The sequence below is a fragment of the Colwellia sp. MB3u-8 genome, from assembly GCF_014076985.1.
Taxonomy (GTDB): Bacteria; Pseudomonadota; Gammaproteobacteria; order Enterobacterales; family Alteromonadaceae; genus Cognaticolwellia.
The window spans coordinates 115,343-226,170 of the sequence record NZ_JACGVA010000072.1; the positions used below are offsets into that span (position 1 = coordinate 115,343).

Here is a 110,828-nt window from a genome sequence, read left to right on the forward strand (position 1 = left end):
AGTTTTCTTACGATCCCTATTATTAATGCGCAAACACTCGACTCGGTAATTGCTCCACTGGCGAGTAAATCGCTCTTGCTTGATATTACGGTCATTAATCAATCAAAATTAGTGGTTGTTGGTGAGCGTGGTCACATTTTACTTTCAACAGATGGTGTGCAATGGCAGCAAGCACAAGTGCCTGTACAAGTCACATTAACCGCGGTTTATTTTACCGATGAAGACAATGGCTGGGCGGTCGGTCATGACGCGACTATATTATCGTCAAAAGATGCTGGCCTTTCTTGGCAAATACAACAGCATCTACCACAAGTAGAAAAACCCTTGTTGGATGTGTTTTTTTTAGATAAAGATAACGGTATTGCTATTGGCTCCTATGGTTTGTTTTATCGTACAAATGACGGTGGCGAGCATTGGGCTATAGAGCATCATAATGAATTGCTTTACCCAGAAGACCAAACGTATTTAGCCGAATTAAAAGTGCAAGATGAAGAAGCGTATTTAGATGTGCAAAGCAGTATACTGCCGCATTTTAATCGCGTTGTTGCCGATGGTCGTACGTTATATTTAGCGGGTGAAATGGGCCTAATTGCAAAAAGTAATGATTTTGGCGTGAGTTGGGAAAAACTTGATGAGATATATCCAGGCTCATTTTACGATATAAACCGCACACAGGAAGGCAACTTACTGGTTGTGGGTTTACGAGGTCATATCTTTCGTAGTTTACGTAACGGTACGCCATGGCAAGCCATTGATAGCGAGGTTACCGGCTTGTTAAGTGCTATTGTGCTTAGTGACGATCAACGGATTTTTATCTTGGGTAATAACGGCATATTATTAGAAAGTCGTGATGATGGTGCTACATTTACCAAACATCTTCAAAAAGATGGTAAAGCACTTATAGCGGGGGTTTGGTATGAAAATAAAATTATCGCCGTCTCTGATGTTGGCATCAAAACCATTAACCTAACTAAGTAACTGTCATGAAATTTAACTCTATTATTAATGTTGTCGAAGCAACACTTTTTCGTCGTCGATTAGCCGTACTGGTATTTTTTGCTCTGACCAGTATATTTTTGTTGTTTCAAGCAACACAAATTAAACTTGATGCGGCCTTTACCAAGCATATCCCCCTTAACCACACTTATATGAAAACCTATCTCGAGCATAGGGAGAATTTTGGTGGTGCAAATAACGTATTAATTTCAGTCTGTGATAGCAGTGGGGATATTTTTAATCCTGAGTTTTTTACCGCCTTAAAGGGCGTACATGACCAGCTATTTTTTATACCGGGTGTTGACAGAATTCAGGTAAAATCTTTATTTTCACCTAGTACACGATTTGTTGAAATTGTTGAAGATGGTTTTGCCGGTGGGCCAGTAATACCGGCCAGCTTTCAATCAGATGCCGCGGGTTTAGCTATTGTAAAAGGTAACATAGAAAAAGCCGGTATTGTTGGTAGTATTGTTGCTGATGATTACAGTTGCTCTATGGTGAAAGCCTCATTAATGGAAATTGATCCAAATACCGGTGAGAAGTTAGATAGCATTGTACTTGCTGGACAATTGGAAGATGAAATTCGGGGTAAGTTTGAAAAAGACAATATCTCAATTCATATTATTGGCTTTACTAAAATGGTGGGTGATGTTGCACAAGGAGCAAAAGGGGTTGTAACCTTTTTTGCTATTGCCATCGCTATCACAACCTTAATGGTATTTTGGTTTTGTCGCTCAATTGCTTTAACTATTTTACCTATTTCATGTTCATTGATTGCTGTTGTATGGCAACTAGGTATGTTATCAACACTTGGCTTTGGTTTAGATCCTATGTCGATATTGGTACCCTTTTTAGTCTTTGCTATTGGGGTTAGTCATGGTGTGCAAATGATTAACTCGGTCTCCAAAATGGTCAACAGTGGAAAAACCAGTAAAGAAGCGGCACAACTGAGTTTCCGGATATTGTTAGTGCCAGGTGGTATCGCACTGTTGTCAGATACTGTTGGCTTTATGACACTGTTATCTATTGATATTGGTATTATTCGCGAGCTTGCCATTACCGCCTCACTGGGTGTCGCGATGATTATTTTAACTAATTTGGTCTTGTTGCCGCTGTTAGTTTCTTACATGCATGTGCCAAAAAGTAAAGAAAATCATCAAGGTAAAGAGGGGTCTGCGACCGACGGTATATGGCACTTTATGTCGTTATTTGCGACACGTAAGGTCGCGTTGATTATACTAGCTTGTACGGCTGTGCTCTATATTGTGGGTTACCAAAAGGCCCAAGATATGAAGATAGGGGAGTTACATGCAGGAGCACCCTCACTTCATGAAGAGTCACGTTATAACCAAGATACCTTTTTAATTACCGATAAATATGCCATTAGTGTCGATTATATGTCAGTGATTGTCGAAACGACGCCAGACGCTTGTACTTACTATGATCACATGAACACTATTGATAGATTTCAGTGGCGCATGGAAAACATTCCAGGTGTGCAGTCAGCGGTAAGTTTAGCGTCCATCGCAAAAATTGTGAACGCGGGCTATAACGAAGGTAATCCGAAATGGCGTGTGCTATCTCGTAATACACAAACCTTGGTGCAATCAATTGCACGCGTGCCATCCTCTAGTGGTTTACTCAATAGCGATTGTAGCGCCATGCCGGTCATTTTGTTTTTAACAGATCATAAAGCCGAAACAATTAATCGTGTGGTTGATGCGGCAAAACTTGCTGCTAGTGAATTAGATAATGATAACTTATCGTTTAAACTTGCCTCTGGTCCTGTTGGAGTCATGGCAGCGACTAATGAAGCGGTAGAAGCTGCCCAGATCCCTATGATGCTTTATGTTTACGGTGCGGTGATTATTTTATGTTTGCTAAGCTTTAGAAGTTTAAGAGCAACAATCGCTGTCGTTGTGCCACTTTACGTGGTATCAACGCTTGCACAATGGCTGATGACAGCACTTGATATTGGCCTAACGGTATCAACGTTACCGGTTATCGCCTTAGGTGTAGGTATTGGCGTTGATTACGGTATTTATATTCTATCTACTATGAGTGCTAAGCTTCGTAATGGAGCTACGGTTCAAAGTGCTTATTTTGATGCGCTTAAAGAGCGAGGTAGTGCCGTACTTATCACTGGAGTGACTTTAGCCATAGGTGTTTCAACCTGGTTTTTCTCTGATTTAAAATTTCAAGTTGATATGGGAATACTATTAACCTTTATGTTTTTAGTTAATATGATTGCTGCCGTACTGGTATTACCAGCTATAGCGGCATTTTTATGGCCACAACGAAAATAAATGCTAATTAATTTAAAAAATAATTATGCATAAATAAACAAGAAAATGACCGAAAGGTCATTTTCTATTTATAACTAATGAATAAATAGAAAATGTTAGTATCATCGGCAGATAAATGTACAGTTTTTAAAGTAATGCATCTAAAATAGTTCTCGTATTTCCCTATGTTTATTAATAAGATCGCTGTTACAATCTGTAGTCTAAGACAGACTAAATATTGTAATTTTTTTAAGCGTTTTATCCAAAAAGGGAAAAGGCATGACGTTAGTAGACGGTTTACCTTCAGTGATACTTTCGAACGTAGCACAGTTAATACAAAAAAAAGTTCCATCAGCAACAGCTCCCCTTGTAAATCAATTTTCTGAGCTGCTTTATAAAAACATTTCAATGTTAGATTTAGATCAGAGAAATGACAGTGACATGTACGGTGCCACGCTAAGTCTGTGGAATACGCTGAACGATTCTCAAGATGATAAGCCAGTGATTAAAGTCTTTAATCCACAGGTGTCAAAAAATGGGTGGAAATCTAGCCATACCATTATCGAAATAATTGTCCGTGATATGCCATTTTTAGTGGATTCTGTGCGTATTGCCTTAAGTCGATTAAACCTAACACCACATTTAATGCTAAATTCGCCAATAAAAATTATTCGCGGTAAAAGTAAAAATATCACTAAGCTTTCTTCTTCTGTCGACCAGTCGTTCAAGTCTACGTCGGTTGAAACAGTATTTTTTATCGAAATAGATCGTCAAATTGACGCTAAAGTATTAGAAAATATAGCCAAAGAACTACACTCAGTGGTCAGTGATATTGCTGTAACAGTGAACGATTGGCAACCTATGCAAGCACGTCTGCGTAGTGTTATTGAGGAAGTTAAACAGGCGGTTTTACCTTGCTCTAAAGAAGAGCACAGTGATAGCGTGAGCCTTTTAGAATGGATGTTAGCGGACAACTTTACCTTATTAGGTTATCGCGCTTACCAAGTGAAGACATTAGAAGGCGACATAGCGCTAACGGCTGATATTAACACGAGTTTAGGCTTAATGAACCAGTATGGCGGCAGCAAAGAGCGCCTGATGTCTGACCTGAGCGAATCAGCCCGAGAAATAGCGTTAGGCAATAACTTACTTGTTTTAACAAAAACCAATGCTAAGTCGCGCGTACATCGTCCCGCTCATCTTGATTATATTGGTGTAAAACGTTTTGACAATAAAGGCAATGTTATTGGTGAAGAGCGCTTTGTTGGTTTATTTGGTTCGGCTTATTATACCAATAGCGCTTTAGATTTACCGTTAATTAAATCTAAAGTTTTGGCTACTTGTAACGATTCCGGTTTTGCTAAAGGCACCCATGCTTATAAAGCCTTAATCAACATACTTGAAACTTACCCAAGAGATGAGATTTTACAAAGTTCACCTGCTGAATTATTGAAAAATGTCATAGGTATATTCCAAATGCAAGAGCGTGATTATTCAGGCTTGTTTATGCGCCGTGATGCCTTCAACCGCTTTTACTCTTGTATGGTTTATGTACCACGCGAGCGTTACAACACGGCGTTACGTGTTAATACTCAAAAATTGCTACAAGAAGCATTAGGTAGTAATGAAGAAGTAGAATTCACCACTTACTTCTCAGAGTCAGCACAAGCTCGTACGCACTATATCGTTAGAGTTAACTCGACAAAAGCAGACATTAATGTGAAAGAAATTGAAAAGAATTTAAACCATGCTGCACGCAGTTGGGATGATAACTTAGCTGATTCATTAAACTCGCATAAAGGCGAAGCTAAAGGCAAAGCGTTAAGTAGAAAATATATTAGCTTCCCACAAGCCTATAAAGATGAAGTTTTACCGGGCACAGCGATTGTCGATATTGAAAAATTTGAAGCTTTATCTGCTGACAACAAACTTGAAATGTTGTTTTATCAACCACAAGAAGAAGACGCTAACAGCCGCTCTGTAAAATTAAAGTTATTCCATTCGGGTGAACCATTACATTTATCCGATGTTCTGCCTATGTTAGAAAACTTTGGTTTACGTGTTATCGGCGAAAGTCCGTATGCCGTAAAATCGGAAAACGGAGAAGTCTATTGGATTTTAGACTTCTCAATGTTACTGACTGGCAAAGGTAAGTTCAACTTAGAGATTGTTCAGAGCTTATTCCAAGACGCTTTTGCAAAAGTGTGGTCAGGGCAGTTAGAAGACGACGGATTTAACCGTTTAATCTTAGGCGCTGAATTAGGCGGTCGTGAAGTATCGATTATCCGTGCCTATGCTAAATATGAGCGTCAAATTGGTGGTACCTTTAGCCAAAATTATACTGAAAATACTTTTGCACGTTATCCGAGTATTGCCAAGTTATTAATTAGACTGTTTAATTTACGCTTTTCACCGGCTAAAAAATTAAATGAGAAATTGATAGAGAAGGTGCACACTAGCATCGAGTCTTCTCTAGACAGTGTTGCTAGCTTAGATGATGACCGTATTATTCGCCGCTTTGTTGAGATGATTAATGCCACTATTCGTACTAACTATTTTCAGCCACATCCTGTTACGGGTGAGAAGTCTTATATTTCATTTAAGATTTTACCCGCGCTAATTACCGACGTACCTTTGCCTTTACCTAAATTTGAAATATTTGTTTACTCTCCGCAAGTAGAAGGTGTGCACTTACGCGGCGGTAAAGTGGCTCGAGGTGGTTTACGTTGGTCTGACCGTCGCGAAGATTTCCGCACTGAAGTACTAGGTTTGGTGAAAGCCCAACAAGTTAAAAATACCGTTATTGTCCCTGTGGGTGCAAAAGGTGGTTTTGTTTGTAAGCAACTGCCGAACGGTAACAGAAATGAAATTTTTGAAGCGGGTAAAGAGTGCTATCGTACCTTTATTCGTGGTTTACTTGATATTACCGACAATATTATTAACGGTGAAATAGTCCCGCCATTAAATGTTGTGCGTCACGATGAAGATGACCCTTATTTAGTCGTTGCCGCTGATAAAGGTACAGCTACATTTTCGGATATTGCCAATAGTATTTCTGATGAATTTAATTTTTGGTTAGGCGACGCGTTTGCCTCAGGTGGCAGTGTTGGCTACGACCATAAAGGCATGGGAATAACCGCTAAAGGTGCATGGGAATCAGTAAAACGTCACTTTCGAGAAATGGATGTTGATTGTCAAACGACTGATTTTACCGTCGTTGGTATTGGCGATATGGCTGGTGATGTTTTTGGTAATGGCATGTTATTATCAAAGCACATCCGTCTACAAGTCGCATTTAACCACTTACATATCTTTATTGACCCAACGCCAGATGCAGCGACTACTTACGTTGAGCGTGAGCGTTTATTTAATCTTCCAGGTTGTTCATGGGAAGATTTTGATATGTCACTTGTTTCGGAAGGAGGGGGATTATTCAATCGCTCTGCTAAGTCAATAAAGTTGACACCGCAAATTAAGAAAATGATTGGTACGCAAAAGCAAACCATGGCACCTAATGACTTAATTCAAGCTTTATTAAAAATGAAGGTTGATTTGTTATGGAATGGCGGCATTGGTACTTACGTTAAAGGCTCAAAAGAATCTCACTTAGAAGTGGGTGACCGTGCTAACGACTCATTACGTATTAATGGCCGAGACCTAGAAGCGAAAGTGGTAGGTGAAGGTGGTAATTTAGGCTTAACGCACTTAGGTCGAATTGAATTTGCCGCTAAAGGCGGTCGTATTAATGCTGATTTTGTTGATAATGCTGGTGGCGTTGATTGCTCAGATAACGAAGTTAACATCAAAATATTACTCAATGGTTTAGTTCAAAATGGTGATTTAACGGTTAAGCAGCGTAATAAAATTCTTGCTGATATGACCGAAGAAGTGGGTGATATTGTGATAGATGATTGCTATCGTCAAACTCACTCTTTGTCAATCACAGAGTTACGTGGTGTTAAGCAGCTCAAAGAACAAGCACAATTTATTACTGAATTAGAGCGTTCGGGTAAATTAGTTAGAGCGTTAGAATTTATTCCAAGTGATGAAGAAATTGCCGAGCGTTTATCTTTAGGTAAAGGGTTAACACGCCCTGAGCTTTCTGTTTTACTTGCCTATAGTAAAATGGTACTAAAAGAAGAGCTGGTTTGTCCTGAAATTAGCGACAACGAATTTCACCAAAGCTTGCTCATTAAAGCCTTTCCAAAACAGCTGCAAGATAATTACAGTGCGCAAATGCAAGATCATCCCCTACGAGCTGAAATTATAGCGACTAAGTTAGCCAATAATATTGGTAACGATATGGGCTTTAATTTTGTTCACCGTATGAAAGAAGAAACTGGGGCAACAACGTCTGAAATTGCTAATTGCTATAGTATGGCGAGTGCGGTGTTTGAGTTATCAGACATTTGGACGCAGATCAGTGATTTAGATAATAAAATTTCTACCTCTATCCAAACAGAAATGCTATTTCAGTTACGCAGAACAGTACGCCGTGCTACACGTTGGTTCCTTCGCCATCGTACTAAGTCAATGAACATCGCTCAATCAATTGAATTTTATCATGCCACCTTTGCTAAACTTTCAAGTAATATTACTAGTTATATGATTGAAGATGAAGCAGCGCAAATTAAGCGCGTGGAAAATGATTTAATTCAAGCAGGAGCGCCTGAGCCTGTGGCATTAAGAATTTCATTACTGAGCACCTTGTTCTCGGTAATGGATATTGCAGAAATTGCAAAATCTGAAGCCGTGCCAACAGAATTAGCGACCGGTCTTTATTTTAAACTGGGTGCGAGATTAGACTTACATTGGTTCTTAGACCAAATTACCACGCAACCGGTATCGAACCACTGGCAAGCGCTGGCAAGGTCGTCATTTAGAGAAGAACTTGATTGGCAACAACGTTCATTAACTTCGGTGATATTAAGTGGTAATAAAAACTCGACCGATATTGATGCCATGTTGGATAAATGGTTTCTAGATAATGCTCAACCACTTGAGCGCTGGCAGCATATTTTGGCTAACTTTAGAGTTGGGCAAACTCATGAGTTTGCCAAGTTCTCAGTTGCTTTGCGAGAATTAATGTTGTTAAGTTTGAACTGCGACCCCGTGAAATAAGTGTTAAGATCCCCGCCATGAGCGGGGATTTTTTTGTCATCAAGTTTATGTTTAGCGATTGATGTTAGTTTCTCGCATGGCAATTTAGTATTATATATCATTAAAGAGGTATTATGTTTTACTCAGCTATTCGTAAAGTGTTTTTTAAATTCGATGCAGAAGCAATTCACGAATTAACGATTAAAGGCTTTAAAGCAACAGGGGCTTCACCGCTTAATTTACTTTATAAGCAAACCATAGCCAATAAACCGGTGGAGGTTATGGGCATTAAGTTTCCTAATCCAGTCGGTTTAGCTGCAGGATTAGATAAAAATGGTGAATGCATTAAAGCCTTTGAAGCTTTAGGTTTTGGCTTTGTTGAAGTGGGGACAGTAACGCCACGACCTCAACCCGGTAATGACAAGCCACGAATTTTCAGATTACCAGAAGCAAACGCTATTATTAACCGCATGGGTTTTAATAATAAAGGTGTTGATTATCTCGTTGACCAAGTAATCAAAGCTAAGTACCGCGGTGTTTTGGGTATTAATATTGGTAAAAATAAAGATACGCCAGATGAAAATGCTAAAGATGATTATATTCACTGTATGCGTAAAGTTTATGACTATGCTACTTACATTGCGGTTAATATATCATCACCCAATACCCCAGGTTTACGCTCGCTACAATATGGCGATGCACTTAATGAACTATTATCGGCATTAAAAACTGAACAAACTGCGTTAGCAGAGCAATATGGTAAGTACGTGCCTGTTGCGGTAAAAATAGCGCCAGATTTAAATGCCGAGGAAATAAAGTCTATTGCCGAGTGCTTAATTGCCAACAATATTGATGGCGTAATTGCCACAAATACCACCTTAGCACGTGATAAAGTGTCACATTTACCCTTTGGTAATGAACAGGGCGGATTAAGTGGCGCACCGGTAAAAGAAAAAAGTACTGAAGTCATTCAATTACTAGCAAAAGCACTTGATAACAAGCTGCCTATTATTGGTGTCGGCGGTATAGCGTCGGGTGCAGACGCTCAAGAAAAATTTTCGGCAGGGGCAAAGTTAGTCCAAGTGTATACTGGCTTTATTTATCAAGGGCCAGAATTAATAAAAGAAATCGTGCAAACCCTTAAGTAAAGTTGCTCAGCCTTACGCGATCAAGTTTATTGCAACAGCAAAAAATATAAAAAGGTTATCAACTGATTTCAGTTGATAACCTTTTTTGTGATTTAATGCCCACTTATATAGGGTGAGTTAAATTGCGGGGGCAGACTTGCTCGCTAATATAGCCTCTAAACGTTCCATTCGCTCTACGAGTAATTGCAGACTAGTATCAAACTGATTGATACTAGTCGCGGTAAACATTTGCTGCTTATCACGACTTTTTGCATTGGCATCTAAGGTATTGAGCTGTGTGGATAATTTTTTAAATTGCTCTTTTAAGCTGCTGGCAGTAACCATTTGTTCAGAAACAGCATTAATTGAAAACTCGGTGGTGGTAATTTTATCTTTTAAATCATTAAGTGCGTTATTTTGCTGGCTAACTGAACGGATGTATTTATCTTGCTGTTGAGCCATGTTGATACTTTTTGAATTTAAGGCTTTAATTTCTTCTTGATTTCTCCGCCAAGCTGAAGCCCAGAGTTTATCCATTTCAGATAATAATAACTCTGTTTTTTCACTAATCGCTTCTAACTTAACCTTTAAAGCAATGGTTGACTCACCCATTTCTTCACCGGTAGCTGAGAGTTGATTCTCTAGCTGTTGAATTCGCGCAGAGCTCGACGCTAACGTATTGTTTACACTCACTTGCTGTTGATAAAAATACCAGCCAGTACCCGCTAGAGCAAAATAAGGTATTAATATTAATAATGTTTGCGCTGCAGTTAATGCTTTGGATGTATTAGTTGCAGAGTTCACTTGCTCTGACTTGTGTGTTTTAGCTACAGGTTCACGAGCCATCTTAACTTGATCTTGATCGATACTAATCGTTGGGATTTCAGGTTCTACACGGTTTGACAAGATAGCTTCCTACTAACAATGGCTGTAATACCCATTGGATTAATGAATTAATTTATTTGGCCATATACTAAGTTTAGAGTATAAGTTGAGAGTAACTGTATAATATTTAGCAAATATTGTACAAAAAAACCGACTTTAATAGTCGGTTTTTAATTTTAGGCTTAAAAAATTTTTAGTTAGCTAAGACTAATAACTATCATTATGCACACTTTGCACAGCACGTCCTGAAGGATCGGCCATGTTAGCGAAACTTTCGTCCCAAGCTAACGCTTCTGGTGTACTACAAGCGACTGATTTTCCGCCAGGTACACAATCTGCTGCTGATGCTAGTGGAAAGTTTTCTTCGAAAATACCACGATAAAAATAAGCTTCTTTAGTATCGGGTGTATTCACGGGGAACTTAAATTCTGCGCTCGCTAGTTGCTGGTCGCTAACTTGTGCTTCAACATGTTGCTTTAGACCATCAATCCAAGAATAACCCACACCATCAGAAAATTGCTCTTTTTGACGCCATAAGATCTCTTTTGGCAAGTAACCTTCAAAAGATGAGCGTAAAATAGCTTTTTCCATCTTGCCATTACCGCACATTTTATCTTCTGGATTAATGCGCATGGCAACATCCATAAAGTTTTTATCTAAGAAGGGTACGCGTGCTTCAATGCCCCACGCTGACATAGACTTATTAGCACGTAGACAATCAAACATGTGTAATTTATCAAGCTTGCGCAACAATTCGTTATGAAACTCTTCCGCATTTGGCGCTTTGTGGAAATATAAATAACCACCAAATATTTCATCAGCACCTTCACCAGAAAGTACCATTTTAATGCCCATGGCTTTTATTTTTCTCGCCATTAAATACATAGGTGTAGAAGCACGAATCGTGGTTACATCATAAGTTTCTAAGTGATAGATCACTTCTTTAAGTGCGTCGATACCTTCTTGTTCGGTAAATATAATACTATGGTGTATTGTACCTATGCTCTCAGCAACGGTTTTAGCGGCAATTAAATCTGGCGAGCCAGCTAAGCCGCAGGCAAAAGAGTGCACTTTAGGCCACCATGCTTCAGACAAATCATTTTCTTCGATACGTCTAGCGGCAAATTTTTGCGTAATGGCAGAAATTAATGATGAGTCTAAACCGCCAGAAAGTAATACGCCGTAAGGTACGTCAGTCATCAAATGGCTTTTAACTGATTCTTCTAATGCTTCGCGTATTTTTTCTTTACTGGTGTTGTTATCTTTTATCGCTGAATATTTTTGCCAGTTGCGTTGGTAATATTTTTCAACTTTACCCACTCTGCTATCTAAAATATGGCCGGGAGGAAACTCTGCTACCGTTTTACAAATGGGCATTAACGCTTTCATTTCTGAGGCAACATAGAAGTTACCTTCAGCGTCATAACCGGTATAAAGTGGAATAATACCCATGTGATCACGGGCAATTAGATAGCTATTGTCTTGCTCGTTATATAGACAAAAGGCAAACATACCTTGGAGCTTATCGACAAAGTCAGTGCCAAATTTTTCAAACATTGGAATGATAATTTCACAATCCGAAGCGGTTTGAAAATCATAGTCAGGCGTATGTTGGTTAGCTAATGCTTTATGATTATAAATCTCACCATTGACAGCTAAAACTTTTGATTTATCACTGTTATATAATGGTTGAGCACCATGTTCAGTGTCAACAATTGACAGGCGTTCATGCACTAAAATTGCGTGGTCATTGTTGTAGATACCAGACCAATCTGGACCACGATGACGAAGTAAGCGAGAATATTCTAAAGCTTTTGGACGAAGTGCGTCTGCACCCGTTTTAATATCTAATATACAAAATATCGAACACATTGAAGTGCTACCCCTTTATATTTATTAATGACAAATTGTGTGGTGAATGCGCTCTAAAGTTTACTCAAGCGTATTATGCGATATTATCTCTAGATAAACATGATAGTGTTTACAGAAACTTATCGCTCAGCAATGTTGCTGTTGTGTGACACCTTACAGTATTTGATAAAAAATCAATAGTATTTTTACTCTAATGACACAATAAGGTGTAAAAGCAGATTTTGGTGTAACATTAATCGCTCGTGTTAGAAAAGTAGATACATTAATATATCAATGATAAGTATAGAAAAATTCGCCGTTTGATTTTAATTTCAATCATAAGTAAGAGCAAAAATGTTAAAAACTGTAAATAAAATAACCCTAAAGATCTTTGTTGTCGCCATCTCGCTTGGCCTAAGTTTATCTATTAGTAGTCAAGAAATTAACTACCTTGCTTTAACGGTTGAAGAATTACGTCTTGATAACGCATTTAAAGCAATGCCAGATGTTTCAGCAAGATTAAGCGCACGAGCTGAGAAATTTGCGAGTCAACTAAACCGAGCAACTAGCTATACTGTGCTAAAACAATTAACTATTCGACACGGTACAGGGCTATGGTTAGAGGCGAAAAAGTCATTTAACCAATTGAACGACTATGATGATCGGCCGTTATATTGGGCGCGCTTACAAATGAGCAAAGCGTTACGCTCTACCAAAGCATTTGCGACATTGTTTCCTAATCAACAACGTAATCTGCTATGGACACTAGAGTTATTATCTCGGGGTCAACTGGATGTGAAATTTGATAAAAAAGCAGATAAAAAAATTCTACTGACAGGTTTTGATCCCTTTTTTTTAGATAGACATATCGACCAAAGTAATCCATCAGGCGTTGTTGCACTGTCTTTGGATGATTTAGTGGTCAGTATTGATGGGCAAAGTGCGGAAATTGAAGTGTTAATTGTACCAGTACGTTTTGCAGATTTTGACCAAGGCATGATAGAAGAATTACTAGCGCCTTATATTCAAGGTAAATCGGTTGATATGGTCTTAACGGTAAGCATGGGCAGAGAAAACTTTGATTTAGAGCGTTACCCGGCGTTAAGACGCAGCGCTAACGCGCCTGATAACCTTAATATACTCACCGGTGCGACAAAAAATAAGCCTTTAATACCCAAGCTTAAAACAGCCGCTTTACAAGGGCCTGAATTTGTCGAATTTAGCTTACCTATATTGGCAATGTTAAAGGGTTCAGGTAAATATCAAGTTAACGACAATCGCACCATATCGACTTTATTAGGTGGTACATTTAAGGGCCAATCACTGGCAGATATTGTTAAGCAAACTTCGGTTAGCGGCTCAGGTGGTGGTTACCTTTCTAATGAAATATCTTATCGTAGTATCTTATTACGTGACCAATATTATTCAAATTTACCGGTTGGTCACATCCATACCCCGAAAATTAAAGCCTTTAATCAACAAGCATTGATGGATATTGTTAAGCAAACGAAAAACATTATTACTCAAGGTGTTGCTGGTTTATAATCGCTTAGTTAAAAAACGTTAATATTATAAAGGCGTTAATATGATCAACGTCTGATGCTTTCTTCCAACACAAAAAAAACGCTAACTCAGTTAGCGTTTTTTAATTTTTCCCTTAGCAACTATCAGCTTACGACTAAATTTATCATTGATAATATGACCAATAATTAATCTGTTAAATATTATTAGTCACATCTACCGACAGCTTTAACATTTGTCCTGGTTGTAAATATTTATTACGCTTAAGGCTATTCCAACGTTCAATATCTTGTATCTTCACGTTAAACTTGTCGGCGATACGGGCAAAAGAGTCACCTTTGCGCACACGATAATGAATGTTACGCATTATCGCTTGTTCGTTTGGTGTCATAGCATCTAAAGCCAGTGTTTTAACCGCTGTTTTTTGCCAAATAACGAGTTTTTGTCCAGGTTTAATGGTGTCTCTTGGCGCCATAGCATTCCATTTTGCGAGACTGCGAGTTGAAACACGATAGGCGCGGCTGATATCCCACATGGTATCACCAGATTTCACTATATGAATGCGCTTTTCACCGGCCAGTACTTTATCTTGTGTTTTTACTAAACGTTGATTTTGTGAGAGTAAATAACTGTCTAATGAGGCGGTAGCAACAGGAATTAATAAAAATTTCCCCGCTCTGATCTGATTGCCTTTAATGTTATTAACTTGTCTTATTAACGCTATTTCAGTATTAAATTTTTGTGCTATTTCACCTAGGTTGTCACCGTTTTTAATTTTATAGCGTTGCCAAGCTAGACGTTCTTTTGCGCTCAATTTGGCAAGGCCTTGCTTAAAGTTTTCTATTTTGTGGTTGGGCAACAATAAATAATGTGGGCCGTCAGGGTCGGTTGCCCAACGATTAAAACCTGGATTGAGTCGCTGCAATTCTGTTAAGGTCAAGTCAGCTAATTGCGCTGCTTTGGCTAAATCAAGCTGTGAACCAATATCGACTTGACTGATCACCGAGCTATTATCAATTACGTGCAGTTTAATTTTAAATTCTTCGCTACGTTTTACAATGTCAGCTAACGCTAATAATTTAGGTACATAAGCACGAGTTTCTTTTGGTAAATCTAAAGACCAAAAATCTGTAGGTAGGTTTTTCTTTTTATTTTTTCTAACGGCACGTCTTACTCGTCCCTCACCTGAGTTGTAAGCGGCGAGCGCTAGCATCCAATCACCATCAAAAAACTTGTTTAAGTATGTTAAATAATTAATAGCACCTTGAGTTGAGGCAACTATGTCACGTCGTCCGTCAAACCACCAATTTTGTTTCATGCCAAAGCGTTTACCTGTGCCGGGAATAAATTGCCACATACCTGATGCACGACCATGTGAGTAAGCAAAAGGGTCAAAAGCGCTTTCAACTATGGGTAATAAGGCAATTTCAATGGGTATATCGTTCGCTTCTAATGCTTCAACGATGTAATGCAAAAATGGCTCGGCGCGCTTAGCTACGCGGTTTAGGTATTCAGGGTGCTTAATAAACCAATTTCGTTGGCTAACAACACGAGGATCCTCGGGTATCGAAAATTCAAGTTTGCTGCGAATTCGTTGCCAAACATCATTTGACAAATAGCTTTCTTTTATGTCATTGCCCAGATCTATATCACCATCGGCAATGGGATGAATAACGTCAATAGCTTCATCAACCAGCAGCGCTTGATTGATCTCTGCCGATGAGGCCACATCGATAAGTACTTGAATATCAGTATTAGTTTCAAGGTTATTTGATTGATTTTGGTTTGAAATTGATTGGCAACCGGACAATAGCAGTACGGTTGCGATAGATAGAGTTATATTCTTCATGCAAGGTCTATTTAAATTTACTAGCCGCCAGTGTCACTTATTTAGGGTGGTTATTCAAGATTTGCGCAATAAAAACGCCTTAAAAATTGTCTTTCCATGCACGGATAATGGTAAAGGTTTGTAATTTATCATTAACCTTGTCACCACTGAACTCAGCCGCGCTTGTCATCAAGCTAGACTCGTTACAGCGTAGAAACGGATTGATTTTCTTTTCAAGCATGATTGATGTCGGGATAGTGGCAATGTCTTGTTCGCGCTTTTGTAGTACTTGATTATAATAATCTACCAACTCGGTATTATCGGGTTCAACACTTAGGGCAAAATTAAGGTTAGCTTGAGTATATTCATGAGCACAATAGACCTGAGTGTGCTCAGGTAAAGCGCTTAGCTTTTCTAATGAGCCAAGCATTTGGCTCGGCGTGCCTTCGAAAAGGCGACCACAGCCACCTGAAAACAAAGTATCACCACAAAATAAATTGTCTTGTGATAAATAAGCTATATGGCCACGGGTATGACCTGGAAGATCTATGATATCAAATTCAAGGTCTAAATCAGTTAGCTCCACCTTAGCGCTTTCGCTCAGTGCGACATCACAATGTGGAATGTTTTCACTTTCAGGGCCGTAAATGGTTAATGGCCATTGCTTGCTTTTACAATAATCAACGAGTTTTTTAATACCACCCACATGATCAGCGTGATGGTGAGTGATCAATATACTCGACAGTTGCAATTTTTGTTGTTCAATAAATTCGATACAAACATTAGCGTCACCTGGGTCAACTAAGGCCATGTTGTGACTTAAGTTCGACGAAATAGCCCAGATATAATTATCTGAAAAGGCCTTTATCATGGAAACTTTCATATTAGTGCTGCTTTGGGTTTGCTGCATGTGTGGCTCCTGAGTATACTGAAGATATGATTATACTTACTTTTTCGACAGTTTAATATAATGAAGCCAGCACTCGCGTTTAGGCACCCTGATTATCCAAAATCTTGGCAAAACTTACCTAATGGTGACTTGATAGTTACCAATATTAATCAAGCGCTAGCCCCTTGGTGGCCGAAGTTTTTTGGCTATCATATGCTAAAAATTGGCGCTTTAAGTGGTGAAATATCGAGTGTAGATAGCCCGATTAAGCATCAATTAACCTTAACAAACCCGCTGGGAAATGGTGATGTTATTGCTGATATTGATGATTTACCGTTACAAAAGCACAGTGTTGATGTCTGCGTATTAGCGCATGCTTTGGAGTTTTCTTTAGACCCTCATCATGTGGTGCGTGAAGCCAACCGGGTATTAATTCCTAATGGCTATTTAGTGATCACTGGATTTAATCCTTTTAGTTTAGTGGGTCTTAATCAATTTATTCCTTATAGGCGCAAGCAAACGCCTTGGAATGAAAGATTATTTTCACCTATGCGAGTGAAAGATTGGCTGCACTTAATGGGATTTGAGATCCAACTAGATAAACGGTTTTTGCATTCGTTATTGTCTGGGCAACCCAGTCAGGGGGTTTTTTGCCACTATTGGCATAATATAGCGGCACGTTATTTTCCAAGTCTAGGCTCTGTTTATGTCATTGTGGCGAAAAAGCGCGTATTACCTTTAACGCCGATCAAACCTAAATGGCAACTCAGGCCACACTTTGAACCCGTCAAGGTGCCAACGATGAATTCATCAAGAAAAACAAGTAAAAAATCCAATCAGTAATGGTAAAGCAGTACTAAATATAATAACTCAATATTTAAGGTCAGAATTAATTAATGCAACTTCATGAATTCGAAAGCTATTTAAACAACTTATTAAAGCCTGAACAAATTAAAGACTTTTGTCCAAATGGTCTACAAATTCAGGGGCGAGACAAGATCAGTAAGGTCATCACGGGTGTTACCGCTACACAAGCGTTAATCGAACAAGCGATTGCTGAAAAAGCCGATGCGTTAGTCGTACACCATGGCTTTTTTTGGAAGAATGAAAGTTATGTCATCCGCGGTATGAAACATAAACGCATTAAGGCTTTACTGGCAAATGACATCAGTTTATTTGCCTATCATTTACCCTTAGATATTCACCCAAGCTTAGGTAATAACGCACAATTAGCGACATTATTTTCAATCAATAATGTCGCGCCATTGGAAGAGGGTAACGCCTTGAGTGTTGCTGTACGTGGAGACTTTACGAGTGAACTTAGCCCACAAGCACTTGAGCAACGCATTAATGAAAAGCTCAACCGAACTTGCTTGCACATAGCTCCGCCATCAAATAAAGCGATTAAAACCGTTGCTTGGTGCAGCGGTGGTGGGCAAGGCTATATTGAGTTAGCGGCTGAACACGGCATAGATGCTTTTATCAGTGGTGAAGTCTCTGAGCAAACCACTCATGTTGCGCGCGAGATGGATATTCATTTTTATTGCGCTGGCCACCATGCCACCGAGCGTTATGGCGCTAAAGCATTAGCTGAACATTTTAATCAGCATTTGCCATTAGAGGCTAAGTTTATTGATATTGATAACCCAGCCTAAGCGGCAGATTATTAATACCAATATAGCGCAAACATATAGCACCAATATAGTACCAAGACCAATACTGCTGTTTATGCAGGATTGTACTTGGTGCTGAACTAGCCTTATGTAACTGTGTTACTACACAAGGCTTGCTGGTCATTAAATCGTGCAGTGTAAATTGCTGCTGTTTTGAGTTGGTTAGCGGTTAGCGTTTAAACCATTGCACAATACGCCCGAGTGTTTCGTACCAAACCGTAGTGGTTTGTTGTAATGTTTTAGCATTAGGTACGTAATAAGACCATGAAGTAAGCCCATTGCTTTTAACCCATGGGCTTGCCGGTGCAGGTATTGCATTGACGCCGTAGCCTTGGAAATAGGCCATGGCTCTGGGTAAATGATTGGCACTAGTGACGAGTACGACATTTTTATTTAACACGCGTGGTGCAATAAGTTGTGCTTCTTCTTCGGTATCTTGAGGGAAATTTTCAGTCAATATTTTATTTTTTGGCACACCTAATAATATCGCTGCTTGCTTAACTTTTTCTGCGTTTGAACTGACATCGCCATCGGCAAAACCTGAGGTGATTATTTGTGCTTCGGGGTGCATGCGGTAGATACGAACAGCCTCAACTAACCTTTCTAATGAACTAGACTTTAACTCACTGGTCGCAGGCAAACCCTGAACGCTGGTGTGAACACCACCCAAAATAATAATATAATCAACCGGCTTATTGCTGCGGGTAAATGCGGGATAATTATCTTCTAATGCCGCCATGATGTTATCGGATAAAGGTGGAAAGGTACTCAAAAATAATAAAGTGGTTGCGGTAAATAGCGCCCAAAAACTCAATTTTGGTTTTAAACGATAAAAAATAATAGCGATAATTAACAGTAAGATAATAATGCTCAGTGGCATAATCATTAAGCTAATTATTTTTTTTAGTAAAAATAGATCCATGTTACTCAGTCCAAAATAGGCTATAAAAATAGGGTAATAAGTTTTCAAGATGCTAAAGCATAACAATTATAAGACCTTGAAGCAGTGGCTAATTGTGACAAACTATTTCATTTGGACGTCTAAAAGTCTGTTGATATTTACTTTTAGATAGGGTCTAATGACTGCGCTGAAAATTAGAATTTTTACTCCACTTTTATAATGCCCTTATCTATCAAGTATGATGATGTTATTAATTAAGTAGTACAGAAATAGAAAAATTTTTCGCACCAGAAGAGGCGCAATTGCTAGGTAGGTAACATGAGGACCCATTCCTTTGACTGTTACTGAGGGGGACAATTGCCGAGAATATTGATATGGGGGCATATCATGTTCGGTCGCTAGGGCTGAATCCTTAGGGCTGTCACCGCTAGAAAAACAGCAGTTTTTTTAGCATAGGGTGGAGAGCTTCTGGCTGAATAGTACCGCCTGAATAACGGGTTTTTAACCTAATTCGCTCTACGCTCAGTCATGCTCTTCCTGTTAGTTATTTGCCTGTTATATTTGCTATGTTTAATGAAGTACCTTTAGTAATGCAGGCGTTTAGGAAGAATTTTTATGTTAATATCCCATCTTACCAGCCTTAATCGCACTAGTGTTGGCACATTGTTATCTAAATATACATCTCGCGATAGACTCGAATGTTCAAGCATTCAATCTCAAACTCATGGAGAATCTGCATGTCTGTAATCATAGATCATACCAATACTGAAAATATTACCGTTGCAAAGTTTGGCGGCACCAGTGTTGCTGATTTTCATGCGATGTTACGCTGCGCGGATATTATTAAAAATAATAGCACTAACCGTTTAGTGGTGGTATCAGCTAGTGCTGGTGTTACTAATCACTTAGTACGTTTAAGCCAAGCAGACGTTTCGATAAGCGAACAACAACAAATTATTACCCATATTGCTGATATTCAATTTGCCATAACCCAACATTTTGATAACCATCAAGCTATTGATCAAGAAATATCAGGCTTATTAAATGCGTTACGTACTTGTGCTGAGCAACAAGCAAAACAATACAGCACAAAAACCAGTGATGAAATCCTGAGTTTTGGTGAACAATTCAGTTCACGAATTTTTGCACAAGTGTTACAACTCGTCGATGTGAATGGTCATTATTTTGATGTTCGCCAAGTCATGAAAACTGATAGTTTATATGGTAAAGCGCAAGTTGATTTAACCGAATTAGCGGTTAATACTAAAGCACTACTTTATCCCTTACTTAATGAGCAAGTTATTGTTACACAAGGTTTTATCGGCTGTGACCCGCAGGGTAATACGACCACCTTAGGTCGCGGTGGCTCTGATTACAGCGCAGCGTTGTTAGCTGAAGCTGTTCAAGCCAGTAATTTAAGCATTTGGACTGACGTGGTCGGTATTTTTACCACCGACCCACGGATAACAGATCAAGCACGTTCGATTAATGAAATTAGTTTTGGTGAAGCGGCCGAAATGGCAACCTTTGGCGCGAAAATTCTACATCCTGCGACACTTATTCCAGCTATGCGGCAAGATATTCCTGTTTTTGTTGGTTCAAGTAAAGAACCTAATGCAGGTGGCACCAAAATACAACGCCAAGTTGACTCTAATCCTACCTATCGTTCCATTGCGCTGCGACGCGAACAAACCTTAGTGACAGTAAAAAGTCCACAAATGCTGCATGCCAGTGGCTTCCTAGCGAAAGTTTTTACCGTATTAGCCAAACATCAATTAAGTGTTGATTTAATTACCACCAGTGAAATTAGTGTCGCGCTAACCTTTGACAATCCTTATGGCTCAACACAAGCCTTGTTAACTCAAGCCGTGGTAGAAGAGTTAGAACAACTTTGTGAAGTCAGTGTTGAGCATGGTTTGAGTTTAATTGCGGTGATCGGTAATAAAATTCATGGCACTAAAGGGGTTGGCAGCAGTATTTTTGATAAGATAAATGATTTTAATATTCGCATGATTTGTCATGGCGCAAGCAATCATAATCTGTGTTTTCTTGTGCCAGAAGCAGATGCTAACCAAGTGGTTGAGCGTTTACATAGTACTTTGTTTATCGACTAAGCTTGATGTCAGTAGACAAAATTATGGTTTAAAGCATAAAACAGTCATGATTAAAAAGACATTATTTATCAAAATAAGCACTAAAAAATAGCGCTTTAAAAGGGACATTTCATTGTCCCTTTTTGCATTTAATTTGACTGGTCTTTATAAATAAGCTTATTCGTATGCTAAAGGGTCGGTCACCTTATTGTCAGCAAAGGCTTCTAGGCGCTCTTGACATGCGCCGCATTTACCGCAGGCTTGTTCTCGGCCATTATAACAAGTCCAAGTGTCATCGTAACGCAAACCCATCTTTAAACCATCAGTTAATATCTCGGATTTACTGTTCGCTAAGTAAGGACTGAAAATTTCAACCGCTTGATAATTCGCAATTTGACAAACCTCATTCATTTTCATGACAAATTCAGGTCGACAATCAGGATAAATAGCATGATCACCCGAATGAGCGCCATAATATACTTGCGCTGCTTCTACTGAGACCGCATAACCCACAGCTAACGACAGTAAAATCATATTACGATTAGGTACAACCGTTGACTTCATACTTTCGGCTTCGTAATGACCTTCAGGAATATCGATATCATCGGTCAAAGACGATCCCGCTAATAACTGATTAATTGATGAAATATCAATAACCTTATGAGCAACCCCCAGTTGCTGACAAACTTTACTGGCACAGGCAATTTCTTTCACGTGTTTTTGGCCATAATCAAAGGTTAAGGCATAGACTTCTTTGCCGTCTTTTAAAGCGCGGTGCAGTACAGTGAATGAATCCATGCCACCAGAAAAAATTACTACGACTTTACTACTCATATTTACAGATCTCTTGGGGTATAATAAACTTGCGCATTCTACTAGAAATTATCTAAGCATTAAAGAAATGACCACACGTTATAAAATAAATGAATTGTTTGAAACTCTACAAGGCGAAGGCTCATTTACTGGCCAACCGTCAATTTTCCTTCGTTTACAGGGTTGTCCTGTCGGTTGTTCTTGGTGTGATACTAAACATACCTGGGACATTCATCCTGAGTTAGAAATCACCAGTAAGCAACTGTTAAGTAAGGTAGAAGAGACTGAACAATGGTCAAATTTATCCTTAGATGATATTGCTGAAATCTTTAATAAGCAGGGCTTTAACGCTAAACATATTGTTATTACCGGTGGCGAACCTTGCATGGAAGATTTAACCGCCTTGTGTTTATATTTTGAAGCACAAGGTTATAGCTGTCAGGTAGAAACCTCAGGCACCTTTGAAATTAGAGTCTCTGAGCAATGCTGGGTTACTGTGTCACCCAAAGTGAATATGCGTGGCGGTTACAAAATTTTAGCCAGCGCGATGCAAAGAGCAAATGAAATTAAACATCCGGTGGCCACTGAGCAACATATTGATGACCTAAAAGCCTTATTAGCCACGCATCAAGTAGAAAAAAAGCAGATTTATTTACAACCTATTAGCCAAAAAAAACGTGCCACCGAGCTTGCTATTGCCGCTTGTATTAAAAATAACTGGCGCTTATCGGTGCAAGTACACAAATACATTGGTATTGAATAGTATTTTGTCATAGTGGTAATAGCAAATGCTGCACTGCGCTAGCTTGTCATGATCCAAACTTACTGCAATGCTGGAAGGGCAATGCTAGAAGTGCAATCATTAGAGGTGCAGCAATGCAAGATACAAGGTTAAGTGTAATTTTCATAGCCAACACAGCCTAGCTTAAGCCATTAACATTATTTTGTTAATGGTAAGGTAATAATAACCTCAACGCCGAGCTGATTTTGCTGGTTTACGGCTTTTATTGTGCCGTGATGAAATTGACAAATCAAGCGCGCAATATACAAACCTAAGCCTAAATGAGGCTGTTCATTATTGTGTTTTTTCCTTATCGATACCATAGAGTCAAACAGTTGTTCACTCATTTGTTCAGGCAATAGCTCACCGTTATTGCGGATGGTTAACGTCAGCTGTTGATTATTACGTGCGACGCTGGCGATAATTTTATTATCGTCAGAAAACTCTACGGCATTGGCAATCACTTTATCTAATAACTGCGCTATATGTTCTGGTGAACCTAAAAGCGGATGCTTGCCTGGTGTTATATCATTAAATGAAAAATCAATATCAGGGTAGATCAAGCGATAACCTTGCATACAACCGTTAAATACCTGAGCTAAGTCAAAGGCAATTTTGTCGGTGTTTTGTAACATTTGCTCTATTCGGGTCGCTTCATTCATATTGGTTAAAATTAAGCTTAAGCGCTCAATGCCATGTTGAGCGCGCACTAAATAGGGGTTTTCAAGCGCGGGTGCTTGCATTTTATCATTATTATCTCGTGTTGTTGCCCTGATACTTTGTTGCTGCATGGCTAAGGTTTCTAACGAGGTTCGCACCACGGCAATAGGCGTGCGCAATTCGTGTGATAAACGTGACGACATATTTTCTAAATAGTGATTATATTGACTTAGGCGATTAACCGCAGTCGAGAAACTACGCGACAAATCACCAATTTCGTCATTGGTATTTGAGGTATCAACATTGCCACTAATACGACCATGTTCGTCAATCGCCATTTCTGCTTGATTACTTAAGGTTCTGATGCGATTTGATATCCGCGAAGCAAACAAAAAGAAGGCCAACGCGCCTAATAACATAATGGCCAGAATAGAACTAAAAAGCTTTTCAAGTGCCTGATTTCTTAAGGTGCGAATGCCATTAGTGGTTTCTTCAACAATCACTGCACCTTTTACCTGTTTATTAATAAATATTGGGTAAGCGGCTGACAATACCACCGCTTGTTGATCTGTACTTAAACGCCACTGCGACATAGGCTGACCCGTTAAAGCACTTTCGATATGTTTGCCTGTCAGGTTTTCTGAGTCATAAAGTTGGTCGATAAAATTACTGGGCGGTTGCGTCAGTATTCTTTCATATAAGGGTTTCAGTAGATTGTTTTCAATGCTATGCCAAGCCGTTAATATAAAATTATCATCAGTATTATCAAGGCGTTCATTGTTAATGTTAACGCGCTTATTCCAGACACCGCTGGCTTTTTTTATATTACCTGTGGTGGCTAATACCCTATGATGTTGGTCAACCACCCAAATGCTAGAATTGGTATAACTCATGCCTTTAACAATGCGCTCAATTTCAGGTGAGGGTACTAAAATAGTGCCTAATGTCTCGGCAGAGCTCGGATCTGCTGAGCCCAGCGACGCTTGAATGCTACCTAAGGGGCTATCAACATCGTGCACCGCAAAAGCAATATTGTCGTTAAACTCAGTTAATGGCACGCGTACTTCAACGTTATAACCTTGTGCGGTATTTCGCCAATGTCCTTGAATTTGTCTAGCAGGCACAGGAATATCGGCTTCAATATCGGTAATACGATAAGCATCTATCCAGCCAGTGGTTTTATTGCTGATAATAAAGCGACTGAAAACACCTTGTGGATTAATAAAAGCAAGCTCTAAGTGGTCATTATTAATAATGCTGCGGGCATTGCTGTCACGATATATAACCTTGTCGTCAATCACCCCAAAGTATAAATACAAATACTGACCATAAGTGCCAACTGCCGCGGTAAAATTTATTGATAATTGCTCAGGCGTTAGTTGGCTATAAAGTTGGTTATTTTGCTGATAAAAATGCGCTTTGTTGGCAAAGTCGGGCCAGTCTTGATTTAAACCGTCGAGTTGAATGGGCGCGGATAAACCGTAACTATATAGGTCTTTGCCTTTTTCAACGCTAGGTAAAAAGCTGGCTTGATTATTAAACAAGTTTGCCCGCTCATGCATGGCGGTAGCAAGTGCTCTGGCTGTGCCTATAATGGTTTGTTCTTGACCATAGCGGAGGTATTTTTCCATTTCCCAAACATATTGATAACCAAACCATGGAATGGTAAATAGAAAGCTCGATAATAAGAGCAGTTTACTTCTTAAGCCAAAGCGCCATTTCATTGTCATTTTAGTTTAGTTACCTGAATTTTCTTTGGCGCTTTGGTTCCAGCGATAACCCATGCCATAAACCGTTTCAATACAATTAAAGTCGCTATCGATATGGCTGAATTTTTTACGCATGCGCTTGATATGCGAAGTAATGGTTGAGTCATCAACATAGATGTTTGAGTCCTGCATTAACTGGCTACGGTTTTTCACATGGCCGGGATGCTTAGCTAATGCGTATAACATCCAAAACTCGGTAATGGTTAAATCTACATTGTGCTCTTGCCATTGAATGCTCATGCGCTGACTATCTACGGTTAATGGCCCGATAGTGAGCATATAATCTGCTTGTTGTGGCTTGCCTAAGGCGTCTTGGCGACGAAATAGCGCGGCAATTCGGGCAGACAAGTGCGGTAAGCTAATATCTTTGGTGAGATAATCATCAGCGCCAATACGCAAGCCAGATACGGTATCAACATCACTATCACGCGCGGTTAAAAAAACAATCGGTAAGGTGGTCGACTTTGACCGTAACCATTGGCATAACTCAAAGCCAGCATCATATTCATGTTCAAGGCCAATATCCAAAATGGCTAAATTAGGTAAGCGTAGATTAAACGCTTGCATAGCGCTGGCCTTATTAGCGTAGGTTTGTACTTGGTAACCTTGTAGGCGCAATACATCAGCATAGTTTTCTCTAATGGCGGCATCATCTTCAACAATAGCAATCCGTTTCGACATGATTGTTGTTTATCCTTTATCTCGTTGTGCGTAAATATCTGCATAAAAACCTAGCTTAATAATATCGAATAAACGCCATCGATGCTGCTAATTGTTGACATTGCCATAATGTTGCCACATTTGCTCACTGAATTGCCATATTTGCGCCCTTTAGTCGTCGTTTTTCTACGCTTTAATAACACCATCAAAAACAAGCAAGCTAATTAAGTGTTTAGTTAGCAAGTATCCATCGACTATTTATCACCGACACTATTAATGAGAGACACCATGATGACAAGACAAGTAACCACAGCAAATAACCCAAGTGTAAGCAAAAATTCTCGAGCCAACACATTGATTAATGTTGCTTTAATATCGGCCTTAACGGTCAGCCCCGTCTTTGCGACTTCATATGAAAAAACAGCGCAAGACAAAATAGAGCAAGAGAGTTCAGCACAATTGAAGGAAGAAATTGGCTTCGGCACAGGCATGGTTATTGGTGCTATTTTAGGCGGACCTATTGGCGCCTTTATCACTGGGGTAGCCGGTAATATGATTGCAAAAAACATCAATGCCACGGATGAAATTGAAAGCTTGTCAATCGCTTACAGCGCAGAGAAACAGAATAATGAAGTATCGTTAGCTCGCTACCAACGACAAATTGAGCAAGCAGAGCAAAGCTATCAAATAGAGTTGTTAGCGCTAGAGCAAAACTATCAAGCGGCGAGTAACCTACAAGCACAAAACTTATTAATGAGTTTACAGTTCTCTACCGGTTCAAGTGAAATTAAGTCACATTATCAAGCGCAGATAGAAAGTTTAGCGCGCATTGTTCAACAGTCACCTAATTTAACCTTAGATCTTTCTGGCTACACCGATAAACAAGGCAGTGATGCGCTAAACCAAGCCCTTTCATTGGCACGTATTCATGCGGTTAAAAATGCACTGATTGACCAGGGCGTAAAGGCTGATCGCATTAGCTTATTTGCTTTTGGTGAACAGCAATCTGTGGTGGCATCGGCAAATAAAGAGGTGAGCTTTTATGATCGTCGTGTGGTTATCAAGTTAAAAAACACCGCGTTAGCCAATGATACCGCTAAGCAAGAAAACTCACAAACGGCCCAAAACTTTTAACACTGCGCATTTTAACACTGTGCACGTTAACCTGGTATAGAAGGCAATCTAAGCTAAAAAAATCGAGTCTAAAAATAACTAAACTGGGTGTAAAAACGACAGTTAAGCCATTTATCTGTTAACTGTTTCAATAAGAATCAGCCAAAAGCCAAGGTATTCTGCCTTGGCTTTTGGTTTTAAGCTTTAACTTAACCTTGACTCTGTAAAGTGAGCAGATAAGACGCTATTAGGCATACTTTACTTAGCACACTTTACTCGATATTTATTAAGTATTTATTAGGCGCTTATTAACCATAGACTACTTGCCTAAAGTAAACTTAGTATCAGCATCTCGAAGTAAATATAGCGCGGCACAAGCAGCTAACATAGGCCATGCGGCGAAGAATAATAAATTATTAAAAGCATCAATATACTGCGCGTAAGCTGATAATGTTGAACCCGCATGCATCAGAAAAATCAAACCGTAACTGAGGCGCTTTTTAATGCCAAATAAAAACGCGAAAACCAATATTAATTGTAGTGCACCTAAACCATAAGCCATGATGTCATTCAAGCCGCTGATCTTATAAAAATGTTCAAAAATTTTAATACTATGTGCTGGATTAACAAATTTGTCTAGCGTCCAAATAAACATCACAATAAACACACCTACCCGTAAAAACAGTAATGACCATGGCAAGTTGCTTTGTAAGTTTTTGTTGGCTAGTGAGTCAGCTGTCGACATATAAATTCCTCAAATTAAATAAAAGTGTTGATAACAAGGTTAAAGACCGAGTAATCAAGCTTAAATTTCAACCTTATGCTTTTTAAATTACCTAGAGGTATTTGAATAGCGACTAGAATATTAAGCGATAGCAGTATGCCTAAAACGCTTTGTCCTAGGCTCGACGATAGCATGGAGTTGTCTTGCCATCGCTTTATCACAATGGCAGTGCTACTGAGACTAATTGAGGCTGTCGAAAAAGCCTCAAGATAAACCTTAACAATAATATAAAGAAAATGGCGCCAACCGCTTGTGGTAACAATGGAGCCATATGCATAACTAGTATCCTTTTCAATCATCGGGTTTATAGTCAATTAATAAGCTTGCAAATAAAGCTACGCGTTATAAATATTGCATAAAGCAGGGTAAAAATAAGGTTAAAAATCCAATCAATTAAGTCTTGGTTAATGCATTCATTAATATCTTAGTTGATGTCTTGGTTTAACCCTTAATTTAAGCCTCAGTTGAAGTCTTAATTAAAGCATGAGTTTAAACTCATTTAATTTACCATCGCGATGTCTTTGGATGATTTAGGGTAAATAATATTTATTTAATGATCTCCTGCCACAAAGTCGTCATAATTATTATGCTGATGTTTGATTTTTATCAGTCAATCAACCATGGAAGAATATTGAAAAAAGTGAATTTCTCTTACCGTAATCGACTACTCTATACATTAATGGCTGTTTTAATGTTAGCAAATGCTTTGACAGTGCAATCAGCAGAGCCTAGTGATAATGTCGGTACCCATCTCAATATTATGGGTGTTGAAAGCGCATTAAAAAACAATATCTTACGTAATCTGAGCAGTAACGAAAATACCATTCCATTGTCACTGCTAGGGTTTCCACCATCAGACAATTATATTTTGACTAAAGCGCGCAGCGCGTTGCAGGCATTGGGCTATTATCAGCCTATTTTAACCTTGGCTGACGATGAACAAGGCAAAATACTCACCATTGATTTACAGGCTCCTGTGCGTTGGCACAACACCAATATTGTGCTCAACTGTGAGAATGAAATTGAGGGAATCTCCCAACTTATTGCTAAACATCCCTTTACCCAAGGAAAAATTATTAACCATGGCGATTACAGTCAGTTCAAAGCCTCGTTGCAACGCGAAGCACAAGAGTTAGGTTTATTAAACGCCAGTTTTTCATCTAGTGTGTTAAACGTTGATGTGGCTCAGTTTCAAGCCAAGGTGCATTGGGTGTTCAACTGTGGCGCTCGCTATAGCATTAACAAGGTGACGATTGAGGGCACAGTGCTATCCCATGATTTAATCAATCGTTATTCAACCATTCGCTCTGGTGATACTTATAGTCAACTCGACATTATTGCCAGTCAGCAGGCCTTAAATCGCTCTGGTTTTTTTAAATCAGTGCTGGTTGAACAGTCAGTTGACCATCTGACAAAAACGGTCGATGTTAGCCTTTCCATATTGGATACTGACAAATATGAACTTAAAACTTTGTTAGGCTATGGCACTGACAGTGGCGGAAAATTAGGGGTAAGCTGGAGAAATCGACGAGTAAACAGTAGCGCTCATCAATATATTGCCGCCATAGATTTTAATAAAGTTAAGCTCGATATTGCCGATATACACGCAACGTTTCAATACCAAATACCCTTAGATAAAGCCAACAGTCAATGGATAAACCTCGTCAGTTATCAGATTAAAAATGAGGAAATAGGTCGCAGTAAAATTTTCACCTTAGAGTCTGTTCTTGCCAATAAAATCAATGCAAATTGGTCTAGTCAATGGTCAATTGCCATGGCACAAGAGCTGTTAGAATCAAATGCTAATGTGAATCATAGCCTGCAATATATTGTCCCTTCATGGCAACTCAATTATTACAGTGTTACCGATCCCTTCTCCGCTATAGCAGGTTGGCGTTGGCAAAGTATATTTCGTTTTAGTGGTGAGCAAGTTAGCGATCCCGATATAAAATTTTTACAAACTGATCAAAAAGTAAAACGTATTTGGTCACTCAATAATAACTGGCGATTATTGTTACGTGCACGTTTGGGCACTACGTGGATGGATACCGATGATTTTAATCGCTCTATGCCGTCAAACTATCGATTTTTTGCCGGCGGTGATGTTTCAGTAAGAGGTTATAAACATCAAAGTTTGTCGCCTGTGGAGAACAAGGTTTCACTGGGTGGTAAGCATGTTGTATCGTCAAGCCTTGAGTTGGATTATTTATTTAATGACGACTTTCGTTGGGCGGTATTTACCGACCAAGGCAATGCCTTTAATGATTGGCGGGATTGGAAAATATATAAATCAATCGGCACTGGGCTAAGGTGGGTAACACCGATTGGCGCTATTCGACTCGATATTGCTAAAGCACTTGATGGTAATAAAGGCTGGCGTTTTCATATCACCATAGGGCCAGACTTATGAGTTATTTCAAAAAGAAAGCGCTGTTAAAGTGGCTTAGCCTAGCGGCTACTGGGCTGACGGTTATTGCGCTGTTAATGCTCTCCTGGCTTTACACGACAGAATCAGGGTTGCAGTGGTTAGCTGCGCGCATTGCCCAATTTCAACCACATGAGCTACGTTTAGGTAAAATCAGTGGCACATTAAATACTCGCATAAAGCTAGCAGAGCTTGATTGGCAACAAGAGGGCAGTAAAGTACAGGTGACTGGGTTATCGCTTGACTGCCAATGGCTGCACTTGATTGACCGTTTGCTGTCGTGCGATAGCATTGCTTTAACTAGCTTAACGGTAGCGAGTGTCAACGATGAAAAAACCGCCTCTTCGCTAGAGGCTTTACCCAAGCTAACTAAAGTGACATTGCCTATTGCGCTCAAGGTCAAGCAAGTGACTATCGCTAGCATTAGCTATCAGGCAATGGCCGCTAAAATAACCCCAGACAAAAACAGTGACCCAGCAACAAGCATACCTTCACAAAGAGCCCATTCAGCAAACACAGCTTCAGCAAATACACCTTCAGCTAAGACAGGGTATAATGTTAGCGGCTTAGTATTAAAAAAATTAGCCTTCGCGCGTAGCAAAGCAAGCGTTGGAGCGTTAAAGCTTACCTTTGCCGAACACAAGATAGCGGTATCTGGTGTTCTTGACATGCGAAAAAAGTGGCCGCATCAGCTAGCGGTTGAGGTGCTGGGGGCCAAACTTTCGGTCAGTGTGAAATCTAAAGGCAATATCACTGATTCATCACAATTAACTTTACAGTTGCAATCGCCTAATCAAATGTTAGTGACTAGCGATTGGTTTTATAACCAAGGCTTATTTTTAAAGCGAGGCATATTAATAGCTGATAAACAGCAAGTTGAGTTGGCCAGTCAAGCTATTGCACTCGAAAAAATAAAAGCAAACTTTGAGCTCAGTTGGCCAAAGTTGAGCGCTAATTTACAAACACAGACAAGCTGGCAAGACTTTAAAGACATACAGTTAACCATTAATACCGAGCTAGCTAATGTCGTAGATTGGCGTGCGAGTTCAGCTGTCTCTTTGTTATTAAAAAATGAGCTTAATGCCGCGCAAATCGCCACATCCTTGCGCCAAGCACTGCCCGATACGATTGACCAAAGCACCCCTGCGATAAAGCAATCATGGCCAGTGCTAGTGAGCCTTGATTTGGCCATTAAACAAGGTGTTGCTACGGTTAAAAGTAACAAGTTAACCTTGGGTAAGTTAACGGCCGCAATACAAGGTGAGTTTAATCTTGACAATCCAAGCACTGAAAACTTTTCGTTAAAAGGTCAGCTTAATGGTCGCTCGTTAGCATTAAACAATGTCTTTGAGTTGGCTGATGTCAATGCAAGTTGGCAGGTAGAACAAAAGCAATCTCAATGGCTTATCTCTAGCCAAGGCAAGATAGGTAAACTTGCGCTGGCAAACTTTGACGGTAAAAACATTCATTGGGCGTTAGATTTTAGCGAAGACTGGCGGGGCGATGTTAAGGCCGACGCACTTAATATTAATGAGTTTACCCTTGAGCAACCTTCATTGAAAATCTCTGGTTTACCCGCTGATCATAAAATGTTCATTAGCGCTATATTAGCTCAAAAAACCGCGGTTAAATTAAGCTTTGATGGTCAATTACTGCAAAAAGAAGCAAAAACGTTCAGCATCAGTAATGATTTATCAAAGGCACTATGGCAGATCAGCCACCTTGACTTTAAGGCCGAAAACCAACAACAAACACTGGTTTTAACCACAGAGCAATTACAATTAAGTGCCGAAAATCAACGAATAAAAAATCTATGCCTTAGCGGTAGCGGAACACTGTGTATCAATGTCGATAAGCAAGCAGAGCAGTGGTCAGCTAATTTAACTTTCGAACAATGGTCAATGTCACCGATTTTCCAGCAGGTTAAGCATTGGCAGTCCACATTACTCGCTCAGCCATCAAAATACCCGCAGGAAGTTCAAGGTAGGGTGACAGGTCAGTTAGCGTTATCAGGTAAAGGTCAGCAATTGGCAGAAATTTCGGCCAATTTAACGATACCAAGTTTTAAATGGCAGTCATCTGACGTGCAAATACAGGGACAAGGACTGACGGTACTTAGCCAGCAGCAGCAAAATGCTATCGCAATAACCACGCAATGGCAGACAATAAACACCCAGTTACAATTAGCCGAGTGGCCAGCTGAAATTTCGATGCCTACAGGTCAGATGTTGTTGTCGATTACGCCTGACTTTACCGTCGATTTTGACTTAGCACAAACTGATATTACCTTGAGCACTCCAGATGAAAGCAGCCCAACTGACGCACAGCTATCAAAGCATTTATTAACGGTAGCGCTTGTAAAGCTGCAGGGTAAATGGCAAAAAGATAAAATATCTACTGGTTTAAACATACAATTATCTGGCGAAGATGAAATAACGGCCCAGTTTAACAGTGACTGGCCGCTGGTTGATTCAGCTCGCCTTAATGGCGACTTGTCAGTTAATTTACAGCAATTTGAATGGCTTAAGCAGTGGCAAAAACGTATCGATAAAATCGAAGCTAGTCTAGTGCAAAACTTTACCTTGGCAGGCACTTGGCGTGAGCCAATATTTACCGGCGAGGGTTCGCTTGGCATTGAACATTTAGTTATTGATGAATATGGCTTAGATATTCGTAACAGCAAAGTAAAATTAAGTAGTCAACAAGACCGTATTACATTATTAGGCGAATTACAAAACCCGCAGGGAGCACTAACAATAGCAGGGCAAGCAAAACTATCAATGCCGATAAAAGCAAACCTCACGATTGAAGGACAACAAGTTACCTTGGTCAATAATAATGATAATAAATTAATTGTTTCACCCATGTTAAAGGCAAATTATCAAGATAAGCATTTAACTGTCGACGGTAACTTGATTGTTGACCAAGCTGATATCAAAATAGCGTCTTTACCAAAACCAGCCATTAGTGTTTCAGAAGACCAAGTTATTGTTGACGAAAAAATCCTAGCCGTAAAAGACTCAGCATTTGACTATAATATATCGCTAATGCTGTCAGCAGGAGACGACGTTAAAATCAGTGGTTTTGGTTTATCAAGCGAAATACAGGGTAATTTATCTTCATCACTTATTACCGGCCAACCTTTGACGCTTAATGGTCGCTTAGATTTAAAAGAGGGTAAATTTGAAGCCTACAAGCAAACATTAACTATTGAACAGGGGCAATTATTGTTTTTGGGTACGGCAGCGAACCCAAGCATTCAGTTTCGAGCGGTTCGTATAGTTGATGATATCAAGGTTGGGATTATTGCCGATGGCACAATACATACCCCTCGTTTAACTTTATTTTCAGAGCCAACAATGGCGGATGAAAATGTATTGTCATTATTGATCACCGGCCGAAATTTAGATTCTTTATCACAGCAAGAGGGCAATGCACTGACCAGTGCCGCCATCAGTTTAGGGGTAGAGAGTGCCAACAAATTAGTGCAAAAAATTGGTGAACAACTGGGCCTAAAAGATGTGGCTTTTACCAGTAAAAGTGGTAATAACGGTAATAGCACGCGTGTTGATATTGCCGCGAAAATTAATGACCGTTTAAATGTAGGGTACGGCACCAGTATTGACTCCGACAGTAGCGTTCAGGCAGGGTGGAATATTGAATACAAGCTATCGCCAAATATATCGTTTGAAGCGATTAGTGGCGATGAAATAAGTGCTAACATCAACTATAAAAAGCAGTTTTCATCCACTAAAGACAAAGACAAAGACAAAGACAAAGACGAAAATTAGTACCGGCAATTAAATTAAAAAGAAGGTGTTTATGTCAACAGATTCAACAGGCTCCACCCAGCTATCATCAACAGCAATAGTAACACCTGTAAGCATTCCTAAACGTCATCCATTCATCAGTTGGTCATTGGCGATATTAACAGCCATGCTTGGAGTGTATTTATCGCTAATACAATTTGCTGGTTTAGAATGGCTTTCTCGCAGTGGTTGTTTAATTGTGATACTGGGTGTCTGGTCTGGGTTGGGTGGTATAATACAAGAACGATTATTACTTAGCCGACTTAATTTTCATCATCGCATAGTACTGGCTCGCGCTAAAAGAAAATTACATAAATTTAAAGTATCAAGCGAAAATATAGCCAGCGAAATTCAAAGTATTGAAGATGACTTTGAAGAAAAAACCGAAAAAATATTACAAGCCGTTAGATTACAACTGGGTATTCTTGAGGTTTCATTACTTATCACGGGGACATTATTGTGGGGGTTTGGGGATTTATTTTTTATATTACGTAGTTAAGAGATAAAAAATTTGCCTGATAAATAACGATCATTTTTATTCATCAGGCAAAACTAGTTAAGGAGTATTAATTAAAACCATATCGCTATTTTGATGGCTAATCAGTGCTGAAATTGTTGAGCCATTGAGCCACTTGTCAAATAAGCTGTGCTTTCTACAGCCGAGTACGATTAAGTCTATTTTATTATCGTCAACATAAGTTAGCAAAGCATGCTCAGGTGTACCACGAACAAAGGTTAACAAGTTTTTTGCGCATTTCACTTGTTTAGCGAAACGATATATTTGTTCTTTGTGCAAGGCCTCAATTTTTTTTTCGTATTCAATCGCCAAAGGTGGAATGTGAATAACGTGTAATAAGAAGGCCTCTGTTTGCTCTGCGGGTGTGCACCACTGGCGCATAAAGTGATAAACTTTATGATCAGATTTGTTGTCGCTGTCATCTTCATGAAATGGGTCAATTGCCCCGATGGCTTTACCATCAGATAGCCATTTTTTTTGATTTAATATAAATACCGTATGCTGATTGTTACTAATATATTGATTGTCAGCCGAGGAAAGGCCAGATTTTGATCGAATAATAACGATAGGATCTAGTGTATTAGCCTCGTTATCTACTTGCTTTGACCAGTATTTTTCTTTACAGATATGCACCTTGCTCTTTGGGCAGTGCTGCTTAATTTTTAATTCAATTTGGTCAACTTTGTTTTGATGACTTACTTGTAAGTTACCTGAAATAGCGGCGAGTTCATTTGAAAAATAACGGCGATCAAAAAAACGCTGATGATGATGTAAATACCAAACTACATTCGCTGAAAATTTATTTTGCAGTAGGCTTATCTTAGAGAAAATGGCATGAGTAACTTCCAAATCAGACAAAACAATGTGTAATGTTGTCATGATAGGTTCCTTAAAATGGTTAATGATTAACCGCAGAAAACGCCAATTTATATGCGGGGTTTTGTCTATACACAAGTGACTTAAGATAGCATAATCTATCAATATAGAAAGATATTGATAATTGAACAGTAAGCTAAATTTATACAGTTTCACAAGCTATTAGCTACTTTAAAGTTAGCTAACAGGCAAATAAAACAGAGAAAATTAAAATGCTGAATAATGCATGGTGGGGTGAGTTTACTTTTGACCTTCAACAACAACGCTGCTGGCGACTGGGTGAGAGAGTCATCATTCTTAAACGCTTAGACAATGAATGGAACAGTTGGAATCTAGAAACAGATACTGATAATAACGAGGTAATGGTTGTTGGTAATGGCGATGAAAATTACGCGATTGGTGAAGCAAAATTCGGCCGATATTTACAACAAAGCACCTCGGAAAACGTACGGGTATTACCTTTACTGGCAGACCGAGCCGTAGTGGCGCGCCCAGATACACCCTTAACTTTACTTGCGGGTGAAAAATCACGGCTATACGTTAGTACGCCTATTTGGTTCTCGGCTCAATTATTACCTAAAGGTGAATGCTTACTTGATTTACCCTTTTGGCGACCGTCTGACTCTTGGTTTGGTCCATCAACAAGAGAAGGGCAAATATGTTACGCAAAATATACTGAGGCGCGTATTCAGCTTAATAATATAGACAAACGGCCACATCGCGCAATAACCCCAATTACTGTGATTAATAACCATAGCAAGGCGTTAACCATAGAGCGCATTAATGTGCCGGTGACCTTGTTGCATTTATACGCTGATGAAGAACATCAACTTTGGACCACGGGCATTTCGGTGCATCGAGATGGTGATAATGATAATGTTGAACTTCATCTTGATAAGCAGGCGCCAGTTGAAGCTTTATCGCCGGTGTTAATTAGTGGCCCAAGAATCGCAACCGAACAAAGTATACTCATACGCAGTATTAGTAGTTTGTTTGCTTAAAAAAGAGAGATTTTGTGAAAGACATCATAGCGTTTATCGAGCTACTAAAAGCCTCGCATTTATTTGCTTTTATTCAGGCTACTTTATTGTTTATTATTGGTTTTATCATCGCGCGTTTAGTCAGCAGTGCTATTGTTAAAGTATGTCAGCATAAAATGACGGCTCATGGGCAGTTGTTCCTTAAAAGAACTATTTTTTACGGTATTTTAATTTTAGTTACTATTTCAGCCTTAGATAATATCGGTATTGATCTCAGTATTTTACTCGGCGCGGCGGGCATTTTTACTGTTGCTTTAGGGTTTGCTTCTCAAACGTCAGCATCAAACTTAATTAGTGGCTTATTTTTGATGATTGAACGACCCTTTTCTATTACTGATGTTATCCGTGTCAATGACATTACCGGCGAAGTTATATCGATTGATTTACTCTCAGTTAAACTACGTACATTTGACAACTTGTTTGTCCGTATTCCTAATGAAAGTATGATAAAAAGCGCGGTTACCACATTGACCAAATATCCGATTAGGCGCGCTGATTTAATCATTGGTATTGCCTATAAAGAAGACATTGAAAAAGTACGTAATATATTGATGGATATTGCGGCGAAAAATTTAATTTGTTTAGAAGAGCCGGCGCCAGTTTTTATCTTAACTGGCTTTGGCAGCTCTTCTATTGATATTCAGTTTTCAGTGTGGGCGATACGAGAGAATTTTCTAACCTTGAGAAATAGCATGTATATAGAGATTAAAAACACCTTTGATCAGCAAGGGATTGAAATACCTTTTCCACACCTAAGTTTATATGCTGGCACGGCAACAAACCCTTTTCCACTTTCATCGACTAGCAATGACAGTGACAAAAGCGATAAGTAATTTAGCTGCTAGTTTAACTGAGCATATAAAGTTATCACAAGAAGCTAAGCTACTGGTTTAAAAAGCTATACTGGATCATGTAACCGACACTATTTTTAATTAGCTTGTATGCCAGCAGCTTTAGCCCCAAGTTTACTGATAGTGTACCTGACAGCAAAGCGTTACATTTTAATGATGGTTTTTCTGAGTGGCGCAAGTCGCGCTAATAATTTGTTTTGGACTGGGTAGCTAATATCTGCAGCATCCATAGCCTGGATAAAAAGCTCAACAAAATGATTAAATTCGTTTTTATTGATATACATGCCTTGATGAATATCTTCCATACTGTCGCCTTTGTATTGACAAGGACCGTCAGCTAAATGGCATAAAAACACCGTGAGTTGGTCTTTAAAACGGGTGACATTACTTTGAGCAAAGTGAGAAAACACCACATCATCTTGACCAATAATATTAATTAAATTATCAATGATGTTATCAAGTGCTGGCTTCTCACCCATTTTTTGATAAAGGCTGGGTTGGGTCTGTGCCTGGCTATGACTATCAATATTACTGCTAGGCGAAGAGCAAGCTAAACAACTCATTAATAGCAGTAATATTATTGATTTTGTCATATTCACTATTCCATTTTTCATTATAAATACCACATAGTTGATAAATACCAACCGGTTTGTTTGTCAATGGCGGCAATACTCCCTAAGTCAACATAGGCCAATGTCACGCTAAGATGTTTATTGGGAAACCAGGCAATAAAAATATCTTTCCAGTGGTCTTCACCCAAATTTAAGTTATCAGGTTTTTGCCTAAATTCTACACCAAGGGCTAAGTGTCGGTTAAGTAAAATAGCGCTTGAAACTTCTAATTGAATTGTTTTCTTTTCATGAGCACCACCAAAACCCAGCAAGCCTAGTTGATTGCTTTTAGTATGTCTGGCGGTAACGTTCCATAACCAGTTGTAACCGTTAATAAAGCCGAGGTGCAGTTTACTTGCAGCTATGTAAACATCAGTGCCAGTATCTTTTTTTGCACCTAATGAAAATGCGACATCACTGGTTTTTAATTTTTTTGATTGAATGCCTAAACTCACTTGCGGCATAGTCGAATAGACTAAATCGCCAAATAAATTAATTTTTGCTCCAATAATGTTTTGCTTTAAATTCAGTTTAAGCGGGGTTACTTCAAAGTTTTGTTTAGCATACGACAGTTCTATTTTGTCATATAAATTTGCCTGTAGAGCACAGCTATCTAAAGAAAAGTCTTTAACAGTAACTCGACTACATGCCGCACTGACCGAGATACTTTCTTCGGTCGCATAGCCGGCTAACTGCGCCCAAGGTACAATGCCGCCGCCGCCAGAGCCTTCAATTTGAGAAACCCCTGGCGTGGCTAATATTTTACCTTCTGCTGAGCAGTTGGCAGAGCAAAGAACCAGAAAACAGCCATAAAGTAAGGGTGATATTTTATTCATAGGTATTTAACCATATTAGTAAATCAGCTGACTTAATTGGACGTGAAATAAAGTAACCTTGTGCATGGTTACATTTCATCGCTTTGAGCATATCTAGAGACGCTTTATTTTCTACGCCTTCAGCAACCACACTAAAACCTAATTGGTGGCTCAACTCTATGGTAGATTGAACAATGTATTGGTCTTTTTCTGATGTGTCTAATTCAAGTATAAAGGCTTTATCTATTTTTAACTCATCAATAGGTAATTGCTTCAATTTACCTAAAGATGATTGACCAATACCATAGTCATCAACAGAAATTTGTATACCAGTCTGCTTTAACTGTGTTAAACGACTAATGACTAAACCTTCATTAGTCATAATATCTCGTTCAGTTATTTCTAAGGTAACAAGTTTAGGATCGACATGGTATTGTGAGATTTTTTTAAAAACAAAGTCAATAAAATCAGTATGGATAATGTCCTGCGCTGATATATTGATGGCAACCTTAAGATTAAGGTTTTTAGCTCGCCACTCTTGTTGCTGCTTAAATACCGTATCTATGACCCAATGGGTTAATTTAATAATCAGCCCTGATTGCTCAGCTAAATCAATAAATAACTCAGGAGAGACAAATTGTCCATTCGGTTTTATCCAACGAATTAATGACTCTACTTTTTCTATTTTTCCGTTCTCTAAATTGAGCTTGGGTTGATAAACCATGAACAACTCGCCGTCATCACGTATTAATGTTTCTCTGAGTTCTTCAAGTAAATTTAACCTTTCTAAATAGGCTTCATCTTCACCACTTTGGTAAGCTCTTAGCGTTGCATTTTCTGTTTTTGCAGCTTCCAAAGCAATAGTCGTTCTTCGCACTACTGCTTTTACATCGCTACTTTGCTCTGGGAAAAGACAAGTGCCAACACAATAATTTAAATTCAACCAGAGTTTATTAACTTTTAACGGTGCTCTTAAAGGCGGTAAAAAATGTTCAATAATATCCTCATAACTCTCGTTACTTTTTAGGTGAATAACCACCCAAAATTCAGTACCTGAAAATCGTCCAACCATTAATGTTTGTTCTGGATAAATGGCTTTAATCCTTTGGACAACAGACCTAAGGGTAAGATCACCTGTGCCTGAGCCTAAACTATCGTTGATGCGTTTAAAATTACGCACATTTATTGCCATCAGCAATAATGAACCGTCAGTGTTAGGATCATGTAAGGCGATCTTTTCTGCCAGCAGTTCAAGAAAAGTAGCGCGATTATAAACATCGGTTAACGCGTCATGTTTTGCCTGATAATTAATTTTAATTTCACGTTGTTCAATTTTTTTACCCATTTGAATAAAGCTGTTGTAAACCCGGAACACTTCTACACCGCCGTCTGACATCATACTGTTATGCTCATATTTACCGCGAGCAAAGTCATGGCTTAATTGCGTGAGTTGGTGCAGAGGTTTAGTGAGGCTTCGGGCAATAAAACTACAAACAATGGCCGTAATGCCAATGATCAAAAGCGAAATTAAAAGGGTAATAGCGACTAATTTATCAAGCTCTATATAGCTTGGGGATAAATCTACAGACAATTGGGCAATGTATTCATGATCTTGCGAATCAGTAAAGGTTATCCGCTTGTTCTCATAAAGCTTTCTTTCAAAGAGCAACCAAGAGTTATCAGTTGTTTTAAAATGTTCTTTATAGCTGGCATCGATATTTTGCGAAGTCGATATAATCAGTGCGTCGTTATAAATAAAGCTAACTTCAACTGTCATTAGTCTTTTTAATTCATTAACGAATGCCTGATCTATTTGGAAACCTATGACAGAGTAGGCAATGGTTCTGGGTGCTTCAACAGGCAATACTATGAGTTGGTATAAATTACCACCAAGCAGCATTAACTGAGTTTTATTCAAGTTTTGTTTTATGGCCATTAAGCTTTGGCTTAAGGTCGAGTCCAAGGTAAGTTGGTTATTACTTGAAGAAATAATCTCACCATTTAAATCACTTAGCACCATTAAACTCGCATTAATTCGAGAACCATGGTTTTGTAACACGCTAGCAATAGTGGCCTGATCACGTGAGGCAACCGCTTGCTTAAAACCGAAGTCTGCCGTCAGCACTTTTGATGCCGTAAGCAGCAATTCTTCTTTGGCTTTTAAATATTCTATTAATACGTTTTCAGCACTGGTAATACGTTGATTTATTTGCAGGTTATGTGACGAAATGGTTTTCCACAAAGACACAGCTAATAAGCAGGCCACAGTTAAAACAACCAGCGACACACCTAGCAAGGTGATTTGTTCACGTAGAGTAAGTTTACTGGCCATTTTTTTTGAATATACTTTGAAAGGTATTTCGTGGCTCAGGCGCGTCAACAACTAAATTAATAACTAATGAGCCATTATTATTTTTGTTTTTAGACAAATCATCATAACTCATATTTGTTAAGCGAGTAACCGAACTTGCATGCCAAACATTAACGCTATCGTATTCTACCGTATCTGCTAATCTTGCTATGCCTTGCTCATTAGTCATTAATACCTGTGTTGAGCTAGCAATATAAATATAACCAATCATAGAGTCGTGTATGTTGCAGCCTAATACAGCTACACCGGCAACATCAAACTGTAATGGTGCTTTAGGTTTTCCTGAGTAAAGTTTTAATTCAAAAGGTTTGACCGATGAAAACGAGTAAACATGATGCCTAATGTTGTCACTATTGGGAAAATTAACATAGTCACCTTGATGGATAACTAACACACCGGGTTTAAATAGTTTATCAACCTGATCCATAACCAAAGTATTTGGTGTTGATACGGCCGCAGCAGCAGGGTTGGTTACAGAGAACTCCAGTACTGTATTTTTAAGTGGCAAGCCTTGTTGATCTTGCACTAGAAAAGACTCGGCACTTGCTTGTGTACAAAGTACTAAAAGCGTAATAACAATGCTTGAGGTATTTAAAAGCCGATTTATCATAATTTCCTTTTAAAACTACTTAGGTAAAGTATTAATAAGAACGCTGATTGAGCAGACTTATCGCAAAATAAAATCAGTGACTTAACCTGCCTATATCTTGAAATAAGATTAAGGTTTTGGGCGGGTCATTGCAAATTAAATATCAAACTCAAAGCGCTTAAATAAAAGGTAACTGTGAGTAGGGCAGTGAACTGTATTAGAGATATTTTTTTTCAATGCATCCAGTAGTTAGCGGTTTAGAAAAAAAGTAACCTTGTGTGCGCTGAATATTCAGTTGTTGGCATAAACGTAAATTATTTTCATCTTCAATACCCTCTGCGATAATATTTAACCCTAAAGAATGCAGCATAGCGGTAAGGCCATCTATTAAGGCCCGTGTTTTTGGCTCATGGGAGGCAAGCATTAACGACTTGTCAATTTTAACGGTATTAATGGGGAAATTTTGTAAATGTGATACTGACGAAAAGCCCGTGCCAAAATCATCTAATGCAATATGGCAACCTAACTGGCTAATTGACTCGATAACCGCAATCGCTTGACTACTGTTTTCAAGTAAAGCCGTTTCGGTTAGTTCAAATTCTATCAATGCCGGTGGTACCTGATATTTTTCTATTATGCTTTTGATGAAACTGATCAGTGTTTTATCAGCCAATTGTACGCTTGATAAATTAATGGCGATGGATAATGCTTTGTCGCTTTGTAAATTCCATATTGATATTTGATATATGGCTTGGGCTATCACCCAGCGACCAATATCAATAATGACACGAGAAGACTCAGCGATAGGTATAAAACTATCTGGAAAGTGTAAGGTGTTTTGAAAGTTCCAGCGTATTAATGCTTCAAAGCCGGTGACTTGTGATGTTGCTGTGTCAACTATAGGTTGGTAATGTAATATAAATTCATCGCGCTCTAAAGCACCAACTAAATTAGCTTCAATTTGGTATTGTTGTAAAAATTGCTTTTGCATTTCTGTTTCAAAATAGCATATTTGATTTCGACCCAATTTTTTCGCGCGATACATGGCAATATCGGCATATTTAAGTAATTCATTAGCGCTGAGGCTATTGTCAGGGAATATGGCAATACCAATACTTGCGCCCATTTTTATTTCTATACCTGAAATATTAAAGGGCTCATCAAAACAATTTAATATCCGTTGGGTTACCCTAGTTGCATTGTCTATAGATTTTAAGTGGCTTAATATAATGGCAAATTCGTCCCCACCTACACGTGCAAATAATTCATTTTCACGCAGGCACTTGTAAACTCTATTGGATACTTGTTTTAACAATAGATCGCCAATATCATGACCATGGCTATCGTTAATGAATTTGAAATTATCAAGGTCGAATAATATTAAGGCTAATTTAGCGTCATCACGAGGTTGTTGTGTAATGTTTAAACGTAATGCCTCTTCAAATGCGTAACGATTAGCTAAGCCAGTTAATGAGTCATGTTCTGCTAGCTCTCTCGCTTCTTGGTAACTTTTATAAAGTTTTTTCTCTAATTCAAAGCGTGTTTGAGATTGTAGAATTGCACGTTGTAGCCTTGATGAAGTTACCTCTGATTTAAGTAAAAAATCTTGAGCACCATTTTTGATGCATTCTAATGCTAAATCTGACTCTTCAGAATTACTCAGCATAATAACGGCAACAGAGTGATCTACTAAAGAGCAGCGTAACTCTAGTAATAATTCAATACCGTCACGTTTAGGCATGCGGTAATCTAATAAAACCACATCAAATCTTTCAGCTTTGAAGGCTGCTAAACCTTCATCTACTGACTCAGTTTCAACAATATGACAGTCGCTATTAGCTTTATTTAATGTTCTTATAAGGTGTTCGCGATCGACAACGTCGTCGTCAACAATTAAAATATTCAAATTTTATCCTTTCGTGATCATCACGGCAAAAGTACGGCTGATTTGTTTAACTTCCTGGGAAAAGAACTATTTTCCAATAGCCTTTGAGCACCTTTACGATGTCTAAAAAACCGTCTCCTACTTGATCTTTAATAAAGTAACCCGCGATATTTTGTTGGTAGCTGGCGGTAATATCTTTATCTGATTTTGATGTGGTTAAAACAAAAATAATACTCTTGTCTAATTGTGGGTCTTGACGAATTTCTTCTAAAAACTCCAAGCCATTTAAACGCGGCATTTGTAAATCAAGCAATATAATATAAGGCGAGGGTACAGCACCGCTGCGAAGTAACTCTAGGCCGTGTAGGCCATCAGTTGCTCTAATAATGGTGTTACCTAGGCACAATTTGTCAAAGGCACGCGTTATAGACATAGCATCGACATCGTCATCTTCAATTAATAACAGCGTTACTTCTTTTTGTTGTTCAGTCATTTATTCAGTTATCCGTTTATCTTGTTTAATGCTAGCATTGAGTCGCTATATTTTTGTGGTAATGGGCCATAAAATGGCTATGGTGGTGCCTCTAATACCATCGGAGTCAATCGTTAAACTGCCACCGTAATATTCGATGGTTTTCTTTGATAATGACAAGCCCATACCACTACCTTCAACTTTATCTCTGGGTCGTAAAGTTTGAAACATCTCTAACGCCTTATCAAATAATTCTGGTGGAATACCCGGACCGTCATCTTGTACACTAATATGGTGCATTTTATTGATTGTTTTATATAATATTTTAATCTGACCCGTGGGTTTATCGTGATGTTTTACGGCATTTGACAAAAGATTTCGTAGTATAATTTCTATTGGCGTTTTAGGCAAAAGTAAGGTCTGCTTTTCTACCGACAAATTAAAGCCTGTTGGGTGATCTAAGAGACTAAAAATCTCGTTAGCTATTATGGCTAAATCAAATTCTTGCGGTTTATATTCATGTCGGCCAATACGAGAGTAGTCGAGTAAATCGTCCAGTAACCTATTCATTCTTTCACTGCGGCTATTAAGCAATTTTAAATGTTTTTTGGAGCCCTCAGGTAATAGGCTTTCACAATCCTCAGTGATCCAACTGGCTAATTTTTTTATGGCGTTCAAAGGTGACTTCAAATCATGGGAAGCTACATAAGCAAACTGTTCCAGATCTTGGTTTGAACTCATCAGACGTTGAGTGCCAAGTTTGAGTTCCCGAGTAATATCGTCAGCATAGATTAATGCTTGCTTGTTTGCTCTTGAAAGGACAATAAACAAGGCGAGTATCAAAAGATCAATAATAATACCACCCGCTAATATGAAATACGGTTGATTCGAACCTGAAGCCTCACGAAAGAATAAATTTGAACTAACAATAAACTTCCATTCTCGGCCATAGAAATTAACATCGATATGTTTAATAAAGAGTGGATTAGCGTCTATTTCAATACTGTCGACATTATTTATATCATTATACAATGACTTACCTTCGTCGCTAATATGTAATGAAACATGGCGTTGTTTAGCAGCTAAGGTGCCGGAAATAAGTTTAGACATAATAAAAGGCGCATAAGCCACGCCTTGTATCGACTTTTGGCGAGTATTTACTGAGTTGTGCGGCAGACCTTTTTTATAGAAAGGGGCATAAAAAAGAAACCCAGGCGTTTGTTTCGCGTCTTGTACTAGGGTAATGGGTCCGGTTAATTGTGCTAAACCTGTATCTCTGGCTTTTTTGACACCCAAGTATCTATTTTTTTCAAAGGCTACATTTAAACCCAAAGCCTGTTTATTTGTTAAGAGCGGCTCAATAAAGGTAATTGGCCAAAGTTCCTGATTGGGATATAAGGGGTGGATGCTAAAATTTGGTCGGCTTTTTTGCTGCTGTAGAAGAAAGCTATTATGTTGGTCAAACTTAACATTATAAATTAACCCTAGGCCATTGATGCCAGGGTAGGCTTGATCTATTCGTAGGCTATTGCTGTAGTTTTCCCATTGCTGTTCAGTAATATCACCTTCGCTAGCATCAACATGAGCGACAGCTCCCCATAAGGCGTGTTCATATAGTTGCATTCTTTCTTTAACAAGTTCTATAACGTGCAAAGACTCACGTTCAAAACGTTCAGCCACTCGTTTATTAACCTGTACTGAAGCAATGTACCATGCCCCAATAGTTAATAGGGTCGAAAGTATTAATATTAACCAATGTATACCGTGAAATCGACTTGCATCAATTAATTTTTGCCTTTTTATATCAGCATGCGTTACTGCTATCGCGCTCTTTTTCATTAATTGTGTCTCGATATGTTGTTTTAAATACCTAAGATAAATATAACGACCTATCCTTGGTGCTAAAATTAATACACATACCTCAACAATGTTTACTGATGTTAAATTTAAATATTTGCTAAAGATCATCACTTAAGGGGCTAGTTAACGTTGAAGGCATAACACTGAAAAAATGTCAGTGTAATAAGAGCAGTAACAAGGTTAACTGTCCATTAAGATAATATAGAAATAAGTGGATTACCAGAACATTACCACTATACCCAAGACGCTAAAGTAATTAACAACCTAACTTGTCGTTTTTTTAAACATTTTTTAAACAATTATTGAGTTAGGTAAATATTATGTAAATGCTCATACGGACAAAGTAAATTTAAAGTTCACCACTAGTGGATTTAAATGATAATTTTTAGTGTACTACAGAAAATAAAACCTAGTTTTATGTATTTTATTTACTTGTTAACCTTAACGCCTTAATAAGAACAAGAACCAGTGGTTAAAATTTTTGTTACCACTAACCACTAAGAGTTTAATTAATTTATTTGATTAGTTTGAGTAAATTAATGCACTTGCTAGCTTGATATGAATGGCTATAATTGCAGATATATATTATTTATTGAGTAATGAAATGACAAGCAAACGTACTAACAACACTAATTTAATCAGTGTTGTTATTTTCACTATGGCGCTTTTAATAACAGCGACTGTTTTTGCGTCTCCTGACGATGCTAAAGCTAAGGTAAAGCAGATATTTAGTCAGGTTGAAGCTTCGCTAATTAAATTAAAGCAAACTGAGACCTTAACCAAGGCTAATATTAGAGACGTGTTAAACCAGTATTTATTGCCCGAAGTCGATACCCGATACTTTACTTATAAAATCCTGAATAAAAATTTTACTAAGGTCCCTGAAGAACTCAGAGAGCCCTTTATAGCTGAGTTATCGTTACAGCTCATCAACACTTATAGTAATTTATTAAATAAATATGATAATGAAGTGATTAATATTGGCGAAAGTACCATCTCTAAAAGTGGTAAAATGGCGATGGTAGATATCACCATTGTTGGCAGTACTAAAACTAATAAAGCCGTGGTTAAATTATTACAGTCAAGTACACAAACCTGGCTTTTCTTTGATATTGAGGTTGAAGGCATAAGTTTATTGCAAACAAAACAAGCAGAAATAAATGCCAGTTTTAATAAATTGGGCATAGAAGGTACTTTGCTACAATTACAGAAAATTAATCATAAAGTCGTTGAGGGTTAATTAACCCTAAAAGTTAACGCTAAAAGTGAACAAGGATTATGAGCTATTAAACACCGCTAAGCATTAATGAAATTAATCTAATTAACCAGTTAATTTCATTAAGTTATTGTTCACTTGTGTTAGTTAAATACTCTAAGGTACAGTGTTATTAATTACAACAATGGGTTGTTGAGCGACAATATTAATCAAAGTAGTATTGCTGTGCTTACTATTAAAGATAATTAACTGTTAATTATCTTTAATGAGCCATCAAGGTGTATGTCTCGTTGTGGATATGCCACGACAATATTCTCTTGTTCAAATAATTCTTCCAAACGAAATCTTACGTTGCTTTTTGCAATTCTTAAACCACTTTCCACTCTTGAGTTGACCCAAAAAGTGACTTCAAACATTAAGGCATTATCACCAAAGTCGTCAAAGGTGACTAAGGGTTTAGGCTCTGTTAGCGCTTCAGCTTGTTCTGTGGTTGCTTGCATAATCAAGCCCGCAACTTTTTTGGCTGGCGAGCCATAAGCGACACCCACTTTAACCGAACATCTAACAAACTGGTCTACTAAGGTCCAGTTAACCACGGTGTTTTCAAGTAATTTGCTGTTAGGTATTAATAAATGCACACCGTCTACTCGTTTTATACGGGTTGAACGGGTGTTGATTTCTTCCACTAGGCCTTTAGAGTCTTCAATTTCTAAAAAATCGCCAATACGAATAGGGCGCTCCCACATTAAGATCCAGCCACTAATAAAATTATTAATAATATTTTGTGCACCAAAACCAAAGCCAATAGCAATGGCGCCAGACAAAAAAGCAAAAGCAGCAATCGGCACATTCATAAAGTCTAATATGCTGATAATAATAATGGTTATCGCGATAACATATAAAACTCGTTCCACTAAGTGAATAATATTAGGGTCAGTTTTTTTTGTTGTTAAACGACTACTGATTAACTTAATTAGCCACTTGGTTAACAATAGACCCATAAAAATTATTATGGGTATAAAAAGAATATCGCCTATCGTGATAGGTTGCTCTGATATCGTAATAACGATATGAGAAAGTATCACTTTCGCTTGTTCTATAGTCTGTTCAATAGTCATACTAAAACCTTAATAAATTGTATGTTATGAATTTACAAAGGCTTTTGATGGGTCTATAAGAAACCTTTCACCAATTGCCTCGCGACCAAATAACATTAAGTAACTCATATCTGAGCGATCAGTTAAGGTTATTTCAATCGGCCAAAGTTCGCTACCTAATTTTACCGGTGTTGATATAACATAGCGTTGCTCTGCGGTACCATTTGAAGATTTAACTCTTCTAATGTCATGGATAGGGGCTTCACAAGAAACCATATTCTCAACATTATAGACATCAGGATGCAGGTCAAATCGCACCATCACCTTACCATTTTTTTTAAATTTTTTAATGTTATCAACATGTAGAGAAGAGGTTTTAGCGCCTGTATCAACACGCACCTGTATATCTGTTATCGCTAAATCAGGTAGCGTAATAGTTTCCAAACTACCAATAATTATTTTTTGTTTTGTGGTCATATTAGGTTACCTTATTTTAAACGTTGTTCTCTGGTAGTAGGTTGTCTTGAGCACTCTCTATTTGCTCAAATATATGTTTGTCATCCTCTTCAAAGTAGGCAATATGAAACATAGCTTCACCTTCTTGTACTAAAGGAATATTTTGTTGACCAATTAATATGCCAGATCTACTCGCTTTAACGACATCAATAATTTCGCCATACGGACTGCCAATTTCTGCCAGCACATCACCTTTTTTTATTTGTTCACCTAAACGTACGCGATGATTAACTATGCCGCTGGCATTAGCACGTAACCATTGACTGCTGTTAGCAACAAAGGGAGCGATGATTTTTTTGCGCGTCGACGAAGCTTTACGCATGCCTAAATGCTTTAATACATTAGTAATGCCTCTCATGCCGGCGCGAATTGAAAACTCATCAAAACGTAGCGCTTCTCCAGCTTCATAAAGCAATACTTTAGTGTTATGTTTTACCGCCGCTTCTCTTAATGAACCATCAATAATGTTGGAATTTAATACCACAGGAACGCCAAATACTTGCGCAAGCTCTTTGGTTTCTGGACAAGAGAGATCGGCTCTAATTTGTGGTAAATTTGAGCGGTGAATTGCCCCTGTGTGTAGATCAATGCCGTAATCGCAATGTTTAACAATTTCATTAAGAAAAATATAGGCTACGCGCCCAGCCAGCGAACCTTTTGCTGAGCCAGGAAAACAGCGATTAAGATCTCTTCGGTCAGGCATGTAGCGACTTTGGTTCACTACGCCATAAACGTTCACCATAGGAACGGCTATTACGGTTCCTTTGGTGATTTTAAATTTATTTTCGCTGATTAATCGCCGAATAATTTCAATGCCATTTAACTCATCACCATGCACGGCAGCACTGACAAAAATAGTAGGCCCAGGTTTTTTTGAACGAATAATATGTACAGGTAAAGAAACGTCTGCATCTGTATATAACTTGGCTACAGGCAAGTCTATCTTGCGTTGTTCGCCCGGTAATATTACAAATTCACCTATTTTTAATGGACCCATCATTACCCTTATCCTTTACCACGAGTTTTATTGCTGTTTGGCTTGGCATTTTTTTCTAAAAATTCAAAAATCATACCGGCAATGTTTTTACCTGTTGCGGTTTCTATACCTTCTAAGCCTGGAGATGAGTTTACTTCCATCACCATAGGACCATTTTTGGAACGCAGTAAATCTACGCCACACATATTTAAGCCCATGGCTTTTGCCGCTTTAATTGCTGTGTCTCGTTCTTCTTTTGATAGCTTCACCACTTCAGCACTACCACCGCGATGTAAGTTAGAACGAAATTCACCTTCTGCACCTTGTCGTTTCATGGCAGCAACGACTTTGCCACCGATAACTAAACAACGAATGTCAGCACCACCGGCTTCTTTGACAAATTCTTGTACCAAGATGTTAGCTTTTAAACCCATAAAGGCTTCAATAATTGACTCCGCGGCTTTTGCGGTATCAGCTAATACAACACCAATACCTTGGGTGCCTTCTAATAATTTAATAACAACAGGTGCGCCACCAACATTTTTAATTAAATCTTTGGCATTGTCAGGTTTACTGGCAAAGCCGGTACGAGGTAAGCCAATACCTTTACGTGATAATAATTGTAATGAGCGCAATTTATCGCGAGAACGACTAATAGCAACAGATTCATTAATATTAAAGGTGCCCATCATTTCAAATTGACGCGCAACCGCTGTGCCGTAAAAGGTAACAGAAGCACCGATACGAGGAATAATAGCATCATACTTAGGTAGTTCTTTACCGTGATAACGCACAGCTGAATGGCTACTGGTTATATCCATATAGCAATGTAAAGTATCAATAACATCAACTTCATGTCCCATTGCTTCACCTGCTTCTTTTAAGCGTCTTGTAGAGTAAAGATTTTTATTTCTTGATAATATTGCTACTTTCATAAAGGCTACCTGTTCATTTCACTTTTATTATTTAAAGTGATGTAAATATTGAACTAGAGTGTATAGTCAGCTCCTAAAATAATAAAACGCAATATTTTGACCTCTTTAATCAAAATATTTGATTAAAGAGGGTTTTATGAAATTTGAACTATTAACAACATTTTTGGAAGTAAGCCGAACATTACATTTTAGAATAGCCTCAGAAAATCTTTTTATTACTCAGTCGGCGGTCAGTGCGCGTATAAAGTTATTAGAAGATGATCTGGGTGTTTTGCTGTTTGATCGTAGCCATAAACATTTAAAGTTGACGACTGAAGGTCTTCGACTCATAAAACATGCCAATGAAATTCTTTTTATGTGGCAAAAAACCAAGCACGATGTCGGTGTAGTCGAGCATGATGCACAGCAACTTGCCATCGGTTCGTTAAACTCTATCTGGGATATTGTCTTGCAAGGTTGGTTGCAAAAAATTCACCGTAATTTAGACAGTGTTAGTTTATTTACTAGTACCTATTCGCCAATGGAGTTAAGAAAAAATGTTATTGGCCGAGTGGTAGATCTTGCGTTTTTATTTGAACCACCATTTATCGAAGATTTAGTCACCGAGAAAGTAGCCACAGTGCCACTGCATTTAGTAACCACAGATCCTGAACACATTGAAGGCATGCATGTCGATAATTATATTATGGTGGATTATGGTGAGTCGGTAAATACCCAGCATATGCGTGAATTTCAGCATGCTCCACCTGCAAAACACTTCATGAGTCAGCCTCGAATCGCCTTAAATTATATTTTACAAGCGGGGGGAAGTGCACACTTGCCTCGGCAAATGACTTTTGAACATGTTGAAGCGAATAAGTTGTTTGTTGTTGAAAGTGCGCCGGTTTATCATCGTGAAATATTTGCTGTGTACCTAGCGAAAAGTCAAAAAACCGAGGTTATTAAGCAAGTGATAGATTTATTTCCCAACATACATTTTTAGAGTAATCGCATTTTTAGCAAAGCTAGCTCCATAGAAAAGTTAAAGCTTAATCTGCCGTTATTACATAGGTTGCTTTTTGTCATGACAGGGCTATTTAGTTGTTAGCACTGTTGTTTAGGTATGTTTAGCTATGTTTAGTTATTTATAGCGAATGAATATCATTAAACCACTGTGAAAAACCCAACAGATTACACTAACTGCTCAGCCAAGTAGTCCACCAGTAGCCTTATTCTGGGGGATAAATGACGATTTTGCGGGTAAACTGCCCATATACCTTCATCAAGAGCACGATAATTATCTAATAAAGAGACGAGTTCACCACTTTGTAGGTGTTGCTGCACATAATAATCGGGTAATTGCACTATGCCTAAGCCTTTGAGTGCGGCATCGGTTAAACTATGACCACTGTTATAGCGTAATCGACCTTTGACGCGGACACTTTTTTCTTTGTTTAATTCTCTAAAGTGCCAATAATCGGCTGTGCTCAATAAACAGTTGTGTTTATTGAGCTCTGATATAGAGTGGGGTATGCCATGACTGTCGAGATAACGTGGCGAGGCACAAACATAGTTGATTCGTGTACCTAATTTTTTTGCCATCATCGACGAATCACTTAATTTGCCAAGACGAATAGCTAAATCATAACCATCTTCGGCTAAGTCAATTTTTCGGTTACTTAAGTAAGCCGATACTTCAACATCGCTATAGCGCTTTACAAAATTATTCACTAGCGGCAATATTTGTTTTTCACCATAGGTTACTGGTGCGGTTAGTTTAATTTTACCTTGAGGTTTTGATTGCAGATTGGTGATTGCACGCTCTGCCGCGTCTAAGCCATCAAGTACGCTACGACAGTGTTGATAAAAAACCCGTCCTTCTTCTGTTAAAGAGACTTTGCGGGTAGTACGGTAAAATAACTTTATATTTAGGCGCTTTTCTAAAGCACTTATTTGACGGCTTACTTGCGCTGTTGATATGGCCATTTTTTTTGAGGCCAGTGTGAAGCTCTCATTTTCGGCGACATATACAAATTCGCTAATCCCTTCCCATTGCATAATTGTTACCTATATGTACAAATATTTTAATAAATTATTATATTATCATTTTTTAAGAAACAATTATAATAGTCGTCAGTAATACCCAATTACTGCTGTTATTGTTACCATTTGGTAAAAGTGAATTGTAATCTAGTGGTATTATCATGCCTAAAAGAATGTATTAAACTACAGGTAATAGTCAAAGTAGAAATATCTATCAATTGAAGGTGAGCATAAATATGTCAGACAAGTTTATTAAATCAAAAGCGGCTATCGCTTGGGGACCTAAGCAAGCATTATCCATCGAAGAAGTCGATGTGATGTTACCGCGCAAAGGCGAAGTGCTAGTAAAGGTTATCGCCTCAGGCGTATGTCATACCGATGCATTTACGCTTTCAGGAGAAGATCCAGAAGGAATTTTTCCGGTTATTTTAGGCCACGAAGGTGGTGGCGTTGTTGAACAAATTGGTGAAGGTGTTACTAGCGTACAAGTGGGCGATCATGTTATCCCTTTATACACACCAGAATGTGGTGAATGTAAATTTTGTTTATCGGGGAAAACCAACCTTTGTCAAAAAATTCGCGAAACTCAAGGTAAAGGGCTAATGCCTGATGGCACTACGCGTTTTTATAAAGACGGCCAACCCATTTTTCATTATATGGGCTGTTCTACCTTCTCTGAATACACGGTATTACCTGAGATTTCTTTAGCGAAAGTGAATAAAACTGCACCATTAGAAGAAGTTTGCCTATTAGGTTGCGGCGTTACTACGGGTATGGGCGCTGTGATGAATACGGCGAAAGTTGAAGAGGGCGCAACCGTTGCTATCTTTGGTCTTGGCGGTATTGGTTTATCGGCAGTTATTGGCTCAACTATGGCGAAAGCGAGCCGTATTATTGCGATTGATATTAACGAAAGTAAGTTTGAGTTAGCCAGAAAACTCGGTGCTACTGATTGTATTAATCCGAAAGATTACGATAAGCCGATTCAAGACGTGATTGTTGAATTAACGGATGGCGGCGTTGATTACTCGTTTGAATGTGTCGGTAACGTCGACTTAATGCGCTCTGCTTTAGAGTGTTGTCATAAAGGTTGGGGTGAGTCAGTCGTTATTGGTGTTGCCGGTGCAGGGCAAGAGATAAAAACCCGTCCGTTCCAACTTGTGACTGGGCGAGTATGGAGAGGATCGGCATTTGGCGGTGTTAAAGGCCGTACAGAGTTACCAGATTATGTAGAACGTTATTTAGCGGGTGAATTCAAATTAAGTGATTTTATTACTCATACTATGGCACTTGAAGATATTAATGATGCCTTTGAGTTGATGCACAAAGGCGAAAGTATTCGCAGTGTTATTCACTTTGATAAATAAGCTTGATTTTAATCGCTGTGACTTATCTTAAAAAGAAATTGCGATTTATCTTAATATAATTTTTACCCCCTTTTTGCAGTATAAGCTGTAAGCACAAAAGGGGGTAATATGGTGAGGTGTACCATGACAATTGAGCATTTAATAGAAAATATCAGTGTAAACAAAAGCTTTGGTGGCTGGCAGAAACAATATAGCCATCAATCTAAAATCTTGAATTGTACTATGCGCTTTGCTATTTACCTGCCGCCGCAAGTATCAAACGGCGAAAAAGTACCTGTGTTGTATTGGCTTTCAGGCTTAACATGCAGTGATGAAAACTTTATGCAAAAAGCCGGTGCACAGCGTATAGCGGCCGAATTAGGTATGGCTATTGTTGCGCCAGATACTAGCCCTCGCGGCGAGGGTGTTGCCGATGATGAAGGTTATGATTTGGGTCAAGGCGCAGGCTTTTATGTCAATGCCACCCAAGCACCTTGGAATCGTCATTACCAGATGTACGATTATGTGGTTAATGAATTACCCACCATTATTGAAGCCGCATTTCCCGTATCAGATCAACGGGCTATTAGTGGCCATTCCATGGGCGGACACGGCGCATTAACCATTGGCATGTTAAACCCTGAACGTTATAGTTCAATGTCAGCGTTTAGCCCTATTTGTAATCCAGTGCAATCGCCTTGGGGTAAAAAAGCTTTTACCGCTTACTTAGGCAAAGACCGAACCACATGGCGCAACCATGATGCTAGTGAATTAATGCGCAAAGCGACAGCGTTTATTCCGGCTAAAGTTGACCAAGGTGGCGCGGATGACTTTCTTAGCGAGCAGTTAGCACCTGAAGCATTAGAGGCGGCGGCAAAGCTTAGTGGTTATCCATTAGAGCTGAATATTCAAGACGGTTATGACCATAGCTATTATTTTATCTCATCATTTATTGAACAGCACCTGCGCTTCCATGCTCAGCATTTAGCTAAATAGTACTTAGCTTAATCGCTCTTTACTGCCTAGCACTTTAATAAATAACACCATTAAGGCTGTCTGTCGCACGATTTGACGGTCTTTTTTCTTACTTTATTTAACTTAACTTTAGCTAAAGATACTGACGTTTTTTTCTTAAACTTTAAAGACAGGCATTAATATCATGGCAGCCGCGGGTTAAAAATATGAATAATGAGTACTAGGGGTTTTTACCTAGCTTGCATAGGTAGAACAACTGATTAACCTTTGTTAAAAAAATGGGCAATCTAGTTAAGTAAATTACTTTCTTACCCATAAAGCGCTCTTGAACGTGGTGACTGCCGATTTATCGTCTAGCTTTCTCGTTTATAGAGGCAATAAATATAAAGGTTGTTAAGATGAAAACTACATTACTCTCTAGCGCTATTGCATTTGCACTTGCAGTACCCTTCTCAGTTTTACCTGTTGACGCTTATGCTTTAGCGATCACGGACAGTGTTCAAGCGAATAAAATATTAAATTTTGATCTTGCTGGCATACCAACACTTAATCAACTTCAAGATACAGCGTTTACTAACTTGATGGCATTGAGTACTTCACAAGCCAAAGCGATTAGTCAATTTAAAGCGTCGAATCCCAATACACAGGTTAGGGTTAACGAAATGACCGGAACAGTCAATGCCATGATAGGTATGACAATTAAGACTTCTGGTAATTCGGTAGAAAATATGGCGCGCAACTTTATTGCCGACCATCAAGCTATTTTTGAAGGTTTGACTAACGATCAATTACAATTTAATGCCAATCGTTCAAAACCCGCTTTAGGTGGCCAAGTGGTTCGTTTTGAACAAGTGGTTAATGGCATTAAAGTTGAAGGTAATGGTGTTGGTGTTGTTATCGATGCAGAGAATAATGTTCGTGGTGTTATGGGGCCTTATCAAAAAGCCTTTAATCTTACTAGCCAACCAGAGCTTACTCCTGAAGCGGCGGTATTAGCGGCAAGTCAAAATTTATTACCATTTCAAAAAGATATTCCAGCGGCGGCATTAGATGTTTTAACTCCAGCATTTGAAACTATTGCGACTAAACTAGGTGTATTTAAAACGCCTATGCCTGAGTTGCGCTTTGTACAAACAGGTGAAGGACATAGTTTAGTTTGGCAGTTTTATTACTACTCAACTAATCCCTTTGGTGTTTTCAAATATATGGTTGATGCGCAATCTGGCGAAGTACTTTATCGTGAAGATCAAGTTCGTACCGCAGAAGGTGGTGAACCTAGGGATCAATATGCCGATTATTTCCCAACTTTCCCACCGATCACACCTGAGTTACAAGACAATTGTGAAATTGTTGATGAAGACGGTGGTTTAACAGGAACACCTGAGGGTTTACTACGCATTAAATTAAGAAAGTTTGATGAGACAAACCGAGTGAGCGGTATCCAAGGTGTGTTGTCAGGTAAGCATGCCCTTATCGGAAGCGCCTTACCAACGAGCTCGCCATTTGCCCAAGCAGCTTTAGGCACATATTATTTTGATCGTGATGAAGCGCCAATATCTGGCCGCGTAGATGAAAAAGATCATACCACAGGTGAAAAAGTACATTTTGATGGCATCAGCCAGTTTATTTATATTACTAATTTATTAGAATATTTGGATTACTTACACAAAGAGGGTGATGCGGTTCATAAGCGTGGTTTTGGTAATAGTAGTGGTAGCTTTCCGGATCAATACCCCAATGAGTCAACACCATTAGTGGGCGTTGTTCATATTCCAAATGTTTTAGATGCTCCACAAGACCCTAGCGACCCTGAGTTCTTAGCCGACTTGTTAAATTTAGATAATGCCTTTGCTGTACCCCTTTCACAGGATGTTAATGGTGAAGAAGTTGTGGTTAACCCAACCTTTTATGGTCATGGTAATCTTTTTAATAACCTAGCATTAGATTTTAGTGTGCCTGTGCATGAAGGTACGCATGCGACTATCACTCCGATTGCCGGTTTTGAAGGTAGTCCAGAAGGGGGTGCTTTAAACGAAGGGCAAGCGGATTTATGGGCTTATACCATAGGTGAAACTCCTGATTTAGGTACTTATCCCGTTAATTCTTGTAAATTAAGAGATGTATTGCGTGAAGCTAATGTTGACCCAGACTCTTTTGAGTATATTCGAAGTGGTCAAAGTCAATTACGCTATTCACAATTAGGTACACGCGGTAACACCTTTGAAGTGCACAGAGACGGTGAGATATATGCTGGTGCAATGTGGGATTTACGTGAGTTGATGCTAGTGATGTATCCAGCTAATGACTTTTTACGCCCTGACCCTGTGACCGGTGAAGCAACACAAGTCGCTAGCTTAGGTAAAGAAACTTGGGAGCGTATCTTTTTAGGCTCAATGTATGTTTTAGGGGTAAGTGCACCCGATACTTTTGTTAAAGCCCGTGATGCGGCACTGATTGCTGACGCTATGTTATACCCAGTAAACTCAGGGGATGCAAAATCTTTAGGTGCGCATCATGCCATTATTGAGCGTATATTTGCTGCTCGTGAATTAGGTAAAAACGCACAAGCGCCACTTGGCGGCGTACAAATGATTTCTACCGCGGTAAGTGACTTTACTGCTGGTCAAGAAGCCCCAGTAACGCCACAAAATATTATGGCAAACATTGTTAATCAAGACAGCATTAATGTCAGCTGGGATAGTGTTGATGATGTTATTGGTTATCAAGTATTAAAACGTAAAGGTAACAACTCAGGGCGTTTATTTGCGGGTGTAGCTGGCCGTGAATATATCGACGGTGACTTAAGTTCAAATGGCTATACCCATGTAGAATTTGTTACAGAAACTAGCTACCTTGATAATGGTCAAGGCTTTGGTCGCGGCGCAGGTCAAGGCATTGAAGCATTTGATTTTCAATATGTTGTACGTGCTATTAAAACGAACGCCACTGGGCAAGTAGGTTTTTCTGACTTATCAGGTACTGCAAAAACTACACTTGCAGCGAAAAATGTTACTGACGATGTACCAGCAAGAATCAGTAATGTGACTTTCTCACTTAGCGAGTTTGCTTTTGACAACATCTTAACTAACAATGGCTCACAAGCGCTATTCGGTCCTATCAACTTTGATATTGTGTCGATTAGTAGCCCGAACGTAACAGTTAATAATGCTGATAATGATGGTACGGGTCAACGCGGTGATAGAGCACGTTTTATTTACAATGAAGCGCTAGCAATAGGTATGGATTCAAGCGATCGTAATTTGAGCTTTGCTAATCCATTAGCTGAGATGTTTACTTTCAAAGCTAAAGTGTTCGCTAAAATAGAAGGGCAATCACGTGCTGCTAATGGTAGCCAAGCTTCAAATGATACATCAGAAGCAGCTGAACGAGCAGTGGTTTTCCATGCGATTTCTGAGCTGAAAGGTTTAGTTGCTGTAGGTACAACTGATGTATTAGTCGCTGATGGTGTAGATTATGTTGATGTTAAGTTCACTGCACTACACAGTGCGACAAGTGCGATAGCAAACTTAAGCGCAGATACTGACGTGGGTGGTGCTTACCCAGACCTTGATTTCTCAATGCTTGATAGCGATGGCAATGTATTATCGACCTCTGGTAATTTAGGCGCCTCTGAGCAAGTGGGTAGTACGGTTGTTGGTGGTGGTACTTACATCTTACGTGTCAAAGGTTATGCTAATGGTCCAACACAATTTACTATTTTGCTCGACCAAATGGTCACTGATGCCTCTGATGAAAGTAACAAAACAAGTGAAGCAAGTTCATCTACAGCCAATGGCATTGAAGTTGTAGAGTTTATGGTGAATCCACTCAATGGTACTATCATTAAACTGTAAAGCTTAACGTTAGTTACAAGTAATAGCCCATTAATGATTTAATGGGCTATTTTTTTGTTGTAAGGGTCAACTAAAAATGGAGAGTATTTAAGCCCTGTAACGCATTTTTTTTAACTACCAAGTTTAAATAATATCTTTCAAACGGTCTTCGAATTCAATCATAAATCGATAATTTTTTTGACAGGTTAACTTTACGATAGCAGGAGTGTTTCATTGCCTAGTATCTTTCGGGGCAAAGCTAATGAACATCTGCATTAAATCTACTGATGACAATTAACAACGCAGTGTTTTTTAGCTTATATTTGCTCTTTTACAACCTATTATGCGCTATCTTCTGAATCCTCTTCTCATTCTCCTTCTTTATTAATTAAGCCATGGTTAATAGCAAAGCGAACAAGATCAGCCAGTGATTCTATATTGAGTTTAGCCTTTATATTACGACGATGAGCTTCAACTGTACGAAAGCTTATGTCGAGCTTTTTAGCGATATCTTTACTGGAAAATCCTTGTGCAACAAATGAGAGAATAACTTGCTCACGTGTGGTTAACTTATCGTTTTCCATTTTCAATGGACTTTCTTGTAACATTTTTGCAATCGAGCTACTAAAGTGGGTATTACCTTTGGTGACCGCTTTTATAGCAAAATAAACTTCCTCTGATGATGTGTCTTTTAATACATAACCTGAAGCGCCCGCTTGAATGGCGCTGTGAACAAACTCAGAACTATTATGCATAGTAAAAATTAACACTTTAGTATCGGGCAACTGCTCGGTAATAATCTCTGTTGCATCAATACCATTCATGAATGGCATACTGACATCCATCAAGATAACATTGGGTTTGAGCTCTTTAGCTTTATTTAGCGCATCTTTACCGTCATGGGCTACGCCTATGACTTCGATATCATCGTAATAAGCCAGACAAGCAGACAATCCCCCTTGAACCATAGGGTGATCATCGACTAATAAAACTGATATTTTTGCTTGTTGTTTATTATCATGTATCATTTTGTTTTACTGCTCGATTTAAGTGGTTAAAATAATTTGCAAAACTTTTCGTTGGAATTTTAACGGTTATTTCAGTGCCGGTTTTGGATGAGCTTATATGAAATTTACCCCGCTGATATTCAACACGTTCAGCCAAGTTTCTTAAGCCAATACCTGAGTGCTTTTTTTTCTTTATCGCGTTTACGTCAAAGCCTACACCATCATCTTTTATACTCAAGGTTAGCCAAGTTTGTTGTATTGAAATGTCAATTAATACGCATCTAGCGTCAGCATGTTTTTTAATATTGGTGAGTGACTCTTGCACCACCCGGTAAAGCGTAGTATTAATAAAATCAGGTAGCAGTTTTTTTAATGATGGTTTGCTGACTTTTATCTCAATATTGGTTTGTTTAGCGAAATCGCGACTCAGGTTTTCAATGGCGGCTGACAAACCTAGCTCGTCTAATATTTGGGGATGCATATGATGAGATATTCTTCGCACTTCGTGGATAGCAAAGCCTAAGTTATCTTCCGCCTGTTTCAGTGATGTTGGCTTTTCTTGTTTGTTTTTTCGAAGAAAAAAAGTAGTGGCTTCAAGCGAATATTTAATTGAAATTAAGGTTTGAATAATACCATCATGTAACTCTCTTGAAATATGCCGGTTTTCTTCTTCTTGCACATCAATGATCCGTTGACCTAATTCACTAATTTTTGCTTCAGCTCTTTTTTTATGACTTAGATTAACGGCAAGGCCAAATAAAAATATAAAAAATATCGAAGAAAGCGCCACAATCAAAATAATTTTTTTGGTATAATTAATATGTAAATCAATCTCTTGATGTAAGTTGTTCAGTTGTGAGTAAACGTCATCTAAATAGACCCCAGTGCCTAACATCCATTGCCATTTATCAATGTAAACAGAATAGCCCAATTTGGGCGCGTTCACTTTTCCTGACGGTTTAAGCCAGTCATAGCGATAAAATCCTCCGCCAGCATGAGCATTCGCCAATAAAACTTGAATAATTTTATCGCCATTTTCACCTTCTAAATCCCACCAACTTTCCCCAACTCTATCCGGCTGTTTAGGGTGAACAATGGCGATGGCTTTATCATCATAAATAAAAAAATAGCCATCATCTCCGTTGTATAGCATATTTTTAAAGATGTTTGCCACCGCAACTTTAACCAGGTCTTTTTTATCTTCTGATAACTCAGCCATATGTTCGACCGATGAAAGTGCAATGGCAATATAGTTTTTTAATTCTTGTTCTTTTTGGGTAATAAGGAAAGTTTCCAGTGTTTTAACATTGAGATCAGACAATTCACGATATTGACTAGAAACGAAATAATAGATAATAAAAGAGGTTAAAATAACCTGAATTATGGCAAGATAAAACATCCGTAATGGCATTCTCATTTCAACAGCCTTTATTAATATCAAGATAAAAAATTTAATCATCGCAAAATTAGCACTAACTTTCTATCACAGATAAATAGTTAGGTAGTAATACCTAGTAAAGAAGTCTAATACTTACTTACGGACTATTATGTAAAAATTGATTACTTACGCAACAATGGGTTGTTTAAAATAGACTAATAGGTGGAAAGGTGAACATGTTAAAAACCTCAATACTAAAAGTATTATTCATTGCGTCAGTTGCATTCTCTGGATTTGCAAATGCTGATGCTGACGATAACAAAAAATACCGATGGAAATTAGCAGAAACGTGGGGGCCTAATTTTCCTATATTTGGTGACGCTTCAAAAAATATGGCTCGTTTAGTTGACGAAATGTCAAATGGGCGATTAACCATTCGCATTGATTCTTCAAACAGACACAAGTCAGCCTTTGGTATTTTCGATTTTGTTAAAAATGGTCAATATCAAATGGGACATTCGGCATCATATTATTGGAAAGGGAAAGACTTTAATACCATGTTTTTCACTACGCTTCCTTTTGGTATGACGGCACCTGAGCAATATGCTTGGTTCTACCATGGCGGCGGCATGGAATTAATGAAGTCGGTATATGACAAACACGGCATCATGTCATTTCCGGGCGGTAATACCGGTAATCAAATGGGCGGTTGGTTCCGTAAAGAAATTAATAGTGTTGAAGATCTTCAAGGCTTAAAAATGCGCATTCCTGGCTTTGCTGGTGAGGTACTTGCTAAGCTAGGGGCTAAACCGACCAATATTCCTTCTGCCGAACTCTATACGGCGCTAGAAAGAAATACGATTGACGCATTAGAATGGGTTGGCCCATCGCTTGATCTTAGAATGGGTTTTCATAAAATAGCGCCTTATTATTATACTGGCTGGCATGAACCTGCGACAGAACTTCAGTTTATGGTTAATCCAGAAGCTTATAATTCATTACCTGAAGACTTGCAAAAAATTCTAACGGCAGCAATGAAATTGGCCGCTTACGATATGTACATTCAGTCGATGCATGAAAGTGGTAAAAATTTGGCGACTATTCAAGAAGATTACCCTCATGTGAAAATTAGATCGTTTCCAAAACCTGTTATGGCAGCAATTAAGCAAGCAAACGATGAACTTTTGCTAGAAGCAGCGAAGAAAGATCCTAAAACAAAAGAAATTTTAGATTCAATTTCTAGCTATCAGAAACAAGTACGTGCCTGGACTAACTTTTCAGACCGCGCTTACCTCGATAACTTTGATTCGAAATAATTCACTTCTAACCATCACACACATACCTAGCCGCCATTGTTAGGTATGTGTGGAGACAACATGAATACTTTAATTAACCTATTAAGAAAAATCATTGATACGGTAGGAAACCTATGTAGCCTGCTGATGGTATTGATGATTTTAAATGTTTTCTATGACGTGGTATTACGATACTTTTTCAATGACGTCAGTATTGGTATGCAAGAACTTGAATGGCATTTTTTTGCTGCAATGTTTATGTTCGGTATCGGATACACCCTTAAAGAAGACGCACATGTCAGGGTAGACATAATCTATGATCAATTATCCAGCAAGAAAAAAGCCATCATTAATCTTGTTGGATCTCTGCTATTAGCGCTGCCATTTGCTTGTGTATTAATCTATTTTGGTTGGCATTATAGTTATGAAGCTTATGCTATTGGTGAAGGTAGTGGCGACCCTGGTGGCCTGCCACATCGCTGGATAATACGCAGCGTTATTCCCATTTCTTCGCTATTTTTAGTGCTTTGCATTACCTATGTAGTGTTAACTCAAATGAGAGCATTAATGACTAAACCCAATTTTAAAGAGGCACAAAAATGACTGGAATAGTTTTATTTGCCGTAGCGTTAATGTTCCTGTTTTTTGGCTATTCAGTTGCTTTTACCTTTGCGGGTATCTCCCTTCTTGTTGGCGTTATCAGCCTAGGAACAGATCTGTTCGCCTTTATGCCATACCGCATCATGAGCATTATGGAAAATACCACGCTAATGGCTATTCCAATGTTTATTTTCATGGGTATTGTTTTACAAAAAACAGGCCTTGCTGAAAAATTATTAGAGTCTTCGGCAAAATTATTTGGTCAGGTAGCGGGTGGCTTGGCTATTTCAACCATTATCGTTGGAGCACTATTAGCGGCATCAACAGGTGTTGTTGGTGCAAGCGTTGTGGCGATGGGAGTGATATCTCTACCGGTAATGTTAAAAAATAATTATCATCAACCAACCGCTACTGGCGTTATTTGCGCCTCAGGTACCTTAGGACAAATTATTCCCCCCTCAATTATTTTGATTATATTGGGTGATGTGATGGGTGTGCCTGTGGGAGATTTGTTTAAAGCGGCGATATTGCCAGGCTTTTTGTTGATCTTGATGTATACGCTTTACATTCTTGTGCTAGGAAAAATAAAACCAGAATTTTGTCCACCTATGATAGTGACAGAAAGTAAGCGGGAATTATTAATTCAAGCCCTGAAAGATATTGTGCCGCCAATGCTATTAATTATCACAGTGTTGGGGTCAATATTTGGCGGCATTGCTACGCCAACAGAGTCATCGGCCATAGGGGCTGTTGGCGCGGTTATATTGGCGACATGCTATGGTAAGTTTTCTTTTAAAATGATCAATGACGTTTCAAAAGAGTCGGTAAAAGTGAGTTCTATGATCTTTGCTGTGCTGCTGGGCGCCACGGCTTTTTCAATGGTTTTTACCTACTCAGGCAGTGACTTTATCGTTGAAGACTTTTTTATGGATCTTCCTGGTGGTCAATGGACATTTATATTATCTGCAATGGTGGCGATATTAATACTGGGTTTTTTCATTGATTTTATTGAAATTGCTTTTTTAGTTGTGCCAATTTTAACCCCCATTGCCATGGCATTAGATATTGACTTAATTTGGTTTGCTATTCTTATTACGATGAATTTGCAAACATCATTTTTAACCCCGCCGTTTGGCTTTAGTCTGTTTTACTTAAAGGGGGTCGCTCCTAAATCAATAAAAACGCTAACCATATACAAAGGTGTGATTCCTTTTATCCTAATGCAATTAGTTATTTTATCGCTAGTTTTATTGTTACCTGGATACCTGATCATTACATAACAGTTAGCGAGTTCACTATAGAGAACTAAAGGACTTATCTGAGTGAGTGAATATTGGTTTTATTTATTACTGACAATAACAGGATTTATTGCGGGAATTATCAACACATTAGCAGGGGGAGGCTCTAACTTAACTCTCCCTGCATTAATGATAATGGGTATGCCTGCTGACATAGCTAACGCGACTAACCGAGTGGGTGTGCTGTTACAATCAGTGTCAGGCATTGCCGGTTTTAAGAAATATAACAAGTTAGCAAGCCACGATTTACCTGCCATTTTAAGTTTAACTATACTGGGTGGTGTATTTGGTGCATTGGCTGCGTTGGTGATGTCAGCGCAAACCCTTAAATATGTGCTACTTGGCTCAATGATCGCTATGTCGTTGGTGATGATTTTGTTCCCTAGTATAATATTACCCAATGTTGAAACAGCCCCTAAACTTGTCCGTTCAACACCTAGCTCATGGTTAATACTGTTTATTTCGGGCTTTTATGGCGGATTAATACAAGCAGGTGTGGGTTTTATCCTGCTGTTTGCCCTTGCTGGCTCTCTTCATTATGATTTAGTGCGAGCCAATGCTTTAAAATTAGTGTGTACGCTAGCATTTACCTTAAGCGCTTTAGGCATTTTTATTTATCAAGACTTAATTCTTTGGTTACCGGGCCTAGCATTGGCCTTGGGCAATATCATAGGCGCTTGGATGGCGGTTAAAATATCAATAAACATAGAACCTAAGTTATTGAAAATATTTATACTAATAATGACATTATTGGCGTGCGCTGCAGTGCTGTATCTAGATTAGCATGCAGTAACACTATGATATATAAAAGGTAACGCCATAAGTTTGAGCGTTTAATGAGTAATAGAATGCTAGATCAGTTATTACTTGTCCTCCATGTACTTTAAATAAAAAAATTAGACCTACGAATGCATGTCAGTATTATTATGAGTACACTTACTGTCGATAAAGTGTCGATAAAGTGTCGATAAAGTGTCAAAAAATGTGTCGAACAAGCATTAAACCTTTAGCGGCATTGCTATGAATGAGGAATAATTAGCGTATGAAATATCCGATTAAAGGCTCCTGCCAGTGTGGGCAAGTAACATACAAACTGTATGAACCACCTAGTAGGGTGTGGGCTTGTTATTGCACAGAATGCCAAAAGCTCTCTACTAGCCCATTTAGTGTTACTGCCATTATTGCGTCAAATGCTATTGAGTTCGAAGGGGATTTAAATGAATGGAGTAGAATCGCCGATAGTGGTAACAGAAATAACGCAAAGTTTTGCTCAACTTGCGGGAATAGAGTTTATCATTACAACCCAGATGACTTAAGCACGATCAAATTAAAATTAAAACCAATCAGTTTAGCAGACGCCACTATATTTAAACCATCGGCTCATGTTTGGGTAAGTGAAAAGCTCAGTTGGTGCCAGATCCCCCGTGGAGCTAAAACATTCGAAAAACAACCTTTTTAGATTTATCCAACCAGGCGCAACTTATGCTCTAACGTGGTTAACCATGAGGGTAATATTCCTAATGCTTGGGCTATACATCATAGTTTTTTGTTAAAACATTCATTATGTTACTATCATGAGTTAAGGCGTTTTAAGTAAAAACTGTTTTGAATATTTGTTCTATTGTTATCCATTAATAAGTGTTATTGCCTCATCATTAGATAATACCGTTGGGATTCTACTCTCGTTGCTACCTTAGCTCTGATGGTGTTCGTTAATAACGTTAATTCTCTTTTTAATCCATGTTGGTAGATAAAAACGCTAGCGCAAGGTGCTAAGTTCTGTACAGATGAAATAACCTTTCTATCGACAGCAAGCTAAGTTAGATAATGACTTACCTCCTCTTCCCCAATATTTTTAGCGTGGCATTTGTCATTAAACAAAAATGAAATTTTTTATCCAATGCCAAGAGTTTTTTTCAGTTTGAATGCTGTCATGCATAGTACAAATAATAGGGCGAATACTTTCTAACAATAGGGAGGCAGCTATATATTTTTATAGTTACAGTAACTGGTTAAATAAAAATAAAATATTTCTTCAAGTTGTATTACTAAGACGTTTTAGTAATACAGTATTAATTACACATATTATTAAATAAAATAATTTAACTGTATGAATATAAAGTGTTTTATTTCACGTCTGCTAAGAGGTGTGAGTAGTAAAACGTCTTAGTAACCTCCTAATTAGTATTATATTTTTTGTGTTAATTGTTTCTAATACCTTGTAAGTATGGGATATTAGTGTAAATAAAGTGTAAATAAAGTGTTGATTATGGTGCGGAGGTTACTAAGACGTATCCATAATAAGCTGTTATAACCCTTAAGTCACATCGGAGCAATCATGGACGATACGTCTAACAATGAGCTGATATCTCAACTAGAAGAAAATTTAAAATGTTCAGAATTAAATTGGCTACTAGGTGCGGGTATTAGTTATGATGCAAAGTTGCCATTAATGTACCCACTTACAAATCGAGTAAGTAATATACTAAAAAAAAATAACCTCATAGCATTCAATAACTGTTTGACACCACTTAAAGCAGAGTTGCCCGATGATTGTCATGTGGAACATATTCTCAGCCATCTCGGTGATTATATTGCCCTTGCTGAGAGGAGTAAGACAAAAAAGATCAACATCAACGGTAATGCCTTTGCTAAAGATGAATTAGAATTAATTCATCACGAAATACTTCAAATTATATCTGACACTATTAGATCCGGCTATGTTGAGGATCAGGATGGGAATGTTGCAGAAGAAGGAACTCCTGATAGTCCAATTGTCTCGATAGATGCACATAAAAAGTTTATTGAAGTACTGTTTAATCATCAGCAGGCTGGAATTCAAGATAGGCGAAAACCTGTAAATTTATTTACTATTAATTACGACACTTTAATTGAAGATGCCCTAGCTTTAAATCGAATCCCATATTGGGATGGGTTTTCTGGTGGTTCAGTCGCTTACCGCACCGTAACGTATGGAGATGCATTACCTTTAGGTGGCCACAGAGCAAATATAATGAAAATGCATGGTTCAATTGATTGGTTTCAATGTGATAAAGGGTACGTTTGGCGAGTAAGGTCAAATGATAAATATCCTGAAACTACAAAACGGGTTTTAATTTATCCACAATCAACAAAATATATTGCTACCCAACAAGATCCCTTCTCAACACAATTTGATTTTTTTAGAAGCTCATTAAACTCACAAGCCCCAAATGTATTAGCAGTTTGTGGGTATAGCTTTGGTGATGAACATATTAATAATGAAATAGAAGTCGCTATGTCAAAAGCAAACAACAAAACGGTACTGCTAGCTTTCGTTGAATGCAAAGAGTTAATTCCTGAATGCTTGGAAAAGTGGCGTAACACTTCATTTGGTAAACGAGTTTTTATTGTAACTACTAATGGACTATATGTCGGTGCTGCTGGTCCTTATAAAAGAATGGAAACCGATTATTGGTGGACATTCAAAGGTGTTACGGGAATTCTTCAAAACGGCTGTGAGGTATAAATATGTTTAATCCTATTGATGAATTGAAAATTGGTCATGTTGTAGAAGTATCTGGCACATCTGTAAAGGTCGAAATATCGAATAATATATCTGAATTATCTAGCACATATGAAGGTCGTGTATACCCTATAGGGCAAATTGGTAGCATGATTAAAATTCACTATGGTCGAAAGATTATTTTCGGAATTGTTACCATGCTTCGTATGCGTTCTGAAGAATTATTAGAAGTGGGGCAAGCTATAACTGGGGACTCTGATCAAAGGGTAATGGAGGTCCAATTGCTTGCCGAAGGGCATTGGAAGAACTCGATAAATATCCTTTCTTTTAAAAGAGGCATAAAGACCTATCCACTGCCACTTCAAAGTGTATATATCTTAACGAGCGAAGAAACGTCCAAACTTTATCAATCTGCGGAAGGTGCTGTCGATGATGCTGTTAACCCTCTAGTTCCTTTTGCAACATACAGCGCATCTGAGTCATCAGTCTGTAGAGTGAACATTAACAAAATGTTTGGAATGCATTGTGCTGTTTTGGGTTCTACTGGTTCAGGAAAATCAGGAACAGTAGCAGCAATATTACATAGTGTTCTTGAACACAAGCATGAAGATAATTTTTTATCACCTCAAATAATAATAATAGATCCACATGGTGAGTATGGACAGGCATTTAAGGCAAGAGCATTATTATTTCGCGCTTATGGTGTGCTTGCTGATGATGTGGATGAACAAAAAGAAATAAATCTACCTTATTGGTTAATGTCTAGCGATGAGTTATCCAATTTGATTATTGGTAAAACAGATTTTAGTGCAACGAGCCAAAATAATGTTGTGCATAAGGCATTAAGTCATGCACGTATGGTTGCTGCAGGTATTCTCAAGCCTTGCCCTTCAGAGTTTGGAACTGAAGCCTTGAATGGTGTTACGAATGTTGATGACCCTCAATTAATGGATAGAAAGGACATTACTGAAACTCTTTCTTTTGATAGAGACAAACCACGCTCATTTTCACTTGATGAGTTCGAGCATCATATTAGATTTATTCAAGCTGGTAGAATAAAAAGTGATAAGCATGAATCAATACCGCCTGCTGAGTATTCTAAATCTTCATCGGCATCAGTTTTAGATAAATTAAAAGTACTTAGAAAAGATTCAAGATTGATGTTCCTAATGAAAAATTGGAAAGAAGGCGATGATTCTCTTTCTAAAATTTTGAATCAATTTGTAGGTGTTAGTACAGAAGCTGATAAAGATGTAAGGATCATCGATATTTCAGGTTTACCGAATGAAGTAGCAGGGCCATTAACCGCCGTAATCGCTAGGTTGTTATTCCAATATAAGGTACATCAAAAGCAAAGTGAAAAAATTAAAGACCCTATCCTGATTGTTTGCGAAGAAGCCCATAGATATGTTCCAGATAAGGGCGAGGCTCAATATGCAGCAGCTCAAAATGCAATTAGAAGAATTGCGCGTGAAGGCCGTAAATACGGTATTGGACTTATGCTTGTTAGCCAACGCCCAGCAGACGTAGATAGTACTGTTATTTCTCAGTGTGGAACATGGGTAGTACTTCGATTAACAAATTCAGCTGACCAGCAGCATGTTGCACGTTTTCTACCTGATGGACTATCAGGAATGGTCAGTACGCTTTCAATTCTATCTCAACAAGAAGCAATATTTGTCGGTGAAGGTGCAGCGATACCTTCAAGGATAAAAATTAAAGATTTAGAAAAGGATAAGCTACCTAAATCCAGCACGATCCCCTTCGCTGAAGGCTGGGCTATGTCTCGCTTAACTGTCCCCGAACTAGACGAAATAACTAAACGAATGACGAGTTGAACGGGGTTATAACAAGTCCATAAAAAAAGACAAATTTTAGCTACACATTTTGTGTTGCCGTTGCGCTTCAGTATTACACAAAATGCTTCACAAAAGATTCGCCTGTTATGGCGGCGTTGAGGCTGTAGAATAACTAATTCAGCCAAAATCACTAAATTTTTGTGTTCCTGTATCGCGCTGTAGACGATTTACTTGATATAGGTAATGCATTTGGTACCCCTATTTTAGGGGGTATTCATAATAAACGAGTTATTCTACAAGCTCGTTATAAAGCAAATATCCCTATGGAGGTATATTCTCAAGTGGAATTAGAAATCAATGTTGTTGACGCATTCACAGATGTGGTGTTTAAAGGGAATTCAGCTGCAGTAATTATTACCAAGGACTGGCTTTCTGATGAGATTATGCAGTCCATTGCGATTGAAAATAACCTATCAGAAACCGCGTATGTTAAAAAAATTGATATTCATAACTATGAAATTCGTTGGTTTTCTCCAATAACAGAAATTGACTTTTGTGGTCATGCCACATTAGCAGCTTCATTTGTTATTTTTGCTAAAAATGATGATGTAAAAAATATTAATTTTTACGCTCAAGCAGTAGGTAATTTATCTGTTACGAAAATGGATAGCGGTTATATTCAAATGGATTTCCCGAGTAGGCCACCTGAAACCATTAAGGATATACCAGCAGCATTATTAAACGGCCTTTCAATTACCCCAAAGGAAGTGTTATTAAACAATCAAGCATACTTTGTTGTTTATGAAAACGAAGTTGATGTGACTTCTGTCGTTCCAAATAATGAGTTATTAAAGCAACTCGCCCCATATGATGTTGTTGTAACCGCTAAATCAAACAATTATGACTTTGTTTCTCGTTATTTCTGGCCTGCGAATGGCGGTGATGAAGATCCTGTTACAGGTTCTATTCATACTGGGCTAGCACCTTATTGGGCTGGAAAGCTCAATAAGTCTAGATTAATTGCATATCAGGCTTCTAAACGTGGCGGCAATATAATATGCAAGGTTGCGGATGATAGAGTTTTACTTTTAGGTAAGGCTGTACAGTATTTAAAAGGTACAATTCAGGTTTAGTCGTTGTTGCTTTATAAGCCACTCAAGCAGGAAAAAATTCTTACAGTTGGCTGCGGTCCGTTCCTCACGCATTATAGCCAAATGTAATCAGCCGTTTAGTAAGGCGCTATATTTTATCGATAACTGATGCGCATCACGCTACACTTGTTGCACGATTAAATATTTTAAAAATAAAGCCAAAGGGATTTATGCATGAACAAGTTGTTTACCAATGTCTGCTAACAATTGATAAGAATGTAATTTTTCGCTTTGATCAAAAATGCCGGCGTTTACGATCAATTCATCGGCTTGAGTTCTATTAATAAAATTTTGAAGTTTCTCTTTCACAGTTGCCGAATCACCTATAAAAGCACAACTTAACATACTTTCAACTTGTGCTTTTTCCATTGGATTCCAACAGTTCTCAATATTATCAATGGGTGGTAATAATTTACCTCGTCGATTTCTAATCATGCCTAAAAACCGCTGCTGCATGCTGGTAAATAAATATTCAGCCTGTTCATTGGTATCTGCAACAATCACAGAAATACAGGGCATAGCATAAGGTTTTGTTAATTGACTGGATGGTTTAAATAAATGGCGGTATTGTTCAAATGCATGATCCAGTGATGCTGGAGCAAAGTGTGAAGCAAAGGCATAAGGCAAGCCCAGTTGCGCCGCTAATTGTGCACCAAATAAGCTAGATCCTAACATCCAAAGGGGCACTTTTAAGTTTTTTCCTGGCACAGCTTGCACGGATTGATCTTGTTTAACGGGATCAAAATATCCTTGTAGTTCTTGGACATCTTGTGGGAATTGCTCGGAAGATCTTGGATCTCTTCTCAAAGCTCGCCATGTTAACTGGTCGGTTCCAGGGGCTCTGCCTAAACCAAGGTCAATTCTATTAGGATATAATGACTCTAAAGTACCAAACTGCTCAGCAATGACTAAAGGTGAGTGGTTAGGAAGCATGACTCCGCCAGCGCCAATTCTAATGTTTTTAGTCCCCGCCGCTAAATAACCAATAACGACAGATGTTGCAGCGCTGGCTATTCCAACCATATTATGATGTTCTGCCACCCAATACCGCAAATAACCTAAACCATCAGCGAGTTGCGCTAATTCGAGAGATTGGGTTAGTGCATCTGCAGGTGTTTCATTAATTTTTACAGGGGCTAGATCAAGAACAGATAAAGGGAACATAGGATTTAAGCATTAGATAATTAGATAATTAGATAGTTGGATGTTAAAGACTCTTATGTTTCGGTGCAAGGTAGATAGAGAATTTTTTATTGAAATATTCTCTATCTACCGAGTCTAAAACAGTTAAATTGACGCATAGTAGTGGCTAAGTAAACCTGGCAATAAATTTATATTCTCTATCTTACTCAGGGGGTTAAAACACCCTAGAAAATGCTGCTAATGTCAGCTATCCCTGAAGATAGTGAACATAAAAGTGGGTTATATTGTGCTAATAATCATAACCGTAAAGTGGCAACTACTGCCTTTACTCATAAACACCTCTAGTTGAAGTTACAAGGTAACTTATTTAGTGTCTAGCAAAATCAGGGAAGTCCAAGGGGTCTTAAATCTCACTTAAGGTGCCGATTTAAGTATCAGGCAAAGATATTTCACTAGCCTACCGGTCAGTAAGTGTTGCGACTGAGATTCACTGCTTAGCCAGAAAAAGGTTTGGCTAGTGTATTGAAGAGGTTGTCAAAAGAGCGAACTGCCACTTAGCGGCGTTAACAAGTTAACTTTCTAAGATGCAAAAGGGCACAAATGACCGGCCAAAATCGCGGCATTACTATAAATGACCCTGTAAATATTTGAGTATCACAATAAGCGCTTTATTTTGCAGGTCGCTTAGACCTGTGTACTTGATAGTCAAAATAGGAGCCTGACAGAAAATAGTGCTGCCCATGCGAAAACATGAGCAGCTTCATTTTTAAAAAACAGCACCTTGCTTAATGAATTATGCTTCTGCTTTTAATTCAATATGATCTGCCTGAATAAAGGCTGGGTGTGTGGCTAATTGCTGTGCATAAGCTGCAATGTTCTTATACTTGTCGAATTCACCATTATTTTTCACCATTTCAACAATGAATGACATCATTAATATTTCCCTTTGATTTATTGTTATAGCGGGTTGTTTACTTTAACAACCAACTTACCAAAGTTTTTACCTTCAAGCAGCCCCATAAAGGCTTCAGGCGTATTATCTAAACCTTCTATCACTTGTTCTTTATATTTCACTTTGCCTTCTTTAAGCCAGGTTGTCATATCGACAGCAAATTCGTCATAACGATCTGCATAATCATCAAAGATAATAAAACCCTGCATTTTAATGCGTTTTACCAACATTGTTCCCACCAGCATAGACAGACGATCAGGGCCGTCAGGTAATGAGGTTGCATTGTATTGAGAAACTAAACCGCATACAGGTACTCTAGCGCCCACATTAAGCAGCGGCAGAACCGCGTCAAATACTTTTCCGCCTACATTTTCATAGTAGACATCAATGCCTTTATTACATGCGGCAGTTAATTGCTGTGCAAAGTCTTCTGCTTTATGGTCAATACATTCATCAAATCCCAGCTCTTCTTTAGCATAACGACACTTTTCTTCACCGCCTGCAATCCCAACAACACGGCAGCCTTTAAGTTTTCCAATCTGGCCAACAGTTGCGCCGACAGGACCTGTTGCCGCAGCAACGACAATAGTGTCGCCTGGTTTGGGTTCGCCGATATCTAAAAGTCCCTTATAAGCGGTAAATCCTGGCATCCCCATAATACCAAGCGCATAGGAGGGGGCCGCCGGATTGGTACCGAGTTTGAGCAGACCTTCACCATCAGATACAGCATAGTTCTGCCAACCTGTGTAGGCTAATACCCACTCGCCGACTTGGAAATTATCATTGTTTGACGCTTCGATTTGGCAGACCGTACCGCCCACCATGACGTCATCGATGGCGACTGGATCTGCGTAAGATTTTGCATCACTCATTCGGCCTCTCATATAAGGGTCCAGTGAAAGATAGACAGTGCGAAGCAAAACTTCACCTTTTGCGGGAATAGGTTTCGCTGTATTTTCAAGGCGAAAGTTGCTCTGTGCTGGTGCGCCGACAGGGCGTGAAGCTAATACAATACGTTGATTTTGATTAGATTGAGCAGTCATAAATATTCCTTTCATAATTGTTTATAGTGGTTAACTAACTTAGTCGTGATAGTTAACATTCAACCGCTTAAAATAGACCGGTCGTCTATTGATGGGATGTAATAAAAACCCGACAATAAATAAGTACGAGTTTATGTTATTTTCTTAACAGGTTAACTACCTTGTAAAATATGTTCCGTTTTCTGCAGCGTACGTTGTAAGCCAGAAACGTCCTTACTGAGTTTGTATAAAATGGATGCGCCTAACCAAATTTGATATAAAATTTCGGCGGTTTCCTGCGCGTTAGTCACTTTAATAGAGCCGTCGTGTATGCCGCTTTCAACGCATTGAGCAATGGCTAAAACGACATCATTAGCACCTTTATTTAAGGCTAAGCGCATCGGCTCTGAAAGGTCGGAGACTTCAGCACTGAGCTTTACTACCAAACATCTTTGCGCACCACAGACCCCCTGATCAAACACGATCCAGTGCTTAAAATAGTTTAATAGCCGTTCATTGGCAGGTAACTGCTTATTAGTGAACAGAGCATTTAACCATTGCATGTACTTAGCAAAGTAATCAGTAATGAGTGTTTCACCAAATTGCTCTTTCGATTTAAAATAATGATAGAAGGAGCCTTTAGGGATCTGTGCATGTTTTAGCAGCATTGATAAACCAACACTTGTAAACCCTTTTGCTACGATCAACTCGTAACCCATGTCTAAAATATGCTGGCGTGTTTCGTTAGTTTGTATTTTCATGGTAGTCACAATACCGAAAAGTAGACCGGTCGTCTAGTGCGGGTTGAAAATAAACATTATGCACAGCAAAGCTGTCTGAAAAACTGTCAAAAACCGACTTATTATCGTGAAGAAGGTTTGGTTTTCCTGTTCTCGTATTGGGGGGTGGACAAAAGAAAATGTCGCCTATTTAGCTAGTACACTAAAAAGTCCAAAGATTAACCTCTTTCTATCGACAGCAAGGTAATACCAATAGGTTTCTTCAGTTTGAATGCTGTAATGCATAGTACGAATAATAGTAGGAATACTTTCTGATAACAGGCAGGCAGACTTAATAAAAAACCTTCAGCTATATACTTGTACAGTTACCCTCTGTGTCAGGATAGTTGTCGCCTCAATTAATTTTTTTAAATAAACAGGGTGCGGTAAGTTAACGTTCGTAAATTATCAAAGGTATTTAAGCAAATTTAACGCAGCAATATTAAACAAACTCAGTCAAAGGGGTTTGTCGGTCAGAAAGTTTGCAGACCAAGAGGGCATTAACCTCTCAACCCTGTATAGTTGGCAAAAGTAAGTTCGTCAGATAAGTGGTCAAGCGAAGAGAAGTTTGCGGTTTGCTCGCAACATCCACACTATCTGAGGTTGATTTAAGTGCATATTGTCGAACCAAAGGTTTGTATCACGAGCAAATAAAAGCCTGACAATGCGAGCTAAGATGGTCGACTTAGGAGTGGTCACATCACGCAGCAGTCCAAGAGTAAGTAATGATAATTCGTATTTAGAATCGCTATTTAGAACAGTAAAGTACCACCCTCGCTGGCCTTCTGAGGGGTTTAAATCCTTGGATGAAGCACGACAATGGGTAAAAGAGTTTGTTTATTGGTACAACAATGAACATCGACATAGTAGGATCAAGTTTGTCACGCCAAATCAAAGGCATGATGGCCTCGATATTGAAATATTAGTGAAACGAAAAGTGTTATATCAACAGAAAAGAAATGAGCATCCAGAACGATGGTCAAAACAAGAAAGAAACTGGCAACCAATAGGTGTTGTGGAGTTAAATCCACAGCAATATAAAGAAGCTGCTTAACAATTTAGGCGACAACTGCCTTGAAAAATACCGCTACCGTTAGTCGTAGTGGCAATAATTTGTGATAAATCTTGAGTCATATTTAGTCATTCTTTGTTAAAGATATTAGCTCACAAAATTATCGGAATTGGTATTACTTATTAAATTGTATGCCTTTTATTTATCTGTTTTTTGGCATTAAAAAGTAGATGACTTGATTAATAAAATTGGTGTTAATTGCAAGGTACTATTTTGGTTTAACCAATGAGAACAGTAATAATGAATATTAATGGAACGTTAGTAGCTAAAAAATTACGAGATAAATTAGCGGTAGAAATAACTGAGTTTAAATCATGTCATGGCATTCAGCCGAGTTTGACTGTGCTGCTGGTTGGTGAAGATCCGGCTAGCCATATTTACGTAAAAAATAAAGTAAAACAAACACAAGAAATTGGTATGATCTCGAATGAGATAAAATTACCCTTTGATACTTCTCAGGAGTATTTACTAAGCCAGCTTGAAAAATTAAATAATGATGATAGCGTTCATGGCATTCTAGTTCAGTTACCTTTACCAAAACATATAGAAGAAAGTGCTATTATTTCAGCCATTAGTCCTAATAAAGATGTTGATGGTTTTCATGCGATAAATTCTGGTCGATTATTTAATGGTGACAAAGAGGCTATAGTACCCTGCACGCCACAAGGTTGTGTGATGTTGGCAAAACAACATTTAGGTGATGATTTATCTGGTAAGCATGCTGTTGTTATCGGTCGATCTAATATTGTTGGTAAGCCTGTGGCTATGTTGTTACTGCAAGAAAATTGTACGGTAACCATTGCGCACTCTAAAACAATAAACTTACCAGAAGTATGTCAGCAAGCTGACATTTTAGTTGCCGCTGTTGGTATAGCTAAATTTGTTAAAGCTGATTGGGTTAAAAAAGGGGCTACTATTATTGATGTAGGCATCAATAGAATTTTAACCGATGAAGGCAAAACAAAACTGGTTGGCGATGTAGATTATGATGCGGTTATAGCTAAATGTGGTGCTATTACGCCTGTTCCGGGTGGCGTAGGACCAATGACAATTGCTTGTTTATTAAAAAACACGCTAACAGCGGCTAAAAATAGTCTGCGCTAGCGCTTACCTTAGGTAGTCATTATAAACTTTACTATCAAGTTAATATTTTATTAAAATTTTTTAGCCATCTAAAAACTGTACTGATTATCATGGAAGCTGATTTTTTAGGTGGCTCAGAGAGCAAGTAAAATGGCTTGAATGGTAAAGATAGCTCTTTACCTAGGTTTATTAGCATAGAGCAGCAATTAACTGCCGCTTGATTTAATCATTTACACTACAGCGAAAGCAGTGTAAATATTTCTGTTTCTCTCGATAGCGAATCAATCGTTGTTTAAACTCTTCGGGTAGCTGAGCTATGTCGTCACAGGCGTTATAAAGAATAAAGTGATTTGATGAATAAAACGCTTTTAATGCCTTATCAGCAAAGCAAATAATGTTCTTATATTTTGCTTTTTTTTGCTCATTTTTTTCAGAAATAAGGGCATGTAGTATTAAACTTGCGATATTTTTACCACGCTGAGCTTTGTCGGTAACTAAGCCATGTAGTAGCCAAAAATCCCCCGGATCTTGGCCGGCTGATATGATTACACTAGCTATAATGCACTGATCAATTTTAACAATATAACATTGATCATGTCCGATGAAACTTGCTGCATATTGCTGATTTTTATAAAAGCGCAATATATCTTTTTTATCTGTCTTTATTGCTTTTATAACTGTGTATGGCGAGAAGGGAGCATCTGAATTCATTTATTTATTTCTATTCAATAGTGTAAACTTAATTAATTTTACTTAGCTATTCCACACTAGGCCTCTACGGGTTTTCTATCTTATTTAACTTTACTAACAAGCTGAGCCATTAAGCTATAAAATACCATCGCTTTGCTAAGCGACTTACCGTTGAACAAGGTGTAATTGTGTTAAGTATCAACTAATTCTAATCGTTTTGTTAAACAACCGATATATTTACCTGCGTATACGGCAGCTTTAGTTCGGGTAAATGGGAATTTTTCCTGAACTTATGTGGTTATTTAATCTTTGGTATTGAATTAGCGAAAATAAGCGATTAACAGGTGAATTTAAATCAAACAAAGCAGCAACAATTAGCTAGTTTAAAAATATTTCTTTTTAAACCAAAATAGTTTGGCTAAACATCGGCAATTACAGGTTACAATACGCTATTATATTTTTGGTTTTATGTGTCTGTAACAATTATATTGTCCAACAGATATAAGTTAAATAACGTGGAGAGTAAGTTTGCAGTTTAGTGATTTTGGATTGGATAGTAAAATAATGTCAACTGTGGAACATTTAGGTTTTAGTGAGCCTAGTGAAATTCAGCAGCAGGCAATTCCTGCCGCCATGGCAGGTCATGACTTGATTGCTTCATCTAAGACCGGATCAGGTAAAACGCTAGCCTTTATTATTCCTGCGATGCAGCGCTTGTCGAAAAATAGAGCGTTAAGTAAGCGAGATCCACGTGTGCTTATTTTAACGCCAACTCGTGAATTAGCCAAGCAGGTCTTTACTCAGCTAAGAATGTTTACCTCGGGCTCGGCATTTAAAGCTGTGCTTATTCTTGGCGGTGAAAACTTTAACGACCAAGTTAAAGTATTAGAAAAAGAACCTCATTTTATTGTTGCTACACCAGGTCGTTTAGCCGACCACCTTTCGCAAGGGCATTTTCACTTGAGTGGTTTAGAATTACTCATCCTTGATGAAGCAGATCGCATGTTAGATTTAGGCTTTGCCGATCAGTTATCACAAATCAACAAAGCTGCCGATCATCGTAAACGCCAAACGCTGCTGTTTTCTGCGACTTTAGATCATGCACAAGTTAATGACTTTGCTTTAGCATTATTGAAAAAGCCAAAGCGTGTCGCTATCGGCAGTGGCTATACCGAGCATAAAGACATTACTAAGCGTTTTTATCTTTGTGACAACTTAAGCCATAAAGAAAAGCTACTGGCGCACTTTATTGCGACTGAAGATCACCAGCAAATAATTATATTTACTGCGACCCGCGCCGATACCGACCGGTTATCGACATTATTAACTGAGCAAGGCTTAAGTGCTGTTGCGTTAAGTGGTGAGCTCAACCAAGGTCAACGTAATCAAATAATGGACGGCTTCAGTAAAGGGCAGCAAAAAATACTGATCACGACCGATTTAGCGTCTCGCGGATTAGATTTAATTAATGTCTCGCACGTTATTAATTTCGATATGCCAAAGCATACCGAAGAATTTGTTCATCGCATTGGTCGCACTGGCCGCGCAGGTAGCACAGGTGACTCTATTTCATTTGTTGGACCTAAAGACTGGATAAGCTTTAAAAATGTAGAAGGCTTTCTGCAACAAAAGCTGACTTTTGATACTGTTGATGGCTTAAAAGCTAAGTTCAAAGGTATTAAACCTAAGAAAGTGAAAGTCGATAGCAAAGCAAAAGATAGCAATAAATCAGTCGTAGTAGCTAAGAAACCAAAATCAAAGAAAATTGTTAAGGATACCTTTTTAGCGGAAGACGCTGGTGACTTACCGGTATTAAAACGTAAGCAAGTAGTTACCCCACAAGATATTGATAATTCAACTATCGATGAAGTGGATTGATCCTGATCAGTTATCTTAGCCAGTAAGCTTTTATAAACCCGTTATGCCTCAATATTAAAAAGGTCTAGCGGGTTTTTTATTTCTATAGTGCTTGATTGTGAATTCATTTAAGTATTTATGACTTGCCATGCATTGTAATAATTAAAGTTTTTTGTGAAAAAATTTCGGTTAACAACCATAGAAAAATCTTGATAAATTAGCGCTGAGGCGGCTTTATCATAGCGACCACTCGCTATTTTTTCTAATATCAACAATACTTATATTTTGATTAAACCCTAAAATTTATAAAGAGTGCCTAAAGGCATGCTGTGCTCTTTTTTGTGAGGCTAGCATCAAGTGTCAGCGAGCAATGAACCAGAAGTTTCAGTTTCATTAGGCAAGATTAAGGAGCACTTTGTTGTAGATGCAGAGCTACATCAGGGCTTTCAATTAGGTAGTCTAGTGATTGAACCTGACTTAGGCATCGTGATTCGAAATGGTCAACGATACCACTTAGCACCTAAAGCGATGGAGGTTCTACTCTATTTATCATCGACTAATGGTGAGATTGTTTCGCGAGAGCAAATTTTAGCTTTTGCCTGGGGTGATAATCACGCGGCAAAAACCAATGTTACCCACGTCATCAGTGAAATTAGACATGTACTTGATGATCACAAAGAATGTCCCACATATATCCAAACTATTCCTCGCAAAGGTTATCGTATGCTTTTACCGACAGTGGTAAAGTCAGTGCATAGCATTTGGCCATTCCCCGCTGATCAGGTACACCAAATTAGTGGCTCAGAAAAAAAATGGCAATTGTCATTTTCATTATTAAAAAGTAGCCGTTTAATTAACGCTAGTGCCGCATATTTAGTGGTATCTTGGGTTTTATTACAAGTATTCTCCATTATTTTACCTATTTTTGATGTGCCAACTTGGGGCGGGAAGCTGGGTGCTTTATGTTTAGTTATTGGCTTTCCTCTGGTTATTAGTTTTCAGTGGTATAAAGAATTTAAAATAAGAAAAAAGTTTGCTCATGAAAATAATAAAAATAACCGATTTATTTATCAACAACTTTCTGTCGATAGTTTTTGTATATTAATAATATTGTTGATTATATATTACGTGTCTACTCATCTTATTGAGAAAATAGAAAGAGAAAGTAATTTACAGCCGCTTAATATCATTGTTGATAACAAAGCGCCTATTGCTAATGTGATTGAAAATGCCGTTGCTGTTTTGCCTTTTCATGCAACCGATACAGACAATAACCCTCAATACTTAGTTTCAGGTTTGCAAGAAGAGCTGGTAAATCTATTAACCTTAAAAGCGGTAGCTGTATTTAAGGTGTCTTCAATAAGGGCTGTAAATGCATTAGAACCTAAAGCAAGCATGGAAGAAATTAAAAATATTTTAGGCGTTAAATATATCGTAGAAGGGCGCTCTAAAGTTGTCAACAGGGTATTAATTATTAACACCCTCATGACAGATGTTGTGACTGGCTTTCAGGTTTGGTCTGATGAATCTAGGGGCTCAATAGATGAACTGGTTATACTCTATAGTGACTTGTCTCGTAAAATTACTAATGCATTGCGTTTGCTTATTGTTGGCGATAACGCAGAGAATACCATCAATGCCATGCCAACAGAGAATTTTGCAGCCTATGATGCTTATTTACAAGGCAAAGAAAAGTACAGAAATTCAACAAACATCGACACGTTAGTCGCAGCAGAAAAACTTTTTATTATTGCCTTACAATTGGACCCTAATTTTATTCAAGCTTCGTCAGCCTTATGTCAAACTTACTTGGATAAATATTTACTGAGCAATGATACAAAGGAATACGAAAAAGGTTTAAATGTTTGTCAATTAATTACCAGTAATCGGACAGTATCGTTTGAGTCACAATTAGCACTGGGTAGACTTTATCGTATCAATGGTCAATATGAAAAAGCTGAAATACACTTAAACAAAGCAAAACTAATTAAACCAGAGTCGAGTGAAGTTTTTATTTCATTAGCTGATTTATACGCAAAATTAGAGCAAAGTGATAAGGCTGAAAGTTTATATCAACAAGCGATTAGTCTTGAGCTAGGTAATTGGAAAAACTACTATGATTATGGTACGTTTTTATTTAATTCGGGCCGATATGAACATGCAATTAGCCAATTTAATAAAGTAATACTAATCAATAACAGCACGGCCATGGCCTATAATGCCTTAGGGGCTGTTTATTACATGGTACTAAATTTTGAGCAGGCTAACATTGCTTGGTCTAAATCACTGGCAATTAAGCCAACAGCATTAACCTTTTCAAATTTAGGTACAGTACTTTTTTTTATGCAACGCTATGAAAATGCAGCCGAAATGTATTTGCAAAGTGCTGAACTATCACCATTAGATCCTACCGTATGGGGGAATTTAGGTGATGCATTTAAATATACAAAAAACCAAAAAAATAGTGCTAAGTCAGCTTATGAGAAAGGACTTAAACTAGCTCAAAAAAATGCCATTATTAATGACAAAGACGCTAGTCTGCAAGCACAAATTTCTCGTTATTATTCTGAATTAACCCAGTGCACCCAAGCGAAAGATCATCAAGACATAGCACTTAAAAATAATGTGCAAGATCCCTATATTTATTACGATTTATCCATAGTTGCTATTAACTGCTTTGACGTTAACGACATGAAGCCATTTATTAAAAAAGCTATCTTTTTAGGTTATCCCCGACAGCTTTTATTGGCGGATCCTCAGTTTTACGACTATAAACATTGGTTAAAAGAAATTGTTTGAAACCATTAAGCTGAATAAGGAAAATTCAATGAATAGCCAAAATATCAAATTACTGAAAAAAATGATCAGCGGTTTAATACTATTAATAGCGACAACTTCCTTGGCAGCTTTTGCTGATAGCCACAGCGCTAAAGATAAAGAATTGCTCATTCATGTTGACCCCTCAACACATTGCGCAATTAAGGTGGCTCCCTCAGACAATGAAAGTAACTGTGCATTGTTATACTCAGAGAGTAAAAACCCCTGTAAGAATGATCCCGAATGTGTTTGTTCAAAAAAGGAGAAATATATTGCTTGGCAAACAACTACTGGTGATGCATTTGATATTCGTTTTACCCAGGGGTCGCCTTTCAAAAGATGTGAATATCAAGCAGGTGCTGATGGTGAAGTGCGTTGTAAAATTAAAAACTCAGGTGACTATTACTACGAAGTAAATGTTAAAGGCTGTGCAACCAATCCTTATGATCCTCGTATTGTGGTGCAATGAGCTTTTTGTACTGTATGACCTGAGATTTGGCAATATATTTTGCTGTGGCTGAAATGTACTTAGCCAAAGCTCAGGTTATTTTACTTATTCACTAATTAATTGCTTAATACTATACTGACTTTCAGTATGACCAAGTTTTGTTTTTAAATAGGGGAGTACTTCATCTAACTGGCTAGTTAATTGCCATGGTGGATTGACAATAAATAAGCCTGTGCCGGTCATCCCATATTCTTCAGTATCTGCATCTTGGCAATATTCTACTTGCGTTAAGTTACGAACTTCACTTTTGATAAAAGCATTCTGCATTTGTTCAACAAGTTCACGTTTAACGACGGGATACCATAAAATATAAGTGCCAGTAGCAAATTTTTTATAAGCATTAACAACCGTACGAACAGCTTTTAAGTAATCTTCTTTTAACTCATAAGGTGGGTCAATTAATACTACACCACGACGGTTTGGCGGCGGCACTAAACCTAACACACCTTGGTAACCGTCAGATTGCTTAACATGGGACTTATTCCACCGTTGGCTATATGCTTTTAAGTGTTCAATATCAGTCGGGTGTAACTCAAATAAATGTGCGCTGTCTTGTCGACGAGTAAACTGGCGAGCAATACCTGGGGAGCCAGGATAGAGTGTAAGTTCTCCAGTTTCCTGATTTAAATTTTTTACTAAATCAATATACGGCTGCAGAGCTTCGGGTAAGTCATCGTTTTCAATTAACTTAGCAATACCGTTTTTATACTCACCGGTTTTTTGAGCATATTCGTCGCTCAGCTGATACATGCCAGCGCCCGAATGACTATCGATATAATAAAAACCCTTATCTTTGCGGGTCATGTACTCCAGTACTAAGGTTAATACTGAATGTTTTAAAACATCAGCAAAATTTCCGGCGTGAAAAGCATGGCGATAACTGAGCACAATGGCTCCTTAAAATAGCGTAATAGCAATTGAAATAATAAAAAATAAAGCTATCAAAATTAACTTATGATAGCTTTATTACCGTGCGTTTACCGAGATAACTAATTTATACTTGTGACGCTAAATATTCGTCGTAGCCACCAGCAAAATCAGTGTAACCACCGGTTGTTAATTCGATAATACGAGTGGCTAAGCTTGAGACAAATTCTCGGTCATGACTAACGAACAAAATAGTGCCTTCATATTGCTCCATGGCCATGTTTAATGACTCGATAGATTCCATATCCATATGGTTTGTTGGTTCATCCATAATGAGAATATTTGGACGTTGCATCATGATTTTACCAAATAACATACGACCTTGTTCGCCACCTGAAAGTACTTTTACTGATTTGTTAATGTCATCAGCAGAGAATAATAAACGTCCTAAATAACTACGAACAGCTTGTTCATCGTCACTAGGTTGACGCCATTGGCTCATCCATTCAAATAAAGTCATATCATTTTCAAATTCATAACTGTGGTCTTGCGCGTAGTAACCAATGTTAACGTTTTCTGACCAAGTATATAAACCTGATGTCGGCTGATATTCAGCTTCACCCATTAGAGTGCGTAAAAATGTGGTTTTACCCACACCATTTTGTCCGATAATGGCGACACGCTCACCAACTTCAATCATCATGTTAAGGTTGCTTAAGACCTTATTATCACCAAAGTTTTTGCTCATACTCTCAAGCACTAGGGCATTACGGAATAATTTTTTGTCTTGTTCAAAGCGAATAAACGGGTTAACACGACTTGATGCTTTTACATCGGCCAATTGGATTTTATCAATTTTCTTAGCACGAGACGTTGCTTGTTTTGCTTTTGAAGCATTGGCAGAGAAACGCGCCACGAAAGCTTGTAGTTCACCAATTTGTGCTTTTTTCTTGGCGTTGTCAGACATTAATTGCGCTCTAGCTTGCGTAGAAGCCAACATATATTCGTCATAGTTACCCGGAAATAACCGTAATTCACCATAATCTAGATCAGCCATGTGGGTGCAAACACTGTTTAAAAAGTGACGGTCATGCGAGATGATGATCATGGTTGAATCACGTGCGTTCAAGGTCTCTTCTAACCATTGAATAGTGTGAATGTCCAAGTTGTTGGTTGGCTCATCAAGTAATAAAATATCAGGATTAGAAAATAAGGCTTGTGCTAATAGCACACGTAACTTCCAACCTGGGGCAACGTCACTCATTAAACCATAATGTTGATCGACAGGGATACCGACACCCATTAATAATTCGCCAGCACGACTTTCTGCGCTGTAACCATCCATTTCAGCATATTCAGCTTCTAAATCACCGGCACGCATACCATCTGCTTCACTCATTTCAGGCAAAGCGTAAATCTCATCACGCTGTTCTTTTATTGCCCACAATTTGGTATGGCCCATAATAACGGTGTCAACGACAGACGTTGCTTCAAAACCGAACTGGTCTTGACGAAGTTTACCAATGCGCTCATTTGGATCTAAATTAACATTACCCGAGGTTTGCTCTAAATCACCACCTAAAATTTTAATAAAGGTTGATTTACCGCAGCCATTGGCACCGATTAAACCATAGCGATTTCCGCCACCAAATTTTTGTGAAATGTTTTCAAATAACGGCTTAGCACCGAATTGTTGGGTAATATTGTTTGCAGCTAACATATAAATTCCGTAGCGATTGTGTAGATGAGTGTAAGTTGAACTTTAATTTAAGTTTAACCTTAAATAATGCGCGAGATTATACAGTATGATGACGTTGTTTGGAATTCTAGTGAGACTTGAATATGCAGGTTTTTTATTTGTTTTACATTAGATGTGGTGGTTTGATAACTGGTTATCATTAAAGCAATAAAATGAAATTAACTTACGCTTTTAATCTAGACTTGCTCCTCGAAGCTTTCTTATTTTTCAACAACACTAGGACATTGTGCGCGAGTTGTATAACAAACGACATAACTTTTGTAATGAACTCATTGTTGTTTTTTATATAGTTGCCCTTTGGCTTGTGATTTTACTAAGGGTTGCATGGATTCTGGTGTTTTTTACGTGAGTAATTTTCTTGGTTAAGGTCTGATAAACAGACCTTAACCACACAAAAAAATTCAGTATCATGACCTTTTTATTGAGTCTTTTTAGGTTTTCTGTCGTTAAATTGATTTTCAGAAAAACGCGTTAAGCCTTGTTTTGCTTTATCACCCGGTTTAGCTTTTTTAGCGGTTATGGGTTTTTTACCGTAACGCTTTTCTTGCCCTGGTGAGGTTTTATTACCTTGGGCATTATTTTTACCTTTGCCGTTGTTCTTAAAATGCGCTTGCTGGCTTTCATTTCTGCTTTCATTAGGCACTAAACAACCGGGTTTACTCCCAATCAGTTTTCTTGCCAGACCCATTTTGGTTAAGGCGTCACGAATAATGCCCCAGTTTGCAGGATCATGATAACGCAATATGGCTTTATGCAAACGACGCTGAATAGTGCCTTTTGGCACAGATACGGTCGCGCTGTCTTTTTTAACATTACGCAATGAATCAATTTCAGTATGATAAAGCGTAGTCGCGTTTGCTAACGGTGACGGATAAAAGTTTTGTACTTGATCAAGTTTAAAGTCGTTTTCTTTTAGCCATAGCGCAAGGTTGACCATATCCAAATCGGTAGTGCCCGGATGTGCTGAGATAAAGTAGGGGATCAAATACTGCTTTTTACCCGCAAGTTTAGAGTAATGATCAAACATGTCTTTAAACTTGTTATAACTGCCCATACCAGGCTTCATCATTTTATTTAATGGCCCTTCTTCAGTATGTTCAGGAGCAATTTTTAAATAACCACCCACATGGTGAGTCGCCAGTTCTTTAACGTATTCAGGGTCTTGAATAGCTAAATCGTACCTTACACCTGAGGCGATAAGTATTTTTTTAATACCTTTAACTTTCCGTGCTCTACGGTATAAATTAATGGTCGGGGTATGGTCGGTATCTAAGTGGCCGCAAATAGTTGGCCAAACACAGGATGGCTTACGACAGGTGGCTTCTGCTTTTTCACTTTTACAGTTTAATTTATACATGTTAGCGGTTGGTCCGCCAAGATCAGAAATAACGCCGGTAAAACCAGGTACTTTTAATTTAATATCTTCAATTTCGGCAATAATAGAGTCTTCAGAGCGACTTTGAATAATGCGGCCTTCATGCTCAGTAATCGAGCAGAAGGTACAACCGCCAAAACAACCACGCATAATATTGATTGACGTTTTTATCATGTCGTAAGCGGGAATTTTAGCATCACCATAAATAGGATGAGGTACACGTTGATACGGTAAACCAAAAACGCCATCCATTTCTGCTTCAGATAAGGGTTTAGCAGGCGGGTTTAGCCAAATAAGTCGGCTACCATGCTTTTGCACTAAAGGTTTAGCGGATGTTGGGTTAACTTCTTGATGAAAAATTCGTGAGGCATGCGCATAAAGCGTTTTGTTGTCTCTGACTTGCTCAAAGGTTGGTAAGTTAATGTACGTAGTTTCCCACGGTTTTTTCTTATCTTCCCATGATTTATTCTTATGTGCAGTGGCTCTAAATTCACTTAATTGTATCGGTTGTGCGGTTTTAGTCACATCTTTTTCAGCGGCGTTTGTTACCATGTCTTCAGCGGCGGCAGCAGCTGCATCGGCTGATGTCGTGGCGCAATCAGGCGATGTCATGTCTTGATATGGGCTATAGATAGGGTCTATTTTTCCCGGTTTATCAATACTTCGAGAGTCTATGCCTTTCCAGCCGGGTAATACTTGGTTTGCTAAAAATGCACTACCACGTACATCGGTAATGTTTTTAACATCATCACCATTGGCAATACGATGGGCAATTTCTATGAGTGGACGCTCAGCATTACCGTAAATTAACAGATCAGCTTTGGAGTCAAATAGTACAGATTGACGCACTTTATCGGACCAATAATCATAATGAGCGACTCGGCGTAAACTCGCTTCTATACCACCAATAATAATAGGTACGCCCTTATAGGCTTCTTTACATTTCTGGGTATAAGCGGTTACAGCGCGGTCGGGACGTTTGCCACCTTCATCATTCGGGGTATAAGCATCGTCATGGCGCATACGTCTTTCGGCAGTATAGCGATTGATCATCGAATCCATATTGCCAGCGGTGACACCAAAAAATAAGTTAGGTTTACCCAGTTGCATAAAGGCGTCTTTTGAGTGCCAATCAGGTTGAGCGATAATACCCACTCGAAAGCCTTGTGACTCCAACATACGACCAATAACGGCCATACCAAAACTTGGATGGTCAACATAAGCGTCGCCAGTCACTAGAATAATATCGCAACTATCCCAGCCTAACACCTCCATTTCTTGACGAGACATCGGCAAAAATGGCGCTGTTCCATAGCATTCTGCCCAATACTTAGGGTAATCGAATAGTTTTGGAGTTGTTTTCTGGAGTGACGCTAAGTTCATACATTACCTAAATTAATTTTTTACAATAGAGACAAGCGTGATATTACACACTTTCAAAGCCTAACAATGACCTATTAACCGACAAAGTAAATACCTTGATGATAAATGTCATATTTACCACATTCACACAGCGCACGATTGCAGAAATAAAAGTCACATTAACAAAGCGCGCGATTATAGCAGAGAAAAATACGAGGCGCGCGATTAAAAAATATAAGCCCAAATTTTCTTAGGACAATTGAAAGGATTAATTAGCCCATGGAGTACAATATAAGGTGATTTATCAGCAAAAAATTACTTAAGCAATATTGCTCTTGGCATTGTCTGCTGAGTTGTTCTTCCTGATAGAGGTTTTCATCGTATAAAATTTGTTATTGGTCGTGTTACAACGCAGAGACATTGAAAATTAAGCTGTTTTTTAGTATAACTAGCTGCAGGATTTTAATGATTAGCAAGGTTAATCATTTCAGTACCATTGAACTTTGTGCCAACGTTGAGATAAATAGCCCTTATAAGTAAGCCAATATAAGCAAACTAATATAAGCAACCTAATATAAGTAACCCATATAAGTATAAATAAATTATGAAAATACAATTAATTGCCGCTGCTATTAGTTTTTCTTTAGTCGCCTGTGTATCGACAGAGCAAAAACAGGTTGCACTAGACAGTCAGACTACTACCACTAGTGACGTTATCGCCAGTGAAGTGCTAGCAAAGCCATCTGTAGGTGTAACAAGCGCAACAAGGATTACCTTAGAAAAAATTATGTCAAATCCTGATTGGTTTGGCCGCGCTCCTGAGTCTTGGTATTGGGGTGACGACAGCCAAACCGTGTTTTACAAGCAAAAGCGTCAAGGCAACCCATTACGTGATTTAGTACAAAAAAACTTAAGCACGCAAGGTAATGGTGAGTTAGTTAAATTAGCGCAAATGCATGTGGTTGCTGATACTAATGCGGTATTAAATAATAGCCGTACGCATGAGGTATACACCTTTGAAGGCAATGTTTTTGTTAAAGCCTTGGCCACTCAAACTGTGCAGCAGTTAACCTATACCTCGGCCGTTGAATCATCAGCGATGTTTTTAACTAATGGTAATATCGCTTATCGTGTTGATAATATCTTTTACGCCCATGATATGAGCAGTCAAAAAATTATTGAGTTAGCCAACTTAAAAATGACTGATGGTGAAGAGCCTGTTCTCGATACACCAAGCTATATCGCTACTGAACAACATGAACTGATTGAATATGTTGCGCTACAGCAGCGCAACAAAAACTTACGTGCCGAGCAAAAACGTCAGTTAAGGGTAAAAAATAGCACAGTAACCCAAACAAACTTTTACCTCGGTAAAGGCAATGAAGTTGTGCATGCGAGTCTTTCTCCGGCTGGCGATAAATTAGTGGTCAGTGTGGCAACGGATAAATCACTAGGTAAAGACAGTGATATTATGCCTAACTATATTGCTAACGACGGCGATATTAAGGCGAAAAAGGTGCGAACACGTGTTGCCGATAATCGCCAATATACCGAACAGCTTTATATTTTAGATTTAAGCCAAGGCACAAAAGCCTTGTTGAGTTATGACAGCTTACCGGGTTTTGATGAAGACGTACTAGCCAGTGTGCGTAAAGAGAATTATGCCCGTGAAGGTAAAAAATATAAATCAGAAAAATCAGCGCGTAATATTCATGTTATGCAAGCGTGGGCCCCTATTCAATGGCAAAAAAATGGTCAGCAAGTCGCTATTATGCTTGAAGCTTGGGATAACAAAGACCGTTGGATCACAACGGTTGATTTTGACCGTAAAGCCTTAGTTTCTCAACACCGTTTACATGATGATGCTTGGATAAATTACACCTTTAACGAACAGGGTTGGTTGAATAACGCCGACAGTTTATATTATCTTTCAGAAGAAAGTGGTTACGCACACTTATACCTTAAGCCACTAAATGGCAAAGCAAGAGCCTTAACGGCAGGTGATTTTGAAGTTAACGACTTAACAGTATCTGCTGATGAACAAAATATTTACTTTAAAGCCAATAAAAAACACCCAGGTATTTATGAAATTTACAAAGTGAATATTGCGTCAGGTAAAATCACTGCGTTAACCGATTTAGGTGGTATGAATAATTACACGTTAAGCCCTGATGAAGCTAAACTGTTAATTGAGCATTCAGAAATCACCTTACCACCAGAGCTTTATGTTAAAGATATGACTAACAACACTGAGGCAATGCGATTAACCCATACCGTTTCAGCAGCGTTTCTGGCGATGCCTTGGGCAGCACCTAATGTAGTCGCTATCGAGTCATCACATCAAGCACAGCCCATATATTCAAAAGTCTATTTACCTAAAGGTTACGATAAAACCAGCGCTAAAAACAAAGCGGTAATGTTTAGCCATGGCGCGGGCTATTTGCAAAATTCACATTTAGGTTGGTCGGGTTATTTTCGTGAATATATGTTTCACGGCATGTTAGTACAACAAGGTTATGTGGTTATCGATATGGATTACCGTGCATCAAAAGGCTATGGCCGTGATTGGCGTACAGCAATATACCGCCATATGGGTAAGCCCGAAGTGCAAGATATGCGTGATGGCGTAAATTGGTTAGTGGAAAATGCCAATGTTGACGCTAACCGTGTAGGTACTTATGGCGGCTCTTACGGTGGCTTTTTAACCTTGATGTCAATGTTCACCGACCCTGAGTTATTTCAATCAGGTTCAGCGCTGCGTTTAGTGTCAGATTGGGCTTATTACAATCATGGTTACACGTCTAACATCTTAAATATGCCGGGTGATGACCCTATTGCTTATGAACGTAGCTCACCCATATACTTCGCCGAAGGCTTAGAAAAACCGCTGCTAATTAATGCACCTATGGTCGATGATAATGTGTTTTTTCAGGATACTGTGCGTTTAGTTCAGCGCTTAATTGAGTTAGAAAAACAAGACTTTGAAACTGCTATTTATCCGGTAGAGCCCCATGGTTTTGTTCAACCTAGCTCTTGGCTAAATGAATATCGGAGAATTTATAAGTTGTTCGAAACTACTTTATAAAAATTTTAATGATAAGCAATAATAAAGGCCTCATTTGAGGCCTTTATTATTTTCAGGATGTCGGCAATGTCACGATCAAATAGTGCCAATATTTGATTAATAATTTAATCAAAACTAATTTATAACTTAGGGTTGGTGAGTTTATTACGCCATTTTTCCCAGATAGCATCATAACTGCCATCTTGGTAAAGGCTTTGTAGTTTATTTGATAAATGCTTGATGATGTTATCGTCAGTTTGTTTACTGCAGGCGAAGAAAAAATTTAGTGGTAAATCTTTAATTTCATAGACCCGTTGCAGCTCATTGATATTAGCTCCCGCTAATTCGGTACGAAATTTTATGGTCGTATCATCGGCGACGATCAGGTCTATTTCTGGTCGAGTAATTAATAAACTAATTAATGAATTTGTGTTATCTAAAACATAGAGGTTTTCGTCTTCGTTAAAGCCTCGCTCTATTAACCCGGTATGAGCGATGTCATCTCGATTAACGGCAATAATGTATTTTTTTGCATCGTTTAAGTTGGATATTTTAATATGGCGACCTTTACGTGCCCACATTGCCGTATTGCTTACGCTGGATATTGGCCCAACCCACTTAAACATATTTTCTCGTGACTTTAATCGAGCAAGGGAGAATATGCAGTAATTAGCTTTTACTTGGGCTAAATTATAAGAGCGGACCCAAGAATAATTTTTCATTGAATAGGCATAATGACTTCGTGCCATCGTCTCTTTGATGATATCTACGGCAAAGCCGGACAGTGGTTTATTTTGAGTCACGATTTGGTATGGAGGTAAATGTTCGGTAACTATATGTATAACAGGACTTTTGTTCGCACTGATAGGCAAAGCAACCCATAATAATGTTAAAGCAAGGTATGATGTTTTTTTTATATGCAGACTTGCGCTACTCTGTTTATGACGAGCAATAACATTGTGGTTATTTTGAGTTGTCTGCAATTGATATCCCTTATTAAGCCAAAGCCCATTTATGATTGTAATCTTCTTTAATTTTTATCATAAACAACTGACATGAAAAAGCCACAGATTTAAAATAATTGCTGCTAAAGTAATTTTTATGAAGCTAATATTATACTGCCTGCATATTTACCTGCAGGAAGTCATGGTACTTTTTTGATACATTATTAATTAGTCTATGATGATATAATAAACGCCATATTTTGAGTCTTTTGATACCTTTTTGTCGATAATTTCTTGATAAAAAATTAGATTAACATTAACTAAAAAAACCAACAAGATTAACGAGGTAAACATGGATAACATGCTGGGTTATGTAGAAACACTTTCTGCACTATTTATATTATTGTTGGGGCTGGGCGTATTATCGATAATTTATATGTACATTGTAGATAAAACGCAGAATAAACAGGCGATACGGCGTAATTATCCAGTTATTGGCCGGTTTAGATATTTTTTTGAAAAGCAGGGGGAGTTTTTTAGACAATATTTTTTTGCCATGGACCGAGAAGAATTACCCTTTAATCGAGCTGAGCGCAGCTGGGTCTATCGTGCAGCAAAAAATGTTGACCGTACCCTGGCATTTGGCTCTACGCGAAACCTTGAACCCATTGGCACCATAATGTTTATGAACTGTGCTTTTCCGACACTGGAAGAAGATGCGGTACCAGCGAGCTCTATTACCTTTGGTCGTCAATGTAGAAAGCCTTACATCACAGATTCAATTTTTAATATTTCAGCGATGAGTTTTGGCGCTTTATCTGCACCAGCAATCAAAGCACTTTCAGATGGCGCAGCAAAAGCAGGATGCTGGTTGAACACAGGTGAAGGCGGCGTTAGTGAACATCATTTGGCCAGTGGGGCAGATATTGTTTATCAAATAGGCACCGCAAAATATGGCGTAAGGGATGAGCACGGACAGTTATGCGACAAAATGTTGGCTGCATTAGCGGCGATGCCACAAATTAAAATGTTTGAAATAAAAATGAGCCAAGGCGCTAAACCCGGTAAAGGTGGCATATTGCCGGGCAAAAAAGTGACTGAAGAAATTGCTCTTATACGAGGTATACCCATAGGTGTAGACTCAATTAGTCCCAATGCTCACCCAGAAATTAAGTCAGTGAAAGATATTCTGACCATGGTCAATCGAGTGCGCAAAGTCACCGGTAAGCCGGTAGGCTTTAAAGCGGTTATCGGTGAATCGTTATGGTTAAGAGACTTACTTGAAGAGATTAACCGACAAGGGCGAGAGTATGCGCCGGATTTTATTACCATAGACAGTGCCGATGGTGGTACAGGGGCAGCACCACAACCCTTGATGGATTATGTTGGCTTGCCGTTAAAAGAAAGCTTACCGCTGGTCGTTAATTTACTCGTTGAATATGGTTTACGCGACCAAATTAGAATTATATGTGCAGGTAAACTGATCACACCATCAAAAGTTGCTTGGGCACTGGCGATGGGGGCCGATGCCGTAAATTCAGCAAGGGGGTTTATGTTTTCTTTAGGCTGTATTCAAGCAATGCAGTGTAATAAAGACACCTGTCCTACGGGTATTACTACGCATGATCCTAGATTACAACAAGGGTTAGACCCAGTCAGTAAAGCTGTGCGTGTTGCCAATTATCATAAGTACATTCTATACGGTGTTGGCTTGTTAGCACATTCATGTGGTGTTAGCCAGGCAAGAGGTTTAGACCGTCACCATGTTCGCGTTATACAAGACAACGGTTTATCTATTGCGCTTGATAAATTACATCCTTATAACGAAACTAAACACTAGCTTTATTAGCCGTAAAATAACACCAGATAAAAGCTAACAAGCCACCGATCGCGCCATATAAATGAGCATCGGTGGCAACACTTGCACCGATAAGTATTTCTACATCGGCGCTAGCACCGTAAATTTGCTCATGAATTATTTTTGCTATCACACCGATTAACAGCAGATAGCCGGTTTTTTCTTTATGCTTGATGTCCATTAATGCCCCCCAAACGAAAAAGCCATGCAGAACCCCTGACAGCCCAACATAAAGTTCAATGTTGACAGAAAACCAATACATACCCAGGCTGCAAACTATGGCACTGGTCAGAAACACTGACAGGTAATTTTTATAGCTATAATATTGGCCATGCAAGGCCCATAGCAGTGCTACTGCGGCGACATTCAGCATAAAGTGGTTAGCATTTGAATGAAAAAAATGGCCTGATATTATGCGCCAATATTCTCCCGCTGTGATTAAGCTGCGATTATAAATGAGCAAGTCAGAAATTTGAGCATCAAAGATAAAGGCGCTCAAAGCAAGCGTGAATACGATCAAAGGGCCAAGGCTATGAGTTGCTTTTACGGGTAGAGGTTTTAATTGCAGCATGTGTTTTTATTATTTGTTTAAATTTATACCGTGATATGATTCAACGCACTTTAGCAGTTGCTTGTAGTTTTATAAACATTAGTTTTAGTGAATATAGCGAAATGGCCAGTGAGTATAATTCACCTTGTTAGCTATAGCTGCTCAGTTACACTTCAATAAAGAATAAAATTTTTCTCCGTAACTTAAATAGTTTAAATAACTTAAATAACTTCAGAGTAAACTTGATTACGACCTTGTTCTTTTGAAATATAAAGCTGTTTATCTACCCGTTGAAATAAACTGTCTATTGAGTCACCGCTGTTATATTGTGCAACACCAAAGCTACAGGTTACTGATATTTCGTTCGTTATTTGATCTTTACTAATCATTTCTCGTAATTTATCGCTAGTTTGATGTGCCTGTTTTTGAGAGAGTTCAGGGAAGATAATAACAAATTCGTCACCACCCCAGCGAGCAAATAAATCTACATCTCTAATGTTTTCGGCAACAAGTTTGGCTATCATACAAAGAATATCATCACCCACTTTATGACCATATTGATCGTTGATTTTTTTAAACTTATCTAGATCAAACATGACTAGGGTTAACGGGTGGTGATAGCGTTCAGCGCGTATTATCTCTTTATTTAATATCGTTTCAAAAAGCTTACGATTGGCAATTTCTGTTAAAGGGTCTATGTTTGAAACTGACTCAACCTCGATAATTTTTCGTTCTAATTGCTGGTTTTTTTTGGCTAACTCATCCGTTTTTTGTGCAATAACTTTTTCTAATGATAAGTGGCTATTTTGTAATAGTTTATTTTTTTCAATAAGGTCGGTTTGAGCCATAACTTGTTGGTGTATATTATGATGTGCGCCAATCATCCGGTCAACACTGCCATCGGCATTTCTTGCTATAATCGCGCCGCGATCTGCAATCCATAAATAACTATCGTCTGATTTCTTACAACGATATTCTACATTGTAAGCGTTAATCTTTCCTGATATATAACGTTCAAACTGATGCATAACTCTAGGGTAATCTTCTGGATGGATAATATTTTCCCAAGTAAATACATCCTTTCTAAAAACAGCAAACTCGTAACCTAACATGTGGTACCAGCTGGGGCTACGGGTCACTATTTTGGTATTACTATTCCAGTCCCAAACACCTTCAACAATAATATTTAAGATAGTATTTAAGGTATGATCTGAAGCGCTAGCCGAACTGTGTTGATAGGTTTTATGCATGGAAATTCCTTGTTAAATGCATTCTGAAAACAACGATATTTAAAAACACTCGTTGCCTCGGTGCGATATCGACAACGTCCCTAAGTAATAGCGTTGATTGGTTGAATTAGCAATTCGAAATGAGTTAAGTACAACAATATTAAAAAGTAATGTAATAAATGACTTAAACTCGTCGATAAAGTTTCGTAAACTTAGCTATCCTATTTTTTTATTATTTTAAATAAATGTCCCGAGTTTTATGTCAACAATGTCAACGGCCTGAAAAAGCCTGTATTTGCGCTTTTACTGTCGCTATTGATAACCACATACCTGTTATTGTGCTGCAACATCCCAGTGAAGTTAAGCAAAGCAAAGGTACGGTCAGCTTATTAAAACAATCGTTAACGAACTGCGAGGTGATAGTTGGCGAAACCTTTGCGGATTCTGATATTTTAAGACAGCGCCTGATACAATACGCGGACAACATAGTCTTGTTATATCCGAGTAAGCAGGCTTTAACGCTGAATTTTCCAACGTTAACTATTAGCGGTAATAATCAAAGTGAGGGTATAGAGCGTAAGCTGAGTGAAATTAAGTGCATTATTATACTGGATGGTACTTGGAAAAAAGCCTATCGCATGTTTATGAGCAATTCTTGCTTACATAATATAAATCATATTGTTTTACCGCAAGGCATAGCTAGCCTTTATGAGATTAGAAAAACCAAAAAAGACCATGCGCTCTCATCACTCGAAGCATGCTGTCATGCTTTAGCTCGCTTAGAAAATGAACCTAAAAAGTATCAAAACTTGTTAAATAGTTTTGTGAAATTTAATCAATTTCAGCAATCATTTAGTCAGCACAGTGACTGATGGCTGAATAAAATATATACCTGTTAATGAAGGTGTTAATGTCTTGGGCAATGTTATGGTCGTTAAAGTAGACCCGTTACATTAATGATCAGGTCTACTTTTTTACACAGATAAAACGGTCTAATAAAAGGCACTTATTGTAATAGTTAGTTGTTTAAACTAGCTGAAATGATCAGAAAATTAATGAGGTTAGTATAACTTATCGTCAATTATTTATTAAGGAACAGCATGTCAAATTCAGCCATAAAAGGGCTATTATCTTTACTCTTTATTTCTACCAGTTTGCTGGTTGTAGCAGCGCCAGATAAAAAAAGAGAAGACCGTGAACCAGAAGCGGCAACAGGTATTATCGCTAAGCAAACCGTTGTTACCGAGCATGCCATGGTAGCAACAGCAAACCCTTATGCCAGTAAAGCCGGTTTGAATATACTTAAGCAAGGTGGAAGTGCTGTAGATGCTGCTATTGCAGTCCAATTGGTATTAACCTTGGTTGAGCCACAATCTTCAGGCATTGGTGGCGGTGCGTTTATGTTGCATTGGGATAAAAAAGCTCAGCAGCTAACCACTTTTGATGGCAGAGAAACCGCACCAGCGGCGGCAACAACAGATATGTTTTTAGATGAGAATGGTCAAGCTATTCCATGGATAAAAGCCGTTGTTGGTGGTCATGCTGTTGGCGTACCTGGGGTATTAGCAAGTCTTAACAAGGCGCATGGAAAATATGGCAAGCTACCTTGGGCGGCATTGTTTAAAGATGCAATTAATTTAGCAGAAACAGGCTTTATTGTTTCACCTAGGCTAGAAAAGCTAGTGGCAATGGAATTTAACCCAGGTATTACGAAATTACCAACGATTAAAAATTACTTTTTTCCTCATGGTGAAGCAGTAAAAGCAGGGCAGTTATTAAAAAACCCAAAGTTAGCGACTGTATATCGTAGTATTGCTAAAAACGGCATCAATGCTTTTTATGAAGGTTGGATCGCCAAGAAAATTGTTGCTGCAGTACAACAATCACCCATTGCCCCAGGCCGTTTAACATTAGCTGATATGAAAAACTACCGTGCTAAAGAATTACCGGCAGTATGTGGACCTTATCGACAATATCAAGTGTGTGGAATGGGACCGCCAAGCTCGGGTGGTGTCGCTGTTATTCAAATACTCGGACAACTTGAGAAATTTGATATGGCAAAATTATCGTTAGCAGATGTTGAGTTTACCCACTTATTTAGCCAAAGTTCTCGTTTGGCATTTGCCGATCGTAATCGTTATATTGCCGATAGTAGCTTTGTGAATGTCCCAACACAGGGGTTGATTTCAAAGCCATATATGGCAAAGCGCTCCGCGTTAATTAATCCTGATAGCGATATGGGTACAGCGGTTCCAGGCACACCAATAGGTGCACTTGCACAAGCCGACGACAACGCTTATGAATTGCCTTCAACAAGCCATATCTCAATTGTTGATGAAGACGGTAATGCTGTTTCTATGACCACCAGTGTTGAAATGGGCTTTGGCTCTGCGGTGATGGTTGAAGGCTTTATTCTCAATAATCAATTGACTGACTTTTCATTAGATCCAAAAAAGAATGGCCAGTGGGTAGCTAACCGTTTAGAGCCAGGTAAGCGTCCGCGAAGCTCTATGGCACCCATGATGGTATTTACTCAAGACAAGGCTTTAAAGCTTGTTTTAGGCTCTCCAGGCGGCAGCCGAATTATTAATTATGTAGCACAAACCATGATCGCTATTTTAGATTGGCAACTTGATCCACAATCTGCGATTAACTTGCCCCACATAACTAATCGCAATAAGGTCACCACATTGGAAAAAGGCAGCGATCTAGTCAAGCTTAAGTCAGCGTTAGAAGCAAAAGGGCATCAGGTTGTGGTGCGTGATTTAAACAGTGGTATTCAGGCGATTGAATTATCTAAGGGTAAATTGCGAGGTGGGGCTGATCCTCGTCGCGAAGGTATAGCCATAGGTTATTAACTTTAATTAAAGCTAAAGCTAAAGTTAAAGTTTAAAAAACAAAACGGCGTCAATATTGACGCCGTTTCTATATTCAGGATGAATGGTCAGCTTTTATGTTCCCAACAAAAGCTAAGTATCGACATTTATGTCGGCAATGCCACTGTTTACATGAATGTGAAAAAGTGGCAATGTTATTTGAGGGAGAAATTAAAAGGGGTCTTTTAGTCTTTTTTCGATAATCCATTTATTATCAATTTGTACTAACAACAATCGTTTAACATCTTTTATACGGTCATTTTGGTAATAACCGTCAAAATAAATAGTAATCTCCGCAGAGTTTTTAAATTGTTCTCTCACTTTAACACCACTATCATCGGGCTTAATATCAACCTTATCGTATGACATATTGAACAAATGGCGAGCAACCGCTTTGGGTGATTGATAGTGCAGAATAATGCGCGACAATCTTGGACTACAAACCGATGCGGCTTTTTTTATATTTTGTTCATTATACAAGGCATTAAAAAATTCAATGGCAACCACTTCTGGGTTGTCAAGATCATGAATTTTGTTTTTGTTTTCTTCACTGCAGGCAGAGAACAAAAGAACGAAACTTAAGATGATTAATTTTAAATAATTCATAGGGTAACAGATAACTTTGTGAACTTAATGTCACTTTACCGCAAAAATAGGAGTTAAAGCTAGAGTAAGCTACTTTTTACCGACTTAAGTTGTATAATATTTTAAGATCAAAAAAGCCTGATTCTTGCAAATCAGGCTTTTAAAAATTCAGCTCAAGCTAGGGTTTAATTGTCAACAAAACCCGTGAATTGTCATAGTTTAATCATAATGGTTTAACAATAAAACTCAGCTTGATATTTTTTGGCTATTACGCCAGGTCTTCTTCAGAAAATGAATCAGCAAACAATGGGCTTGAAAGGTAGCGTTCAGCAGAGCTAGCAAGAATAACGACAATGTTTTTGCCCGCATTTTCTGGTTTTTCAGCAATACGCTTAGCCGCTACAACGGCAGCTCCAGACGATATGCCGGCAAGTATACCTTCTTCTTTCATTAAGCGATGCGCCATTGCCATAGAGTCGTCATTTGATACCTGTTCAACGGCATCAATAAGTGAAAGATCTAAGTTGCCAGGAATAAATCCAGCACCAATACCTTGAATTTTATGAGGACCCGGCGTTAGTTTTTCACCCGCCATTGCTTGAGTAATAACAGGCGAATCTGTAGGTTCAACCGCTACTGAGGTGATTTTATGCTCGGCAACACTTTTAAGATATCGCGTTGTACCGGTAATTGTGCCACCCGTACCAACACCAGCAACGAAGAAATCAATGTTACCTTCAGTATCACGCCAAATTTCAGGCCCGGTAGTTTTTTCATGAATTTCAGGGTTAGCTGGATTATCAAATTGACCTAACAGTACTGTGTTATCTGGATCAGCATCTTTAATTTCTTGTGCTTTGGCAATAGCACCATTCATGCCTTTGGTACCGTCGGTTAAGATTAATTTAGCCCCTAGCGCAATTAATAATTTTCTGCGCTCTATACTCATGGTGTTTGGCATAGTTAGAGTGATTTTATAACCACGAGCAGCAGCAACAAATGCTAGTGCGATACCTGTATTACCACTGGTGGGTTCGACAATAGATTTACCGGCCACAAGCAAACCTTTTTTCTCGGCATCCCAAATCATATTGGCACCAATGCGGCACTTAATACTAAAGCTTGGGTTACGTGCTTCAATCTTTGCGTAGATATTTGCAGTATTTTCACCCGAAACGATGCGGTTAAGTTTAACTAGCGGTGTATTACCAATGGATGTTGAGTTATCTTCAAATATAGTCGACATTTTTTAATCCTGTTTTCATTGCATTGACCGAGTATGGCATACAGATTTAATAGATATTTTATGTGTTAACCACCGAAAGTTATTTCAGATCAATTAACACTATTATTACAAGTAGGTTAACACTATTGCAAATAGGTTAATACTATAGGCCGTAGGTTAACGCTTTATGGCAGAAAAAGAAGTGATATTTCGGTATCTTATATGCAAAAAAGGAATAGATACCTAATTAATAGGTCTTAAAATGTGGTTTTTTTTCATACTTTAGTATAGCTTTATGTCATCTATATCGCTGTTGTAATAGTTACGTCGTTAGCCAGGCTGCTGATATTAATAGCTTTATTTTATTTATTTGTAGCTAAAATACAGTAACTCTCAAGCTAGAGATGGATAACGCTGGCAGATAATTTATAAACTAAGTTTTGGATAAATTACTTAATAAAGTAGCACAAAGAGATTTCAATAATGGCGAAAATTCAAGCAAAAAAATTATCTGATGAAGAAACGCGTGAAATATTAACACCACTGGCTTTTAAAATTGATAAGTCGCTGTTTGGTATATCATTAGCTGTGCCGTGGCGCCGAGGCATGGCACTATTAGTCGATTTATTTTTGGTGGCTTTGTTAAGTGGGGCGCCGGGCGAGTTATTGGCTTTTTTGGTGGCGATAACACTCTTTAGACTTGGCAGTAGAAAACGTGGTAATAAATTGGCTAAAAAAAGTGCTTTAAGCAAATTAATTTTACGTGTTTTTGCGGCGTTAATTGTTTTCGTCGTCTTGATTGATATCTTCCCTAAGTTTTTTGCTGAACTAGAAACCTTTAATCATGATGTTGAGCAAGCAGGGCAGAGCCAAGGTACATTATCGAGTAACCAAAATAATCAAAGCCATTTACCAAGCAATTCACAAAGCCATTTACCAAGCAATTCACAAAGCCATTTACAAAGTAATGAAGAAAATATGACTGAAGCAAACACTAATGCCTCAGAGGATAATGATTTCATCAAAGTAACACTCACCCTAGCAGCAGGTATTGCAATGGCTCAAACTGACTGTGTTGATTATCCATGTTGGCTGCAGTTGTCTGAAAGTTTATCATCGGCCTATAGTGAGCAAACAGCCTCAACGCTAGAAATTAACAAATTTAATGCTGACTTACTTAAACGTGTGGCTAAGCAAAGCCGTTTAAGTCAGCAAGAAATAGCCCAGTTAAGTGAGCAACTTGAACAATTACCTTTAGCTGCTCAGACTGAGTCGCCATTAATGAAACACAAAGTTGAGAAAAAAGTTGCGGTTACTGGCGCTAAACAAAGCAATACCACCAGCGAAATAAATAAAAATACGGTTGCTGTTCCGTCGAATTCATCGGTATATAAAGGCTTTGCTTGGTTACAAGGTTTAGTCGAAGATCTGGGGCTAGGTTTTGGTTGGGCAGCATTTTATTTCACCATGTTTACCGCACTTTGGTATGGGCAAACACCGGGTAAAAAGCTGTTTAGTATTCGAGTGATCCAACTTGATGGTACGCCGTTATCGATATGGGACAGTTTTGGACGTTATGGTGGCTATGGTGCTGGCATAGCAACAGGTTTACTTGGCTTTGCACAGATATTTTGGGACCCTAATCGACAGGCTATTCATGATAAAATTTCAGCAACCATTGTCGTTAATGATACTGAGAGTAAAATAAGCAGAAGAAAAACGGCTGAGCAGACGGTTGCTTAAAGCCACGCCTATTATCAAACAGCCTCGAACACTGTTGAGTACTGAATGACAAAAGTTAAAACGTACCTGCCTTTAGGCACAAGGCGGGTTAGGGAGAGACATTAACCTTTGTTGCACCGTAAGTTATCAGCGTAATCAAACGCTTATTTTGTTATTGATTACACTGATAGCAGATGTGATTAAGATTAATTTAAGCTGCTGGTATTAATACTTATGGCAACCATGCATAACTAATTTTACTGTAAATGGTACGTTGATCTCGCGTTAAGTTTTTCAATCTATCATCTTGATAACTATTATCTGAATAGCCCAAGTAAAACACGGTTTGTGGGTTTATCTTATAAGCATAAATTAGTTGTGTTGATAACTTGTTATCTTTTACTGAATAGGCGCTGGGATTATTATCTAGATTGAAATCAATATCGGTGTAAACAACATTTAATTTCACATAGCTATAAATATTAAACTGATATGAAACACGAAGTTCAGTTAAGTTTTCGGTAAACACCTTGGCATTATCGGCCTCTAAATCGCTGTAGGTGTGCGAAAGCTCAAACTCTAAATGTTTATTAACGTTATAATTTATGTAGCCATAAAGCTCTGTAATATCACCAACTCGGTCATTAACATAATCAATTTTATCGCCAATGGTGAATTCAAGCTCAGTGGAAAATTGCGCTGTTGGCTGAATATAACCATAGATAATGAGCTGATTTTCTTGGAAACGCTGGGTGTTACCGTCAATGCTGTTATCCATAGGTAAACTAAAATCTAGTTCATGACGACGTAAGCCAATTTTATCAGCGCTCACCAGCTTTGCATCAAACACTGATAGCATTGGTCCATCAATACTGAAGCTCGAAGAGACTGAACGCTCTAATAACTCACCGTTTTCATTGTGCAATATTTGCCATTGGCCAGCAAACTTCATTTTTTGCCAAGCACTGTCAGGCTCGCCATAGATAAAACGATTAACCAACACGTTACTCTTTTGATAATCAGCACGTGGCATAAAACCTAAATCAGCACGAAATTTTTTGCCTATTTCTTGATGTTCTGAAAACACCTGCCAATATTCAGAATCATGTTTATACTGAATTTTAAAGGCATGGTCGTTAAAGTTTTCTGCTTGGCCGCTGTCGGTAAATTGTGCTGAGTCTTTAGTATCCGCCACCAATATTTGTGCTTGGAATGAGTTTGAGTCATTGAGACGATATTTTGAATCAAGCCCTGAGACAAAATTATGATAACTATCAGTTTGGCGTAACGTGCTAATAACACCAAGAGATAAATCGTCGTTCACATCATAGCGATATTTTATTGCCCCTGATTCACTCTTTTCATCTAATGAAATTAATTTTGAGCCAGTATTACCAGGCAGAATAATATTGGTTTGCGTATCATTGGTCATGAATGCGCCATAACTATGTTGGCCTTGGGTGCCAGTGAGTTTAGCGCCGTATTCGGGGTCGGCAATGTTTCGCGTGTAGACAAGATCAAAGTTACTGGAAAAATATTCTGAATTTTCAACAAAAAACTGACGTTTCTCATCATAAAATAATGAAAAGGTTTTATTAACACTTAACTGACCGGCATCTGACTCAACATTAGAAAAATCGGGGTTGACGGTAACATTTAATAAGGTGTTGGCATTAATGCCCCAACGTAGATCTAAACCGGCATCAATATCATTTTCACTTTGCCAATCTGTTTTTGGCGCAAATATTTCACGACTTTCGCTTTTGTTAGCGACTAAGGTTGGCGTTATCATAATATCTTTGCTGGCTTTAGCGTCTTTAAATCCGGTTATTTCTGGGATTTGACATAACCAACAAGCATCGTCGCGATCAAGTTCAATGTGGGATATCCGCAAGCGTGTATCGCGTGGGTATAAGCGCACTAACTCCATTGCCCAAGTTTTAACATTATCATTGTCGTCAAAATTTAAAATATGATAGGGAATCGCAATTTCAACTTGATAGCCAGTATTCGTTATTTTACCAGCTGATTGCCAAATACCATCCCACGCTTCGTCTTTACTGCCGGTCATTTCATTGAAAATAGCGTCATGTTGTACGCCGTGTGGATTAACAAAAAACTCGTAGTTTAAACGGCGATTATTGTAAGTATCTAATTTAAAACCGACTAAGTCATCTCTCCAGCGAGTATCGCGGTCACCTAAAAATCCTTGAATTAATTCAGGGTTAGGATCTTGGGCAATAAAAGCGATGTAGAGAAAGTCGCCATTTTCAACAATTTTTGCGGTTGTCGAAACTGGGCTGGATTTATTGTTCCAAGGGCTGTTAACAATATTAAGAGATACATCAAGGGCTTGCTGCCATATGGCATCATTTAACTTACCGTCAACTTCCAACTTAAGGTCGACATGGGGAATATTTAATTGTGCCAATTTTACGGTGTTTTCTTGAGCAAAACTAGGCTGTATAAATAGTATAAATACGCTGGCGAGTGTAGATAGGCCACGAATACTAAATTTCAAATTTACCACTCCAATTTTTTTATTATTTTATATTTTAACGTAATAACTTCTACGTTAACGAGAATTCCTTTTCACAAATTGTTACAAATTTGCAAACCAATGGCAATGTAAACTTATGTTTTGGTAGAAAAACCTTTGTTAATGATGGTTTCCGTAACAATATAAATATATGGCCTTATTTATATTGTTACTTATAACACTATTTATGGTGATATTCATAGCTTGATTTTATTGCGATAGAGAGTTGTTTGGTCGATGATTTTTTGCTGTATCGGTCGATGTGTTTGGGCGCTAATTTTGAGGCGCTATGTCAATAGTTGAATCGGTTTGTGTGGCTATAATGTATAAAAATAGAAAATGTGTAGATTAAATTGCTAGGCAGTGTGTCAATTGGTTAATTGAGCAATAAATACCTTTTCGCCATCGGAATTCAATGGGCTAAGTTTTGCTTAAGTTTACTTTAGGTTTAACGTTTAGGTGCTTATTTAGCTTGCAATTAATTTCGCTGCTAAAGCGATTTTTATTACCTAGTTACTTGTTAATAGGATTAATTTATTATTCTATTTTATAGCTTTATTTAGTATCTATTTTCAGTATAAAGCCAAGTAACCTAATTCGTTATTTCAATTGGTATTATCATACAAAAGCTATTCAGAAATTATGAAGAATTAATGAATAATTGCTCGAATCTTAAAAAATTGTAGAGCATAATAACTTCATCTTTATTAAAAATGATAAGTCTTTGTAATTACTATGCCATTTTCTCTGCTTGATGTTATCGCGCTTTGCTGTTTTTTTATTTGTTGGGTGGGGTATACCGGATTTGCACGTAAAAAAGCAAAAACAACCAACTGTGTTGCAAGATGCTTGCATCAACATAGAATTTATTGGATGTATGAAATTATTGGTCGTGATGTTCGGGTGAGTGAGGCCGCCTTACTCGCTAATTTAGAACGTAATATTTCCTTTTTTGCTTCCTCTACCTTGTTAATATTAGCGGGTGTTTTAACATTATTTGCGCAAGTTGAGCGTCTTGAGTCAGTGATTGGCTCAATTCCATATGCTAACTTTCCTAATCATGTCATGATCCAATTAAAGCTCAGTTTGCTCGCGTTTATTTTTGTATTGTCATTTTTTCAATTTACTTGGTCAATGCGCCAATATGGTTTTGTGAACGTCATGATTGGCGCTTGTCCGTTTGACCAAAGTGGTGAGAATGAAAACTTGAAAAAATACGCTGAACAAATGGCCGTAGTGCAAGACCAAGCAGCTCATTCTTATAACTACGGTTTACGCTCTTATTATTTCTCTATTGCTGCTTTATGTTGGTTTTTTCATCCATTGATTTTTATGATAGCCAGCTTATTTGTTGTTTATACTTTGTACAACCGAGAATTTCGCTCAAAAGCAGTAAAAGCGATTACCTTAGGGCAAAAGTATTTGGAACTTGAGTCTGTTGCTAGGCATGCAAAGGCCAGTAATACAACAAACACTAAGCAAAACGTGAGTGATAAGTAATGCTTTATGTCAGCTAAATATTACGCCCAATTTTTACCAAAACACTTTGATAGTTTTGACTGCTTAAAATTAGCACCCGGCATTTACATTATTTTACTGTTTATATTGCGTGCCTATATTATTTGGATCATGTCAGTGACTAATATGCGAGATCACGTGGCTATGATTCAGTGGGTTTTTCCACAAACTGCACTGTTTTATTTAAATTTAGCTTCAGGTGTTATTGGCTTGTTTATTGTACTTATTTTAAGTTTACGCCGACCTAAAGCGCAAGCCTGGGTGCGTATTTGTTGGCGAAAATGTAAAGTATTGCTCATTGTAGCGTTAACTTTTGATTTGCTTATTGGGGTTTTAGGCTATTTTATTTGGCAACTTCAATCGATAACTTGGTTGCTAATACATTGTTCGTTGGTAATATCCGCCATTGTCTATATTTTATTGAGTAAAAGACTTACCATTAACATTGCAGAATTTCCTGAAGCTTTACCTGAAAAGTGACATTAAAAGCCTTCATACCACCATGCAAAAACAGGCATGACAAAAATTAAAGGGTTAGACATTGATTGAACAAAATACACAAGACGAACGGCTGATCATACTGGATACAGAAACCACAGGTCTTAACCCTCGTGAAGGGCACCGTATTGTTGAAATTGGTTGTGTAGAAATGATCAACCGTCAGCTAACTGGCAGAAAATTTCACGTTTATGTCAAGCCAACGGTGCGCGGCATACAAATGGTAATGGACCAAGAAGTTATTAATATTCATGGTTTAACCGACGAATTTTTACGTGACAAACCAGTGTTTGAGCAAGTAAGCCAAGATTTTGTTAATTTTATTAAAGGTGCTCGTTTAGTTATTCATAATGCCAAGTTTGATGTTGGTTTTATGGACCATGAGTTTTCGATGGTGCGAGGCCTGCCTAAAACAACCGATATTTGTAGTATTACCGATACTTTAAAAGTAGCCAAAGACGAATTTGGCTCACCTAAAACCTTAGATTATTTAGCCCGTTTTTATAAGGTTGATAAATTAATTGACCGTACTTACCATGGTGCGTTAATAGATGCACAGTTACTGGCGTTTGTTTACATTGAAATGACCCGTAAACAGGCAACGTTGAACCTGCAATCAGGTGATAGCCAAGCAGAAGATGCTAACGCCATTCGAAGAGTTAATAGTAATCACCAAAAATTAAAGGTTTTGGTTGCCACTGCCGATGAACTAGCTGAGCACGAAAATCGTTTAGTTATTGTTAATGACAAAGGGGCTGCGCCACTATGGTTGAAATAAGCAGGGTTGAAATAATCAGGGCTGAAATAAAGACAACAAAAATAAGCAAAGCAAAAATAGCTTTGTTTAACACCCCAGCATTATTCATAGCACGCTTTGCTAAGGTGATAATGGCACTAATGTTTAGCTTAAGCGCAAATGCACAGCAAATACCCGCTGAACTTGAATATGTTGATGATAGCGCCACCAATCAAATCCCTTATTTTGACAATCGCTTTCGTATTGACGAACAACTCGATGAAGTAACACTGATATTTTATCGCCGCAGAGGCGCAAAACCCATTATTCTTATCCGCCCCGATGGTTCAAAACTAAACATCAATAATTACCCTGAAGACAAAGTGCAATGGTTTGATGATCAAACCTTCGATATGCTCAAGATAAAATCACCCATGATTGGTCCATGGCAAGTGATAGGACAGGTACAAGCCAACAGTAAAATTATGGTGTTATCAGAAATTAGATTAGAAGTGACACCACTACCCGAAATTATTTTACAGGGTGAAACATTAAAAGTGGTAGCGCGCTTATTTAATGGTGACTTGCTCATTGACGACCCTTTATTTCAAGACGTATTAACACTTAATGTTGATTTTTTTAGTACAAATAACTCGGCCTTCGACAATTTTGGCGCAGCGCCGATTCAACTAGCTTCATTTCGTGATAACGGCAGAGACTTAGACGAACATGCCAATGACAGCCTGTTTACCGGTGAACTGGAGTTGGATTTTGCCCCAGGCGAGTGGCAACCTATTTATATTGTTAAAATGCCTATGATCACAAGAGAGTTACGACAAAAGCCGATTGTAGTGCAGAAAAACCCCATCAGCATATCAGTAGTGACAAACCAAGGTGAAAATAAGACACATGTGGTTACCTTTACTATTGATGATAGCTTGGTCAACGCTGACAGTATGCTCATGCAAGGCAAAGTGACTTTTCCCGATCAACAAGTAGAACCTTTTACTGTAGTGCAAGAGCAAGGGCGAACCCGTACGCATACAATTGCCTTTACCGAGCCTGGAGTGCACCGTATAAAAGTAAGGGTGTTTGGTGATATTAAAAATGGCAGAGAGTTTCAAGCAATATTACCTGAGTTTACTTTTAATGTTGACCACTTACCTGAAGCAGGTATCTTAGGGGGTAACCGCGGGTCTCATAACTTAACCTCGGAGCAAAAAAGTGCACAAGCAATCACTAATGCAGCGATAGCAGCTGAAAAGCTTGCGCAAGTAAAAGCAACGCAAGAAGCTAAAGTTGCCAACAAACAACAAGCAACACTTTTGTATATTGTTGGCGGAAACACCTTAGTGATCATAATTGCCGCATTGATGTTTATTTTTATACGACGTAAAAAGCGTAAATAAAATGGCTTAATGGTATTTTATTATGGGTTGTTGCTGTTAAAAACGCCGGATTGTTCATCAATTAGACATATAAACAAATGAATGTAAAAAACTGGTTGACGGCATCGAATCTTAACCGTATTATTCCGCCGCATTCAACGAGTTGTGTTGAAAGCAGCGATTAATATGCGGAGTGGTAGTTCAGTTGGTTAGAATACCGGCCTGTCACGCCGGGGGTCGCGGGTTCGAGTCCCGTCCACTCCGCCAATTAATCCAAAGGTTGTAAGTCCTTTTAAAATTTACAGAAGCAAGATGTGTGGAGTGGTAGTTCAGTTGGTTAGAATACCGGCCTGTCACGCCGGGGGTCGCGGGTTCGAGTCCCGTCCACTCCGCCAATTGTTTCAAAGGTTGTAAGTCCTTTCAAAATTTACAGAAGCAAGATGTGTGGAGTGGTAGTTCAGTTGGTTAGAATACCGGCCTGTCACGCCGGGGGTCGCGGGTTCGAGTCCCGTCCACTCCGCCAATTGTTTCAAAGGTTGTAAATCCTTTTAAAATTTACAGAAATAAATACGCGGAGTGGTAGTTCAGTTGGTTAGAATACCGGCCTGTCACGCCGGGGGTCGCGGGTTCGAGTCCCGTCCACTCCGCCAATTTATTTTATTTTTACCTGTGATTTCAATCCAAAAATCCAAGAATCAGTTATATCATCCCTTATTATACGAACGAAATTTTTTCAAAAAATATCGTTACTTGTCTAGCTTATAAGTTCATTTATTTACATTTTATTCAATAGTCCTTAGAGCCATTATTAATATTAAAACATAGCCAGTAGGCTGTAACCTCTATATTAAAGCCGATAATGGACTTGTAACACCGTTTGCACCTCGCTCTATGACATGGGTGTATATTTGCGTTGTTCTAATGTCGCTATGGCCCAATTGTTCTTGCACCGTACGAATGTCTGCACCTCTTTGAAGTAGATGAGTGGCGAAAGAGTGACGTAAGGTGTGACAAGTTACGTTTTTATTTATATTTGATTTTATTGACGCTACTTTTATTGCCTTTTGAATGACAGATTCATTTATATGATGCCGTCTTAACTTATTGACTTCAGGGTCTAGCGATAATCGACTTGATGGAAATAAATAATGCCAATTAAATGTTTTAGCTGCACTTGGATATTTTCGTGCTAAAGCAAAAGGTAAATATACCCCAGAGTAGTCAGCATTTTTCATATCTAATACGTAATAAGCGCTTACCTGTGATATTTGATTTTTTAGCGCCTCAGTTAACTCAGGGGCTAATGTAACCGTTCGATGCTTACCCCCTTTTCCATTCCAAACTTCAATGCAATGATAATCAAAATTGATATCTTGAACCCGTAAACGTACCGCCTCCATTAAGCGCAAACCACTGCCATACATTAATTGACACAGTAACAGGTTATTTGTATTCACAGCCGTTAAAAGCGCTTTGACTTCTGCTGCAGTTAATACGGTTGGCAGTTTCGGCGTTACTCGAGATTTATTAAAACGTAATTCAAGGCTAAGCGGTTTTATTAAAATATGCTTATATAAGTAGTTAACCGAATTTAATGCTAACGCTTGAGATTTAGGGGCAAGATTTAAGTTGTTTGAAAGGTAACTAAGAAATTGTTCAACTTCTTTATCATGGCAATCGTTTGGATGTATTTTTCCAATAAAGATAATATACGCTTTAATCCAATATAAATAAGACTCAATAGTGCGTTTTGCGTAGCGTCGTGTCCACATGGTTTCTTTGATATGCGAGAGAAATTCAGATTTCATCATCATTCCTTATTAATTTTAAAGGTGTACTGTATATAGTTACAGTTTAGCTTCATATCCCGCTTTTATGTATAAAGTGGGATTTAATCTGTCTTTCTACATCGCTATATTCAAAAAGTAAAATTAACGTGTTGAATGTTAATATTAAGTTATGTATATTAATTTGAATAAATATTCATTAGTTGGACATTCACCTTTGTTGA

80 protein-coding genes, 4 tRNA genes, 1 pseudogene and 1 riboswitch (1 of these 86 cut by a window edge) are annotated in these 110,828 nt (G+C 38.3%); of the genes and pseudogenes, 46 read left to right on the plus strand and 39 right to left on the minus strand.

Annotated elements, in window-relative coordinates; translation table 11 throughout:
- From H4J54_RS16450 to pyrD, 4 genes are all read left to right on the plus strand, one after another.
- Window positions 1-978 carry the 3' portion of a YCF48-related protein gene (locus H4J54_RS16450; RefSeq protein ID WP_259367000.1) on the plus strand. The gene continues 27 nt to the left of window position 1, outside the view, so the window shows 978 of its 1,005 coding nt (coding positions 28-1,005); the start codon falls outside the window, past its left edge; the stop codon is at window positions 976-978.
- Between the two features lie 5 nt (window positions 979-983).
- The gene (locus H4J54_RS16455) at window positions 984-3,302 is read left to right on the plus strand and encodes an RND family transporter (protein ID WP_182192082.1); all 2,319 of its coding nucleotides are present in this window, start codon (window positions 984-986) and stop codon (window positions 3,300-3,302) included.
- Between the two features lie 258 nt (window positions 3,303-3,560).
- Window positions 3,561-8,402, plus strand: a complete 4,842-nt coding sequence (locus H4J54_RS16460; RefSeq protein WP_182192083.1) for an NAD-glutamate dehydrogenase — start codon at window positions 3,561-3,563, stop codon at window positions 8,400-8,402.
- Window positions 8,403-8,515: 113 nt separating this feature from the next.
- A complete protein-coding gene (gene pyrD, locus H4J54_RS16465) occupies window positions 8,516-9,529 on the plus strand; it encodes a quinone-dependent dihydroorotate dehydrogenase (RefSeq protein WP_182192084.1) in 1,014 nt (337 codons plus the stop codon).
- Between the two features lie 117 nt (window positions 9,530-9,646).
- Here pyrD and H4J54_RS16470 read toward each other — a convergent pair whose 3' ends face one another.
- Window positions 9,647-10,414, minus strand: coding sequence for a hypothetical protein (locus H4J54_RS16470; protein WP_182192085.1), 768 nt, complete (start codon window positions 10,412-10,414; stop codon window positions 9,647-9,649).
- 186 nt (window positions 10,415-10,600) lie between these two features.
- The gene (gene asnB / locus H4J54_RS16475) at window positions 10,601-12,265 is read right to left on the minus strand and encodes an asparagine synthase B (protein WP_182192086.1); all 1,665 of its coding nucleotides are present in this window, start codon (window positions 12,263-12,265) and stop codon (window positions 10,601-10,603) included.
- A gap of 333 nt (window positions 12,266-12,598) precedes the next feature.
- On the opposite strand from asnB, the gene H4J54_RS16480 reads away from it, so the two are divergent.
- Window positions 12,599-13,789, plus strand: coding sequence for a hypothetical protein (locus H4J54_RS16480; protein WP_182192087.1), 1,191 nt, complete (start codon window positions 12,599-12,601; stop codon window positions 13,787-13,789).
- 172 nt (window positions 13,790-13,961) lie between these two features.
- Here H4J54_RS16480 and H4J54_RS16485 read toward each other — a convergent pair whose 3' ends face one another.
- Together H4J54_RS16485 and gloB are read right to left on the minus strand one after the other, a co-directional pair.
- Window positions 13,962-15,614 (minus strand): LysM peptidoglycan-binding domain-containing protein, encoded by a 1,653-nt coding sequence (locus H4J54_RS16485; RefSeq protein WP_182192088.1) that lies wholly within the window; start codon window positions 15,612-15,614, stop codon window positions 13,962-13,964.
- A 79-nt stretch (window positions 15,615-15,693) separates the two neighbouring features.
- Window positions 15,694-16,503: a hydroxyacylglutathione hydrolase gene (gloB, locus tag H4J54_RS16490; RefSeq protein ID WP_259367001.1), complete on the minus strand. Its 810-nt coding sequence runs from the start codon at window positions 16,501-16,503 to the stop codon at window positions 15,694-15,696.
- A 60-nt stretch (window positions 16,504-16,563) separates the two neighbouring features.
- Here gloB and H4J54_RS16495 point away from each other — a divergent pair, with 60 nt between their 5' ends.
- Both H4J54_RS16495 and H4J54_RS16500 read left to right on the plus strand, forming a co-directional pair.
- Window positions 16,564-17,325 carry a class I SAM-dependent methyltransferase gene (locus H4J54_RS16495; RefSeq protein WP_182192089.1) on the plus strand — a complete coding sequence of 254 codons (762 nt, stop codon included), beginning with the start codon at window positions 16,564-16,566 and terminating at the stop codon, window positions 17,323-17,325.
- Window positions 17,326-17,378: 53 nt separating this feature from the next.
- Complete coding sequence (locus tag H4J54_RS16500) at window positions 17,379-18,137, plus strand: Nif3-like dinuclear metal center hexameric protein (RefSeq protein ID WP_182192090.1); 759 nt, start codon at window positions 17,379-17,381, stop codon at window positions 18,135-18,137.
- Between the two features lie 187 nt (window positions 18,138-18,324).
- Here H4J54_RS16500 and H4J54_RS16505 read toward each other — a convergent pair whose 3' ends face one another.
- Window positions 18,325-19,077: an ElyC/SanA/YdcF family protein gene (locus H4J54_RS16505; protein ID WP_182192091.1), complete on the minus strand. Its 753-nt coding sequence runs from the start codon at window positions 19,075-19,077 to the stop codon at window positions 18,325-18,327.
- 262 nt (window positions 19,078-19,339) lie between these two features.
- Window positions 19,340-19,532, plus strand: a riboswitch (Lysine riboswitch).
- A 261-nt stretch (window positions 19,533-19,793) separates the two neighbouring features.
- On the opposite strand from H4J54_RS16505, the gene lysC reads away from it, so the two are divergent.
- Window positions 19,794-21,170, plus strand: coding sequence for a lysine-sensitive aspartokinase 3 (gene lysC / locus H4J54_RS16510; protein ID WP_182192092.1), 1,377 nt, complete (start codon window positions 19,794-19,796; stop codon window positions 21,168-21,170).
- A gap of 156 nt (window positions 21,171-21,326) precedes the next feature.
- On the opposite strand, the gene queC is transcribed toward lysC, so the two are convergent.
- The gene (gene queC / locus H4J54_RS16515) at window positions 21,327-21,983 is read right to left on the minus strand and encodes a 7-cyano-7-deazaguanine synthase QueC (protein ID WP_182192093.1); all 657 of its coding nucleotides are present in this window, start codon (window positions 21,981-21,983) and stop codon (window positions 21,327-21,329) included.
- A 67-nt stretch (window positions 21,984-22,050) separates the two neighbouring features.
- On the opposite strand from queC, the gene queE reads away from it, so the two are divergent.
- Window positions 22,051-22,725, plus strand: a complete 675-nt coding sequence (gene queE, locus H4J54_RS16520; protein ID WP_182192094.1) for a 7-carboxy-7-deazaguanine synthase QueE — start codon at window positions 22,051-22,053, stop codon at window positions 22,723-22,725.
- Between the two features lie 176 nt (window positions 22,726-22,901).
- Here queE and pdsS read toward each other — a convergent pair whose 3' ends face one another.
- A complete protein-coding gene (pdsS, locus tag H4J54_RS16525) occupies window positions 22,902-25,133 on the minus strand; it encodes a proteobacterial dedicated sortase system histidine kinase (RefSeq protein ID WP_259367002.1) in 2,232 nt (743 codons plus the stop codon).
- A gap of 6 nt (window positions 25,134-25,139) precedes the next feature.
- Window positions 25,140-25,853 (minus strand): proteobacterial dedicated sortase system response regulator, encoded by a 714-nt coding sequence (pdsR, locus tag H4J54_RS16530; RefSeq protein WP_182192095.1) that lies wholly within the window; start codon window positions 25,851-25,853, stop codon window positions 25,140-25,142.
- 267 nt (window positions 25,854-26,120) lie between these two features.
- On the opposite strand from pdsR, the gene pdsO reads away from it, so the two are divergent.
- The gene (pdsO, locus tag H4J54_RS16535) at window positions 26,121-26,966 is read left to right on the plus strand and encodes a sortase-associated OmpA-like protein PdsO (RefSeq protein ID WP_182192096.1); all 846 of its coding nucleotides are present in this window, start codon (window positions 26,121-26,123) and stop codon (window positions 26,964-26,966) included.
- A gap of 298 nt (window positions 26,967-27,264) precedes the next feature.
- Here the strand turns inward: pdsO and H4J54_RS16540 are convergent, their stop codons facing one another.
- Complete coding sequence (locus H4J54_RS16540; RefSeq protein WP_182192097.1) at window positions 27,265-27,690, minus strand: hypothetical protein; 426 nt, start codon at window positions 27,688-27,690, stop codon at window positions 27,265-27,267.
- Between the two features lie 679 nt (window positions 27,691-28,369).
- Between H4J54_RS16540 and H4J54_RS16545 the strand changes: the two genes are divergently transcribed.
- From H4J54_RS16545 to H4J54_RS16555, 3 genes are read left to right on the plus strand one after another with little or no spacing between them, the layout of a single operon-like run.
- Complete coding sequence (locus H4J54_RS16545; RefSeq protein ID WP_310650103.1) at window positions 28,370-30,139, plus strand: BamA/TamA family outer membrane protein; 1,770 nt, start codon at window positions 28,370-28,372, stop codon at window positions 30,137-30,139.
- On the plus strand, window positions 30,136-33,945 hold the full coding sequence (locus H4J54_RS16550; RefSeq protein ID WP_182192099.1) for a translocation/assembly module TamB domain-containing protein: 3,810 nt from the start codon (window positions 30,136-30,138) through the stop codon (window positions 33,943-33,945). The genes H4J54_RS16545 and H4J54_RS16550 overlap by 4 nt, the downstream gene beginning before the upstream one ends.
- Window positions 33,946-33,976: 31 nt before the next feature.
- A complete protein-coding gene (locus tag H4J54_RS16555; protein WP_182192100.1) occupies window positions 33,977-34,462 on the plus strand; it encodes a hypothetical protein in 486 nt (161 codons plus the stop codon).
- Window positions 34,463-34,519: 57 nt separating this feature from the next.
- Here the strand turns inward: H4J54_RS16555 and H4J54_RS16560 are convergent, their stop codons facing one another.
- Window positions 34,520-35,359, minus strand: a complete 840-nt coding sequence (locus tag H4J54_RS16560; protein ID WP_182192101.1) for a universal stress protein — start codon at window positions 35,357-35,359, stop codon at window positions 34,520-34,522.
- Window positions 35,360-35,568: 209 nt separating this feature from the next.
- Here H4J54_RS16560 and H4J54_RS16565 point away from each other — a divergent pair, with 209 nt between their 5' ends.
- Together H4J54_RS16565 and H4J54_RS16570 are read left to right on the plus strand one after the other, a co-directional pair.
- Complete coding sequence (locus H4J54_RS16565; protein ID WP_182192102.1) at window positions 35,569-36,357, plus strand: hypothetical protein; 789 nt, start codon at window positions 35,569-35,571, stop codon at window positions 36,355-36,357.
- A gap of 14 nt (window positions 36,358-36,371) precedes the next feature.
- Complete coding sequence (locus tag H4J54_RS16570) at window positions 36,372-37,229, plus strand: mechanosensitive ion channel family protein (RefSeq protein ID WP_182192103.1); 858 nt, start codon at window positions 36,372-36,374, stop codon at window positions 37,227-37,229.
- A 161-nt stretch (window positions 37,230-37,390) separates the two neighbouring features.
- On the opposite strand, the gene H4J54_RS16575 is transcribed toward H4J54_RS16570, so the two are convergent.
- The 7 genes from H4J54_RS16575 to H4J54_RS16605 all read right to left on the minus strand — a co-directional run bounded on the left by H4J54_RS16575 (window position 37,391) and on the right by H4J54_RS16605 (window position 45,829).
- The gene (locus H4J54_RS16575) at window positions 37,391-37,840 is read right to left on the minus strand and encodes a group 1 truncated hemoglobin (protein WP_182192104.1); all 450 of its coding nucleotides are present in this window, start codon (window positions 37,838-37,840) and stop codon (window positions 37,391-37,393) included.
- Between the two features lie 20 nt (window positions 37,841-37,860).
- A complete protein-coding gene (locus H4J54_RS16580) occupies window positions 37,861-38,694 on the minus strand; it encodes a DUF3034 family protein (protein WP_182192105.1) in 834 nt (277 codons plus the stop codon).
- Window positions 38,687-41,005, minus strand: coding sequence for a bifunctional diguanylate cyclase/phosphodiesterase (locus tag H4J54_RS16585; RefSeq protein ID WP_182192106.1), 2,319 nt, complete (start codon window positions 41,003-41,005; stop codon window positions 38,687-38,689). Before H4J54_RS16585 ends, H4J54_RS16580 begins: the two co-directional genes overlap by 8 nt.
- Window positions 40,995-41,654 (minus strand): methylamine utilization protein, encoded by a 660-nt coding sequence (locus tag H4J54_RS19250; RefSeq protein WP_220464185.1) that lies wholly within the window; start codon window positions 41,652-41,654, stop codon window positions 40,995-40,997. The genes H4J54_RS16585 and H4J54_RS19250 overlap by 11 nt, the downstream gene beginning before the upstream one ends.
- 196 nt (window positions 41,655-41,850) lie before the next feature.
- Window positions 41,851-43,539, minus strand: a complete 1,689-nt coding sequence (locus H4J54_RS16595) for a bifunctional diguanylate cyclase/phosphodiesterase (protein WP_182192107.1) — start codon at window positions 43,537-43,539, stop codon at window positions 41,851-41,853.
- Between the two features lie 46 nt (window positions 43,540-43,585).
- Window positions 43,586-44,011, minus strand: coding sequence for a response regulator (locus H4J54_RS16600; protein ID WP_182192108.1), 426 nt, complete (start codon window positions 44,009-44,011; stop codon window positions 43,586-43,588).
- A gap of 45 nt (window positions 44,012-44,056) precedes the next feature.
- Window positions 44,057-45,829: a CHASE domain-containing protein gene (locus H4J54_RS16605; RefSeq protein WP_182192109.1), complete on the minus strand. Its 1,773-nt coding sequence runs from the start codon at window positions 45,827-45,829 to the stop codon at window positions 44,057-44,059.
- A gap of 583 nt (window positions 45,830-46,412) precedes the next feature.
- Here H4J54_RS16605 and H4J54_RS16610 point away from each other — a divergent pair.
- Window positions 46,413-47,090 carry a phospholipid-binding protein MlaC gene (locus H4J54_RS16610; RefSeq protein WP_182192110.1) on the plus strand — a complete coding sequence of 226 codons (678 nt, stop codon included), beginning with the start codon at window positions 46,413-46,415 and terminating at the stop codon, window positions 47,088-47,090.
- 221 nt (window positions 47,091-47,311) lie between these two features.
- Here the strand turns inward: H4J54_RS16610 and H4J54_RS16615 are convergent, their stop codons facing one another.
- Genes H4J54_RS16615 through rimK form a run of 4 tightly spaced genes read right to left on the minus strand, consistent with a single transcriptional unit; the run spans window position 47,312 to window position 50,590 of the window.
- Window positions 47,312-48,184, minus strand: a complete 873-nt coding sequence (locus tag H4J54_RS16615; RefSeq protein ID WP_182192111.1) for a mechanosensitive ion channel family protein — start codon at window positions 48,182-48,184, stop codon at window positions 47,312-47,314.
- Between the two features lie 24 nt (window positions 48,185-48,208).
- The gene (locus tag H4J54_RS16620) at window positions 48,209-48,640 is read right to left on the minus strand and encodes an ATP-dependent zinc protease (protein ID WP_182192112.1); all 432 of its coding nucleotides are present in this window, start codon (window positions 48,638-48,640) and stop codon (window positions 48,209-48,211) included.
- A gap of 16 nt (window positions 48,641-48,656) precedes the next feature.
- A complete protein-coding gene (locus H4J54_RS16625) occupies window positions 48,657-49,676 on the minus strand; it encodes a succinylglutamate desuccinylase/aspartoacylase family protein (RefSeq protein WP_182192162.1) in 1,020 nt (339 codons plus the stop codon).
- Between the two features lie 8 nt (window positions 49,677-49,684).
- The gene (rimK, locus tag H4J54_RS16630; protein ID WP_182137843.1) at window positions 49,685-50,590 is read right to left on the minus strand and encodes a 30S ribosomal protein S6--L-glutamate ligase; all 906 of its coding nucleotides are present in this window, start codon (window positions 50,588-50,590) and stop codon (window positions 49,685-49,687) included.
- A gap of 136 nt (window positions 50,591-50,726) precedes the next feature.
- Between rimK and H4J54_RS16635 the strand changes: the two genes are divergently transcribed.
- Window positions 50,727-51,572, plus strand: coding sequence for a LysR family transcriptional regulator (locus tag H4J54_RS16635; RefSeq protein ID WP_182192113.1), 846 nt, complete (start codon window positions 50,727-50,729; stop codon window positions 51,570-51,572).
- A gap of 188 nt (window positions 51,573-51,760) precedes the next feature.
- Here the strand turns inward: H4J54_RS16635 and H4J54_RS16640 are convergent, their stop codons facing one another.
- Window positions 51,761-52,627 carry a LysR substrate-binding domain-containing protein gene (locus H4J54_RS16640; protein ID WP_182192114.1) on the minus strand — a complete coding sequence of 289 codons (867 nt, stop codon included), beginning with the start codon at window positions 52,625-52,627 and terminating at the stop codon, window positions 51,761-51,763.
- 221 nt (window positions 52,628-52,848) lie between these two features.
- On the opposite strand from H4J54_RS16640, the gene H4J54_RS16645 reads away from it, so the two are divergent.
- From H4J54_RS16645 to H4J54_RS16655, 3 genes are all read left to right on the plus strand, one after another.
- Window positions 52,849-53,979 carry an S-(hydroxymethyl)glutathione dehydrogenase/class III alcohol dehydrogenase gene (locus H4J54_RS16645; protein WP_220464186.1) on the plus strand — a complete coding sequence of 377 codons (1,131 nt, stop codon included), beginning with the start codon at window positions 52,849-52,851 and terminating at the stop codon, window positions 53,977-53,979.
- A 123-nt stretch (window positions 53,980-54,102) separates the two neighbouring features.
- A complete protein-coding gene (gene fghA / locus H4J54_RS16650; protein WP_220464187.1) occupies window positions 54,103-54,954 on the plus strand; it encodes an S-formylglutathione hydrolase in 852 nt (283 codons plus the stop codon).
- 377 nt (window positions 54,955-55,331) lie between these two features.
- The gene (locus H4J54_RS16655) at window positions 55,332-58,787 is read left to right on the plus strand and encodes a M36 family metallopeptidase (protein ID WP_182192115.1); all 3,456 of its coding nucleotides are present in this window, start codon (window positions 55,332-55,334) and stop codon (window positions 58,785-58,787) included.
- 347 nt (window positions 58,788-59,134) lie between these two features.
- Here the strand turns inward: H4J54_RS16655 and H4J54_RS16660 are convergent, their stop codons facing one another.
- Complete coding sequence (locus H4J54_RS16660) at window positions 59,135-59,794, minus strand: response regulator transcription factor (protein ID WP_182192116.1); 660 nt, start codon at window positions 59,792-59,794, stop codon at window positions 59,135-59,137.
- A complete protein-coding gene (locus H4J54_RS16665; RefSeq protein ID WP_182192117.1) occupies window positions 59,784-61,190 on the minus strand; it encodes a cache domain-containing protein in 1,407 nt (468 codons plus the stop codon). The genes H4J54_RS16660 and H4J54_RS16665 overlap by 11 nt, the downstream gene beginning before the upstream one ends.
- 197 nt (window positions 61,191-61,387) lie before the next feature.
- Here H4J54_RS16665 and H4J54_RS16670 point away from each other — a divergent pair, with 197 nt between their 5' ends.
- The 8 genes from H4J54_RS16670 (at window position 61,388) to H4J54_RS16705 (ending at window position 70,781) form a co-directional block, all read left to right on the plus strand.
- Window positions 61,388-62,467: a TRAP transporter substrate-binding protein gene (locus H4J54_RS16670; protein WP_182192118.1), complete on the plus strand. Its 1,080-nt coding sequence runs from the start codon at window positions 61,388-61,390 to the stop codon at window positions 62,465-62,467.
- A gap of 60 nt (window positions 62,468-62,527) precedes the next feature.
- Window positions 62,528-63,049: a TRAP transporter small permease subunit gene (locus H4J54_RS16675; RefSeq protein ID WP_182192119.1), complete on the plus strand. Its 522-nt coding sequence runs from the start codon at window positions 62,528-62,530 to the stop codon at window positions 63,047-63,049.
- Complete coding sequence (locus H4J54_RS16680; RefSeq protein ID WP_182192120.1) at window positions 63,046-64,326, plus strand: TRAP transporter large permease subunit; 1,281 nt, start codon at window positions 63,046-63,048, stop codon at window positions 64,324-64,326. The genes H4J54_RS16675 and H4J54_RS16680 overlap by 4 nt, the downstream gene beginning before the upstream one ends.
- Before the next feature lie 42 nt (window positions 64,327-64,368).
- Complete coding sequence (locus H4J54_RS16685) at window positions 64,369-65,127, plus strand: sulfite exporter TauE/SafE family protein (protein ID WP_182192121.1); 759 nt, start codon at window positions 64,369-64,371, stop codon at window positions 65,125-65,127.
- A gap of 259 nt (window positions 65,128-65,386) precedes the next feature.
- Entirely contained in the window at window positions 65,387-65,803 is a 417-nt protein-coding gene (locus H4J54_RS16690; RefSeq protein WP_182192122.1) for a GFA family protein, read from the plus strand.
- An 879-nt stretch (window positions 65,804-66,682) separates the two neighbouring features.
- Window positions 66,683-67,852 (plus strand): SIR2 family protein, encoded by a 1,170-nt coding sequence (locus tag H4J54_RS16695; RefSeq protein ID WP_182192123.1) that lies wholly within the window; start codon window positions 66,683-66,685, stop codon window positions 67,850-67,852.
- A 2-nt stretch (window positions 67,853-67,854) separates the two neighbouring features.
- Entirely contained in the window at window positions 67,855-69,687 is a 1,833-nt protein-coding gene (locus tag H4J54_RS16700; protein WP_182192124.1) for an ATP-binding protein, read from the plus strand.
- A gap of 302 nt (window positions 69,688-69,989) precedes the next feature.
- Complete coding sequence (locus H4J54_RS16705; RefSeq protein ID WP_182192125.1) at window positions 69,990-70,781, plus strand: PhzF family phenazine biosynthesis protein; 792 nt, start codon at window positions 69,990-69,992, stop codon at window positions 70,779-70,781.
- A gap of 186 nt (window positions 70,782-70,967) precedes the next feature.
- Here H4J54_RS16705 and H4J54_RS16710 read toward each other — a convergent pair whose 3' ends face one another.
- The 4 genes from H4J54_RS16710 to H4J54_RS16725 form a co-directional block, all read right to left on the minus strand.
- Window positions 70,968-71,963 (minus strand): LLM class flavin-dependent oxidoreductase, encoded by a 996-nt coding sequence (locus H4J54_RS16710; protein WP_182192126.1) that lies wholly within the window; start codon window positions 71,961-71,963, stop codon window positions 70,968-70,970.
- A 772-nt stretch (window positions 71,964-72,735) separates the two neighbouring features.
- A complete protein-coding gene (locus H4J54_RS16715; protein WP_182192127.1) occupies window positions 72,736-72,876 on the minus strand; it encodes a hypothetical protein in 141 nt (46 codons plus the stop codon).
- Between the two features lie 23 nt (window positions 72,877-72,899).
- Window positions 72,900-73,937, minus strand: a complete 1,038-nt coding sequence (locus H4J54_RS16720) for an NADP-dependent oxidoreductase (RefSeq protein ID WP_182192128.1) — start codon at window positions 73,935-73,937, stop codon at window positions 72,900-72,902.
- Window positions 73,938-74,089: 152 nt separating this feature from the next.
- Window positions 74,090-74,677, minus strand: coding sequence for a TetR/AcrR family transcriptional regulator (locus H4J54_RS16725; RefSeq protein WP_182192129.1), 588 nt, complete (start codon window positions 74,675-74,677; stop codon window positions 74,090-74,092).
- A 670-nt stretch (window positions 74,678-75,347) separates the two neighbouring features.
- Here H4J54_RS16725 and H4J54_RS16730 point away from each other — a divergent pair.
- Window positions 75,348-75,749, plus strand: a pseudogene (locus H4J54_RS16730) (integrase core domain-containing protein); the annotation flags it as partial.
- 243 nt (window positions 75,750-75,992) lie between these two features.
- Window positions 75,993-76,871, plus strand: a complete 879-nt coding sequence (locus tag H4J54_RS16735) for a bifunctional 5,10-methylenetetrahydrofolate dehydrogenase/5,10-methenyltetrahydrofolate cyclohydrolase (protein WP_182192130.1) — start codon at window positions 75,993-75,995, stop codon at window positions 76,869-76,871.
- 201 nt (window positions 76,872-77,072) lie between these two features.
- Here H4J54_RS16735 and H4J54_RS16740 read toward each other — a convergent pair whose 3' ends face one another.
- Window positions 77,073-77,561 carry a GNAT family N-acetyltransferase gene (locus tag H4J54_RS16740; RefSeq protein WP_182192131.1) on the minus strand — a complete coding sequence of 163 codons (489 nt, stop codon included), beginning with the start codon at window positions 77,559-77,561 and terminating at the stop codon, window positions 77,073-77,075.
- Between the two features lie 507 nt (window positions 77,562-78,068).
- Between H4J54_RS16740 and H4J54_RS16745 the strand changes: the two genes are divergently transcribed.
- The 3 genes from H4J54_RS16745 to H4J54_RS16755 all read left to right on the plus strand — a co-directional run bounded on the left by H4J54_RS16745 (window position 78,069) and on the right by H4J54_RS16755 (window position 82,683).
- On the plus strand, window positions 78,069-79,418 hold the full coding sequence (locus H4J54_RS16745; RefSeq protein WP_182192132.1) for a DEAD/DEAH box helicase: 1,350 nt from the start codon (window positions 78,069-78,071) through the stop codon (window positions 79,416-79,418).
- Between the two features lie 336 nt (window positions 79,419-79,754).
- Entirely contained in the window at window positions 79,755-82,196 is a 2,442-nt protein-coding gene (locus H4J54_RS16750; protein ID WP_182192133.1) for a winged helix-turn-helix domain-containing protein, read from the plus strand.
- Between the two features lie 28 nt (window positions 82,197-82,224).
- Entirely contained in the window at window positions 82,225-82,683 is a 459-nt protein-coding gene (locus tag H4J54_RS16755; RefSeq protein ID WP_182192134.1) for a hypothetical protein, read from the plus strand.
- Window positions 82,684-82,767: 84 nt separating this feature from the next.
- Here H4J54_RS16755 and H4J54_RS16760 read toward each other — a convergent pair whose 3' ends face one another.
- The 3 genes from H4J54_RS16760 to H4J54_RS16770 form a co-directional block, all read right to left on the minus strand.
- Window positions 82,768-83,610, minus strand: coding sequence for a 23S rRNA (adenine(2030)-N(6))-methyltransferase RlmJ (locus tag H4J54_RS16760; protein ID WP_182192135.1), 843 nt, complete (start codon window positions 83,608-83,610; stop codon window positions 82,768-82,770).
- 106 nt (window positions 83,611-83,716) lie between these two features.
- Window positions 83,717-85,309 carry an ABC-F family ATPase gene (locus H4J54_RS16765; RefSeq protein ID WP_182192136.1) on the minus strand — a complete coding sequence of 531 codons (1,593 nt, stop codon included), beginning with the start codon at window positions 85,307-85,309 and terminating at the stop codon, window positions 83,717-83,719.
- 457 nt (window positions 85,310-85,766) lie between these two features.
- Window positions 85,767-88,106, minus strand: coding sequence for a YgiQ family radical SAM protein (locus H4J54_RS16770; RefSeq protein WP_182192137.1), 2,340 nt, complete (start codon window positions 88,104-88,106; stop codon window positions 85,767-85,769).
- 583 nt (window positions 88,107-88,689) lie between these two features.
- Between H4J54_RS16770 and H4J54_RS16775 the strand changes: the two genes are divergently transcribed.
- Window positions 88,690-91,170: a prolyl oligopeptidase family serine peptidase gene (locus tag H4J54_RS16775; RefSeq protein ID WP_182192138.1), complete on the plus strand. Its 2,481-nt coding sequence runs from the start codon at window positions 88,690-88,692 to the stop codon at window positions 91,168-91,170.
- A 119-nt stretch (window positions 91,171-91,289) separates the two neighbouring features.
- Here the strand turns inward: H4J54_RS16775 and H4J54_RS16780 are convergent, their stop codons facing one another.
- Window positions 91,290-92,132 (minus strand): ABC transporter substrate-binding protein, encoded by an 843-nt coding sequence (locus H4J54_RS16780; RefSeq protein WP_182192139.1) that lies wholly within the window; start codon window positions 92,130-92,132, stop codon window positions 91,290-91,292.
- A gap of 313 nt (window positions 92,133-92,445) precedes the next feature.
- Between H4J54_RS16780 and H4J54_RS16785 the strand changes: the two genes are divergently transcribed.
- Entirely contained in the window at window positions 92,446-93,933 is a 1,488-nt protein-coding gene (locus tag H4J54_RS16785) for an FMN-binding glutamate synthase family protein (protein ID WP_182192140.1), read from the plus strand.
- On the opposite strand, the gene rrtA is transcribed toward H4J54_RS16785, so the two are convergent.
- Both rrtA and H4J54_RS16795 read right to left on the minus strand, forming a co-directional pair.
- Entirely contained in the window at window positions 93,923-94,522 is a 600-nt protein-coding gene (gene rrtA / locus H4J54_RS16790) for a rhombosortase (RefSeq protein ID WP_182192141.1), read from the minus strand. The two genes, H4J54_RS16785 and rrtA, sit on opposite strands and share 11 nt — an antisense overlap.
- 200 nt (window positions 94,523-94,722) lie before the next feature.
- A complete protein-coding gene (locus H4J54_RS16795; RefSeq protein WP_182192142.1) occupies window positions 94,723-95,751 on the minus strand; it encodes a sensor domain-containing diguanylate cyclase in 1,029 nt (342 codons plus the stop codon).
- A 224-nt stretch (window positions 95,752-95,975) separates the two neighbouring features.
- On the opposite strand from H4J54_RS16795, the gene H4J54_RS16800 reads away from it, so the two are divergent.
- Both H4J54_RS16800 and ggt read left to right on the plus strand, forming a co-directional pair.
- Complete coding sequence (locus tag H4J54_RS16800; RefSeq protein WP_182192143.1) at window positions 95,976-96,602, plus strand: tRNA-uridine aminocarboxypropyltransferase; 627 nt, start codon at window positions 95,976-95,978, stop codon at window positions 96,600-96,602.
- A 228-nt stretch (window positions 96,603-96,830) separates the two neighbouring features.
- Entirely contained in the window at window positions 96,831-98,588 is a 1,758-nt protein-coding gene (gene ggt, locus H4J54_RS16805; protein ID WP_182192144.1) for a gamma-glutamyltransferase, read from the plus strand.
- Window positions 98,589-98,777: 189 nt separating this feature from the next.
- On the opposite strand, the gene H4J54_RS16810 is transcribed toward ggt, so the two are convergent.
- Both H4J54_RS16810 and cysK read right to left on the minus strand, forming a co-directional pair.
- The gene (locus H4J54_RS16810) at window positions 98,778-99,212 is read right to left on the minus strand and encodes a hypothetical protein (protein ID WP_182192145.1); all 435 of its coding nucleotides are present in this window, start codon (window positions 99,210-99,212) and stop codon (window positions 98,778-98,780) included.
- 247 nt (window positions 99,213-99,459) lie between these two features.
- The gene (gene cysK, locus H4J54_RS16815; protein WP_182192146.1) at window positions 99,460-100,437 is read right to left on the minus strand and encodes a cysteine synthase A; all 978 of its coding nucleotides are present in this window, start codon (window positions 100,435-100,437) and stop codon (window positions 99,460-99,462) included.
- 462 nt (window positions 100,438-100,899) lie between these two features.
- On the opposite strand from cysK, the gene H4J54_RS19590 reads away from it, so the two are divergent.
- Entirely contained in the window at window positions 100,900-102,159 is a 1,260-nt protein-coding gene (locus tag H4J54_RS19590) for an RDD family protein (RefSeq protein ID WP_259367004.1), read from the plus strand.
- A gap of 211 nt (window positions 102,160-102,370) precedes the next feature.
- Here H4J54_RS19590 and H4J54_RS16825 read toward each other — a convergent pair whose 3' ends face one another.
- Entirely contained in the window at window positions 102,371-104,659 is a 2,289-nt protein-coding gene (locus H4J54_RS16825; RefSeq protein ID WP_182192147.1) for a carbohydrate binding family 9 domain-containing protein, read from the minus strand.
- A 753-nt stretch (window positions 104,660-105,412) separates the two neighbouring features.
- Between H4J54_RS16825 and H4J54_RS16830 the strand changes: the two genes are divergently transcribed.
- The 8 genes from H4J54_RS16830 (at window position 105,413) to H4J54_RS16865 (ending at window position 109,467) form a co-directional block, all read left to right on the plus strand.
- Window positions 105,413-106,177, plus strand: a complete 765-nt coding sequence (locus tag H4J54_RS16830) for a DUF599 domain-containing protein (protein WP_182192148.1) — start codon at window positions 105,413-105,415, stop codon at window positions 106,175-106,177.
- Window positions 106,178-106,183: 6 nt separating this feature from the next.
- A complete protein-coding gene (locus tag H4J54_RS16835; RefSeq protein WP_182192149.1) occupies window positions 106,184-106,675 on the plus strand; it encodes a DUF2919 family protein in 492 nt (163 codons plus the stop codon).
- Window positions 106,676-106,736: 61 nt separating this feature from the next.
- Window positions 106,737-107,471, plus strand: coding sequence for a DNA polymerase III subunit epsilon (gene dnaQ, locus H4J54_RS16840; protein WP_220464188.1), 735 nt, complete (start codon window positions 106,737-106,739; stop codon window positions 107,469-107,471).
- A gap of 110 nt (window positions 107,472-107,581) precedes the next feature.
- On the plus strand, window positions 107,582-108,838 hold the full coding sequence (locus H4J54_RS16845) for a TIGR03503 family protein (RefSeq protein WP_182192150.1): 1,257 nt from the start codon (window positions 107,582-107,584) through the stop codon (window positions 108,836-108,838).
- 169 nt (window positions 108,839-109,007) lie between these two features.
- Window positions 109,008-109,084, plus strand: a tRNA-Asp gene (locus tag H4J54_RS16850).
- A 51-nt stretch (window positions 109,085-109,135) separates the two neighbouring features.
- A tRNA-Asp gene (locus H4J54_RS16855) sits at window positions 109,136-109,212 on the plus strand.
- A gap of 51 nt (window positions 109,213-109,263) precedes the next feature.
- Window positions 109,264-109,340 (plus strand) — tRNA-Asp (locus H4J54_RS16860).
- 50 nt (window positions 109,341-109,390) lie between these two features.
- Window positions 109,391-109,467, plus strand: a tRNA-Asp gene (locus H4J54_RS16865).
- A 192-nt stretch (window positions 109,468-109,659) separates the two neighbouring features.
- On the opposite strand, the gene H4J54_RS16870 is transcribed toward H4J54_RS16865, so the two are convergent.
- Window positions 109,660-110,625 (minus strand): integron integrase, encoded by a 966-nt coding sequence (locus H4J54_RS16870; RefSeq protein WP_182192151.1) that lies wholly within the window; start codon window positions 110,623-110,625, stop codon window positions 109,660-109,662.
- Window positions 110,626-110,828 lie beyond the last annotated feature (203 nt).

What these genes read in the sequence shown, in the direction of transcription:
- H4J54_RS16715 (WP_182192127.1), bottom strand. Translation starts at nt 72,876, where the DNA reads ATGATGTCATTCATTGTTGAAATGGTGAAAAATAATGGTGAATTCGAC.
- pdsO (WP_182192096.1), top strand. Translation starts at nt 26,121, where the DNA reads ATGATGACAAGACAAGTAACCACAGCAAATAACCCAAGTGTAAGCAAA.
- rrtA (WP_182192141.1), bottom strand. Translation starts at nt 94,522, where the DNA reads ATGCTGCAATTAAAACCTCTACCCGTAAAAGCAACTCATAGCCTTGGC.
- pyrD (WP_182192084.1), top strand. Translation starts at nt 8,516, where the DNA reads ATGTTTTACTCAGCTATTCGTAAAGTGTTTTTTAAATTCGATGCAGAA.
- H4J54_RS16800 (WP_182192143.1), top strand. Translation starts at nt 95,976, where the DNA reads ATGTCCCGAGTTTTATGTCAACAATGTCAACGGCCTGAAAAAGCCTGT.
- H4J54_RS16740 (WP_182192131.1), bottom strand. Translation starts at nt 77,561, where the DNA reads ATGAATTCAGATGCTCCCTTCTCGCCATACACAGTTATAAAAGCAATA.
- H4J54_RS16665 (WP_182192117.1), bottom strand. Translation starts at nt 61,190, where the DNA reads ATGAGAATGCCATTACGGATGTTTTATCTTGCCATAATTCAGGTTATT.
- H4J54_RS16480 (WP_182192087.1), top strand. Translation starts at nt 12,599, where the DNA reads ATGTTAAAAACTGTAAATAAAATAACCCTAAAGATCTTTGTTGTCGCC.
- H4J54_RS16835 (WP_182192149.1), top strand. Translation starts at nt 106,184, where the DNA reads ATGTCAGCTAAATATTACGCCCAATTTTTACCAAAACACTTTGATAGT.
- H4J54_RS16785 (WP_182192140.1), top strand. Translation starts at nt 92,446, where the DNA reads ATGGATAACATGCTGGGTTATGTAGAAACACTTTCTGCACTATTTATA.
- H4J54_RS16565 (WP_182192102.1), top strand. Translation starts at nt 35,569, where the DNA reads ATGCTGAATAATGCATGGTGGGGTGAGTTTACTTTTGACCTTCAACAA.
- H4J54_RS16810 (WP_182192145.1), bottom strand. Translation starts at nt 99,212, where the DNA reads ATGAATTATTTAAAATTAATCATCTTAAGTTTCGTTCTTTTGTTCTCT.
- asnB (WP_182192086.1), bottom strand. Translation starts at nt 12,265, where the DNA reads ATGTGTTCGATATTTTGTATATTAGATATTAAAACGGGTGCAGACGCA.
- pdsS (WP_259367002.1), bottom strand. Translation starts at nt 25,133, where the DNA reads ATGACAATGAAATGGCGCTTTGGCTTAAGAAGTAAACTGCTCTTATTA.
- H4J54_RS16455 (WP_182192082.1), top strand. Translation starts at nt 984, where the DNA reads ATGAAATTTAACTCTATTATTAATGTTGTCGAAGCAACACTTTTTCGT.
- cysK (WP_182192146.1), bottom strand. Translation starts at nt 100,437, where the DNA reads ATGTCGACTATATTTGAAGATAACTCAACATCCATTGGTAATACACCG.
- H4J54_RS16575 (WP_182192104.1), bottom strand. Translation starts at nt 37,840, where the DNA reads ATGACAAAATCAATAATATTACTGCTATTAATGAGTTGTTTAGCTTGC.
- H4J54_RS16505 (WP_182192091.1), bottom strand. Translation starts at nt 19,077, where the DNA reads ATGGATCTATTTTTACTAAAAAAAATAATTAGCTTAATGATTATGCCA.
- H4J54_RS16585 (WP_182192106.1), bottom strand. Translation starts at nt 41,005, where the DNA reads ATGGCCAGTAAACTTACTCTACGTGAACAAATCACCTTGCTAGGTGTG.
- H4J54_RS16500 (WP_182192090.1), top strand. Translation starts at nt 17,379, where the DNA reads ATGCAACTTCATGAATTCGAAAGCTATTTAAACAACTTATTAAAGCCT.
- H4J54_RS16540 (WP_182192097.1), bottom strand. Translation starts at nt 27,690, where the DNA reads ATGTCGACAGCTGACTCACTAGCCAACAAAAACTTACAAAGCAACTTG.
- H4J54_RS16610 (WP_182192110.1), top strand. Translation starts at nt 46,413, where the DNA reads ATGGCTATAATTGCAGATATATATTATTTATTGAGTAATGAAATGACA.
- H4J54_RS16710 (WP_182192126.1), bottom strand. Translation starts at nt 71,963, where the DNA reads ATGTTCCCTTTATCTGTTCTTGATCTAGCCCCTGTAAAAATTAATGAA.
- ggt (WP_182192144.1), top strand. Translation starts at nt 96,831, where the DNA reads ATGTCAAATTCAGCCATAAAAGGGCTATTATCTTTACTCTTTATTTCT.
- H4J54_RS19250 (WP_220464185.1), bottom strand. Translation starts at nt 41,654, where the DNA reads ATGATAAATCGGCTTTTAAATACCTCAAGCATTGTTATTACGCTTTTA.
- H4J54_RS16765 (WP_182192136.1), bottom strand. Translation starts at nt 85,309, where the DNA reads ATGTTAGCTGCAAACAATATTACCCAACAATTCGGTGCTAAGCCGTTA.
- gloB (WP_259367001.1), bottom strand. Translation starts at nt 16,503, where the DNA reads ATGCAGCAAACCCAAAGCAGCACTAATATGAAAGTTTCCATGATAAAG.
- H4J54_RS16580 (WP_182192105.1), bottom strand. Translation starts at nt 38,694, where the DNA reads ATGAATAAAATATCACCCTTACTTTATGGCTGTTTTCTGGTTCTTTGC.
- H4J54_RS16485 (WP_182192088.1), bottom strand. Translation starts at nt 15,614, where the DNA reads ATGAAGAATATAACTCTATCTATCGCAACCGTACTGCTATTGTCCGGT.
- H4J54_RS16620 (WP_182192112.1), bottom strand. Translation starts at nt 48,640, where the DNA reads ATGACCACAAAACAAAAAATAATTATTGGTAGTTTGGAAACTATTACG.
- H4J54_RS16700 (WP_182192124.1), top strand. Translation starts at nt 67,855, where the DNA reads ATGTTTAATCCTATTGATGAATTGAAAATTGGTCATGTTGTAGAAGTA.
- H4J54_RS16605 (WP_182192109.1), bottom strand. Translation starts at nt 45,829, where the DNA reads ATGAAAAAGAGCGCGATAGCAGTAACGCATGCTGATATAAAAAGGCAA.
- H4J54_RS16625 (WP_182192162.1), bottom strand. Translation starts at nt 49,676, where the DNA reads ATGGGTCCATTAAAAATAGGTGAATTTGTAATATTACCGGGCGAACAA.
- rimK (WP_182137843.1), bottom strand. Translation starts at nt 50,590, where the DNA reads ATGAAAGTAGCAATATTATCAAGAAATAAAAATCTTTACTCTACAAGA.
- H4J54_RS16460 (WP_182192083.1), top strand. Translation starts at nt 3,561, where the DNA reads ATGACGTTAGTAGACGGTTTACCTTCAGTGATACTTTCGAACGTAGCA.
- pdsR (WP_182192095.1), bottom strand. Translation starts at nt 25,853, where the DNA reads ATGTCGAAACGGATTGCTATTGTTGAAGATGATGCCGCCATTAGAGAA.
- H4J54_RS16680 (WP_182192120.1), top strand. Translation starts at nt 63,046, where the DNA reads ATGACTGGAATAGTTTTATTTGCCGTAGCGTTAATGTTCCTGTTTTTT.
- H4J54_RS16795 (WP_182192142.1), bottom strand. Translation starts at nt 95,751, where the DNA reads ATGCATAAAACCTATCAACACAGTTCGGCTAGCGCTTCAGATCATACC.
- H4J54_RS16670 (WP_182192118.1), top strand. Translation starts at nt 61,388, where the DNA reads ATGTTAAAAACCTCAATACTAAAAGTATTATTCATTGCGTCAGTTGCA.
- H4J54_RS16870 (WP_182192151.1), bottom strand. Translation starts at nt 110,625, where the DNA reads ATGAAATCTGAATTTCTCTCGCATATCAAAGAAACCATGTGGACACGA.
- H4J54_RS16645 (WP_220464186.1), top strand. Translation starts at nt 52,849, where the DNA reads ATGTCAGACAAGTTTATTAAATCAAAAGCGGCTATCGCTTGGGGACCT.
- H4J54_RS16655 (WP_182192115.1), top strand. Translation starts at nt 55,332, where the DNA reads ATGAAAACTACATTACTCTCTAGCGCTATTGCATTTGCACTTGCAGTA.
- H4J54_RS16495 (WP_182192089.1), top strand. Translation starts at nt 16,564, where the DNA reads ATGAAGCCAGCACTCGCGTTTAGGCACCCTGATTATCCAAAATCTTGG.
- queC (WP_182192093.1), bottom strand. Translation starts at nt 21,983, where the DNA reads ATGAGTAGTAAAGTCGTAGTAATTTTTTCTGGTGGCATGGATTCATTC.
- H4J54_RS16675 (WP_182192119.1), top strand. Translation starts at nt 62,528, where the DNA reads ATGAATACTTTAATTAACCTATTAAGAAAAATCATTGATACGGTAGGA.
- H4J54_RS19590 (WP_259367004.1), top strand. Translation starts at nt 100,900, where the DNA reads ATGGCGAAAATTCAAGCAAAAAAATTATCTGATGAAGAAACGCGTGAA.
- H4J54_RS16755 (WP_182192134.1), top strand. Translation starts at nt 82,225, where the DNA reads ATGAATAGCCAAAATATCAAATTACTGAAAAAAATGATCAGCGGTTTA.
- H4J54_RS16550 (WP_182192099.1), top strand. Translation starts at nt 30,136, where the DNA reads ATGAGTTATTTCAAAAAGAAAGCGCTGTTAAAGTGGCTTAGCCTAGCG.
- H4J54_RS16660 (WP_182192116.1), bottom strand. Translation starts at nt 59,794, where the DNA reads ATGATACATGATAATAAACAACAAGCAAAAATATCAGTTTTATTAGTC.
- H4J54_RS16775 (WP_182192138.1), top strand. Translation starts at nt 88,690, where the DNA reads ATGAAAATACAATTAATTGCCGCTGCTATTAGTTTTTCTTTAGTCGCC.
- H4J54_RS16735 (WP_182192130.1), top strand. Translation starts at nt 75,993, where the DNA reads ATGAGAACAGTAATAATGAATATTAATGGAACGTTAGTAGCTAAAAAA.
- H4J54_RS16600 (WP_182192108.1), bottom strand. Translation starts at nt 44,011, where the DNA reads ATGACTGAACAACAAAAAGAAGTAACGCTGTTATTAATTGAAGATGAC.
- H4J54_RS16555 (WP_182192100.1), top strand. Translation starts at nt 33,977, where the DNA reads ATGTCAACAGATTCAACAGGCTCCACCCAGCTATCATCAACAGCAATA.
- H4J54_RS16640 (WP_182192114.1), bottom strand. Translation starts at nt 52,627, where the DNA reads ATGCAATGGGAAGGGATTAGCGAATTTGTATATGTCGCCGAAAATGAG.
- H4J54_RS16770 (WP_182192137.1), bottom strand. Translation starts at nt 88,106, where the DNA reads ATGAACTTAGCGTCACTCCAGAAAACAACTCCAAAACTATTCGATTAC.
- H4J54_RS16560 (WP_182192101.1), bottom strand. Translation starts at nt 35,359, where the DNA reads ATGACAACATTACACATTGTTTTGTCTGATTTGGAAGTTACTCATGCC.
- H4J54_RS16725 (WP_182192129.1), bottom strand. Translation starts at nt 74,677, where the DNA reads ATGAAAATACAAACTAACGAAACACGCCAGCATATTTTAGACATGGGT.
- fghA (WP_220464187.1), top strand. Translation starts at nt 54,103, where the DNA reads ATGACAATTGAGCATTTAATAGAAAATATCAGTGTAAACAAAAGCTTT.
- H4J54_RS16695 (WP_182192123.1), top strand. Translation starts at nt 66,683, where the DNA reads ATGGACGATACGTCTAACAATGAGCTGATATCTCAACTAGAAGAAAAT.
- H4J54_RS16830 (WP_182192148.1), top strand. Translation starts at nt 105,413, where the DNA reads ATGCCATTTTCTCTGCTTGATGTTATCGCGCTTTGCTGTTTTTTTATT.
- H4J54_RS16845 (WP_182192150.1), top strand. Translation starts at nt 107,582, where the DNA reads ATGGCACTAATGTTTAGCTTAAGCGCAAATGCACAGCAAATACCCGCT.
- queE (WP_182192094.1), top strand. Translation starts at nt 22,051, where the DNA reads ATGACCACACGTTATAAAATAAATGAATTGTTTGAAACTCTACAAGGC.
- H4J54_RS16615 (WP_182192111.1), bottom strand. Translation starts at nt 48,184, where the DNA reads ATGACTATTGAACAGACTATAGAACAAGCGAAAGTGATACTTTCTCAT.
- H4J54_RS16690 (WP_182192122.1), top strand. Translation starts at nt 65,387, where the DNA reads ATGAAATATCCGATTAAAGGCTCCTGCCAGTGTGGGCAAGTAACATAC.
- H4J54_RS16635 (WP_182192113.1), top strand. Translation starts at nt 50,727, where the DNA reads ATGAAATTTGAACTATTAACAACATTTTTGGAAGTAAGCCGAACATTA.
- H4J54_RS16720 (WP_182192128.1), bottom strand. Translation starts at nt 73,937, where the DNA reads ATGACTGCTCAATCTAATCAAAATCAACGTATTGTATTAGCTTCACGC.
- lysC (WP_182192092.1), top strand. Translation starts at nt 19,794, where the DNA reads ATGTCTGTAATCATAGATCATACCAATACTGAAAATATTACCGTTGCA.